The following is a 115,343-nucleotide window of genomic DNA, read 5'->3' as shown; positions in this document are numbered from 1 at the left end:
CGGCCGTCGCGGAGGACCACGACGCGGTCGGCCATGCCGATGACCTCGGTGAGCTCGCTGGAGATGAGGAGGACGGCGACGGCCTTGGCGGCCTGCTCGCGGACGATCTCGTAGACGGCCTGCTTGGCGCCGACGTCGATGCCGCGGGTGGGCTCGTCGAGCACGAGCACCGACGGCTCGGTGACGAGCCACTTCGCGAGCACGACCTTCTGCTGGTTGCCGCCGGACAGGAAGCGCACCTCGCGCGAGCCGGCGCGGGCGGTGAACTCCAGCGAGGACAGGATGCCGGGGATCGACGCCGAGCGGCGCCCGGCCTGGCGCGGCATGACGGCGTCGAGCACGAGGCGGGCGTTGGCGAGCACCCCCTGCTCGAGCGCGAGGCCCTGCGCCTTGCGGTCCTCGGTGACGAGGGCGAGCCCGGCCCGCACGGCCTCGCGCGGCGAGCGCGGGCGCACGTCGCGGCCGTCGACGCGCATGGTGCCGCGGGTGAAGGGGACCGTGCCGAACAGCGCGTTGGCCAGCTCGGTGCGCCCGCTGCCCTGGAGGCCGGCGAGGCCGACGACCTCACCGGCGCGGACCGTCAGGTCGACCCCGTCGACGTCGGCGTTGCCGGCGGCGACGAGCTCGAGGCGGACGTCGCCGACCTCGCTGCCCTCGCGGCGGCCGGGGAAGCGCGCGCTCACGGAGCGCCCGACCATGCTGCGGACGAGCTCCTCGGGGCTCGTGCGGGCCGTGTCGACGGTCTCGACGAGGGCACCGTCCTTGAGGACGGTGATGCGGTCGCACAGGTCGAAGATCTCGGCGAGGCGGTGCGACACGTAGAGGATCGCGATGCCGCGCTCCTTGAGCGTCCGCACGAGCCGGTACAGCAGCTGCACCTCCGCGCCGGACAGGGCCGCGGTGGGCTCGTCCATGCTGATGAGGCGGGCGTCGGTCGACAGCGCCTTGACGATCTCGACGACCTGCTGCTGCGCGACCGACAGCGACCCGACGCGGTCGCCGGGCGAGATGCCGCCGACGCCGAGGTCGGCGAGCAGCGCCTCGGTGTCGCGGTTCATCTGCCGCGCGTCCACGAGCCCGAGGCGCCCGCGCGGCTCGCGGCCGAGGTAGACGTTCTCCGCGACGGTCCGCTCCGGCAGGAGGTTGAACTCCTGGAACACCGTCGACACGCCCGCGCGCTGCGCCTGCAGCGGGTGCTCGAAGACGACGGCCTCGCCGTCGAGCTCGACGGTCCCGCCGTCCGCCTTCTGCACCCCGGCGAGGATCTTCATGAGGGTCGACTTGCCGGCCCCGTTCTCGCCGACCAGCGCGTGGACCTCCCCCGGCAGGACCTCCATGTCGATGCCGTGGAGCACGTCGACCCCGAAGAAGCTCTTGGTGACCCCGCTCACGCGGACGATGGGCGTGGCCGGCGCCTGCACCGTCGTCATGCCGGGACCGTCACCCAGCTCGAGCCGCGGGCCGCCTGCAGGACGGCGTCCACGACGGCGGCCGAGCGCGCGCCGTCGGCGAAGGTGGGCAGCCCGTCGGGGGTCTCGCCGCGGACGGCGGCGGCGGTGTCCTCGACGAAGGCGTTGAAGCAGTCCTGGTAGCCCTGCGGGTGCCCGGCCGGCACGCGGTTGTAGCGCGCGGCGGCGGGGGCCATCACCTCGTCGTCGCGCACGAGCAGCTCCGACGCGCCGCGCCGGCCGTGCCACAGCCGCTCCGGGTCCTCCTGGTCGAAGGCGAGGGTGCCGTCGGTGCCCGACACCTCCAGCCACAGCCGGTTCTTGCGCCCGGGCGAGACCTGGCTGACGACCGTCGCGCCGCACACGCCGGCGTCGGTCCGCAGCTGCAGGGTGACGAGGTCCTCGGTGAGGACGTCGCGGTCGCCGCGGCGCGGGGTGACGGTGCACACCTGCGCGCTGACGGACTCGATGCGCTGCCCGGTGACGAACTCCATGAGGTCGCACCAGTGCGAGCCGATGTCGGCGAAGGCCCGGCTCGCGCCTCCGGTGGTGGCGTCCACGCGCCAGTTGTCGTCGTCGGCGCGGGCGAGCCAGTCCTGCAGGTAGGAGCCGTGCACGAGCACGAGGCGGCCGAGGCCGCCGGCGCGGACCCGCTCGCGCGCCTCCCGGACCATCGGGTGGAACCGGTAGACGAACGGCACGGTGCCGACCCGGCCCGCGCGCTCGGCGGCCTCGCGCAGCTCGGCGGCGTCGGCCGCGGTGGTCGCGAGCGGCTTCTCGCACACCACGTGCTTGCCGGCCTCGATCGCGGCGAGGGCGATGGCGTGGTGGGAGGAGTTCGGCGTGCACACGTGGACGACCTCGACGTCGTCGTCGGCCACGAGCGCGTCGATGTCGTCGTGGTGGCGCCCGACGCCCAGCCGGGCGGCGGCGCGGCGGCCGCTGTCGGCGTCGCGGCCGGCGACCGCGACGACCGTCCCGCCCGAGGCGCGGACGGCGCGGGCGTGCACCTCCCCCATGAAGCCGCCGCCCACGATGGCCGCCCGGTACCCGGCGGTGCGGACGACCTCGAGGGGGTCCCCGGAGGCACGTCGTTCAGCGATGACCGCGTCGATGAGGTCCACGAAGGGGAACCTAGGCGGATGTTTTGCGACGGGTCAAGCAAAAGTCTGCAACTGCTAGGTCACTAAGACATAACACCGTGCGTTAGGTGCGCTAACAGTTGCCGATTCAACGACTGTGAGCGCGCACATGCGTACCTGCGCGACATTCCTGTCGACGAACGGCGCGCGTACGTCGGCGTTCCTGTCGACGTACGCCGCGTACGTCTGCGTTCCTGCCGACGCCCGCCGCGTACGACGACGTTCCTGTCGACACACGGCGCGTAAGTCGACATTCCTGCCGACACATGGCGCGTACGTCTGCGTTCCTGTCGACACACGGCGCGTAAGTCGACATTCTGCCGACGTACGGCGCGGGCGTCCGTCAGTGAGGCGTGGCCTCCACGAGCGCCTGCCGGACGGCCGTCCAGCCGAGCAGCGCGCACTTGACCCGCGCCGGGTAGCGGGCGACTCCCGCGAACGCGGGTGCGTCACCGAGGGCGTCGGCGAGGTCGTCGGGCAGCGTGTCGAGCGGGTCCATCGTCGTGAGCCCGCGCGTCGTCACGATCTCGTGGAACGCGCTGTACGCGTCGACGACGTCCTGCACGGTGCGGCCGGCGAGCGCCTCGGCCATGACCGAGGTGGAGGCCTGGCTGATCGAGCAGCCGTGCGCGTCGTACGACACGTCCTGCACGACGCGGGCGGGCCCGTCGCCGTCGCCGAGGGTGAGGCGGAGCGTCACCTCGTCCCCGCACACGGGGTTGACCTGGTGCACCTCGGTGTCGAACGGGGCGCGCAGCCCCGCCCGTCGCGGTCGCTTGCTGTGCTCGAGGATCGTCTCGCGGTAGAGCTCCTCGAGGGCGGTGTCGGTCATGCGCTGCCTCCCACGGCGACTCGGACCGGTGCGACGTCGAAGAACCGCTGCACGTCGCGGAGCGCGGAGAGCAGCGCGTCCACGTCGGCCTCGGTCGAGTACACGTGCGTGCTCGCGCGGACGGTCGCCTGCACGCCGAGGCGACGGTGCAGCGGCCACGCGCAGTGGTGCCCGACGCGGACGGCGACGCCCCGGTCGTCGAGCACCTGCCCGACGTCGTGGGCATGGACGCCGTCGACGGTGAAGGCGACGGTCCCGCCCCGCTCGAGCGGCCCGTCCGGTCCGGACCCGGGCAGCGGGCCGACGACGCGGACGCCGCCGAGGTCGGCGAGCCCGTCGAGCAGGCGCGAGGCGAGCAGCCGCTCGTGCGCGGCGACGGTGTCCATGCCGATCGTCTCGAGGTAGTCGACGGCCGCGGCGAGGCCGACGGCCTGGCTCACCATCGGCACGCCGGCCTCGAACTTCTGCGGCGGGGCGGCGTAGGTCGAGCCCTCCATGCGGACGACCTCGATCATCGACCCGCCGGTGAGGAACGGCGGCATCTGCTCCAGCAGGTCGCGCCGGCCCCACAAGCACCCGATGCCGGTGGGCCCGAGCATCTTGTGCCCGGACCACGCGGCGAGGTCGACCCCGAGGGCGGGCAGGTCGACGGGCAGGTGCGGCACCGACTGGCACGCGTCGAGCACGACGAGCGCCCCGACGGCCTTGGCACGGCGGACGAGCTCGGCGACGGGCGCGACGGTGCCCAGCACGTTGCTCACGTGGGTGAAGGCGACGACCTTCGTCCGCTCGCCGAGCTCGAGGGAGTCGAGGTCGAGCCGGCCGTCGTCGGTGAGGCCGTACCAGCGCAGCGTCGCGCCGGTGCGCCGGCACAGCTCCTGCCAGGGCACGAGGTTGGCGTGGTGCTCCATCTCGGTCACGACGACCTCGTCACCCGGGCGCAGCGCGAGGTGCTCCGCGCCGGGGGTGTGGCTCGCGTTGCCGAGGGAGTACGCGGCGAGGTTGAGGCCCTCGGTGGCGTTCTTCGTCAGCACGACGTCCTGCGCGTCGGCGCCCACGAACCCGGCGATGCGGGCGCGGGCGGCCTCGTAGGCGTCCGTCGCCTCCTCGGCGAGGGCGTGCGCGCCGCGGTGGACGGCGGCGTGGCTCGTCTCGGCGAAGCGGCGCTCGGCGTCGAGCACGCTCGTCGGCCGCTGGCTGGTGGCGCCGGAGTCGAGGTAGACGAGCGGGCGGCCATCGCGGACGGTCCTCGCGAGGATGGGGAAGTCCCCCCGGAGGTCCGCGCCCGGTCGCCGTCCCGTCATGCCCTCCACCGTACTCCCTTTAGGTACCGGCACCGTTGCGTAAATGGGTCGAGGCCTTCGAGGGGCGACTGGGAGGATGACGGCCGTGTCCGCCACCCTCGTCGCCCGCGGCCTGGCCGCCGGGCACGCCGACCGCGTGCTGTTCGCCGACCTCGACCTCGTCGTGGCGCCGGGCGACGTGGTCGGCCTGGTCGGGGTGAACGGGGCCGGCAAGTCGACGCTCCTGCGGGTGCTGTCCGGCCTGCACGCACCCGAGGCGGGCTCGGTGGCGATCACCCCGCCGACCGCGACGGTCGGCTACCTCGCGCAGGAGCCGGAGCGGGTGCCGGGCGAGACCGTCATGGCCTACCTCGCGCGGCGCACCGGCGTGACCGACGCGCAGACGGCGCTCGACGCGGCCACCGAGGCGCTCAGCGCGGGCGAGGCCGGCGCCGACGACACCTACGCCGACGCCCTGGAGCGCTGGCTCTCGCTCGGCGGCGCGGACCTCGACGAGCGCGCGGGCGAGGTGCTGGCGGAGGTGGGGCTCGGGGTGTCGGTCGAGGCGGAGATGACGTCGCTGTCCGGCGGTCAGGCCGCCCGGGCGGGGCTCGCGGCTCTGCTGCTGTCGCGCTTCGACGTCGTACTGCTCGACGAGCCCACGAACGACCTCGACCTCGACGGCCTGGCCCGGCTCGAGCGCTTCGTGCAGGGCCTGCGGGCGCCCGCGGTCGTGGTGTCGCACGACCGCGAGTTCCTCGCCCGCACAGTCACGCGGGTGGTCGAGCTCGACCTGGTCCAGCAGCAGGTCAACGTGTACGGCGGCGGGTACGAGGCGTACCTGCACGAGCGCGAGGTGGCGCGACGCCGGGCGCGCGAGGCCTACGAGGAGTACGCCGACACGGTGTCGGGGCTGCAGGAGCGCTCACGCATGCAGCGCGGCTGGGCGGACAAGGGCGTGCGGGCCGCACGGAGCAAGGCGGTGCGCCGCGGGGAGCCGGACAAGAACATCCGCGCGCACATGCAGGCCACGAGCGAGAAGCAGGCGGCCAAGGCCCGCCAGACCGAGCGCATGATCGAGCGGCTGGAGGAGGTCGAGGAGCCCCGCAAGGAGTGGGAGCTCCGCTACTCCATCGCCGCCGCGCCGCGGGGGTCGTCAGTGGTCGCGACCGCGCGCGGGGCGGTCGTGCGGCGGGGCTCGTTCACCCTCGGCCCGGTCGACCTCCAGCTCGACGCCGGCGACCGGGTCGCGGTGACGGGCCCGAACGGCGCCGGCAAGACCACCCTGCTCGCGCTGCTGCTCGGGCGGCTGGAGCCGGACGAGGGCGAGGTGTCGCTCGGCACCTCGGTCGCGATCGGCGAGGTCGACCAGGTCCGCGGCGTGCTGACCGGCGACGAGCCCTTGCTGGAGGCGGTGCGCACGCACCTGCCCGACCTGCCGCCCGCGGAGGTGCGGACGCTGCTCGCGAAGTTCGGCCTCAAGGCGGCGCACGTGCACCGCCCGGTCGGCAACCTCTCCCCTGGCGAGCGCACTCGCGCCGCGCTCGCGGTCCTGCAGGCCCGCGGGGTCAACCTGCTCGTGCTGGACGAGCCGACGAACCACCTCGACCTCGCCGCCATCGAGCAGCTGGAGGAGGCGCTGGCCGCCTACACCGGCACGCTGCTGCTGGTCACGCACGACCGGCGGATGCTCGACGCGGTGGCGGTGGACCGGCGGTGGCGGGTGGTCGACGGCCAGGTCGCCGACGACTGACACCTGAAGGTTCTGACGCGCGACGCTAGGCTTTCCAGGTCCTGGCATCAGCCGCCCCGGCGCCGCGCATATGAGGCAGGCCCAGGCACGGACCCGGATGTTGGCCGGGCGCGTGCTCCGTACTCCGGAGCTCCGCCGTGCCGTCTTGCAGCAAGATTTCTTACCCCACCGCCCGGGCCGCGTACCTCGCACTCAGAGCCATCCGCACGGCCAAGCTGAGCGCCGGCGGTCGGGCGCCGCGTGCGATCCACCCGTGCGACGAGTGCCGCGCGTGGCACGTCACGTCGCGGAGAGCGACAGGGAGACGCGCTCGACGTTGGCAACAGGGTAGGGCGCATCTGACCTGAGCAACCCGACCAGTTCTCAAAACACCCCTATGGGGCTTGCTCGCCCTGACTAGGTTCTTGGCGTGCCAAGTCAGACGGTGTACGTCAGGACACGCCTAAGCGTGCGCGGAATTCACATCGCTCGCGGCGAGATGATTCACCTGACTTTCGACGAATGCTACGTTTCACTATCGGACGCTCAGCACCCCCGCTCCCCTAGTACGAAGGTTGCCCTACTCGAGGGCGTGTCCGCGGGTGCGGCCACGAGTCGTGAGTGCGTTGCAAGAGTGGATGGACCGATGGCGGGAGGATAACCGGGCCGACCCCTTTCAGCCGGACGCGCCACCGCACTATGAGCAGCAAGGATGTACAGGACTTCTACTACGGCCTACGAAGTTCTTCCCATATGGCATGCAAACGTGTTCTGGAAGGTCTCCGCTGGCGTTTCGGGTACGACTCTCCGCATAGTCCCTATGCTTTCATTGATTCGCATTGGTCCCTCGACCGAGGCAGATGGCAGGAGGTTCCGCTACAAGCATCGGCGACTGTTCGCCAAGCCCGTTCGTTCCGCCTCATCGATTCCACACGGCAGGCCGCACAGCAGATTCTGGACACAGGAACGGGTGAGCCACTAGCACACCAGTTGCTGCGCGAAGCCCAGGACGTAGCGCTTCAGAATCCCCGCAGCGCGCTCGTGATTGGACTTGCAGCGGTAGAGGCCGGCTTCAAGGCGCTGGTGGGTGATCTCATTCCGGACGCTTCCTGGATGGTGGAAAACGTGCCATCGCCCCCACTCGTCAGAATGCTCAAGGACTACTTGCCGACGCTGCCCGCGCGAAATGATCTGGACGGTCGACGGGTTGCCGCACCGAAGTACGTACGCACGCTGATGACCAATGCGGTGGAGGAGCGAAACAGGGTTGTTCACGTTGGTAGGTCCACCTTCACGTCGGAGAACTTGCGTGAGACGCTAGACGCAGCACGCGACCTTCTCTATCTGTTCGACCTCTACGCCGGTAACGGCTGGGCCAGGGATCAGCTAAGCGCTCATTTTCTCGCCGCCGCGCGCAATGAGGCTTCGTCCTCTTCGTAGAGGGCGAATGACGCGTCGTGGCGGTGCCGTGCGCACGGTGTCGGACCAGGCGGTGCGTCCTTTCCCACGGTGCACGGTGTAGGTGCGTGAGGAACCGGTCAAGGGCGCGAAGCGGACTTTTGTCCGCTGTGAAGGACGGACCGGAGACTGCCACGGCGGGAAGGACGACCCGTCCCAGCCACGGAGAGGCTGGGACGTGTCGCGCCGGGGTGGGCGGTGTGTTGCGGCGGCAGCGTCCCATCTTGGCGTGAGACGCGTCCTCAAAGTCAGCTCTACGGAGGCCTTTCTCGGCAAGAACCTCATGCATCTGCGGCCTCCGCCATGCTGGGTCGATGGGAGCCCGCAGATCGCCGATACGAGGTCTGGTGCTCACCGTCGCCAGTCTGGCGTTCGTGACCGCCTTCTTTCTCACCTGGCCGACTCACGGCGACGCTCGCGGCAACTTCACGACGCTGGGTCTGCGCGTGCCGTGGTACGGCTACGAGGTGCCGTTCCTCATCGCTACAGCGACGGCTGTCGTCGTGGCTGTCATCGCAATGCGACGCAGTCGGTCGAGCTAGCGAATGTCCGCGCTCTCCCCGTACAGGTGGAAGTGGGCCACGGCCTCCCGCCGGCTGATCCGCCACTCGCCGTGCTCGCGCACGTACGTGTCCTTGTAGCAGCCGCCGCCGCGGACCCAGCGGCCGTCGGTCATCTCGACGGTGACGTCGACGTCGCTCTCGCCGGTGGCGCGGTCGGCGCCGGGCTCGATGTCGAGCACGAGGTTGGCGCTCCAGTGGTGCATCTGGCCGAAGGCGTCCCACTGGCGCTTGGCCGCGTCGAGGATCGCGTCGTGGCCGCGGAACACCTGCTCCGGCCCGACCTGCCACACCGCGTCGTGCGACCACACCGCCATGAACCGGTCGGCATCGCGCTTGTCGACGCCGTGGCAGTACTCGTGGACGAGGCGCGTGATCTGCGACTCGCTCAGCAGCAGGTCCAGGGCGGCACGGGCGTCGTTGTCCACCTCCGCGACCTTACGCCCGATCTGCTCCGCGCAGCAGACCCACGAGCTCTTGGAGCACCTCGGTCACGTCCTCCGGCGAGTCGACCCGCCACCGCGCCCGGGTCTCCCCGTCGCCGACCTTGACGCCGACATCTCCCCTGGCCTCATCCAGCACGGCGAACGCGTCCTCGTCGGTCACGTCGTCGCCGGCGTACAGCGTGGCCTCGGCCCCGTGCTGCTCGGCGAGCACCTGGACGGCCTGGCCCTTGTCGGCCGCGACGACCGACAGCTCGACCACGTCGTGCCCGGTCCGCACGTGCACGCCGTCCCACGCTGCCGGGCCGTCGAACACGACCTGCTGCACGCGCTCGGTGTCCTCGTCCGAGGCGAGCCGAGTGTGCAGCACGACCGTCGTGGGCTTGTGCTCCGCCGATGCGCCCGGCACCCCGTCGACCGCCTCCTGCACCGCCACCAGCGCCCGCGCGAGCAGGTCGGCGGCCTCCGGCGGCAGGTCGACGTCGTCGCCGGTCTCCGCACCGTGCCCGCCCACGAGCACGACCCCGGCGGGCGAGCCCGACACCGCCGCGAGGCTCTCGAGGGACCGACCCGAGACGAAGGCGACGGTCACGCCGTCGAGCCCGACGAGGGCGTCGACCGCCTCCGCCGTCCCCGGCAGCGCCCGCGAGGTCGACGGGTCGTCGACCAGGGGCGCGCACACGCCGTCGAAGTCGAGGGCGACGAGCAGCGGGCGGCGAGCGGCGAAGGCCTCCAGCGCGGGGCCGAGACCGTCGGGCACGCTCACCGCTCGCGCTCCCCCGACCCGCTCTCGATGCCCGACCCGCCGTCCCGGGCGCCGACCCGGCCCTGCAGGGAGCCGAGGAATTCCTGCGCCCAGCGCTCGACGTCGTGCTCCTTGACCCGCCGGCGCAGCGCGCGCATGCGGCGGCGCCGCTCCTCCCGCGACATGGACGCGGCGCGGGTGATGGCGGCCTTGGTGCCGTCGATGTCGTGGGGGTTGACGAGCACCGCCTGCGCGAGCTCGTCGGCGGCGCCCGCGAACTCGCTGAGCACGAGCACACCGTCGTCGTCGTGGCGGGCGGCCACGTACTCCTTGGCCACGAGGTTCATGCCGTCGCGCAGGGCGGTCACGAGCATGACGTCGGCCGCGAGGTACAGCGCGGCCATCTCGTTGCGAGGGAACGACTGGTGCAGGTAGTGCACCGGCTGCCAGCCGACCGTGCCGTGGTCGCCGTTGAGGCGCCCGACGATGAGCTCCACCTCGTCGCGCAGGTCGGAGTACGCCTTGACCCGCTCCCGCGACGGGCTCGCGACCTGCACGAGGACGACCTGCTTGTCGCCGAGGGCGCCGTCCTCGATGAGCTCCTTGAAGATGCTGAGCCGGTGGCGGATGCCCTTGGTGTAGTCGAGGCGGTCGACGCCGAGCAGCACGAGGTCGGGGTCGCCGAGCTCCTTGCGGACCTCCGCGGCCCGCGCCACCACGGCGGAGTCGCTCGCGAGCTCCTCGAACGACCGCGCGTCGATCGAGATGGGGAAGGCGGCCGCGCGGACCGCCCGGTGCCCGTCGCCCTCGCCGCCGTGCCCGACGTGCACGCTCGAGCCGCGCGTGGTGGCGCCCGCGGCGCGCCGGCACGCGCGGAGGAAGTTCGTCGCGTCGGAGCGGCGCTGGAACCCCACGAGGTCGGACCCGAGCACGCCCTCGATGACCTGCCGCCGCCACGGCAGCTGGCTGAAGATCTCGTACCCCGGGAACGGGATGTGGTTGAAGAAGCCGATGCGCAGGTCCGGGCGCTGCTCGCGCAGCATGGCCGGCACGAGCAGCAGCTGGTAGTCCTGCACCCACACCGTGGCGCCGGAGTCGGCCTGCGCGGCCGCGGCCTCGGCGAAGCGGCGGTTGACGCGCACGTAGGCGTCCCACCAGTGCCGGTGGTACTCCGGCGCGGCGATGACGTCGTGGAACAGCGGCCACAGCGTGCCGTTGCTCATGCCCTCGTAGTAGTCCTCGACGTCCTGCCCGCTCAGCTCGACCGGCACCAGGTGCATGCCGTCGGAGTCGAACGCGTCGCCGGACTCGTCGGGCGCGCCGGCCCAGCCGACCCACGCCCCGTGCTGCGACCGCATGACCGGCGCGAGCGCGGTGACGAGCCCCCCGGGCGACGTCTCGTACAGCGGCTCCCCGTCGTCGGTCGTGCCGACCTTGTCGACGGGCAGCCGGTTGGCCACGACCACGAAGTCGTACTGACCGCTGGGCAAGGTGCTCCTCCTGACCAGGGGCCTGTTCCCGCACACACCCCCTCGCCGCCCAGCATGGTGGGTCGGTCCGGGGACGGCCAGCGCTGGTGATCTACCGGCCGCCCCCGGCGCGGGCTACGGCAGGTCGACGGTGCGGTTCTCGGCGGGGAACGCGTCGGGGTCGTCGTGGCGGATCGCCTTGACCATGCCGAGGAGCTGCTTGACCTTGCTCTCCGAGGCGTCCCAGTACTCCGCGGTGTCCGCGTGGACCTTGATGAGCGCGAGCCCGGGCGTGGCCAGGCCGTCGGGGAACCACGCCTCCAGCGGCTTCGCCCACAGCTCCTCCGCCTTCGCCCGGTCGTGGACGACCTCGGCGGTGCCGGAGATCGACGTCCACTCGCTGTCGCCGTCGTTCGCCAGCGACACGTTGACCCGCGGCTCGGCCTCGATCTGACGGGCCTTGTCGGAGTCGTCGTAGGTGAAGAACCACAGGTCGCCGTCGAACTCGGCGTCCTGCACGGCCATCGGCCGGCTCACCCGGTCACCGCCCGGCGTCGTGGTCGTGAGCATGGCCGTGCGGGCCCGCCCGATGAGCTCAACCACGGTGGCGCGGCCGTCGTCGTCCGTCATGTCGTTCCCTTCGGTAGCCCCCCGCACTCGGGTACCCGTGCGGGCGGCGCGGCAACCGCTCGCGGGACGGCAGGCGTGGGAGGCCGACCTACGCGTCCATCACCTGCTGCAGCACCCGCTGCTTGAGCGCGACGAACGCGCGGTCCGTCATGGTCGAGCGCCCGCGCATGTCGCCGAGGTCGACGCTCAGCACCTCGGCGACGGTCGACGGCCGGGACGTCAGCAGCGCGAGCCGGTCGCCGAGCAGCAGCGCCTCGTCGACGTCGTGGGTGACGAGCACGACGGTCGGGCCGTGCCTGCGCAGCAGCTCGCGCAGCCACTCCTGCAGCCGCAGCCGGTTCTGCGCGTCGAGCGCGGCGAACGGCTCGTCGAGCAGCAGGACGGGCGGGGAGTTCGCGAGCACCTGCGCGAGCGCCGCGCGCTGGCGCATGCCGCCGGACAGCTGCGCGGGCAGCGCGTCGGCGAAGCCGTCGAGGCCGGTCTCCGCGAGCAGCCGGTCGGCGACCTCGAGCGCGTCGGCCCGGCCGGCGGCGCGCGGCCCCCACGCCACGTTGTCGCGCACGCCGAGCCAGCCGAACAGGTCCGCGCGCTGAGCGACCATGCCGCGTCGCGCCGACGGTCCCCGGACGACCTCGCCGTCGAGCCGGACCTCGCCGCGCACGACCGCGTCCTCGTCGTCGGTGGTGAGCAGGCCCGCGAGCGCCCGCAGCAGCGTCGACTTGCCGCACCCGCTCGGACCGAGGACGGCGAGCACCTCGCCGGGCTCCGCGGTGAGGGTGACGTCGTCGAGGACGAGCAGGTCGGGCTCGCCGCGACGGCGGGCGCGCGCCGACGCGCGGTAGGCGACCGTGAGGCCGTCGACCTCGACGCGGGCGCCGCTCACGCGCGCGCCCAGCGCGTCCACGGGGCGCTCGCTGCCCGCAGCAGCATGTCGCTGAGCAGGCCGAGGACGGCGAAGCACACCATGCCGACGACGATCTCGTCGAGACGGCCGGTCTGCCGGGCGACCTGCATCATCGCGCCGACCCCGGCGCCGCGGGTCGTCGTGAGCTCGCCGACGATGACGCTCATCCAGCCGAGCGACACGCCCAGCCGCAGCCCGACGACGATGCCGGGCAGCGCCGCGGGCAGGTGCACCCGGCGGACCAGCGCGCGCCGGGGCGTGCCCAGGACACGGGCGGTCTCCACCCAGCCGCGCGGCACGCGGGCGACCGCGTCGGCCGTCGCGACGAGGATCGGGAAGACGGCGCCGACCACGACGAGGAAGCGGGCAGGGCCCGTCCCGAGGCCGAACCACACGATCGCGAGCGGCAGCCACGCGAAGATCGGGATGGCGCGCAGCGCCTGCACCATCGGGTCCGTGAGCGCGCGGAACAGCGGCGAGAGCGCCAGCGCGACGCCCGTCGGGACGCCGATCGCGACGGCCACGACGTAGCTGGACACGAGCAGCCACACGCTCGCGCCGATGTGGCCCCAGCCCTCCCCGTCGAAGCCGACGGTGCCGGGCAACGACGACGCCGAGGCGGCGGTCGGGTCGAGGAAGCGGACGAAGGCGACCGCCACCTCGGTCGGCGTCGGCACGAACACCTGCAGCGCGCCGAGGCTGCCGAGCCCCTGCCACAGCGCGAGCAGCGCGAGCGGCACGACCGTCGCGAGCACGAGCCGGCCGGGCAGCGAGCGGGTGGGCCGGAGCCGGCGCCTGCGCGGAGCGGCGGTCGCGGCCGCCGGGGCGAGCACCCCCGCCGGTGCGCGCGTGCCGGCCTCGGCGGGCGCCCGGGGTGCGCCGCTCGGCGGGACGGGCGGCTGCGGCACGGGCCTGCTCACACCTGGTTGTCCAGCTGCAGGACGTCGTCCGGCTCCGGGACCTGCTGCAGCAGGCCGAGGTCGACCATGCGCTCCGCCTGGGCGAAGGCCTGCTCCTGCCACTCCTCGTCGAAGCGACCGACGGCGCCGACGTTGTCCAGCAGCGCCTCGTACACCGCCTCCTCGTAGCCGAAGCCGTCGACGGTGAGCTCCCGCCAGACCTCCTGGTCGTTGCGTCCGCCCGGGGACAGGTGGTCCGCGGCCGCGACCTGCATCGCGGAGGCCGCCTTCAGCAGGTCGGGTCGGTCCAGCACGCTGCGCGAGGCCCAGATCGCGCTGTTGAGGGACCCGGCGGGCGTGTCGTACGGGTCGACCAGCCGCCGGCCGGTGCCGTCGGCGACCGAGCGGGACGGGTTCGGCTCGGTGCCCATGTAGGCGTCGACGTCGCCGGCGGCGAGCGCGGCGGGCATGTCGTTCCAGTCGACGCTCACGAGCTCGACGTCGCTGTCGGGGTCGAGGCCAGCGGCCTCGAGCAGCTCCAGCAGGAGCAGGTACTGGAACGCCGGGCCCTGCCAGCCGATGCGACGGCCCGCGAGCGCCGCGACGTCCTCGCCGTCGAAGTCCGCGGGCACGACGAGCGAGGCACCCTTCTCCGCGCCCATCGCGACGATCTTCGAGCCGATGCCCTCCTCGTGCTGGATGAACCCGTTGACGAGGCCGAACAGCGCGAAGTCGAGGTCACCGTTCTCGAGGGCGACGTTCATGTCGGTGCCGCTGCTGAGCGTCTGCACCTCGACCGTCAGGCCCTCCGGGGCGAAGCGCGGCCAGAACAGCGGCGCGGCGGCGTGGTTGTTGGTGAACGTCGCGACCCGGATCGTCTCGCCGTCGAACGCGCTGCCCGCGACGGTGCCCGCCGCCGCGGTCGGGGCGGCCGCGCCCTCGTCACCACCGCAGCCGGCGAGCGCGGCGGCACCCGCGCCGGCCCCCAGCAGGGCGAGCACGTCCCGGCGGGACGGTCGCGGGCGGGCAGGCCAGTTGTCCCCGAGCACGGGCCCATCCGAGCACACCCGCGCCCGCACGGCCCGGCCAACTCCTCGTGCGCTCCTCACTCGGGGCGTACGGCACCGTGCCGGTGGGCGGATGTCATGCTCGGGCGGTGGACCCGGACGTCGTCGTGGTGGGCGGCGGCGCCGCGGGCCTGTCGGCGGCCACGACCGTCGCGGCCGCGGGGTCGTCGGTGGTCCTCGTCAGCGAGGGCCCGCTCGGCGGTGACTGCACGTGGCACGGCTGCGTGCCGACCAAGGCGCTGCTCGAGGCGGCCGCCGCCGGGCTCGACGCGGCCGGCGCGCTCGAGCACGCCGCGCGCTGCGTGACGCGGCTCGCGCGGCTGGAGTCCGCCGCCGTCCTCGAGGCGGCCGGCGTCGTGGTCCGCTCGGCTCGCGTCGTCGTGCGTCAGGGTCCGACCGGACCCGTCGTGGACGCGGTCGCGGGTGGCGGGGGTGACGCCGTCCCCGCCGGCGGCTGGTCGCCACGGCTCGGCGTCGTGCTCGCCACCGGCTCCCGGCCGGTCACGACCGTCCCGGGGGTGCCTCCGCTCGGTGACCTGCCGGCGGGGGCGCGGGTCGCGACGACGGACGGCTGGCAGGACGCCCTCGCCGCGCACCTCGCGTCCGCGGGACCGGACGGCGGCCCGGGCAGCGGTCGGCGCATTGGCCCGCGCGTGCCCGGGCCGGTGGTCGTCGTCGGCGGTGGCGCGAGCGGCGTCGAGCTCGCCCAGGCGCTCGCCCGGCTCGGGCTGCCCGTGACGCTGCTGGAGCGCGCCGCCACCGTGCTGCCGGGTCTGCCCGGCGCCGGCGACGCGGTCGCCGCGGCGCTGGCGCTCGACGGGGTCCGCGTCGTGGTGGACGCGGACGAGACCGACGTCCGCGGCGCCGTCGGACCCGGCACGCTCGTGCTGCTGGCCGCGGGCCGCGTGCCCGCGGTGGACTGCCTGTCCGGCTGGGACGGCCCGCCCGTCACCGGGCCCGCCGGGGTGGTCGTCGACGCGGCGATGCGGACGGCCGCGCCCGGCCTCGTCGCCGCGGGGGACGTCACGGGCCTGCTGCCGACCACGCACGTCGCGGCGGCGACCGGCCGGGTGGCCGCCGCCACCCTGCTCGGACGCACAGCCTCGTTCGACGCCCGGTGGGCGCCACGGGTCGCGTGGTGCGAGCCGGGGGTCGCGGCGGTCGGCGACCTCGACGGCCCGCGCCACGTTCGGGTGCCGCTGTCGCGCGTGGATCGCGCGGTGCTCGCCGCCGTCCCCGGCTCGCCTCGGCGACCGACCGCGGGGTCCGTGCAGGTGTGGGCCGACGAGGACGGCAGGCTGCGGGGCGCGCTGGCGGTGTGTCCCCGTGCGGGGGACATCGTCTCGGAGGCAGCCCTGGCCGGTCGCCTCGGCCTCACCGTCGAGCAGTGGGCGGGCGGCGCGGCCGGTGTCGGCGTGACGTCGGCCGACCACGCCTACCCGTCGTGGTCGTGGGCGTGGCGCGAGGCGCTCGACCGGCTGCTCGGCCGCTGAGCGGTCAGGCGGTCGGCCGGGCGTGGCTCAGCAGCTGCCCCACACGCCGAGGCGCGCGTCGCGGGCCCGGTCCTCGGCGGCGCTCACGACCGCAAGGTGCTCGTCGTTCGGCGGGAAGAACACGGTGTACGCGAGGCCGTTGGCGACGAGCGCCTCGTTGACGAAGGTCCCGTCCGGCGTCCACGCGTAGGCGAGCACCCGGTCGTACTGGTCCAGCAGCTCCTCGTCGGGCGCGAGCAGCAGCTCGCTGCCGAGGGGCAGCAGGTCGGTCGTGAACGCGGACGCCTCCGGTCCGAGGCACTCCTCCTCCGCGTTCGGGCCGTCGACCTCGGGGGTGTCGACGAGCAGCAGGCGGACGCGTTCCTCCCCGCCGTCCGGCAGCACCGGACCGGGCTCCCCGCGCACGACGAGCGTGTCGCCGTCGACCACGCGCACGACCTCGACGCGCTGGGCGTCCGCCGGGGCCGCCACCCCGGCCACGTCCGTCGTCGCGCGCGCCTCGGCGGAGGCGAACTGCTCGGCGGGGTCGTAGCCCGTGCAGCCGCCGAGCAGCGTGGCGCCCAGCGTCAGCACGTACGCGGAGAACGCCCGCGGAGCGCGGACGTGCGGGGCGCTCAGCGCCGCGGCCCGCCGTAGGCGAGCGCCTCGAGCCGGGCGATGCGCTGCTCCATGGGCGGGTGCGTGGCGAACAGCTGCTTCACCCCGCCGCCGCGGAACGGGTTGGCGATGAACAGGTGCGAGGCGTTGACGATCTGCCGCTCCGGCGGCAGCGGCGCCCGGCGGACGGCGCCGTCGATCTTGGCCAGCGCCGAGGCGAGGGCGAGCGGGTCGCCGGTCAGGGCGGCGCCGTCCTCGTCGGCGTCGTACTCGCGGGTGCGGGAGATGGCGAGCTGGATGAGGCTCGCGGCGATCGGCGCGAGGATCGCCGAGGCGAGCACGCCGATGAGGGCCAGCGGGTTGCCGTTGTTGTCGCGGTTGCCGCCGAACAGGAAGCCGAACTGCAGGAACTGCGCGATCGACGTGATGATGCCGGCCACCGCGGCGGCCACCGACGAGGTGAGGATGTCGCGGTTGTACACGTGCATGAGCTCGTGGCCGAGCACGCCCCGCAGCTCGCGCTCGTCGAGCAGCTCGAGGATGCCGGTGGTGCAGCAGACGGCGGCGTTCTCAGGGTTGCGGCCGGTCGCGAAGGCGTTGGGCGCCTGCGTCGGCGACACGTACAGCCGCGGCATCGGCTGCTGCGCGACGGTCGAGAGCTCGCGGACGATGCGGTACATCTGCGGCGCCTGGGCCTCGGTGACCGGCTGCGCGCGCATCGCCTTGATCGCGATCTTGTCGCTGTTCCAGTAGCCGTACGCCGTCATGGCGACGCCGATGAGAGCGAACAGGAACATGATCGACGCGTTGCCGACCCACGCGGCCACGGCGGCGCCCACGAGGAGCAGCAGCCCCCAGATGGCGCCGAAGAGGAGAGCCGTCTTGAGCCCGTTGTTGTGGTTGTGGCGCTGCAGCACCGTTCCTCGCTCCCGTACGTCCAGTGCACCCGGGTGTCGCTCGGGCACCTACTCTCCCGGTGAACGGCCTGCCGTGCCTCAGCCGTTCCGCGTTTCGTAAAGCCCGTGAACTTTCCTTGCTGTGTAGCAAGACGCAAGGCTTGCTGTCTCGCCGTCGGCGAACGGCCCCCCCGGTTGCGGCACACCTCACGCCCGCGCGGGACGCCGCGGGGAAGCACCGGCATGGTGAGGCTCTTACCATTGGGTCATACCGACGAGAGGTAATTCCCCCCACATGCCCACCGCGCCCACCGCGTCGACCGAGTCCACCCCGCTCGACCACGTCGTCATCCGCTTCGCGGGTGACTCCGGCGACGGGATGCAGCTGACCGGCGACCGGTTCACGGCCGAGACCGCAGCCCTCGGCAACGACCTCGCGACCCTGCCGAACTTCCCCGCGGAGATCCGCGCCCCCGCCGGCACCCTGCCCGGCGTCTCGAGCTTCCAGGTGCAGTTCGCCGACCACGACGTCCTCACCCCGGGCGACGCGCCCGACGTCCTCGTCGCCATGAACCCCGCCGCCCTCAAGGCGAACCTGCCGGACCTGCCGCACGGCGCGACCGTCGTCGCCGACTCCGACGCCTTCACCAAGCGGGCCCTGTCCAAGGTCGGCTTCGCCTCCAACCCGCTGGAGGACGGCTCGCTGGAGTCCTACCGGGTGCACGCCGTCCCGCTCACGTCGATGACGGTCGAGGCGCTCGCCGAGCTCGGCCTCGGCCGCAAGGACGCCGAGCGCTCGACGAACATGTTCGCCCTCGGCCTGCTGTCGTGGCTTTACTCCCGGCCGACCGACGGCACGCGACGCTTCCTCGAGCAGAAGTTCGGCCGCCGGCCGGCGATCCTCGAGGCGAACCTGCGGGCGCTGGAGGCCGGCTGGTCCTTCGGCGAGACGACGGAGACCTTCGCCGTGCGCTACGAGGTCGCGCCCGCGCCGGCGGCCGCCGGCACGTACCGCAACGTCACGGGCAACACGGCGCTCGCCTACGGCCTCGTCGCGGCCGCGCACACCGCGCGCCTGCCGCTCGTGCTCGGCTCGTACCCCATCACGCCGGCCTCCGACATCCTCCACACGCTGTCCGGGCTCAAGCGCTACGGCGTCACGACGCTGCAGGCCGAGGACGAGATCGCCGGGATCGGCGCGGCGCTGGGCGCGGCCTACGGCGGCGCGCTCGGAGTGACCACGACGTCCGGGCCGGGCCTGTCGCTCAAGGCGGAGATGCTCGGCCTCGCCGTCGCGCTCGAGCTGCCGCTCGTGCTCGTCGACGTGCAGCGCGGCGGACCGTCCACCGGCCTGCCGACCAAGACCGAGCAGGCGGACCTGCTCCAGGCGCTGTTCGGCCGTCACGGCGAGGCCCCGCTGCCGGTCGTCGCCGCCTCGACGCCCGCGGACTGCTTCGACGCCGCCCACGAGGCCGCCCGGATCGCGCTCACCTACATGACACCGGTCGTGCTGCTGTCCGACGGCTACCTCGCCAACGGCTCCGAGCCGTGGCGGCTGCCGTCGGTGGCGGACCTGCCGCGCATCCGGACCCGCTTCGCCAGCGCCGACGACGTGCCGGAGGAGGAGCACTTCCGGCCGTACTCGCGGAACCCCGGCACGCTCGCCCGTCCCTGGGCGGTGCCCGGCACGCCCGGTCTCGCGCACCGCATCGGCGGCCTGGAGAAGGCCGACGGCACCGGTGAGATCAGCTACGACCCCGACAACCACGACCGCATGGTCCGGCTGCGGGCGGCGAAGGTCGACGGGGTCGACGTTCCCGACGTCGAGGTCGACGACCCGTGGGCCGACGGCTCGCACGGCGGCGAGGGCGCGGACCTGCTCGTGCTCGGCTGGGGCTCGACCTTCGGGCCCATCAGCGCCGCGGTGCGCGCCGCCCGCCGTGGTGGGGCCCGCGTCGCGCAGGCCCACCTGCGCCACCTCAACCCGTTCCCGGCCGACCTCGGCGACGTGCTGCGCTCCTACCCCCGCGTGCTCGTGCCCGAGATGAACCTCGGGCAGCTCGCGCTGCTGCTGCGCGCGCGCTACCTCGTCGACGTCGAGAGCCACACCTCCGTCCGCGGCCTGCCGTTCACCTCCGGTGAGCTCGAGCGGGCCATCGCCGACGCCGTCCGCCACGCCCCGCGCCGTCCCGACGGGCGCGGACCCTCGCGCACCAACGGCACGGCCGGCACCCGACTGCCCCAGGGGAGCCCCGCATGAGCATCGACCTCGGACTGCCGTCCCCGTCGCAGGTGGGCCCGGGCCAGGGCCTGCGCGGCGTGCCCTCCCTGGCGGAGGGCGAGAGCCTCACCCGCAAGGACTTCGTCGCCAACAACGAGGTGCGCTGGTGCCCCGGCTGCGGGGACTACGCCGTGCTCGCCGCGGTGCAGGGCTTCCTGCCCGACCTCGGGGTGAAGCGGGAGAACATCGTCTTCGTCTCCGGCATCGGGTGCTCCTCGCGCTTCCCGTACTACCTCGACACGTACGGCGTGCACTCCATCCACGGCCGCGCCCCGACCTTCGCGACGGGGCTCGCGGTGTCCCGCCCGGACCTCGACGTGTGGGTCGTGACCGGTGACGGCGACGGCCTGTCGATCGGCGCCGGGCACCTGCTGCACACCATGCGCCGCAACCTCAACATCACGGTGCTGCTGTTCAACAACCGCATCTACGGGCTGACGAAGGGGCAGTACTCGCCCACGTCGGAGACCGGCAAGGTGACGAAGTCGACCCCGGCGGGTAGCGTCGATGGGCCGTTCAACCCGGTCTCGCTCGCGCTCGGCGCCGAGGCGACGTTCGTCGCGCGGACGCTGGACTCCGACCGCGCCCACCTCACCGACGTGCTGCGGCAGGCCGCGGAGCACCGCGGCACCTCCTTCGTCGAGATCTACCAGAACTGCCCGATCTTCAACGACGGCGCCTTCGACGTGCTCAAGGACAAGGACGAGGCGGCGGCCCGGCTCGTGCGCCTCGCGGCCGGCGAGGAGGTCACGTTCGGCGGGCCGGACGGTCGCTCGCAGGTCGTCGTGCCGCGCCTGGACGGGGGCGGCGTCGAGGTCGTGTCGCGCTCGGCCGCCGAGGCGGCCGGACGGACGCCCGTCGTCCACGACCCCACTGCGGAGGACCCGTCGGCGGCGTTCGCCCTGTCGCGCCTGGACGACACCGCCATGGGTCACGTGCCCGTCGGGGTGTTCCGGTCGGTCGCGCGGCCCGCGTACGACGACCTGGTCCGGGCGCAGGTCGACGCGGCGGTGTCGGCCGCGGGCGGACCCGCGACCGACGCCGACCTCGACGCGCTGCTCGCCGGTCAGGACACCTGGACGGTGTGAGACCGGCCGACAGCGTCAGCCGTTGACGAACTCCCCACCGCACAGCTCGACGGCCTCCGCCGTCAGCTCACCGGAGGCCGGGTAGGCGACGTAGATCTGGCCCTTCGTACCAGGCGTGCCGAGGTGCACCTTGACGTGCAGGGGGTGCTTTCGGTTGTCCGCGAAGCCGTCCGCGTTCGGCAGCTGCACCTCCTTCTCGCCGCCGTTCGCGGCGAGCAGCACGCAGTCGCCGTTACCGAGGACGCGGAAGTGGACGTGGTCCGCCGAGGCCGGCGCGGCGCCGATCCCGAGGACGGCAGCGGCGACGACGCCACCGGCGAGCGCGGTGCTGGTGAGGGTGCGCATGGGGTCTCCCTTCGACGGGTCGACGCACGGGTCGGCGCCGACCTCACCCCACTCTGCCCCGCCTGCGCGGCCTGTCAACGGGAGTCGGCGCGACAGTCGTGGCGGCGCCGCACGTCGACAGGAACGCAGACGCACGCGCCGCAGGTCGACAGGAACGCAGACCTACGGCGGCGGGGCGTGCGCGTCGAGCTCGCGGGGCAGGTCGCGCATGCGCACGAGCGGGCTCAGGAGCACCGGCAGCACCGCGAGCGCCTCGACCGCCACCCCGACCCACAGGGCCGTCAGCACCCCGGCCTGTGAGCCGATGACGCCGCCGAGGAAGGCGCCGAGGGGCATGACGCCCCACACGACGAAGCGCACCGAGGCGTTCATGCGCCCCAGCAGCGGACGCGGGCACAGCCGCTGACGGAACGACACCTGCGCGACGTTGTAGACGACGACGCCGAAGCCGTACACCGCCATCGACACCGCGAGCAGCGCGAAGGCGACCGCCCGGTCCTGCCCGGCGGCCAGCGGCACGAGGGCCGCCGCGGCCGAGGCCGGGACGATCGACAGCGCGATGCTGCGCCCCTCGCCGACCACCCGGATGACGAGGCCGGAGACGAACGCGCCCACGAGCCCGCCGACGGCCCCGACGCTGAGCACGAGCCCGAGCTCCGCCTCTGACATGCCGAGGTCGCGGACCACGTAGAGCACGAGCAGCGCGCCGCCGATGTTGCTGGCGAAGTTCGACGTCGCCGTCGTCGCGACGATGCGCCGCAGGAGCGGCTGCCGGGCCACGAACCGGAGGCCCTCGCCGACCTCGACGTGCAGCGGGCGGCGGTCGGCGCGCGACGGGGGGTCCTCCCGGTGCCGGATGCGCAGCGTGAACACGATCGAGCCGAGGAACGACAGCGCGTCGAGCAGGATCACGAGCGGCGCACCGAGGGCCCGCACGAGCAGTCCACCGAGCCCGGGTCCCGCGACCTGGGCGGCGGACTGCGACACCTGCAGCTTGGCGTTGCCCTCGCTGATGCGCTCCGACGGCACGAGCGAGGGCAGGTAGCTCTGGTAGGCGACGTCGAAGAAGACGGTCGCGACGCCGACGACGGTGGCGACGACGAGGACGAGCGGGAACGTGAGCACCCCGAGCCACCACGCGACCGGCAGCGCGAGCAGCGCGACGCCGCGGACCAGGTCGCCCCAGATGAGCACCTGCCGTCGGCGCATGCGGTCGACCCACGCCCCCGCGGGCAGCCCGACGAGGAGGAACGCGAGGTTCTCGAAGGTCGCGAGCAGGCCCATCTCGAACGCGGACGCGCCGAGCACCGTGACGGCGAGCAGCGGCAGCGCGATGCCGCCGACCTGGGTGCCGACCTGACTGATGGTGTCGCCGAGCCACAGCTGCCGGAAGTCCCGGCCGACCGGGTGCCCCACGAGGCTGTCGGCGTACCAGCGCCGCAGCCGCCCGCCGTGGCCCGCAGCACCGGGCGGGGTCCGGGACGCGTCGGTCGGCGAGGTCACAGCAGGACGCTCCCATCACCGATTGGGAGAAGTCAATCGGTCAACGGATGATCGCTACGGTGGGGCCGTGGCCCTCGACCCGGACGCACCGCGCCGCCGGCCCCCGACGGACGCCGAGGCGCGGGCGCTCGCCTCGAGCCTGCGCCTGCGCATCCTGCGGATGTGCCTCGACGAGCCGCGCACCAACGCCCAGCTCGCCGAGCGGCTCGGCATGGCGCCCGCGACGGTGCTGCACCACGTCCGCACCCTCACCGACACCGGCTTCCTCGAGGCGCTGCCCGCCGAGCGCGGCCGACGCGGCTCCCGGCCCCGGCCTTACCGCGCCACCGGCAAGTCGTGGTGGCTCGACGGCGGCGCGAACGCGAACACCCTCGTGCAGGCGTTCATCGACGGCGTCAGCCGCGTGCCGCCCGGGGAGGACGTGCCGATGGCCCGGCTCGGGCTGCGGCTGTCACCGGAGGAGCAGGCCGAGCTGGCGGAGCGGCTGCAGGCCCTCGCCGACGAGTACGCGCGCCGTCCGCCGACGCCCGGGGGCCGCCCGGTGTCGCTGTTCATGGCGGTGCACCCGGACACCGACCGCGACTGACCGGCCCCGCGCACCCCGGGCATTGCCCCCGGACCCGGCCGAGGACCGGGCCGGCGACCGCCGGACGGACGCCGTCGAGGCGGTGCCGGCCCAGCCGTCACAATGTCGGCGTGCCCGACCCGACACACCGGCCCGTCGCCCTGCTGCTGGAGAACATCCACCCGCACGCCGTCGAGCTGCTCTCGACCGCCGGCTTCGAGGTGCGCACCCACGCGGGCGCCATGGACCCGGCCGAGCTGCAGGCGGCGCTGCCCGGCGTTCAGGTGCTCGGCATCCGGTCCACGACCCACGTCACGCGCGAGGTGCTCGCCTCCACCGACGACCTCCTCGCGATCGGCGCGTTCTGCATCGGCACGAACCAGATCGACCTCGCCGCCGCGACCGACCAGGGCGTGGCGGTGTTCAACGCGCCGTTCTCCAACACCCGCAGCGTCGTCGAGCTCGCCGTCGCGGAGATCATCGCGCTCGCGCGCCGCCTCACCGAGCGCGACGACCAGATGCACGCCGGCGTGTGGGACAAGTCCGCCGACGGCGCCCACGAGGTCCGCGGGCGCACGCTCGGCATCGTCGGCTACGGCAACATCGGCAGCCAGCTGTCGGTGGTCGCCGAGGCCCTCGGCATGCGGGTGCTCTTCTACGACACCACCGAGAAGCTCGCGCTCGGCAACGCGCGCGCGTGCGCGAGCCTCGACGAGCTCCTCGCCGAGGCCGACACCGTCACGCTGCACGTCGACGGCCGCGACGGGAACGCCGGCATGTTCGGCGCCGCCCAGTTCGCCGCCATGCGGCCGCGCAGCATCTTCCTCAACCTGTCCCGCGGCTTCGTCGTCGACTACGCCGCGCTGCGCCGCCACGTGGAGTCCGGCCACATCGCCGGCGCCGCGGTCGACGTGTTCCCCAGCGAGCCCCGGCGCAAGGGCGACCCGTTCGACTCCGAGCTGCGAGGGCTCCGCAACGTCATCCTCACCCCGCACGTCGCCGGGTCCACGGCCGAGGCCCAGCAGGACATCGGCCGCTTCACCGCGGGCAAGCTGCGCGACTACGCGCTGGCAGGCACGACCACCCTCAGCGTCAACCTGCCGCAGATCACGATGGACGACCGTCCCGGCACCGTGCGGGTGACCCACCTGCACCACAACGTCCCCGGCGCGATGGCGCGCGTCAACCAGCTACTCGCCGAGCACGGCGTCAACATCGAGGGGCAGCTGCTGAGCACGCGCGGCGCCGTCGGCTACGCCGTCACCGACACCGGCTGTCCCGCGGGCCGCCTGCCCGAGGGCGTGCTCGCCGCGCTCGCCGCCGTCCCCGAGACGATCTCCACGCGCGTCGTGCCGGCGTGAGCGACCGCGCCGGGGTGAGCGACCGCACCGGCGTCCTGCTGGCCCTCGGCGCGTACGGCATGTGGGGGCTGTTCCCCCTGTACTTCCGGCTGCTGGAGTCCGCCGGCGCGGTGGAGATCGTCGTCCACCGCATCGTGTGGTCGCTGCTCACGTGCCTGCTCGTCATCGCGCTCACCCGCTCGTGGGCGGCGCTGCGCCGGCTCACCGGCCGCCAGCTGCTCGTGCTCGCGGCCGCCGCCGCCACGATCAGCGTCAACTGGGGCGTCTTCATCTGGGCGGTCAACACCGAGCAGGTCGTGGAGACCTCGCTCGGGTACTTCATCAACCCGCTGGTGTCGGTGCTGCTCGGGGTGCTGCTCCTGCGCGAGCGGCTGCGCCGACCGCAGTGGGTCGCCGTCGGGATCGCGGGCGCGGCCGTCGCGGTGCTCACCGTCGACTTCGGCCGCCCGCCGTGGATCGCGCTCGCCCTCGCGGCGAGCTTCGGCAGCTACGGGCTGCTGAAGAACCTCGTCGGGCGCGGGGTCGGGGCGCTGCCCGGGCTGACGGTCGAGACCGCCGTCCTCGCTCCCCCGGCGCTCGCCGTCATCGTGTGGCTGCAGTGGACGGGCGAGGGCACCGTCACCTCGGTGAGCGGGTGGCACACCGTCCTGCTCGTGGCCTCCGGCGCCCTCACCGCCGCCCCGCTGCTGCTCTTCGCGGCCGCCGCCCGCCGCGTGCCGCTGTCGACGATCGGGCTCCTGCAGTACGTCACGCCCGTCATGCAGCTGCTCATCGGCACGCTCGTGTTCGGCGAGGCGCTGCCGCCGCTGCGGCTCTCGGGCTTCGCGCTCGTGTGGGTGGCGCTCGTCGTGCTGAGCGTCGACGGCCTGCGCACGAGCAGCCGGGGTCGGGCGCAGGCGCGCGCGGCGCGCGCCACCACCGCGACCTGACGACCTGACGGCCGAAATACGTCACGCCCGGCTGGTTAACTCCGCCGCACCTGGTGTTGGCCGAGGCGTCACCGGCACGTCGCCTCCCGGTCGCGGGGCGCGCCTACGTTCGCGGGCGTCCGCACCCCGCTCACGGAGGACTCCTCGTGACTCTCACGCCCGAACGACGTCCGCTCCTGCCCATGCTGGGCCAGACCCACGGCTCGCGCAGCGCGAGCGTCTGCCACTGGAAGTGCGCCGACGCCTGCGCCCGGCCGGACGAGAACACCAGCGGCAACGAGCGCTTCGTCGACGTCGCCCGCCGCGCCCTGGCCCGCCGCACCTCGCGCCGCTCGGTCCTCGCCGGCTCCGCCGCCGGCGCCGCGCTCGCCGCGCTGTCCGGCATCGCGCCCGCCGCCGCCGCACCGAAGGGCAGGGGCGCCGCCGCGCGCTCCGGCTCGCTCGCCTTCTCCCCCATCGCTCCGGTCGGCAACACCGTCGACGCCGTCACCGTCCCGGACGGCTGGCGCTGGGAGACGATCATCGCCTGGGGCGACCCGGTCGAGGCCGACGCGCCCGCGTGGGACCCGGCCCACCAGACGCCCGAGGCCCAGAAGAAGCAGTTCGGCTACAACAACGACTACCTCGACGTCGTGCCGTTCCGCGGCAACGGCAACCGGGGCCTGCTCGTCGCCAACCACGAGTACACGAACGACGAGCTCATGTTCCCCGCGACGAGCGACCCCGCGCAGCGGCTGCTCGACCTCGAGACGGCGATGTACGCCCACGGCATGTCCGTGGTCGAGGTCCGCCGCCGCGGCAAGGACGCCGCGTGGCAGCCGCTGCGCCGCTCGCCGTTCAACCGCCGCATCACCCTCGACACCGAGTTCGTGCTCGACGGGCCCGCCGCCGGCAGCCCGCTGCTGCGCACGAGCGAGGACCCGACGGGCACGCGCGTGTACGGCACGCTCAACAACTGCGCCGGGTCGACCACCCCGTGGGGCACGGTGCTGTCCGGCGAGGAGAACGTCGACCAGTACTTCACCGGCGCCCCCGACCCGACGGCGCGCGAGGCGCGCTACGGGCTGAACACCGCCGGTCGCGGCTGGGGCGCGGTGCAGGACCGGTTCGACCTGTCGAACGCCGGGACCCGCAACGAGCCGAACCGCTTCAACTGGGTCGTCGAGGTCGACCCGGAGGCGCCGGACGAGGCCCCGGTCAAGCACACGGCGATGGGCCGCTTCAAGCACGAGGGCGCCCACGTCACGATCGCGGCGTCCGGCCACGCCGTCGCCTACTCCGGCGACGACAACCGCTTCGACTACCTCTACAAGTTCGTGTCCCGCGACACCTTCCGTCCCGGCCCGTCGCAGGCGGCGCGACGTCACAACAAGACGCTGCTGAGCGACGGCGACCTGTACGTCGCGAAGTTCCACGGCGACGGCGAGGGCATCGCCGAGGGTGACTACGACGGCACGGGCGAGTGGCTGCCGCTGTACGTCGACGGCCGCTCGATGGTGCCGGGCTTCACCGCCGAGGAGGTCCTCGTCTACACGCGCCTGGCCGCCGACGCGGTCGGCGCCACGGGCATGGACCGGCCGGAGGACGTCGAGCCGAGCCCCGTCACCGGCTACGTGTACATGGCGTGCACGAACAACACCCGCCGCACCGGCGCGCAGGTCGACGAGCCGAACCCGCGCCCGAACAACAAGGACGGCCACGTCATCGAGCTGCGCGAGGACGGCGACGACGCGACCGGCACGTCGTTCACGTGGAACATCCTCCTGCTGTGCGGTGACCCGGAGGACCCGACCGTCACGACGTACTTCGGCGGCTGGGACGGTCCGGTGAGCCCCATCAGCTGCCCGGACAACGTCGCGTTCGACGACGCCGGCAACCTGTGGGTGTCGACCGACGGCCAGCCCGGCACGATCAACTACAACGACGGGCTGTTCCTCGTGCCGGTCGAGGGTCCCGAGCGCGGGCGCGTCCAGCAGTTCCTCGCCGTGCCGACCGGCGCGGAGACGTGCGGGCCGCAGGTCAAGGCCCGCGACGGCTACGTGCTCGTGGCGGTGCAGCACCCCGGGGACCTCGGTGGCGCGAGCTACGAGAACCCCCGTTCCGCGTTCCCGTACGACGGCGTGTTCGCCGGTCCGCGCCCGGCGTGCATCCAGGTGCTGCCCGCCTGAGGCGGCAGCGACCCGGCCTCACCCGAGCCGCTCGAGCAGCCACCCCGGTCCGACGACCGGGGTGGCCGGCTCGAGCCGGGCGCGCAGGCCCCGGTCGGCGGTCACGACCGTCGCGCCGGGGTGCTGCGCGCTCACGGCCACGACCGCGTCGTCGCCGGACCCGGCCGCCCGCACGAGCGTGAGCCGGGAGGCGCCGGGCGCGTCGTCCGGCAGGGTCGCCGCCCTCGCCCGCCCCTCCAGGACCGCGACGACGTCGCCGAGGTCCGCGGTCGCGGCGGCCACGCGCGCGAGGAGGCGCGCCGTGGCCCCGGCGCGGTCCCGCCACCAGCCGTCCGGCCGGGCGCCCAGCACGTTCGCGACGTCGACGACGAGCACGCCCCCAGCCTCGCACCTACCGTGGCGCGGTGGCCGGGGAGCAGGAGGCGTGGCGCGCGGAGCGGGCCCGCGCGGTCGAGGCGAGGGCCGCGGCCGCCGAGCGCGCCGCCGCGGCCGAGTCCGCCCGCGCGCAGGAGCTCATCGACGGCTTCGTCGCCGAGGCGGGCCGGCGCGGCGTGGCCCCGGAGCCGCTCGTGGCGCCCGGCCCGGGCGGTCGCGGCCGCTACCGCACGGGCCTCGTCGGCTGGTACCTCACGCGCAGCCGCGTCGTCGCGGTCGACACCGACGGGCGCTACTACGTGCTGCGGGCCGGCGGTGGCCTGCGCGAGCGCCTCACGGGCACGACCGTCGCCCCCAGCGACCCGCCGCTCGTCGTGGGTCGCGGCGCCCGCGACGGGGAGCAGGCCGACCTCGCCGACCTGCTGCGACGGCGCCTGCAGGAGTGACGGCGGTCCTCACCGCTCAGCCGCCCGCGCGCGGCACGGGGACCGTCCGCCCACCCGCCAGGTGGGCGAGGAGCTCCTCGGCCGGCACGGGCCGGCCGAACAGCCGGCCCTGCGCCCAGCGCACCCCGAGCGCCCGCAGCCGGTCGGCCTGCTCGGCGGTCTCGACACCCTCGGCGACCACGTCCAGGTCGAGGCCGCGGGCGAGGTCGAGCACCGCCGCCACCAGCCCGGTGCGCGGGGCGGGTCCGCCGAGCTCGGCGACGAAGGAACGGTCCACCTTGAGCGTGTCGAGCGGGAGGCGCTGCAGGTACGACAGCGAGGAGAAGCCCGTGCCGAAGTCGTCGAGCGCGACGCGGACGCCGAGCGCCCGCACCCGCGCGAGCACCTCGCCCGCGACGCCGGCCGTGCCGCCGACGACGGCGGACTCGGTGACCTCCAGGTGCAGGACGCGGCCGGGCAGCCGGTGCCGTCGCAGGACGCCCTCGACGAGGCCCGGGAAGTCCTCGTCGAGCTGACCGGCCGACACGTGGACCGCCACCCCGAAGTCGTCGTCGACGTGCCCGACCGCCCGCCAGGCGGCCAGGTCACCGGCCGCCCGCTCGAGCACGACCTGCCCGACCGCGCCGATGAGCCGATTCTCCTCCGCGACCGCCACGAACTCCGCGGGCGGCACCTCGCCGAGCGTCGGCGTGCTCCAGCGCGCGAGCGCCTCCACGTGCCCGGTGCGCTCCCGCACGAGGTCGACGACGGGCTGGTAGGCGACCCTCAGCTCGCCGCGCTCGAGCGCGCCGCCGAGCTCGGCGTCGATGCGGGCCCGCCGCTCGACCTCCTCCCGCAGCGCCCCGTCGAAACGGCGCACCGTCCCGCGGGCGGTGTGCTTGGCGCGGTACAGCGCGACGTCCGCGTCGCGGAGCAGGCTCTCCGCCGTGCGTCCGGGCGCGGTCGCGGTCACGACGCCGACCGTCCCGGACACCGGCAGGCTCGTGACGCCCACGCGGACGGGGGCGTGCCACGCGCTCGTGAGCGCGGCGAGCACCCGGTCGGGCTCGACGTCCTCCGCCACGTCGTCCGGGCCGACGCCGGACGCGACGACGACGGCGAACTCGTCGCCGCCCATGCGGGCGATGGTCGCCGAGGCGGGCAGGCGCGCCCGCAGCCGCTGCGAGACCGCGACGATGAGCGCGTCACCGGTGTGGTGGCCGTAGGTGTCGTTGACGAGCTTGAACCGGTCGAGGTCGACGAGCAGCACGTGGACCGCACCGCCGAGGGCGTCGCGTCGCCGGAGCAGCTCGTTCACCCGCCGCTCGAACAGCCCGCGGTTGGCCAGGCCCGACAGGCCGTCGTGCCACGCGGCGTGCTGCAGCGCGGCGTGCGCGGCGTGCACCTTGGCGGCGACGGCCCCGACGAGCAGGCCGACCGCCGCGAGCGTCCCCGCCGTCATCAACCACACGCGCAGCTGCACCGCGGCCGGCGCCGGCAGCAGCGACAGGCTCACCGCGAGGCACGTCGCGGTCCACAACCCGTGCCGCAGGGCCGCTCGGGGCGAGAAGAAGAATGCGGCGAACGGCGTCGCCCACAGGTAGAAGAGCCGGATGTCGTTGTCGGCGGCGCCGGCGAGGCCCACCGCGGCGAAGGCGACGGAGATGACGAGCTGGATGCACCCGATCACCAGGTGGAACACCCACCGCGGGGCACGGTCCGCGGCACCGGCCGCCAGCGACGCGCCCAGCGTGGCGGCGAGCAGCGCCATGCCGCGGACCACCGCGTCGCCGCCGGTCGGGCCGTGCGGCAGCAGCGTCCACAGCAGCGCGAGCGCGGACCCGCTCAGGTAGAGCAGGCCGAGCGCGCGCCCCATGGCGCGCTGGCCGACCGGCTCCCCGCCCGAGGCAGGGGACGGCGCACGAGACGGCACCACCGCGACCTCCCTCCGACGTCTGCCGCAGTCGGCAGCGGAGGAGGCGTCCTGAGGCCGGCGGCCCGCGTCACCCGGTGGCGCCACCCAGGTGGACGTCCAGGCGCCACGAACGGCCGGTGCGGGCGAGGTCGACGGACTCCGCGCCGAACCGCTCGGCCGCGGCGCGGACGAGGCCCTGCGGCGTGGTCGGCACCCGGCCCGCGCGGCGCACGAGGTGCCCGGCGAGCAGCCCGCGGGCGTGCTTCGCGCTGTGGGACACCACGGCGCCGTCCTGCAGCACGCGGACCGTCACCCAGTCGCTGCCCTGCCCGGGCCGCCACGCGGCCTGGTACTCCGCGGAGCGGCAGTCGACGACGAGGCCGTCGCCCCGCCCGGCCAGCTCGCGCGCGAGGTGCGGCCGCCAGAACGCCGCCAGCGGACCCGTCCCGGGCAGGTCGGTCCCCATGCCGAGCCGGTGGGCCGGGATGCGGTCCCCCGGGGCCACCACGCCCCACAGCCCGGAGGCGACGAGGACGTGCCGGCGCGCCCGGCGCCGCGCGGTGGCCGTCATCGGCTCGCGCTCGCCCGCGAGGTCCGCGGCGGCGAACAGCACCCCGGAGTACACGCGCACGGCGTCGGCGGCGGGCTCGGTTCGCAGCCGCGTGTTGCGCGCGACCTCGTCGGCCAGCGACGGGCCGAGGCCGAGGACGGCCGGCGCGTCCGGGCGCGCGCACACCGCCGCGAGCGCGTCGAGCACGTGCTCGCGGGCGGCGCCCAGCCCGGGCAGCGAGAGCGAGGCGAGGTCGACGGGGCGCGCGCGGCGGGGGGCCGGCGACTGCCCGCGGGACGGCGGCAGCAGCAGGAGCACGAGGCCGAGGGTAGGCAGCGATCGGTTCACACCGACGTCGCGTCGCGTCTAGCCACCGTTCACCCGGTCGGCTTAGGTTCAGGGCGTCACTGCCTGATCCGTGGAAGGACCCCTTCGTGACCCACCGACCCCCACGCGCCGCGTCGTCGCAGCGCGCCGTCCGGCACGCGGCCGCGCTCGCGACCCCGCTCGCGCTCGTCGCCGGCGCCCTCGCGGCGGCACCGCCCGCCGCAGCCGCCACCGACCTGTACTTCTCCGAGTACGTCGAGGGCTCGAGCAACAACAAGGCGCTCGAGATCTACAACGGCACCGGCGCCGCCGTCGACATCAGCCAGTACAGCGTCCAGGTGTACTTCAACGGCGCGACCACCGCGAACCTCACGATCCCCCTCTCGGGGTCGGTCGCCTCGGGTGACGTGTTCGTCCTCGCCCAGTCCAGCGCCGTCCAGGAGATCCTCGACGAGGCCGACCAGACCAACGGCGCCGGCTGGTTCAACGGCGACGACGCCGTCGCGCTCGTCCGCGACGGCACGACGCTGGACGTCATCGGGCAGATCGGCGTCGACCCCGGCAGCGAGTGGGGCAGCGGGCTCACGAGCACCGCCGACAACACCCTGCGCCGCAAGGCCTCCGTCGACGGAGGCGACCCCGACGGCAGCGACCCGTTCGACCCGGCCGTGCAGTGGGACGGCTACGAGACCAACACCTTCGACGGCCTCGGCAGCCACGACGCCGGTCCCGTCGAGGGCGGTCCGCCCGCGCTGACGTGCGAGGCGACCGTGTCCACGCGGACCGGTGAGGCGGCCTCGTCGGAGGTCTCCGCCACCGACGCGGACAACGGCGTCGACACCCTGGCGATCACGTCGGACCCGGTCGCGGGCATCACGCTCGAGGGGTCCACCGCGCCGTCCGCCGCCGGCGAGGCCGCCACCGCGACCCTCGCCGTGGCCGGCACCACGGCGGTCGGCACCTACGACGTCGTCGTGACCGCCACGGCCGACGACGGCGAGCAGGCGACGTGCACCGTGACGGTCGAGGTGCTCGCGCCCCTCACCACGAGCCTCGTCTCCACCGTCCAGGGCAGCGGGGACGCCTCGCCGCTCGTCGGCCAGGAGGTCCAGGTCGAGGCGGTCGTCACCTCGCTCATCACCAGCCGCGACGTGCTCGACGGCTTCTTCGTGCAGGAGGAGGACGCGGACGCCGACGGCGACCCCGCCACCTCCGAGGGCGTGTACGTGTTCTGCCGCGCGCTGTGCCCGGCCGACCTCGCCGCGGGCGACCTCGTGCAGGTCGTCGGCACCGTCGCCGAGTTCAACGACAGCACCCAGGTCGACGCGACCGCGGGCAGCATCGAGGTGCTCGACTCCGGCCTGCCGCTGCCCAGCGCCGCGACGGTCACCCTGCCGGCGTCCGGGTCCACCGCGGACCCGGCGACCTTCGAGGCCGTCGAGGGCATGGTCACGACCATCACCACGACCCTCGCGGTCAGCGAGTACTTCGAGCTCGCGCGCTTCGGGTCGATCGTGCTGACCGCCGACGAGCGGGAGTACCAGTACACCCAGACCGACACCCCGACGGTCGAGGGCTACGAGGCCTTCCTCGCCGACCTCGCGACCCGTCGCATCGTGCTCGACGACGACAGCAACGACCAGAACGACGCGACGAGCGGGCCGCTGGACAACGAGCCGTACTACTACCCGACGCCCGGCTTCAGCACCGAGAACTACGTGCGCGGCGGCGACACCGTCACCGGGCTCACCGGCGTCATGGAGTACTCCTTCGGCGAGTGGAAGCTCCGGCCCGTGCCGGGGCTGGACTACACCTTCGAGCGGGCCAACCCGCGTCCGGCCGAGCCGGACGAGGTGGGCGGGCGCCTGACCGTCGCGAGCTTCAACGTGCTCAACTACTTCGCCACGGTCGACGACACGGCGTCGGGCAGCTCGGGCCCGTGCGGCCCCAGCGGCACCGACGACTGCCGCGGCGCGGACTCCGAGGACGAGCGCGAGCGCCAGCTCGCGAAGATCGTCGCAGCGCTGACGGAGATCGACGCCGACGTGTTCGGCCTCATCGAGATCCAGAACGACGAGGGCGAGGCCACGCAGCAGATCGTCGACGCGCTCAACGCCGCCACGGCGCCGGGCACGTACGACTACGTCGACACCGGGTTCATCGGCACCGACGCCATCAAGCAGGCCTTCCTGTACAAGACGGCCACGGTCGCGCCCGTCGGCGACTACGCCCTGCTCACGCAGGCCGACGACGAGCGCTTCCGCGACGACCGGAACCGCCCGGCGCTCATCCAGACCTTCGAGGAGGTCGCCACGGGCGAGGTGCTGACGGTCGCCGTCAACCACTTCAAGAGCAAGGGCTCCGGCTGCGGCGCGGGCGACGACTCGCCCGAGGACGGCTCCGGCAACTGCGACCTCACCCGCACCCTCGCGGCGCAGGCGCTGGCCGACTACCTCGCCACCGACCCGACCGGCAGCGGCGACCCCGACTACCTCGTCATCGGCGACCTCAACTCCTACTCGCAGGAGCGGCCGATCACGACGCTCGAGGCGGCCGGCTACGTCGACCTGCTCGAGCGCTACCAGGGCCTGGAGTCCTACGGGTACGTGTTCGACGGCCTGCTCGGCCACCTCGACCACGCGCTGGCCACCCCCTCCCTCGCGGAGCAGGTGACCGGGGCGGGCGGCTGGCTGATCAACGCCGACGAGGTGCCGCTGCTGGACTACAACGACACGGTGCTCGACACCGGCGAGCAGTCGTTCGAGCGGGAGTCGACCGCGCTGCCGCTGTACGAGCCGAACGCCTACCGCTCCAGCGACCACGACCCGGTCGTCGTCGGCATCAGCCTCGACTCCGCGCCGGTCGCCGACGCGGGCGGGCCGTACACCGTCAAGCCGGGCTCGCGGGTGCGGCTGGACGCGTCGGCGTCCTACGACCTCGAGGGTGAGGACATCACCTTCGAGTGGGACCTCGACGGCGACGGCCAGTTCGACGACGCGACGGGCCCCGTCGCGTACTTCCGCGCGAACCGCTCCCCCGGGGACTACCCGGTGGCGGTGCGCGTGAGCGACGCCGACGAGTCGACCGTCGACGAGACGGCCGTGTCGGTCATCCCGCCGGGCCTGCAGAGGCCCTGAGCCTCCTCGCACGGTCGGAGCCCCGTCCCACCCGCCGGGTGGGGCGGGGCTCCGTCCGTTCCGGGGCCCGTCCCGGCGGCCGACCCGCTGGCCGTCGGCTCAGACCCTCCCGTGGGTCAGCACGTCGGTGAGGTCGAAGCGCACCGGGCGCTCCAGCTGGTCGTACGTGCAGCTGCGCGGGTCGCGGTCCGGGCGCCAGCGCTGCAGCTGGGTGGTGTGACGGAACCGGTCGCCCTCCATGTAGTCGTAGCGCACCTCCACCACGCGCTCGGGGCGCAGCGGCACGAACGACAGGTCCTTGCCCGCGTTCCACCGGCTCGTCTCGTTCTTGCGCGGTGTGCGCTCGCCCGCCTCGTGCGCGGCCCAGCTCCACGGGTGCTCCTCGAACGTCGTCACGAGGTCCTGCATCTCGGCGAGCAGCTCGCGCCGGCGCGCCATCGTGAAGCTCCCGCACACCCCGACGCTCTGCAGCGTGCCGGAGTCGTCGTACAGCCCGAGCAGCAGGGAGCCGAGCGCGTCCGGGCCGGACTTGTGCACCCGGTAGCCGGCCACGACGCAGTCGGCGGTGCGGACGTGCTTCACCTTCGTCATGACCCGCTTGTCCGGCTGGTAGCGCAGGTCCGGCTTCTTGGCCACGAGGCCGTCGAGGCCCGCGCCCTCGAACGCCTCGAACCAGCGCGCGGCCTCGGCCTCGTCGGTCGTGGCCGGGGTCACGTGCACCGACGGGTGGTCGGCGGGCAGCGCCTCCTCCAGCAGCGCACGGCGCTCGGCGAAGGGGCGCTGGGTGAGGTCGTCGTCGCCCAGGGCGAGCAGGTCGAAGGCGACGAAGCTCGCCGGGGTCTGCTCGGCGAGCAGGCGGACACGGCTGTCGGCGGGGTGCACCCGCTGCTGCAGCGCCTCGAAGTCCAGGCGGTTGCCGTCGGGGTCGGCGACGACCACCTCCCCGTCGACGACGGCCCGGTCGGGGAACGCGCTCCTGATCGCCTCGACCACCTCGGGGAAGTACCGCGTGAGCGGCTTCTCGTTGCGGCTGCCGATGACGACCTCGTCGCCGTCGCGGAAGACGATGGCGCGGAAGCCGTCCCACTTCGGCTCGTAGACGTGGTCGGGCGGGATCTCGCTGCCCGGCTTGGCGAGCATCGGCTTGACCGGGGGCATGACGGGCAGCTGCACGCGCCGAGTCTGCCGCCGACGCCCGACGCTGTCAGGGCGACGGCGGGCAGCCCTCGCCCAGCGTCCAGCCGACGCTGCCCGGCCCGGCCTCCGCGTCGCCCGCGCCCTCGCCGACGCAGACGAAGGCCGTCGCCGGCTGCGGCTCCTCGCCGGCGGCCGAGCACCCGCCGAGGCAGAGCGCCGCCCCCACGATCCACAGCGTCACCGCAGCCCGCACCGCTTCCCCTCCGCGCTCCTGCCGTCCGCGGGTGGTCCGCGCTCCCGCCCCCGCGCCGTAATCCGCGGCGTAGGTCTGCACGAACGCAGACGTACGCGACGCAGCTCGACGGGAACGCAGACGTACGCGGCGTAGGTCTGCACGAACGCAGACGTACGCGGCGTAGCTCGACAGGAACGCAGACGTACGCGGCGTAGGTCTGCACGAACGCGGACCAACGCGCCTAGGTTGTGGCCCATGGCGAAGGCCCCGGCCGCGACGGTGCAGGCAGGCGAGCACGAGGTGCGGGTCACGAGCCCGGACCGCGTGGTCTACGAGGCGACCGAGCGCACGCCCGCCGTCACCAAGCTCGACGTCTGCCAGTACTTCGCGACGATCGGCGAGACGATGCTCGGCACCGTCCGCGACCGACCGACGGCGATGGAGCGCTGGCCGGACGGGTGGCGCGAGGGCATGCGCCTGGCCACCGGCCCCCAGGACCGCGAGGGCGACGGCTTCTACCAGAAGCGGCTGCCGAAGGGGGCGCCCGAGCACATCGAGACGGTCAGGATCACCTTCCCCAGCGGGCGCACTGCCGACGAGCTGTGCCCGACCTCCGTCGCCTCGCTCGTGTGGGCGGCCCAGATGGGCGCGCTCACGTTCCACCCGTGGCCGGTGCGACGCCCCGACGTCGACCACCCGGACGAGCTCCGGCTCGACCTCGACCCGCAGCCCGGCACCGGGTTCGCCGACGCGCGCCGCGTGGCGCTGCTGACCCGCGACCTGCTCGCCGAGCTCGGGCTGCGCGGGTACTGCAAGACCAGCGGCAACCGCGGCGTGCACGTCTACGTCCGCATCCGGCCTCGATGGAGCTTCGAGGACGTCCGCCACGCGGCCATCGGCCTCGGCCGGGAGCTCGAGCGCCGCGACGACCAGGTGACGACGGCGTGGTGGAAGGAGGAGCGCGGCGAGCGCGTGTTCCTCGACTACAACCAGAACAACCGCGACCGCACGATCGCGAGCGCGTGGAGCCTGCGTGCGCGGCCCGGCGCGCCCGTCAGCACCCCGCTCACGTGGGAGCGCCTGGCGGCGCTGGCGGACCCGGCCGAGCTCAACCTCACGACCGTCCCGGCGCTGCTCGCCGAGCACGGCGACCCGTGGGCGGGCATGGACGACGAGGCCTTCGACCTCGACCCGCTGCTGGAGCTGTGGGAGACCCTGCCCGGCGGGGAGCTCAACTTCCCGCCCGACTACCCGAAGATGCCGGGCGAGCCGCCGCGGGTGCAGCCGAGCAAGAAGGTGGCCGCGCACTGGGACGAGCACGGCAACCGGGTGGCGGACTGACCCGCCCGGGCTGTCGATTGCGCGGTGTCCCGTCCGACAGGTAGGTGTCAAGCCACCCGTCCGACCTTCGACGAACGAGGAGCACACCATGTCGAGGTACCTGGTCCTGATCTACGACGACGAGTCCTACTGGGCCGACGCCACCCCCGAGCAGTGGCAGGCGTCCATGGCCGAGCACGACGCCTTCAGCCGGGCCGTCGTCGAGCACGGTGGCAGCATCGTGTCCGGTGAGGCGCTGCACCTCAGCACGACGGCGACCAGCATCCGCGGCGGCGAGCTGAGCGACGGGCCCTTCATGGAGACGAAGGAGGCCCTCGGCGGGTTCTACGTCATCGAGGCACGCGACCTCGACCACGCCGTCGAGATCGCGCGGCTGTGCCCCGCCGGCGAGGGCGGGGTCGAGGTGCGGCCCGTCATGACCTTCGGCTGAGCCGCGACCCGACCACCACCGGAGGACCCGAGCACAGCGTGCCGACGGCGGCCGACGACGCCCTCGCCCGCGCCCACCGCGGCGCCTGGGCGGGCGTCGTCGGCGCCGTCGCCCGCACCGTCCGCGACCTCGACCTCGCCGAGGACTCCGCCGCCGAGGCCTTCGCCCAGGCGGCCGAGCGCTGGCCGCGCGACGGGGTGCCGGGCAACCCCACCGGCTGGCTCGTCACGGCCGCCCGCCGGCGGGCGCTCGACCAGCTGCGCCGTCGCGACGGCCTGACCCGGCGGCTGCCGCTTCTCGTCGTCGACGACGCGCCGCGCGAGGACGCCGAGCGGGGGTTCGACGAGGCCGCGGAGCGCGTCGACCGCGAGGCCGGACGGGAGGTGCCCGCCGTGTTCGGCAGCGACCTGCTCCGCCTGCTGTTCACCTGCTGCCACCCGGCGCTCGCCCGGGAGTCGCAGGTCGCGCTCACCGCACGGCTCGTCTGCGGCCTGCGCACCGACGAGGTCGCCCGGCTGCTGCTCGTGCCGCCGCCGACCGCGGCCGCACGCATCACCCGCGCGAAGAAGAAGATCGCCTCGGCCGGCATCCCCTTCCGGGTGCCGAGCGGGGCGGAGCTGCCCGGTCGCCTCGACGCCGTCCTCACCGTCGTCCACCTGCTCGTGACGGCCGGGCACACCGCCCCGGTCGGCGACGGCGTCGTCCGCGAGGACCTGCTGCTGCGGGCGCGGGAGCTGACCGGCGCGCTCGTCGCGCTCATGCCCGACGAGGCCGAGGTGCTCGCCGTGCACGCGCTCGCCCTGTTCGCGTGGGCGCGGCGGGACGGCCGTCACGCCGGCAGCGGCCGGCTGCTGCTCCTGGCCGAGCAGGACCGGTCGACGTGGGACACCGCGACGATCGCGGAGGCCGACGCCCTCGTGCGCCGAGCGCTGCGGCGGGGCCGCCCCGGTCGCTTCACGCTGCAGGCCGCCGTCGCCGGGTGCCACGCGACGGCCCCCTCCTACGAGGACACCGACTGGCACGAGGTGCTCGCGCTGTACGACCTGCTGCTGCAGGCGTGGCCGACGCCGGTCGTCGCCCTCAACCGGGCGGTCGCGCTGGCGCAGGTCGCGGGTCCCGCGGCGGCCCTCGACGCGGTCGACGGGGCCGGTGCGCCGGAGGACTACCCGTACCTGCACGCGGTCCGGGGCCACCTGCTCGCGGCGCTGGGACGCCCGGCCGAGGCCCGCGACGCCTACGACCGCGCGGCCCGGCTCACCGCGAACACGTCCGAGCGAGCGTTCCTCCTCGCCCGCCGTGACGGGCTGGGAGGGGGCTGAGGGCGGGCTCAGCCGGTCGGCTCGGCCGTGCTCCCGGCGCCGTCGTCCTCACCGTCGTCCTCGCCCGAGATGTAGGAGTCGCCCTCGCCGAGGACGGCGGCGCACAGCACGGTGTCGACGACGGCGGGCTCGTTGTCGCACGTCGTGACGACGAACTCGACCGGGTCGTTGCCGTCGAGCAGGTCGCCCTGGGCGGACACGGCCTGCCGGAAGTCCTCGACGGTCGTGCACACCTCGAAGGCCGGGTAGAGGTCCTCCCACGGCTGGCCCTCGTCGACGGGCGTCTCCTCGGCGGAGTCGACGACGGCGAGGCAGTCCTCGGGGACGTCCGCGGTCTGCAGGTCCTGCGGCAGCACCCCGACGGCCGGCGCGTCGCTGTCGGTACCGGTGGGCTCGGGCGCCTGCCCCGCGGTGACGCCGCCCTCGTCGCCCTCCATGACGAGGTCCTCCCGCGCGCCGTAGCCGCCGCACCCGGCGAGCAGTCCCCCCGTCAGCAGGAGGGCGACCGCCGACGCGGCGGCACGCGAGACGTCACGGGAACGAGCACGGGACAGCAACCGCATACCCGACACCGTCGCACGACCCGCGCCGGACGTCGCGTCGGCGCGGTCGAGCAGCGTCGCGACCGGCGAGGTGGCTCAGCCGGGCGAGGGCCAGCCGCCCGGGCGGTCCGCGGGCGGCGCGGACGACGGCCCCGGCCGCGGGTACCCGGTCGGCTGCGGGTACGCGGCGGGTTGGGCGACCGGGTGAGCGGCCGGCTGAGCGGCCTGGTGCCCGGCAGGGTGCGGACCGGGGCCGGGGTGCGGCGGGGCGGGGGGCCAGGGCCCGGGCGGCGCCCAGCCGGGCGCGACCGTCACCGGTCCGCTCGGGGGCCTGGGCGCAGCGGGCGCGCGGACCACCGCCACGACGGTGACGAGGGCGGCGAGCACGGCGGCGCCGAGGGCGCCGAGCGCGGTCCAGCCCGCGGCCCGCACGACACCGGCCGCCGCGGCCGTGACATCGGCGGAGGACGCGTCCGGTACCTCGTCCGCCGGGCTCGGCAGCTCGACCCAGGGGTCCTCGGCGGCGTAGGAGCTCCACTCGGGGTCGGCCGGGTCGTACACGACCGTCACCGAGTCGCCGACCTCGGGCAGCGTGCTCGACCACGACCAGTCCAGCCCGGTCACGACGGTCTCGTCGTCCTCGGTCGTCCAGCGCACGTCGACCCAGTCGTCCCCCTCGTCGACGTCGAGCACCTCTGCCTCCGCGGTCGCCGACAGGTCCTCCTCGAGGAAGAAGGGGTCGGCCCACGCCCCGCCGGGGCCCGAGCCCGCGGTGGCGGCGACGACCGCCGCCACCGCCGCGACGAGCAGGAGGACGCCCACGAGGGCCGCCCCCGTCGCCGCGCGTGCCGTCCTGCTCATGCCGTCCCCTCCCGGCGCGGCCACCTGCCGCCCCGCTGCACGGTAGGTCCCGCCGGGCCCGCTCGGAGGCGGTTCGCCGGGAGTGCCCCCGGGCGCGCGGGGCACAATGCCCGGGTGCAGCAGACCGCCGTCCCCGCCGCCCGGAACTGGGCCGGCAACATCACGTTCTCCGCCCGCGAGGTGGCGCGCCCGACGACGGTCGAGGAGCTCCGCGACGTGGTCGCGGGTGCGGACCGGCTGCGCGTGCTCGGCAGCGGGCACTCCTTCTCGACCGTCGCCGACACCGACGGCGTGCACGTCGTGCTCGACGCCATGCCGCCCGAGGTCGAGGTCGACACCGCGAGCGGCGTCGTGCGGGTCGCGGCCGGCCTCCGCTACGGCGACGTCGTCGAGCGGCTGCACGCCGCCGGCCGGGCCCTGCCGACGACAGGCTCGCTGCCGCACATCTGCATCGCGGGTGCGGCGGCCACCGGCACGCACGGCTCCGGCGACGGCAACGGGACGCTGGCCCGGTCCGTCGTCGCCGTGGAGCTCCTCACCCCCGACGGCGCGTCCCGCCGCCTCGCGCGCGGCGACGAGGACTTCGACGGCGCGGTGGTCGCGCTCGGCTCGCTCGGGGTCGTGACGTCGCTGGAGCTGGAGACCGTCCCGGCCTACGACATGGTGCAGACGGTCCACGAGGGCCTGTCCCTCGACGCGCTCGACGGCTCCGACGGCTCCGGGGACGAGGGGCGGGTGCTGGCCGAGGTGATGGCCGCGGGTCGTTCCGTCAGCGTCTTCACGACGTGGGGCCCCGACCGCACCGCGTCGGTGTGGTGCAAGCAGGACGTGGGCAGCAGACCGCTGCCGACCGGCTGGCTCGGCACCCGCGCCGCCGACGGTCCCCGCCACCCGGTGCCCGGCCAGCCGGTCGAGCACTGCACCGAGCAGCTCGGCGTGCCGGGGCCCTGGTACGCCCGGCTGCCGCACTTCCGCCTCGAGCACACGCCGAGCGCGGGCGACGAGCTGCAGTCGGAGTGGCTGGTGCCGCGCGCGGCCGGCCCGGCGGCGCTGCGCGCGGTGGGCGCGCTGGCCGAGCGCGTGCGCGAGGTGCTGCTCGTGAGCGAGATCCGGAGCATCGGCGCCGACACGCTGTGGCTGAGCATGGCCGAGGGACGCGACAGCCTCGCGCTGCACTTCACGTGGGTGGGCGACACCGGGCGCGTGCGCCCGGTGGTGGCCGCCCTCGACGAGGCCCTCGCCCCCTTCGGGGCCCGCCCGCACTGGGGCAAGGTGTTCACGGCCGCGCCCGAGCAGGTGGCGGCGCTCTACCCGCGCATGGCGGACCTCCGCCGGCTGCGGGCGGAGCTGGACCCGCGCGGCGTCATGGGCAACGCCTTCACCGAGGCCTACCTCGGCTGAGGCGCCCCCGGCCCGGCGTCAGCCGTCGGTGGCGACGTCGGTCGCCACCGAGGCGCCCGGCGGCTCGATGGTCGCCGTGATCCCGGGCGTCTCGGGAACCTCACCGGCGTCCGAGCAGCCGGCGAGACCGGCGGCGAGGACGAGGGCACCCACCACGACAGCTCCTGTGCTCCGCATGTCCGTATCGTGACGACACGGCCGCCGTCCGGCACGTCGAGACGTGGGCGCCCGCACGGCGCGGACGTCAGCGGAGCCGGGCGAGCACCCGCCGCTCGACGACCGCGAGCAGGCCGTCGGTCGCCTTGCCGATGACGGCGAACAGCACGATGGTCGCGAGGACGAGCTCGACCTGGCCGTTGCGCTGCGCGTTCTGCAGCTGCCAGCCGAGGCCCTCGGTCGCGCCGAGCAGCTCGGCCGCCACGAGGAACAGCCACGCCTGGTTGAGCCCGAGCCGCGCGCCGGCCAGCAGCGACGGCGCCGCCGAGGGCAGCAGGACGGTCGTCACCCGCTGCCGCCACGACAGCCCGTACGCCTGGGCGACCTCGAGCAGGCCGGTGTCGACCTGCCGGAACCCGGCGACGAGGGTGGCGAGGACGGGGAAGAAGGCCCCGATCGCGACGAGGCCGACCTTGGGCTCCTCGCCGATGCCCCACCAGATGATGAGCACCGACACCCACGCCAGCGACGGCACGGCCCGGACCGCCGACAGCAGCGGGGACAGCACCCGGTCGGCGGTGCGACTGAGCGCGACGAGCACCCCGACGACGAGGGCGGCGAGCGAGCCGAGGGTGAAGCCGAGCAGCACCCGCTGCAGGCTCACGCCGAGGTTGGGCCACAGCCGCCCCGAGGCGGCGTACTCCACGAGCGCGGACAGCACCGCTCCCGGGGAGGAGAAGCGGCTCTCCTCCAGCACCCCGGCCTGCACCGCGAGCTGCCACGCCGCGAGGAGGGCCACGGGCAGCACGAGGGCGAGGAGCACGTCGACGACACCGCGGGGCCGCCACCCCCGGCGGCGCGGGCCCGCGGGGGGTGCGACCTCCGGCCGCTCCCCGCCCGGCACGTCCTGGTACCCGCTGGGCGCGACGAGGTCCGTCCCGGCCCCGCGCTGCAGGGCCACCCGCTCGTCGGTCGTCAGGCTCATCCCTCGGTCTCCGTCCCGGCCGACTCGACGGCCGCGGTCGCGGGCTCCGGCGCGAAGAGCTCCTCGAGCGCCGTCTCCGCGTCCTCCTGGCTGCCGACCTGACCGCCGTCGACGACGATAGGCACGATCCGCTCGAGCACCGCGCGGAGGTCCTCACCGGGCACCGGGTCGATGTCGAGGTTGGTGCGCTCGTCGAGCACCTGCGCGGCGATCTCCGGCTCGATCTCGGCGGCGGTCGCGAGGATCTCGACAGCCTCCTCCGGGTTGTCCTGGATCCACTGCCGCGCGCGCTCGTACTGCGTGAGGACGAGCTCGACGGCCTCCGGGTGCTCGGTCAGGAAGTCCTCGCGCACGTTGAGCACGCTGTAGGAGTTGCGGCTCGGCTCCCGCACGACGAGCTCGGCGCCCTCGTTCGCCACGGTGTCGGCCATGATCGGGTCGAGCCCCGCCCACGCGTCGACCTCGCCGCGGTTGAGGGCGAGGCGGCCGTCGGCGTGCGGCAGGTCGACGATCTGCACGTCGTCGGTCGTGAGTCCCGCGGAGTCGAGCGTCTGCAGGAGGAAGAAGTACGGGTCGGTCCCGGACAGCGCCGCGATGGTGCGGCCCTCGAGGTCCTCGGCGCTCGTGATGTCGGAGTCGGGCCCGACGACGATCGCCGACCACTCCGGCTGCGCGAGGACGTCGACGGTGCGCAGCGGGGAGCCGTTGGCCCGGGCGAGCAGCGCCGCGGCGCCGGCGGTGGAGTTGAAGTCGACGACGTCGCCGCGCAGCAGCTCGTTGGCGGGGGCGGACCCGGCGGAGAACTCCCACGTGACCTCGACGTCGTCGCCGACGGCCTCCTCGACCCAGCCCTGCTCCTTGAGCACGAGGCTCGCCGGGTTGTACGTCGCCCAGTCCAGGCGGATCTCGTCGACACCGAGGTCGCCGCCCGCGGCGGCGCTCGCGCCACCGCCGGCCGCGCCCGTGGCGTCGTCGTCGGCGTCGGCGCCGCCCTCCGAACCGGAGCCGCAGGCCGCGAGCACGAGGGCGGTCGCGGCGGCGAGGGCGAGGGTGGGGACGGACGTGCGGCGGCTCATCGGGTGTGCTCCTGTCGGGTCCGGGAACCCTGCTCGTGGTGCGGGGAGGTGGACGCGCCGGCGTCGGAGACGCCGACGAGGGACAGCAGGCGCGACCGGAGGCGTGCGGCGGCGGCGAGCTGCTCGGGGTCGGTGGTGTCGCGCGGGCGGGGCAGGTCGACCGGCACGTACGTGGCGTGCCCGGTGCCGGCGCGCCCGAGCACCGTGATGTGGTCGGCGAGCCGGACGGCCTCGTCGACGTCGTGGGTGACGAGCACGACGGTCGTGCCGTCGGCGTGGACGAGCTCGTCGACGAGGCCCTGCATGGTGAGACGGGTGAGGGCGTCGAGCGCGGCGAAGGGCTCGTCGAGCAGCAGGACGCCCGGCCGGGCGAGCAGCGCCCGGGCGAGCGCGGTGCGCTGGGCCATGCCGCCGCTGACGGAGGCGGGCCGGTAGTCGCCGTAGCCGTCGAGGTGCACCCGGTGCAGGAGCTCGTCGACCTCCTCGCGCGACCCGGCGCCCGGCTCGTGCCGGCGGCGGCGGGTGGCACCGAGAGCGACGTTGCCGCGCAGGTCGAGCCACGGCAGCAGCCGCGGCTGCTGGAAGACGACGGCGACGCGCTCGTCGCCCTCGACGATGTCGCTGCTGCCGCTGCCGTCGGCCCCGCCGAGGCGCGCGGTGCCGCGGGTGGGCGGGGTCAGGCCGGCGAGGACGCGCAGCAGGGTCGACTTGCCGCACCCGGACGGCCCGAGCACGGCGTGGACCTCACCGGCGGGCACGTGCAGGTCGAGGCCGTCGAGGACCGGCCCCTTGCCGAAGTCGACGGTGAGGTCGCGGACGTCGACGGGCAGCGAGGTGGTCCGCGCCGGGGATGGCGTGGTGCTGGTCATGGGGGTGCTCCGGAGGTCGCGGCGCCGGGACGGCGCAGGAGGGCCGGCCCGCGCGCAGCGCGGGTCGACGGGGGCCGGGGGTGTGCGCCGAGCGGGAGGCTCAGCGCAGCGGCATTCGCCGCGGACACGCCGCGGCGGTGCGGCGGCACAGGTCCACGGCGCGACGCGCGACCAGGAGCGGGGTGGTGCCGGGGCAGTACCTCACAGGATCCTCCATCGGTCCTGGCGGTAGCACCCGCACCCGTTGCCGGGGGGTTGCTGCGACGTCGACGAGCCAGGTCTCTCGGTCGCTCTGGATGGCTGGTGAGAGAGTAGCCCCCGCCGTCCCGACTCGCGAAACCGGACGTCCGAGGGCTGGGACGGCCGTCTCGCTCCGGTCAGCGGCGGCCGAGCGCGCCGGGCCGGACCGTCACCGGGAAGGGCCGCTCGAGGCGGACCTCGTCGTCGCCCGCGACGCGCGCGGTCTCGACGTAGCGGCCGTCGACCAGGTCGAGCACGAGCAGCGACGGCTCGGCCGGGTCGACGACCCAGTACGACGCCACGCCGGAGTCCTCGTACAGGCCGCGCTTGAGCAGCAGGTCCTTGCTGCGGGTGCTGGGCGACAGCACCTCCACCGCGAGGAGCAGCGGCCGCTGCACGTCCACCGGTCCGACGTCCTCGCTGCGGACCACGAGCAGGTCCGGCTGGAGGGACCGGACCCGGCTCGGCCGGTAGTCGAGGGGGGCGACGAACACCTCCGTACCCGGCACCTCCGCCTGGCGCAGCACCATCAGCAGGTCGACGACCACGCGCTGGTGGGCGGGCACGGGAGCGGGCGTCACGAGGAGCACCCCGTCCGCGAGCTCGTACTGCAGGCCGTCGTCGGGCAGCCGGTCGAGGTCGTCGACCGTCCAATCCCCCTCACGCGGCATCACGGTCACAGCAGCCATGGTCCTCCCCTCGACGGCCATGTCACCAGCCCGACCCACGACGGACGACGGCGTGCGCCCCCGTCCACAGGCCCGCTGCCCGGCCACGACGACACACGCGACGGCGGGACGGTGCACCGACGGTCGGCGGGAGCTGTCCGGTGTGTCGCCGTGGCCGCAGGCAGGCGACGTCGCGCCGTGACGGACGCGGGCGGCTCAGCCCGTGCGGTCGGCGAGCGCCTCGGCGACCGCGGCGAGGGCGTCGCGGGCCGGCAAGGCGGGCAGCGGCGCGAGGGCCTCGACGGCGCGGGCCGACCAGCGCCGCGCCTCGGTCCGCGCGTCGGCGGTCACGGGGTGCGCGCGCAGCCGGGCGACGACGTCGGCGAGCGCCTCGTCGTCGCCCAGGTCGCCGTCGAGGTCCGCGAGCAGCTCGGCCGACCCGGCGGGGGCGCTGCTGTCGGCGACCGCCCGGCGCAGCAGCAGCACCGGCAGCGTCGGCACGTGCTCGCGCAGGTCGGTGCCGGGCGTCTTGCCGGACTCCGCGCGCTCGGCGGCGAGGTCGAGGACGTCGTCGGCGAGCTGGAACGCGACGCCGACCTGCTCGCCGTACTCCACGAGCACGCGCACCTGCTCGGCGGGCAGCCCGGAGAACATGCCGCCGAAGCGGGCGGACGTCGCGATGAGCGAGCCCGTCTTGTCGCTCAGCACCTGCAGGTAGTGCGCGACCGGGTCCTCGCCGCGGCGCGGGCCGACGGTCTCCCGCATCTCCCCCAGCACGAGCCGCTCGAAGGTCCGCGCCTGGATGCTCACCGCCTCCGGCCCGAGCCCGGCGCCGATGACCGACGCGCGCGCGAAGAGCAGGTCGCCGGTGAGGATGGCGACGGTGTTGCCCCACACCTGCTGGGCGCTCGGCACCCCGCGACGCTCGGTCGCGGAGTCGATGACGTCGTCGTGGTACAGCGTCGCGAGGTGCGTGAGCTCGACGACGACCGCCGCGTCGACGACGAGCGGCCCGGGCGCGCCGAGCTGGGCCGCGAGCAGGCACAGCAGCGGCCGGGTGCGCTTGCCCCCCGCCCGCACGAGGTGGCCGGCGGCGTCGTCGGCGAGCGGGTCCGCGCTGCGGACGGCGTCCCGGACGGCCTCCTCGACCTGCGCCAGCCCGTCGACGACGGTGTCGCGCAGCGCGTCGTCGGTGAGGCCGTAGCGCTCGAGGCGCGCGGCGTGCGCCGCCCGGCCTGCCCCGCCGGGCCCGGGCCCGGCGGCGCTCACCACGCGCTCACCACGACGTCACTGCGGTCACAGGGTCACAGCACGAAGAAGCCGGACTGCTCCGCGAGCCCGAGCAGCGGCGTGGGCAGCACGCCCAGGAGGACCGTGACGGCGGCGGTGACCGCGAGCACGCCGGTGAGGGTCGCGCTCGGCGTGACGACGCGGGCGCTGTCCTCGGTGGCGTCGGCGAAGTACATCGACACGATGATGCGGAGGTAGAACACGACCGCGACCGCGCTGGTGACGACGCCGACGACCGCCAGCAGCCCCGCCCCGCCGCTGATCGCGGCGCCGAAGACGGCGACCTTGCCGACGAACCCGCTCGTGAGGGGGATGCCGGCCAGGGCGAGGAGGAACAGCGAGAAGACCCCGGCGAAGACCGGCGAGCGACGGCCGATGCCCGCCCACGAGGAGATCGTCGTCGCCTCGCCGCCCGCGTCGCGGACGAGCATGAGCGCGGAGAACGCGCCGATCGTCGTGACGCCGTACACCGCGAGGTAGAACAGCGAGCCGCTGACGCCCGTCACGTCGAGCGCGAGCACCCCGGTGAGGATGAAGCCGGCGTGGGCGACCGAGGAGTACGCGAGCACGCGCTTGATGTCCTGCTGGATGACGGCGACCACGGAGCCGAGGACCATCGTCGTGATGGCGACGGCCCACAGCACCGGCTGCCAGTCCCAGCGGTTGTCCGGGAAGGCGACGTACAGCACGCGCAGCAGCGCGCCGAACGCGGCGACCTTGGTCGCCGCGGCCATGAACGCCGTCACCGCGGTGGGGGCGCCCTGGTAGGCGTCCGGCGTCCAGGAGTGGAACGGCGCCGAGCCGACCTTGAACAGCAGGCCGATGACGAGCAGGCCGAAGCCGAGCGCGAGCAGGCCGTCCTGGTCGGTGTTCGTGCGGACGGCCTCCGCGATGTCCGGCAGCGCGGTCGAGGCGGCGAAGCCGTACACGAGTGCCGCCCCGAACAGGAAGAACGCGGAGCTGAAGGCACCGAGGAGGAAGTACTTGACGGCCGCCTCCTGGCTGAGCAGGCGGCGCCGGCGCGCGAAGCCGCACAGCAGGTACAGCGGCAGGCTCAGCACCTCCAGCGCGACGAACATCGTGAGCAGGTCGTTCGCGGCCGGGAACACCAGCATGCCCAGCACGACGAAGAGCAGCAGCGGGAAGACCTCGGTCTGCTCCAGGCCCGCGCGGCGCGCGGCGGCCTCGCCCGGCGAGCCGGGCACCGACGACGCCTGCGAGGCGAAGCCGGACTCGTCGTCGACCCGGTCGCCGAACAGCAGGACCGCGACGACGGCGAGCACGAGCACCGTGCCCATGAGGAAGCGCGTCACCCCGTCGACCGCGATGGACCCGCTCGCGGTGACGACGTCACCGGAGTCCCACGTGAGGATGAGCGCCGCGAGCGCCACGAGCAGGCCGAGCACCGACAGCACGACCTGCGGCACGCGGCGGTGCCCGCGGGGCAGCGCGGCCTCGAGGACGACGCTGAGCACGGCGACGGCGGCGACCACCCACATCGGCGACAGGGCCGCCCAGTCGATGTCGGGCGGGGCGATGCCGCCGGTGGCGGCGCCCGCCGGCACCCAGACGGTCGGTGCGAGCGCGCTCACTGGTCGGCCCCCTCGGCCTCGAACAGGGGTGCGGGGTCGGTCATGCCGGTCTGCTCCATGGTCCGCTCGACGGCGGGGGTGAGGATGTCGAGGACGGGCTTCGGGTAGAAGCCGAGCCCGATGATGACGGCCAGCAGCGGCGCGACGACGAACGCCTCACGGGCGCGCATGTCGCGGCGCGGGTCGGCCGCCACCTCCTCCAGCGCGGGGACCGTGGGCCCGGTCATCATGCGCTGGTAGGTCCACAGGATGTACAGCGCCGCGAGGATGATGCCGAAGGTCGCGACCACACCGGCCCACGGGTGGCGCTGGAACGTCCCCACGAGCACGAGGAACTCCGACACGAAGCTCGACAGGCCCGGCAGCGCGAGGCTCGACATGCCCGCGACGAGGAAGGAGCCCGCGAGCAGCGGCATGACCCGCTGCCCGCCGCCCCAGTCGGCGATGAGGCTCGAGCCCCGGCGGGTGGCGAGCATGCCCGCGACGAGGAACAGCGCGGCCGTGGAGAAGCCGTGGTTCACCTGGTACAGCGCCGCCCCGGACTGCGCGGTCGAGGTGAAGGCGAAGATGCCGAGCACGATGAAGCCGAAGTGGCTGATGGACGTCCACGCGATGAGGCGCATGACGTCGCGCTGGGCCATGGCGACGAACGCGCCGTAGAGGATCGACACGAGCGCGAGCACGATGACGACCGGCGCCGCCCACGCCGCGGCCTCGGGGAACAGCGGCAGCAGGATCGTGAGCATGCCGAAGGTGCCGACCTTGTCGAGCACGCCGACCAGCAGCACCGCGGCGCCCGGCGGCGCCTGCGCCGCGGCGTCGGGCAGCCACGTGTGCACCGGCCACAGCGGCGCCTTGACCGCGAGCGCGACGAACAGGGAGAGGAACAGCCAGCGGCCGACCTCGGTCGACACCGGCAGCGCCTCGAGGTTCGCGAGCAGGAAGCCGTCGGTGCCGCCGGGGCCGAGCACGTAGATCGCGATGACGCCGACGAGCATGACGAGCCCGCCCGCCAGCGAGTACAGCAGGAATGTCGTCGCGGCCTCGCGGCGGCGCGGTCCGCCGTAGCGCCCGATGAGGAAGTACATCGGGATGAGCATGACCTCGAAGAGCACGTAGAACAGGAAGAGGTCGCGCGCGGAGAAGACCCCGATGACGAGGGCCTCGAGCGCGAGGACGAGCGCGAAGAACGACCCGTCGGCCCGGCCCGCGGCCGCGTGCCCGAGCGAGCGCCACGACGCGAGGACGCAGACCGGCACGAGGACCGCGGTGAGCGCGACCATCGACAGCGCGATGCCGTCGACGCCGAGCGCGTAGGAGACGCCGAGCTGCGGGATCCAGGCGACCTGCTCGGAGAACTGGTACTCCCCGCCGGCGGCCACGTCGAAGGCGAGGGACATCGCGACGACCAGGCCGAGCGTGGCGAGGGAGAACGCGAGGGCGACGGCCTTGGCGGCGTCGGCGCGGCCGCGGGGCAGCACGGCGACGACGACCGCCCCGACGAGGGGGAGGACGAGGGCTGCGGTCAGCCAGGGGAACACGGCCGTCCTCTCAGAGCTGGAAGAGCACGAGGGCGGCGACCAGCAGGCCGACACCGACGAACATGGACAGGGCGTAGGAGCGGACGAAGCCCGTCTGCAGGCGCGACAGGCCGCGGCCGCTGCCGCTGACGGTCCGCCCGACACCGCGCACGGCGCCGCCCACGACGTCGTCGTCGAGCTGGCCCATGCCGCGCACGAACGCCTGGCCCGTCGTGACGAAGGCGATGTCGTTGACGTCGTCCTGGTAGAGGTCGGCGCGCGCGGCCCGGGTGAGGGCCGAGCCGCGGGGCGCCGTCACGGGCACGTCGCGACGCAGGTACATGAGGAAGGCGATCGCGACCCCGATCGCCACCACGCCGATGGTGAGCGCGGTGACGATGTCGAGGTCGAGGACCGGCTCCAGCTCGGCGGGCGCGGTGAAGACCGGCTCCAGCCACGTCTCCAGGGCGTGCGTGAAGTACAGGATGCCGCCGAGGAACACCGAGCCCAGCGCCAGGACGACCATGGGGACCGTCATGAGGGCCGGCGACTCGTGCGGGTGCGGCGCGGGGGCGTCGGTGCCGTCGTGCCAGCGCCGCCTGCCGTGGAAGGTCATGAAGTACAGCCGCGACATGTAGAACGCGGTGATGCCGGCCCCGACGAGCGTGATGGTGCCGAAGACCCAGGGTCGCCACCCCTCGCCCTCGAAGGCGGCGTGGATGATCTCGTCCTTGGACCAGAAGCCGGACAGGCCGGGGAAGCCGATGATGGCCAGCCAGCCCGCGGCGAAGGTCAGCCACGTCACCTTCATGACCGAGCGCAGCCCGCCGAAACGGCGCATGTCGGTCTCGTCGTTCATGCCGTGCATGACCGAGCCCGCGCCGAGGAACATGCCGGCCTTGAAGAACCCGTGCGTGAGCAGGTGGAAGATCGCGAACACGTAGCCGATCGGGCCGAGGCCGGCGGCGAGCATCATGTAGCCGATCTGCGACATGGTCGAGGCGGCGAGGGCCTTCTTGATGTCGTCCTTCGCGCTGCCGACGACCGCGCCGTACAGCAGCGTGATCGCGCCGACCACCGCGACGGCGAGCGCCGCGGCGGGCGCGCCCTCGAAGATGGGACCGGAGCGCACGACGAGGTAGACGCCGGCGGTGACCATGGTCGCGGCGTGGATGAGCGCCGAGACCGGCGTGGGACCGGCCATCGCGTCGCCGAGCCACGACTGCAGCGGGAACTGCGCCGACTTGCCGCACGCGGCCAGCAGCAGGAGCAGGCCGATGGCGGTGAGCCAGCCCTCGCTCGCGCCGGCGGCACCGCCGAGCACGTCGGTGTAGGACACCGACCCGAAGGACACGAACATGGCCATGATCGCCAGCGACAGGCCGAGGTCGCCGACGCGGTTGACGACGAACGCCTTCTTCGCGGCGACGGCGTACTCCAGCCGCGAGTTCCAGAACCCGATGAGCAGGTACGAGGCGAGGCCGACGCCCTCCCAGCCGACGTACAGCAGCAGGTAGCTGTCCGCGAGGACGAGCAGGAGCATCGCCGCGACGAAGAGGTTGAGGTAGGCGAAGAAGCGCCGACGCCCCGCGTCGTGCTCCATGTACGCCACCGAGTACAGGTGGATGAGCGTGCCGACGAACGTGATGAGCAGGACGAACGACAGGCTCAGCGGGTCGACGAGCAGGCCGGCGTCGACCTGGAAGTCGCCCGCGGGCACCCACGAGAAGCCCGCGACGGAGCGCGCCCGCTCCTCCGCGCCGTGGCCGAGGACCGAGAAGAACACGACCGCGCCGACGACGAAGGCCGAGGCGGAGGCGAGCACACCGAGCCAGTGGCCCCAGCGGTCGGCGGCGCGGCCGGCGAGCAGCAGCACGCCCGCGCTGACCAGCGGGATGACGACGAGCAGCCACGCGAGCGGCTCGGCACCGGTCGCGGGCACGGCGGTGAGCCCCTGCGTCGGGACAGGCGACAGCAGCACAGCCGTCCTCTCAGTACTTCAGCAGGTTCGCGTCGTCGACCGACGCGGACCGGCGGGTTCGGAAGATGGCCATGATGATCGCGAGGCCGACGACGACCTCCGCGGCGGCCACGAGCATGACGAACAGCGCGATGGTCTGGCCCTCGAGCTGCCCGTGCATGCGCGCGAAGGCGACGAAGGCGAGGTTCGCGGCGTTGAGCATGAGCTCGACGCCCATGAACACGACGATGGCGTTGCGTCGCAGCAGCACGGTGGCGCCACCGATCGCGAAGAGGACCACCGAGAGGTAGACCCAGTACGTCAGGTCCATGCCTCACGCCCTCCTGGTCGTGGCCGAGTCCGACGTGCCGTCGGAGGAGTCCGCGGTCGAGGCGTCCTCGCCGAGCGGGCCGTCCCCGTGGCGCGGACGGTCCGGGTCGACCGGGTGCCCGCCGACGCGCGCGCCGCCCGTGCGGCTGCCGCGCCCGTCCGGGTCGACGTCCTCGACGATCGCGGGAACGTCGTCGACGAGCGTCGTCGTCGACAGGTTCTGCCCGCGGGCGGTGAGGACGCGCGAGACCGACAGCTCGCTGGGGGTGCCATCGGGCAGCAGCGCCGGGGTGTCGACGGCGTTGTGCCGGGCGAAGGTGCCGGGCGGGGGCAGCGGGGTGATGCGCTGCCCGCGGCGCAGCCGGGTCTCGGAGATCGACCGCTGCGTGGGCCGCTCCCCCGTCCGCTCCCGGTGCGCGAGCACCATCGCGCCGATCGAGGCGATGACGAGCAGTCCCGCCGTCAGCTCGAAGGCCCACACGTAGCGGCTGAAGATGAGCGCGGCGATGCCGGTGATGTTGCCGGCGGCGTTGACCTCGGTGAGGCCGACCGGCTCGGGCCAGGCGGTCCGTCCGAGCGCGACGAGCAGGAGCAGCGTGAAGCCGCCGGCGGCGAGGGCCGCGGCGAGGCGCTGGCCCTTGAGGGTCTCCACGAGGGAGTCGGAGGAGTCGACGCCCACGAGCATGAGCACGAAGAGGAACAGCATCATGACGGCGCCGGTGTAGACGAAGACCTGCACGACGCCGAGGAACGGCGCCTCGAGGCCGACGTACACCCCGCCCAGGCTCACCATGACGACGGCCATCGACAGCGCCGCGTGCACCGCCTTGCGGGCGAACAGCAGCCCGAGCGCGGCGAGGACCATGAGCGGGCCGAGGGTCCAGAACAGGAACCCGTCGCCGACCGAGGCGCCCACCTCGGCGCCGGCCGCGCTGAGGGCGACGCCGCTCACGCGCGGACCCCGGGCTCGTCGTGCTCCGTGCCGCCGGGCTGCGCCTCGGCGGCCCGGCGCTCGTCGACCCAGCGGCGCTGCGCCTCGGTCGGGCCCGTGACCTCGTTGCGGTAGTAGTCCTTCTCCGTCGTCCCGTCGACCATCGGGTGGGGCGCGGGGAGCATGCCCTCGCGCAGCGGCGCGAGCAGCTGGTCCTTGGTGAAGATCGTCGCCTCGCGGGTGTGGTCGGCGAGCTCGTACTCGTTGGTCATCGTGAGCGCGCGCGTCGGGCACGCCTCGATGCACAGCCCGCAGAAGATGCAGCGCAGGTAGTTGATCTGGTAGACGCGGCCGTAGCGCTCACCGGGGCTGAACCGCTCCTCCTCGGTGTTCTGCGCGCCCTCGACGTAGATCGCGTCGGCGGGGCACGCCCACGCGCACAGCTCGCAGCCGATGCACTTCTCCAGCCCGTCCGCCCAGCGGTTGAGCTGGTGCCGCCCGTGGTAGCGCGGCGCGGTCGGGGCGGGACCCTTCTTGCGCGGGCCCTCCGGGTACTCCTCGCTCAGCACCTTGCGGAACATGGTCGAGAAGGTGACGCCGAAGCCGGCGACGGGTGCGAAGGCCTTGCCGAGGCGGGAGCTCCTCGGCCGCCCGGAGCGGTCCTCGTCGGTGCCCGCGGTGGAGCCGTCGATGGAGCGGACGTCGCCGCCACCCACCCCGCCGGTCCGCTCGACCGTCCGCCCCGCCGTGGGGTCGGCGGCCGAACGGGCCTCGGGGTCGGGGTTGCTGCTGGGCGTCTCGGGCCGGTCAGCCACGGGGCTCCTCCGGGTCGGTGGTGTCGGTGCGGGCGCCGACCGCGGTCCGCTCGAGCGAGCCGCGCGAGCGGGCGACGGTCTGGCCGGGCAGCGGCGGCACGGGGAAGCCGTCCGCGAAGGGGTCGACCTCCGCTGGCTCCTCCCGCGTCTCCTCCACGGCGCGTGCGCTGAGCAGGAAGGTGATGCCGACGACGAGGACGCCGAGCACGAGCACGCCGACGAGCACCTGCTGCTGGCTGGCGAAGCCGTACACCTGCAGGCCGCGGACGATGCCGAGCAGCACGACCCAGGCGAAGGCGGCCTCGATGAGGACCTTCCAGCCGAGGTTCATGAACTGGTCGTAGCGCAGGCGCGGGAGGGCGCCGCGGAGCCAGAAGAACCCGAACACGATGACCCACATCTTGATCGTGAACCACAGCACGGGCCAGAAGCCGGTGTTGAACCAGCTCGTGCCGAGCTCGGCGCCGAACCAGCCGTTGCCGATGAAGGGCACCTCATAGGCCGGGATCGGCCCGATGCCGCCCAGCGTGAGCGGGGCCAGCGGCCACGGCGCGAGCCAGCCGCCGAGGAACAGCGTGACGGCGAGCGCGGAGACCGTGAACATCGCGACGTACTCGGCGAGGAAGAACAGGGCGAACTTCAGCGAGGAGTACTCGGTGTGGAAGCCGCCGACCAGCTCGCCCTCGCCCTCGGGCAGGTCGAACGGCGCGCGGTTGGTCTCGCCGACGATCGCGACGAGGAAGAACACGAAGCTGGGGAACAGCGGCAGGAACAGCCACAGGCCCTCCTGCTGCTCGACGATCCGCGACGTCGACATCGAGCCCGTGTAGATGAACACCCCGACGAGGGCGAGACCCATGATCAGCTCGTAGCTGATGACCTGCGCCGTCGAGCGCAGCCCGCCGAGCAGCGGGTACGTCGACCCCGACGCCCACCCGGCGAGGATGAGGCCGTAGACGCCGACGCTCGCCGCCGCGAGCACGAACAGCACCGAGACGGGCACGTCGGTCACCTGCAGCGGCGTCGTGACGCCGAACAGGGTCACCTCGGGCCCGAGCGGGATGACGGCGAAGGCGAGGAACGCCGGCGCCGCGGAGATCGCCGGGGCGAGGACGTAGGTGATCTTGTCCGCGCCCGCGGGGACGATGTCCTCCTTGAGCGCGAGCTTGACGCCGTCGGCCAGGGACTGCAGCAGGCCGAAGGGACCGTGCCGGTTCGGCCCGGGCCGCTGCTGCATGCGGCCGAGGATCCGGCGCTCGGCCCAGATGGCGACGAGGACGTTGACGACGAGGAACGCGAAGACGAGGACCGCCTTGATGAGGGCGATCCACCACGTGTCGTTGCTGAAGTCGGCGGCGGGGCCCTCGAGTCCGCCGAGGGCCGGGAGCGCGACGGGGAGGCTCACGCCTGGACTCCTGTTCCGAGCTGGTCCGGTCCGGCGGCAATTCCTACCAGGTCACCGGCCCCCAATCCCAGCCGCGTCCGCACCTCGCTGCCGCGCGAGCGCGTCGGCAGCCACACGACGCCGTCGACCACGGTGCGGTCGACGACCACGGGCAGGGTGAGCGAGCCGGCCGCGCCCGTGACGGTGACCGAGGCCCCGGCCCGCAGGCCGTGCACGTCGGCGGTGGTGGGCGACACCCGCGCGTGCGCGCGGTGGGCGGTGCCGGCGAGGTACGCCTCGCCGTCCTGCAGGCGGCCGGCGTCCAGCAGCAGGTGCCACGTGGCGAGGACGGCCTGGCCCTGCACGGGCGGGGTGACCTCGCCGGGGGCGACGGTCGGGGTGCTCGCCCGGTCGCCGTCCCACGCGCCGACGCCCGCGAGCTCGTCGCGCAGCTGCAGCGCCTTGGCGGCGCCGAGCTCCACGCCGAGGGCCCGGGCCAGCTCGTCGAGGACGCCGTGGTCGGCGACCGCGTCGGTCGGCAGGACGGCCTCGAACGGCCGCAGCCGCCCCTCCCAGTCCAGGAACGACCCGGCCTTCTCCGCGACGGGAGCGACGGGAAGCACGACGTCGGCGTGCTCGGTGACGCTGCTGCGCCGGACCTCGAGGCTGACGACGAACGAGGCCCCTGTCAGCGCCGCGCGTGCGGCGGCGGGGTCGGGCAGGTCGTCGACGTCGACGCCGCCGACGAGCAGGCCCGCGCCCGCGGCGGCCGCCGCGAGGATGCCGGTGGTGTCGCGCCCGGGCGCGGCGGGCAGCCGCGGCACGCCCCAGGCGGCGGCGAGGTCGACGAGGGCGTCGGGCGACAGCGGCCGCCCGCCCGGCAGGGTCGTGGGCAGCGCACCGGCCTCGACGGCCCCGCGCTCGCCCGCGCGCCGCGGCACCCACGCGAGGCGGGCGCCGGTCGCGTCGGCGGCGGCCGCCGCGGCGCTCAGCGCCCCGGGGACCGTCGCCAGGCGCTCGCCGACGAGCAGGATCGCGCCGTCCAGGCGCAGCGCGGTCGCGACCGGGCCGGCGTCGGTGGCCCGGGTCGCGGCCTGCAGCACCTGCGCCTCGGCCCCGGGAGCGGTCGGCACGAGCACGCCGGACAGCTTCTCGACCCCGCGGCTGCGGAACGGCGCGACCGAGGTGACGGTGAGCCCGCCGGCGCGCACGGCCTTGCGCAGGCGCAGGAAGACGATCGGCGACTCCTCCTCGGGCTCGAACCCGACGAGGACCACCGCGCGGGCGCGCTCGAGGTCGGCGTACGTGACGCCGATGCCGGTCCCGGCCACGCGGGAGGCGAGGAAGGCCTCCTCCTCCGCGGAGTGCGGGCGGGCGCGCAGGTCGACGTCGTTGCTGCCGAGCACGACCCGGGCGAACTTCGCGTAGGCGTACGCGTCCTCGACGGTCGCGCGGCCGCCGACGAGCGTGCCGACCCCCGAGCCGTCGCGGGCGGCGGCGAGACCGCGGGCGGCGACGTCGAGCGCGTCGGGCCACGACGTCTCGACGAGCTCGCCGGTGGTCTCGTCGCGTACGAGCGGCACCTCGAGGCGGTCGGGCAGCGAGGCGTACGTGAACGCCCAGCGGCCCTTGTCGCAGTTCCACTCCTCGTTGACCGCAGGGTCCTCCCCCGCGAGCCGGCGCAGCACGACGCCGCGGCGGTGGTCGGCGCGCACGGCGCAGCCGGAGCTGCAGTGCTCGCACACCGTCGGGTTGGACACGAGGTCGAACGGGCGGGCGCGGAAGCGGTAGGCCGCGCCGGTGAGCGCGCCCACGGGGCAGATCTGGATCGTGTTGCCGGAGAAGTACGACGCGAACGGCGCACCGGCCTCGTCGAGCTCGGCGGCGCCCTCGGTGAGGCGCTCGCCCGCGAAGCCGAGCACCTGGGTGTCGAAGGTGCCGATCTGCTGGTTGGCGCCGCGCTTCTGCAGGTCGATGAAGGTGTCGCCCGCGATCTCCTTGCTGAAGCGCGTGCAGCGCTGGCACAGGATGCAGCGCTCGCGGTCGAGCAGGACCTGCGTGGAGATCTTGATGGGCTTGGGGAACGTGCGCTTGACGTCGACGAAGCGCGACGTGCCGCGGCCGTTGCTCATCGCCTGGTTCTGCAGCGGGCACTCGCCGCCCTTGTCGCAGATCGGGCAGTCGAGCGGGTGGTTGACGAGCAGCAGCTCCATGACGCCGTGCTGCGCCCGGCCCGCGACCTCGGAGGTGTTCTGGGTCTCCACGACCATGCCGGGCGCGACCGTCATCGTGCAGCTGGCCTGCGGCTTCGGCATCTTGCGGACGTTGCCCTCGCGGTCGGGCATCGAGACCTCGACGAGGCACTGCCGGCACGCCCCCGCGGGCTCCAGCAGCGGGTGGTCGCAGAAGCGCGGGATCGCGATGCCCAGCTCCTCCGCGACGCGGATGAGCAGCGCGCCCTTGGGCGCCTGCACCTCGATGCCGTCGATGGTGAGGGTCACCAGGTCCTCGGCGGGGGCGTCGGGCGCGACCGCGCCCGCGCGGGCGACGCTCGTGTCGTGACCGGTGGAGAGGCTCATGCCATACCTGCGGGTTCTGCGTGGGTGACGGTGGGCACGCGGTCGGCGTCGGAGAAGACGCTCGTCCGCTCGTAGGGGAACAGCTCCCACGCCGGCGTACGGGTGCCGGCGACGAACTCCTCGCGGAAGTACTTGATGGCGCTCGTGATGGGGCTCGTGGCGCCGTCGCCGAGCGCACAGAAGGACCGGCCGAGGATGTTGTCGCACGTGTCGAGGAGGGTCTGGACGTCCTCCTCGGTGCCCTTGCCGGCCTCGATGCGCCGCAGCACCTGCACGAGCCAGTACGTGCCCTCGCGGCACGGCGTGCACTTGCCGCACGACTCGTGGGCGTAGAACTCCGTCCAGCGCAGCACGGCCCGCACGACCGACGTCGTGTCGTCGAACATCTGCAGCGCGCGCGTGCCGAGCATGGACCCGGCCGACATCGTCGACTCGAAGTCGAGCGGCACGTCGAGGTGCTCGTCGGTGAACAGCGGCGTGGAGGACCCGCCCGGGGTCCAGAACTTCAGCTTCCGCGGCTCGCCCTTCTCGTCCAGGCGCATGCCGCCGGCGAGGTCGAGCAGCTCGCGCATCGTGATGCCGAGCGGGGCCTCGTACTGGCCGGGGTGACGCACGTGCCCGGACACGCTGAAGAGCCCGTAGCCCGTCGACTTCTCGGTGCCGAGCCCGGCGAACCAGTCGGCGCCGTTCAGCACGATCGAGGGGACGCTCGCGATCGACTCGACGTTGTTGACGACGGTCGGGCGCGCGTACAGCCCGGCGACGGCCGGGAACGGGGGCTTGAGCCGGGGCTGGCCCCGCCGGCCCTCGAGGGAGTCCAGCAGCGCCGTCTCCTCCCCGCAGATGTAGGCGCCCGCACCGGCGTGCACGACGATGTCGAGGTCGAAGCCGCTGCCGAGCACGTCGGTGCCGACGAAGCCCTCGGCGCGGGCCTCCTCGACCGCCTGCAGCAGGCGGCGGTACACGTGGAGCTCCTCGCCGCGCAGGTAGATGAACGCGCGGTTCGCGCCGATCGCGTAGCTGGAGATGACGACGCCCTCGACGAGGACGTGCGGGTTGGCGAGCATGAGCGGGGTGTCCTTGCACGTGCCCGGCTCGGACTCGTCGGCGTTCACCACGAGGTAGCGCGGCTTGCCGTCGTCCGGCGGCAGGAAGCCCCACTTCATCCCGGTGGGGAAGCCCGCTCCCCCGCGCCCGCGCAGGCCCGACTTCTTGACGGCCTCGACGAGGTCGCCCGGGGCGAGCGCGAGCGCGGAGCGCAGCGCCTCGTAGCCTCGGTTGGCGCGGTACGTCTCCATCGTCCAGCTGCGGTCGGCGTCCCAGAACGCCGACAGCACCGGGGTGAGGGTATCGGTCACGTCAGGCCCCCTTCTCCTCGTCGCCGGTCGCGCCGGCGGAGCGGTCCGGCTCCGGCGCGCGCCAGCCCTTCTCGCGCGCGAGCCGCAGCCCGCGCAGCGTGGCCGGGCCCGCGCTGGGGCCCTCGTCGGCGCGGCCGTCGGGGAACCCGGCGAGCACGCGCGACATCGGCTTGAACTCCACGACCTCGTCGGCCCCGCGGGTGGGACGGACCTTCTCCCCGCGGCGGAGCCGGTCGACGAGCTCGCACGCCGACCGCGGCGTCTGCTCGTCGAAGAACTCCCAGTTGACCATCACGACGGGCGCGTAGTCGCACGCCGCGTTGCACTCGACGCGCTCGAGCGTGACGACGCCGTCGTCCGTCGTCTCGTCGTGGCCGACGTCGAGGTGGTTGCTCACCGCGGCGAAGATCTCGTCCCCGCCCATGACGGCGCACAGGGTGTTCGTGCACACCCCGACGGTGTACCGGCCGTTGGGGTGGCGCTTGTACTGCGTGTAGAAGGTCGCGACCGCGCTGACCTCGGCGTTGGAGAGCCCCAGCGTCTCGGCGCAGAACGCGATGCCGTCGGGGCTCACGAAGCCGTCGACCGACTGCACGAGGTGCAGCAGCGGCAGCAGGGCGGAGCGCTCCTGCGGGTAGCGGGCGACGACGGCGGCGGCGTCGGTGCGCAGCTGCTCGAGCGTGGCGGTGTCGTAGGCCATCAGCGGTCGACGCCTCCCATGACGGGGTCGAGGGCGGCCACGGACGCGACGACGTCGGCGACCTGGGCGCCCTCGCACATCACGGAGACACCCTGCAGGTTGGTGAAGGACGGGTCACGGAAGTGGGCCCGGTACGGCTTCGTGCCGCCGTCGGAGACCACGTGCACGCCGAGCTCCCCGCGCGGGGACTCCACCGCGGTGTAGACCTGGCCGGCCGGCACCCGGAAGCCCTCGGTGACGAGCTTGAAGTGGTGGATGAGCGCCTCCATCGAGGTGCCCATGATCGTGCGGATGTGGTCGAGGGAGTTGCCGAGCCCGTCGCCGCCGAGCGCGAGCTGCGACGGCCACTTGATCTTCGGGTCGTCGACCATGACGGGGCCGGGGCCGAGCTCGGACAGCCGGTGCATGCACTGCTCGACGATCTTGACCGACTCGTACATCTCGTCGAGGCGGATGCGCAGGCGCGAGTAGTTGTCGGCCTCGGTCCGGGTGACGACGTCGAAGTCGTAGTTCTCGTAGCCGCAGTACGGCTCGTCCTTGCGCAGGTCGGCGGGCAGGCCCGTCGAGCGCAGGACGGGTCCGGTGATGCCGAGCGCGATGCAGCCGGCGAGGTTGAGGTAGCCGGTGCCGACCAGGCGCGGGCGCAGCGTGGGGTTCTGCGCGCTCAGCAGCTCGAGCTCCTTGATGCCCTTGCGGATGCTCGGCACGAACTCCCGGATGCTGTCGAGCGCGCCGGGCGGGATGTCCTGCGCGACGCCGCCGGGGCGCACGAACGCGTGGTTCATGCGCAGCCCGGTGATCTCCTCGAGGATGTCGAGCGCCTTGTCCCGCTCGCGGAACCCGTCGGTCATCATCGTCGTGGAGCCGAGCTCCATGCCGCCGGTCGCGAGCGCGACGGCGTGCGAGCCGATGCGGTTGAGCTCCATCGTCATGACGCGCAGCACGCTCGCCCGCTCGGGCACCTGCTCGGTGATGCCGAGCAGCTTCTCGACGCCGAGGCAGTACGCCGTCTCGTTGAAGATCGGCGACAGGTAGTCCATGCGCGTGCAGAAGGTGACGCCCTGGGTCCAGGAGCGCACCTCCATGTTCTTCTCGATGCCGGTGTGGAGGTAGCCGATGCCGGCGCGGGCCTCGGTGACGGTCTCGCCCTCGACCTCGAGGATGAGCCGGAGCACGCCGTGGGTGGACGGGTGCTGCGGACCCATGTTGACGACGATGCGCTCCTCGCCCAGGCGCGCGGTGTCGACGACGTCGTCCCAGTCGCCGCCGCCCACGGTGACGACCGAGCCCTCGAGCACGTCGGGGTCGGTCGCGCCGTAGGGGTCGTCCGCGCCGGCCGCCCGGCCCTGCTGCTCGCGTGCGGTGTTCGTCTCGGTGCTCACGTGTAGAGCCTCCGCTCGTCCGGCGGCGGCACGGTGGCGCCCTTGTACTCCACCGGGATGCCGCCGAGGGGGTAGTCCTTGCGCTGCGGGTGGCCCGGCCAGTCGTCGGGCATGTGGATCCGGGTGAGGGCGGGGTGGCCCTCGAACACGATGCCGAAGAAGTCCCACGTCTCGCGCTCGTGCCAGTCGTGCGTGGGGTACACCGCGACGGTCGACGGGACCCGCGGGTCGCCGTCGGGCACCGACACCTCCAGGCGCACGCGGCGCCGGTGCGTCATCGACTTGAGGTGGTAGACGGCGTGCAGCTCGCGCCCCGTGTCCTCCGGGTAGTGCACGCCCGACACGCCCAGGCTCAGCTCGAAGCGGAGGTCGGGCTCGTCGCGCAGGCGGCGGCACACCTCGACGAGGTGCTCACGACGCACGTGCAGCGTGATCTCGCCGTGCTCGACGACGACCTTCTCGACCGCGCCGCCCGGGCCGTCGAACCCGAGGCCCGCGTCGGCCAGGGAGTCGGTCAGGTGGTCGGCGAGCTCGTCGAACCAGCCGCCGTAGGGCCGCTGCGCCGGCAGCGCCACCATCGAGGTGGTGACGAGCCCGGAGTAGCCGGAGGTGTCGCCGGGCCCCCACACGCCGAACATGCCGTGGCGCGTGGTGACCGGCGTCGAGGAGGCGACCTCGGGCGCGGTCGCGAGGTCGCGCGCCACGACGGCCGGGTCGGCGTCGCCTGCCGTGCTCGTGCCGCCGGTGCCGCCGCCGGTGGTCGCCCCGGTGGGCCGCGTCGTCGGCCCGGTCGGACCGGCGCCCTCGGGGTCGGGGCCCGGGTCGTCGGCCGCCTCGGTGGCCTCCTCGACCGCGGGGTCGGTCGACAGCTTGGTCGCCGGGTCGAGCGCCTCGTCCTCGACCTCCTCGGTCGTGACGTCGTCGGCGCCGGAGGGGTTGGTGCCGCCCGCGGGCGCACCGTCGGGGCCCTGCGCCGCCGCCTCGTCGCCCTCGCCGGGGGTGCCGGTCGTGTCCTCGGGCGTGCCGTCGTCCTCGCGGGGGCTCACCGCAGCAGGCCCTTCATCTCGATGGTCGGGGTGGCGGCGAGCGCGCGCTCCTCGGCCTCGGCGTCCGCCTTGACGCGGTGGGCGCCCATCTTCTCGCCCTTGATCTGCTCGTGGAGCTTGAGGATCGCGTCGAGCAGCATCTCGGGGCGCGGCGGGCAGCCGGGCAGGTACACGTCGACCGGCACGATGTGGTCGACGCCCTGGACGATCGCGTAGTTGTTGAACATGCCGCCGGAGGAGGCGCAGACACCCATCGCGATGACCCACTTGGGGTTGGGCATCTGGTCGTAGACCTGGCGCACGACCGGGGCCATCTTCTGGCTGACCCGGCCGGCGACGATCATGAGGTCGGCCTGGCGCGGCGAGGCGCTGAAGCGCTCCATGCCGAAGCGCGCGATGTCGTACTTCGGCCCGCCCACGGCCATCATCTCGATGGCGCAGCAGGCGAGGCCGAACGTCGCCGGCCACACGGAGGCCTTTCGGACGAGGCCGACGAGCTGCTCCACCTGCCCCAGGAGGATCCCTGCGGGGAGCTTCTCCTCGATTCCCATTGTGCGCTCCTGTCGGAGAGTCGGTTCGTGCCGTGCTGTGCTGTGCTGTGCCGTGGTCGAGCGGTCAGCGGGTGGTGCGGCCGGCCGTCAGTCCCACTCGAGCCCGCCGCGGCGCCACACGTAGGCGTACGCGATGAGGATCGCGCCGACGAAGAGCAGCACCTGGACGAGGGCGAACAGGCCGAGCTGGTTGAAGGCGATGGCCCACGGGACGAGGAACACCGTCTCGATGTCGAACACGATGAAGAGCATCGCGATCAGGTAGAACTTCACGGGCACCTTGCCGCCGCCCACGGCCTGCGGCGAGGGCTCGATCCCGCACTCGTAGGCCTCGAGCTTCGCGCGGTTGTAGCGCGCCGGCCCCGTGAGCGAGGTGGCGATGACCGAGAACGCGGCGAAGCCGGCTCCGATCGCCAGCATGATCACCAGCGGGAGGTAGGGGCTCACAGGACTGCTCCTCGTCGGGGCCCGCCCGCGGCGGGGCGGGTCTGCACTCGCAGGGTCGGCGTCATCCTAGGGGCGGGCGCAGCCGCGCCGGGACGCGGGTGCAGGCCGTCTACCTGCACGTTTAGGTCATCCACGGCTGACGAAATGCAACCGTGACCCGGCTCCCGTGCGCCCCTCACGCGATCCTCGAGGCGACCGGCGACAGCCGCTCCATGGTCTGGATGACCCGGTCGACGCCGTCGCCGCCGCGGTCCTCGTAGAGGTTGGCGAGGAGCTTGAGCACGAACTGCATGAGGAGGGGGCGCGGCAGGCCGTAGCGCGTCGCCGTCCGCATGACCCACGGGTTGCCGATGATCTTCACGAAGACCCGGCCGAGGGCGTAGTAGTCGCCCATCTCCGCCTCGACCGCCTTCGGGTAGGCGCGCAGCGCGCGCTCGCGCTGCAGGCCCGGCGCCGCCATCGCCTCCGCGACGACGCCCGCCGCGATGCGGCTGGAGGCCATCGCGTAGGCGATGCCCTCGCCGTTGAACGGGTTGACCATGCCGCCGGCGTCGCCGACGAGCAGCAGCCCCCGGCTGTAGTGCGGGGTGCGGTTGAAGCCCATCGGCAGGGCGGCGCCGCGGACGGGGCCGACCTGGTTCTCCGGCGTGAAGCCCCAGTCCGCCGGCATGGTGGCGACCCAGCGGTGCAGCAGCTCCTTGTAGTCGACGTTGCCGAAGGCGCTGGAGCTGCTGAGGATGCCGAGCCCGACGTTGCTCGTGCCGTCACCGACGCCGAACACCCAGCCGTAGCCGGGCAGCAGGGTGCTCTGCCCGGGCGGGCCGTCCCACAGCTCCAGCCACGACTCGAGGAAGTCGTCGTCGGTGCGGGGGCTCGTGAAGTACGTGCGGACGGCGACGCCGAGCGGACGGTCCTCGCGCTTGGCGATGCCCATGGCGAGGCTGAGCCGGCTGGAGTTGCCGTCCGCCGCGACCACGAGGCCGGCCCGCAGCGTCCCGGTCTCGCCCGTGCGCCGCCCGCGCTCGTCGTGACGCGCCCACTCGACGCCCGTGATGGTCCCGGTGGCGTCGAGGACCGGCGCAGTCGCGCTCGTGCGCTCCAGCAGCCGGGCCCCGTCGCGCTCGGCGGTGCGCGCCAGCACCTCGTCGAGGTCGGCCCGGGGCCGGACGAGGCCGTACGACGGCACGCCGGTGAGCTCTGGCCACTCGAGCTCCAGGCGCTGGCCGCCGCCGATGATCCGCAGGCCCTTGTTGCGGATCCAGCCGTCCTCCTCGCGGTGGGGGACGCCGAGGGCGACGAGCTCCTTCACCCCGCGCGGGGTGAGGCCGTCGCCGCACACCTTCTCGCGCGGGAAGGACGTCTTCTCCAGCAGCACGACGTCGAGGCCGGCGCGCGCGAGGTACGCCGCGACGGTCGAGCCCGCGGGGCCCGCCCCGACGACGACGACGTCCGCCTCGGCGGGGACTCCTCCGGGCTCGCTGCTCACGCTGGCCACCTCCACGGGGCTGGGCTCGAGGCTTTGTGCACGGCTTCACAAGCCGAAGGCACCAGCGTACGTCGCCGCACCGACGGTCGCCGCCCCGCTCCCCCGCACCTACGCGTCCTGCCCTCCTCGACCCTGCTCCTCGGGACGCAGCTGGTCGGCGTGGCCACGGTGCCGTCCCGGTCGGCGCACCGGCACGTTGGGGTGCGTGTCCGCCCACGCACCGCGCGCGCACGCCTGCGAGCACCACGCCCGTGGCCGCGAGGAGGTGAAGTCGGCCCCGCACCGGGCGCACACCTGTGCCTCGACCACGGCGGCTCAGCCCGGCCGGACGGCGGAGTGCAGCGCGACGATGCCGCCGCTCGCGTCCTGCCACGTCACCCGGTCCCAGCCGGCGGCCCGGAGCCGCTCGGCGAGCGCCGCCTGGTCCGGCCACGCCTGGATGGACTCCGCGAGGTAGTCGTAGGCCTCGGGGTTGGACGAGGCCCGCCGCGCGACCGCGGGCAGGACGCTCAGCAGGTACCGGTCGTACACGTGCCGGAACGGCGACCACGTGGGGTGGGAGAACTCGCACACCACGAGCCGCCCGCCGGGCCGGGTGACACGGAGCAGCTCGCGCAGGCCCGCGTCGGGGTCCACGACGTTGCGCAGCCCGAAGGAGATCGTGACGGCGTCGAACGTCGCGTCGGCGAAGGGCAGGCGCGTCGCGTCGCCGGCGAGGAACGGCAGGTCGGGGCGGCGGCGGCGGCCGACGTGGAGCATGCCGAGGGAGAAGTCGCACGCCACGGCCCGGGCCCCGAGGTCGGCGAAGGGCTCCGTCGAGGTGCCGGTCCCGGCCGCCAGGTCGAGCACGCGGTCGCCGCGGCGCAGGTCGAGGGCGCGCGTGACGAGGCGGCGCCACCGCCGGTCCGAGCCGAGGGACAGCAGCGTGTTCGTGAGGTCGTACCGCTCCGCGACGCCGTCGAACATCGACGAGACGTCGACCGGGCGCTTGTCGAGGTCCGCACGCTGCACCACCCGTCCAGCGTAGGTGCGGTGCGCGGGGCCCCCGGGGGCGGACCTACCCTGGGAGCACCATGTCCGCCCCCCTGCCGACCCCGCAGCACCCGCCGTCGGCGTCCCGGCGGCTCGTGTCCCGCACCGTCGAGGTCGACGACCCCGGACCGCTGCTGTCGCTGCTGCCCGACCCGGCGCGGGTCGGCGAGCCGCTCGCGTGGGTGCGCCGCGGCGAGGGTCTCGTCGGGTGGGGCGAGGCGGCCCGGCTCGAGACGCGCGGGCCCGACCGCTTCGGCGAGGCCGAGCGCCGCTGGCGCGGCCTGCTCGCCGGCGCCGTCGTCCGGGACGAGGTCCGCGGCCGCGGGACGGGACCGGTCGCGTTCGGGTCCTTCGCCTTCGCCGGCACCTCCGCCGAGGCGAGCGTGCTCGTCGTGCCCGAGACGGTCGTCGGGCACCGGGACGGCCGGTGGTGGGTCACCCGCACGACGGTCGCGCCTGCCGGCGCGACGGCCGTCGACGCCGTGCTGCCCGGTCCGCACCGCACCCCGCGCCCGCAGGCGGAGCCCCCCGCACCCACGGGCGTGTCCTTCGCCGACGGGTCGGTGACGAGCACCGCGTGGGAGCTGCTGGTCGCCGAGGCGGTCCGGCGCATCGCCGACGGCGCGCTGGACAAGGTCGTCCTCGCGCGCGACCTGCTGGCCCGGGCCGAGGCGCCGCTGGACGTCCGGGCGGTGCTCGGCCGCCTCGCGGGCGCCTACCCGGCCACGTGGACGTTCCACGTCGCCGGGCTGGTCGGCGCGACCCCCGAGGTGCTGGTCCGCACGCAGGTCGGGCTCGTCGCGTCGAGGGTGCTCGCCGGGACCATCCGCCGCAGCGGCGACGACGAGCACGACCTCGCGCTCGCCGCGTCGCTCGCGCGCTCCAGCAAGGACCTCGGCGAGCACGAGTACGCCGTCCGCAGCGTCGTGGAGGCGCTCGCGCCGTTCTGCGCCGGCACCAACGTGCCGGAGTCGCCGTACGTGCTGCACCTGGCCAACGTCATGCACCTCGCGACGGACGTGACGGGGGTGCTGCGCGACGGCGCCTCGAGCCTCCGCCTCGCGGCGGCCCTGCACCCCTCCGCGGCGGTGTGCGGCACCCCGACCGAGGCGGCGGCCGACCTCATCACGGAGCTGGAGGGCATGGACCGGGGTCGCTACGCGGGGCCGGTGGGCTGGCTCGACGCCTCCGGCGACGGCGAGTGGGGCATCGCCCTGCGGTGCGGGCGCGTCGCCGAGGACGCCCACGAGGTCCGGCTCTTCGCCGGCTGCGGCATCGTCGAGGGGTCGGACCCGGCGGCCGAGCTCGCCGAGTCGACGGCGAAGCTCGTCCCCATGCGCGACGCGCTCGGCGGCTGAGGCCTCACGCGCTGCGGGCGACCGCCAGCGGCGCGGACGACGGCACGGACGACGGCACGGCCTCGGTCGTGATGCGGCCCCGCCCCGACCGCTTCGCGCGGTACATGGCGGCGTCGGCGCGCTCGAGCAGGCCGCGCGCGTCCTCACCCGGGCCGGAGAGCGTGAGGCCGCCGCTGACCCCGACGTCGAGGGCCTCCCCGCCCACGACCAGCGGCTCCGCCATGACCTCCAGCAGCCGGTCGGCCACGGCCAGACCGGCCTCGACGGACGCCAGGCCCGGGCAGCACACGACGAACTCGTCGCCACCGAGCCGCGCCACGGTGTCGAGCGGACGCACCGAGGCCAGGAGCCGCTGCGCGACGAGCACGAGCAGCTCGTCGCCGGTCGCGTGCCCGTGGGTGTCGTTGACCGCCTTGAAGCGGTCGAGGTCGAGGAACAGGAGGCCGACGGCCGTGCCGTCGCGCCCCGACGCGGCGAGCTGCTGGTCGAGCCGGTCCAGCAGCAGGGTCCGGTTCGGCAGGCCCGTCAGGTCGTCGTGGAGGGCGAGCAGCGTGAGCCGCCGCTCGACGTCGACGCGGTCGGTGGCGTCGAGCATCTGCACCGTCAGGCGCGCGCCGTGCACGTCGTGGCCCGCCTCGCCGACCAGGTCGGGGCCCACGAGCAGCTGCACCCACCGCGGTGCCCCGTCCGGCAGCACGACCTCGGCGGTGCCCTGCCAGGACGGGTCGCGGCCCTCGGCGACCGACACCAGCCCGGCCGTCACCTCCGCGGCGTGCGACGGCTCGAGCAGCGTCAGCCAGTCCGCGCCGAGGAGGTCGGCGACCGGCCGCCGCAGCAGCACGGCCGTCGCGGGGTTGGCGCTGCCGATGACCGCGGTGCGCCCGTCGGGACGCAGCCGCACCGACAGGTGGCCCGCGAGCGCGGTGTCGAGGCTGCGCCGCACGCGCGCCTCGCTCGCCCGGACGGCGCCGAGCAGGTCGTCGCGCTCGTGGCGGCTCACGGCGATGCTGACGGCCACGCACGCGAGCACCGCGAGGAAGCCCTGCGCGAGCACGACCCGGGTGGCGGGGTCGGTGCCGGACGCGGCGAAGGGGCCGTAGCCGGCGACGGTCAGCCAGACCGTGAGCACCCCGGTGAGGACGAGGTGGGCGCTGGTGAGGAAGCGCCCGAGCCGCAGCGCGGCCCACAGCGTGAGGGGCACGACGGAGTAGGCGATGTTGAGGCCGTCGCCGACGACGAAGGCGAGGCCGTAGCCGCCGAGGGTGGCGAGGAGCAGCAGCAGCGCCTCCCGGCGGCGCGCGGGCACCAGCTCGTCGCGCGAGGGGGGCCAGGTCCGTGCGACCGCGAGCACGAGGACGGTGCCGACGGCGTTGCGGACGAGGACGAGCAGGGCGCCGGTCGTCGTCCCGACGTAGTCCGGCGCCCCGGCCACCACGACCGCGCCGGCCGCCGCGGCCGCGAACGACGCCGCCACGATCGCCCCGCCGACCGCCGCGGAGTCCAGGCGCCGCCGGCGGGCGCCGAACGCCGCCAGCAGCGTCGCACCGACCGCGGCGTGCACGAGGTTGGCGGCGACGAACCAGCCGGTGTCGGCGAGCGGCACGCCCGTCGCGTCGTGGACCGCGAACGTCGCCGCGCCCATGAGCACGCCGTCGCGCACGCCGGTGCGCACGTCCGGCACCGCGGCCGCCCACAGGACCGCGACGCCGGCCGCCGGCCACACGAGGGCCAGCCCGCCGAGCCCGTCGGTCGCGGTGAGGCGCCCCAGCAGCGCCGCGATCGTGAACGCGACGAGGAGCAGGAGGGAGCGGCGCACCTACGGGTCATCGGCACGGACCGGTCACCGTCGTCTAGCCCGGACGGGTGGACCCCTGGTCCAGCATGCGGGACGGACGGCACCCGACGGTGGACAGCCGGCGCCTGCGGCGCCACAGTGGTGGCGCCCATCCAGAGCGGCCGAGAGACCTGGCTCGTCGACGCCGCAGCAACCCCCCGGAACCTCGGGTGAGGGTGCTCCCGCCAGGCCGATGGAGGTCCACCTCGTGACACGTCCCCGTCCTCTCCTCGTGCGCCGCCGCGTCGTCGACCTGCTCCGGACGGCCTCGGGCCGCTGTCGGCCCTCGCGCGCCTGAGCGCCGTCGCGACCGCCCCCACCCACCCCGGTCGAGCCGTCGGGCCGACCGCCCTCACCTGAGGAGAACCACGTGACCACCCCCACCTGGGGTGGACCCGCCGTGGACCTGCGCCGCGCCTTCCGCTCCGACGCCTCGAGCGTCTGGGCGGTCACCACCGCGCACGCGGGCCTGCCCGTCGGGTTCACCGCCGTGTCCGTCGCCAGCGTCTCGCTGGCCCCGCCCCTGCTGTCGTTCAACGTCGCCCGGACGTCGTCGAGCCTGCACGCGCTCGTGCAGTCCGGCCGCTTCGCCGTCCACCTGCTCGCCGCCGACCAGGAGGACCTCGCCCGGCGCTTCGCCGCCGACGCCGCGCTCCGCTTCGGACCCGGCACCGCCTGGCGCTGGGCGGAGGACGGACTGCCGCACCTCGACGGGGTCGTCACCCGCGTCGCGGGCGCCGTCCTGCGGCTCGTCGAGGCCGGTGACTCGCTGCTCGTCCTCGGCGAGGTCCACGGCGTCGACGGCCTCGTCGACGGCGCGGACCGGGCCCCGGAGCCGCTCGTGCACCACGACCGCACGTACACCCGCCCCGCCGTCCTCTCAGGAGCCGTCGCATGAGCACACCCCAGCCCACCCACCCCGCTCCGCTGCGCTTCGCGTACTGGGTGCCCAACGTCTCCGGCGGCCTCGTCGTCTCGACGCTGCCCCAGCGCACCGACCACACCCCGCGGTACAACGTCGACACGGCCCGGGCCGCCGAGGCCGCCGGGTTCGACTACGCGCTCACCCAGGTGCGCTACGCGGCGAGCTACGGCGCCGACGAGCAGCACGAGTCGACGTCGTTCTCCCTCGCGCTGCTGCTCGCCACCGAGCGCCTCAAGGTCATCGCCGCGGTCCACCCCTACTTCTGGCAGCCGACGGTGCTCGCGAAGTGGGCGGCGACCGCGCAGTCCCTCACCGGCGGCCGCCTCGCGCTCAACGTCGTCTCCGGCTGGTTCAAGGACGAGGCCGTGTCGCTGGGCGCTACGTGGCTGGAGCACGGTGAGCGCTACCGGCAGTCGGAGGAGTTCATCGACGTGCTGCGCGGCGCGTGGACCACCGACGACTTCACCTACCGCGGGGACTTCTTCCGCACGCGCGGCCTCACGTTCCGCCCCCAGCCGGACGTGCTGCCCGAGATCTTCCAGGGCGGCAACTCCACCGACGCCCGGCACATGGCCGGCCGGGTGAGCGACTGGTACTTCATGAACGGCAGCACGCCCGAGGGCGTCGCGGAGCAGGTCGCGCAGGTCGGCGGCTACGCCGCGGCCGCCGGGCGGCGCGTGCGCTTCGGGCTCAACGGCTTCGCCGTCGTCCGCGACAGCGCGGCCGCCGCCCGGCAGGTGGTGGAGGACGTCGTCGCGCACGCCGACGTCGAGAAGGTCGAGGGCTTCCGCGAGGCCGTCCGGCAGGCCGGGCGCTCCAGCGCGGACGGCACGGGCATGTGGTCCGACAGCACGTTCCGCGACCTCGTGCAGTACAACGACGGCTTCCGCACCGGCCTCGTCGGGACGCCCGAGCAGGTCGCGCGCCGGGCGCTGGCGTACAAGCTCGTGGGGGTCGACCTGCTCCTGCTCGGCTTCCTCCACGTGCGCGAGGAGGTCGAGGCCTTCGGCCGGGAAGTGATCCCCCTCGTCCGCGAGCTCGAGGCGGAGGCGGCGGGCGTCGCCGACCCGGTCGCGCACCTCGACCTGTCCGAGGAGCTCGCGGGCGTCCTCGCCCCGACGGGCTGAGGACCGTCCGGTCCCCGGCCGGCGCGGCGCCTCAGCGCCGCGCCGGCTCCACGACCCGGGCGATGCTAGTCGCCTCGCGCTGCGGGCTGCCCAGGTACACGGACAACGCGTAGTCCTCGCCCCAGCGCTCGCCGGCGGCCCAGCCCGCGACGTCGACGCCGCCCTCGAGGACCTGCGCGTAGGCCCGGGCCCCCAGCCGGTTCCACAGCGGCCAGTCGCCCGGGTGCGCGGCCGACGGCTCGCCGGAGGGCCAGCCGACCTCGCCCAGCAGCCCGCGCACGTCCTGCTCCCCGCACCACGCGAGGAAGCCGCCGAGCTCGGCGTCGACCTTGGCCGCGAGGGAGTCCCAGCCGTCACGGCGGGCCCGGGCGTCGTCGTCGGCGTACGTCGCGGGGTACGTGCCGCGGTGGGAGTTGTCGACGTCGAAGTAGTAGTGCGCCTCGGGGCCGCTGCGGTCGAGGGGGTCCTCGATCCACCACCGCGGGTGGGTGGTCGGCCACGACGCGGCCGAGGACCACCGCTCCCCCGCGACCCACACCCACGCGCGCGAGCCGGCCGACCGCACCGCGTCGAGCGCGGCCTGGGCGGCCCGCTCCCAGCCCCTCGCCCCGTCCGGCATGTCGTGCGGCTCGTTCATGAGGCCGAGCTCGACCCGCTCGTCGGTGCCGAGGGCACCGGCGAGCCCGCCCCACAGGTCGGCGAACGCCGCGTGGGGCACCTGCGGCGAGCCGACGGGCTGCTCGCGGAAGCGGCCGTAGTTGTGGACGTCGAGCACGCACGCCATGCCCCGCGACGTGCAGCGGAGCACCGCCGCCTGCAGCTCCGCGACGTACGCCGCGTCCAGCGCCCCGCCGAGGTCCGGCTGCACCGACTCCCAGAGGAAGGGCAGCCGCACGAGGTCGTAGCCGCGGTCGGCGAGGAGCGCGAACGTCGTGTCGGGGTCGACGCGCCCGCCGACCTCGAACTCCGCGCCCGCGACGTTGAGCCCCACCCGTCCGTCCCGGCCGGCCCCGCACCCCGCCGTCAGCGCCGCGACGCCGACGACCGGCACCGCCGCGAGCGCCGCCGCCCCGCGCAGGAGCGAGCGGCGCGGCAACGAGCCGGGCCGGCCGGCCTCAGCGCTCGCCGGGGACACCACGCGAGCGCCCGGCGCCCGACGCCACCGCACCGGAGGCGACGGGGTCCGGGGCGACCCCGTCCGGCACGACCGGCACGGTCCGCGGCGCACGGCCGCGGTACACGACGCGGGACACGAACAGGAACCGCAGGACGAAGGCGACGGCGATGGTCACCGCCTGGGCGAGGACCGGGTGCAGGGCCGTGAACGAGACGAGGGCGACGAGGACCGGCAGCCGCAGGGCCGTCTCCACGTTGTTGAAGGCGAGGAACTGCAGCGCCCGGGACCACCACGGGTGCACGCCGTCGCGCAGGTCGCGGAACACGAACCGCTCCGACAGCAGGAAGTTGTGCAGGATGCTCACCTCCGCCGCCACCACGGCCGCCACCACGTACGGCGTGGCGAGCGCCACGAGGCCCCACATGACGGCGAGGTTGACGAGCGCGCCGAGGGCGCCGACGAGCGCGAACCGGCTCATGCGCCCCATGCGCAGGCTCGCGAGCTGGTGGAGGAAGTGCAGCCCGTTGCGCCACGAGGCCTTGCTCTCCCCGTCGTGGCGGGTGCCGAAGGCGAAGGGCAGCTCGAGCACCCGCAGGTCGTGACGGGCGAGGACCTCGAGCAGGATCTTGAACCCGCGCGGGCGCAGCCGGTCGAGGTCGACCGCGTCCCGCCGCAGGCAGAAGAAGCCCGTCATGGGGTCGGTGCACACCCGGCCGACGCGGGTGGGGAAGCAGGCCCGCGCCAGCAGCGTGCTCACCCCGGAGACGCTGCGCCGCCACGAGCCGGCGAGGCCGCCCGCGTCGCCGTCGCCGGTGTAGCGGCTGGCGACGACGAGGTCGGCGTCCTCGGCCGCGCGCCGCAGCGTGGGGACGAGCTCCGGCGGGTGCTGCAGGTCGCCGTCCATGACGACGACGAAGTCGGCCCGGCTGTCGCGCAGCCCGGCGGTGACGGCCCCGGCGAGCCCGCCGACCCGCTCCCCGGCAGGACGGTGCAGCAGCCGCACCCGCAGCGGGTGGCCCTGCCGGGCCACCTCGCGGACCCGGTCGGGGGTGTCGTCGGTGGAGTCGTCGACGAAGAGCACCTCGGCCGTCCCGGGGCGCTCGACGGCGGCGGAGAGGCGTCGGACGAGGGCCTCGACGTTGCCCCCCTCGTTGTACGTGGGGACCAGGACGGTCAGGTCGGGGGCGGGTGCGCTCACGGGGCGTCCTCCAGCACGTCGGTGACGACGTCGGTCGTGGTGCCGTAGCGGTCGGCGAGCTGGGCCGGGGTGTAGTCGGCCGACTCGGCCCGGATGGCGTCGACCTGGCCGTTCGTCAGGCCGGCGAAGGGGCTGGGGGCGGCGAGCCGCAGCTCGAGGGCACGCCGCTCGAGCGCGAGCTCCTGCCGCACCCGGGAGGCCTCGCGGGCCTCACGGTCGGCGATCTCGGCCTGCGTGAGGACGTCGCGCAGCTCGACGCGGCGCACGCCCTGCCCGCCGGCCCACACGACCTCGCTGTTGTCGTAGGCCTCCTTCACCACCGGGGCCATGTCGCCCATGGAGTCCCGGGACCACACGAGGTAGTCGATGCTCTCGTACGTCGGCACGACCTCCTCGGCGACCGCGGGGTCGGAGTCGACCTTGTAGAACCACACGACGTCCTCGCGGTCGCGGCCGGCGTCGACGAGGTCGTTCCAGAACGTGTTGTCGACGACGACGACCGCGTCGGCCGGCACCTCCGCCTCGACGGCCTCGAGGGCGCGGGCGTGGACGGCGTTGGCGTCGGCGGCGTACGCCACCCGGTACCGCTCGCGCGCGTCGCTCACCGGCTGCCACGCGACGAGCGCGACGGTGACGACGAGCAGGTACGACGGGACGAGCGCCCACCCCTGCCGGCCGGTCCGCAGGCGCTGCCACAGGACGTCGACGAGGCCGACGAGCACGAGCGCGCAGAAGGGCAGCACCGCGATCACGTACATGGCGGGCAGGTAGCCGCCCGGGCGCAGCGCGACGACGGTCGCGATGAGGACGGCGAGCGCCGCGGGCCGCAGGCGGCGCACGAGCAGGGCCGGCAGCGCGAGCACGATGCCGAGCAGCAGCAGGTACGGGTCCTGGTCGAGCCAGCCCATGACCGTCCCGTAGGCGCCCCCGTCCGCCCCCGAGGGGTCGAGGATCGAGCCGGAGCCCTCCCGCGAGGACAGCTGGAACTCCACGGCCGCCCACACCGACACCCGCTCGCTGCTCGGCAGGAGCTCGCTGCGGATGGCGGCGTACGTGAGGTAGAGCGCCCCGGTGAGCGCCGTCAGCACCGACAGCCCGACCACGGCGAAGCGCCGCGTGCGGGGGTAGGACGCCTGCCAGACCGCCAGGAGGAGGGCGGGGGCCAGGACGAGGACGGTCTCCTTGGTGAGCACCGCCACGCCGAAGGCGAGCCCGGCGAGCATGTGCAGCCCGAGGTGCCGGCGCCGGTTGAGCGCGAGGACGAAGGCCCCGAGCAGCCACGGCATCGCGACGTTGTCGAGGAGGACCTGCCGGCCCCAGAACAGCGTGAGCGGGTTGAGCGCCCACACGAGGGCGGTCGTGAGCGCCCAGCCGCGCGACATGCCGACCCGGCGCGCGAGCAGCAGGAGCAGCAGCGTGGAGACGACGACGTAGCCGACCATGACGGCCCGCCCGGCGAGCAGGGCGGGTCCGCCGTCCAGCAGCAGGTCCGGCAGCCACGTGAGCCCGGCCAGCTGCAGCCAGCCGACGGGCGGGTGGTCGTACCAGTACGTGTAGGGCGCGAGCGTGCCGAGCTCCTGCAGGGCCCACGCCTGGGAGAAGTACGTGCCCTCGTCGTCGGAGAAGCGGGGCCAGCCGGCGAGGTTGACCGAGTGGGCCAGCCCGACGACCGCCAGCGCGAGCGCGACGACGACACGGACCGCACCGGGCCCGGCCTCCGACAGCCACGTGCGGCCGGCGCGGGCGTGACGGGCGGCCCCGGCGGCGCGGACGGCCGGTCCCGGCCTGCGCCCGCGGCGCGGGAACGGGTCGGCGGGCAGCAGCGGCGCGGTCGGCGCCGGGGCCCGCTCCAGGGTGGGGGCGCTCACGCGGCCACCTCCACCCGGTCGCGGGCCGTGCCGTCGTCGACGGCGTGCGGCGTGAGGTGGGACCCGACGTGCGCGGTCTTCTCCCACGCGAAGTCGCCCGTCACGTACTTGACGAGGGCGCGCAGCACCGCGACCCCGAGCAGCACCTGGTAGAAGGGCATCGAGACCACGAGGCGGACGTAGTCGCGCCACCGGACGCCCAGCGCCATCTCCTCGTCCCACTCGCGCAGGATGAGGACCTCGAAGGCGAGCATCGCGAGCGTCGGCACGAGCGGGAGCAGCGTGACGAGCACGACGAGCGGCGGCACCTCGACGAGGAAGGCCGTGAGGACGGCGAGCGGCAGGACGATGCCGGCGAAGGCGACCGCGTGCTGCTGCACGAGCGTCCACCACGCGTGCAGGCGCCGCGAGCGGGTCGGCAGCTGCTTCCACTCGCCCTTCGCGAGCACCTGCATGAAGCCGAGCGCCCAGCGGGTGCGCTGCTTGACCAGCTGCGGGATGCGCTCCGGGGTCTCCTCGCGCGTGACGAGCGTGGGGTCGTAGGCGACCTCGATCCGGCGGCCGCGGGTGGACAGCCGCACCCCGAGGTCGCAGTCCTCCGCGAGGCACTCACCGTCCCAGCCGCCGACCTCGAGCAGGAGCTCGCGGCGGACGAAGACGGTGTTGCCGCCGAGGGGGATGAAGCCGGACAGCGCGTGCCCGTGCAGCCGGCTGCGGAACCAGATCCGGTACTCCATGCAGTTGCGCAGGCTGAACCACGAGTCGCGGTAGTTCATGAGGTGGACGGCGCCCTGCACGACGTCCGCGTGGCGCTCGGTGAGGACGCGGTCGACGTTGAGGAGCAGGTCGGGCGCGGCGAGCGACTCGGCGTCGAAGATGCCGACGACCTCGTTGCGGCACATGAGCAGCGCGTCGTTCAGCTGCTTCGGCTTGTTCTTGGTCCCGACGGGGTCGTGGTTCACCGAGACGCGGACCCGGTCGTCGCCCGCGGCGAGCCGGTGCGCGGTCTCGACCGTCGCGTCGTCGTCGTGCCCCACGGAGATGATGACCTCGACGTGCGGGTGCGACTGGGCGAGCAGCGCGTCGAGCGTCGCGCGCATGACGGGCTCCTCCTCCTCGCGGCACGGCATGACCAGCGAGAAGGAGTGCCGGACCACCGGTCGCCGGGCGGGCGGGTCCGACGTGAGGTCGAGGTAGGAGTCCTGGGCCGCGGGGTAGCGGGCGCGGTCGTCGTGCCCGGGCAGCCACCACGCGTGCATCTGCCACCACAGCGTGGTGACGGCGACGGCGGTGAGGGCGAGCGCGACGAGGACGAGCAGGGTCGAGACGATCAAGGGGTCGCTCCGTGCGGGATCAGCAGTGGTGATCTCGACGTCGAGGGACACACCTGGGGGTGGGCGTTCGGTCGGGCAGCGTGCCGGCGGGGCAGGTGAGTCGCCGGACGTGCAGGCCGCGCTCCACCCTGGGGGACCCCGTCCCGGGATGGCAACTCGGCGTCACGGGGTACTACCCCCTGCTCCTCGACCCTAACCCGGGGTGACGGATCCGGGGTCCTACCCGGCCGCCGCCGCGCGCTGCAGCCTCGCCCGCACCTGCTCTCCCCAGGGTGTCGGCCGCGTGCCCGCCCAGTCCTGCACGAGCACGTGGGCGTCGCCGGGCCACAGGTTCCACGTCCACGCCGTCCAGCCGGCACCGGCGCCGTCGAGGAGGTCGAGCGTGCGCTCGGAGAAGCCCGTGGGCGACGGCGGGCAGCCGAGGCAGGCCTGGTCGGGCCCGACCTCAGTCGCCATGAGCGGGTACCGGGCGGCGACGGGCGCGACCTCCGCGGCGAAGCACTCCGCGGTGCGGCACGCGTTGAAGTCGTACGCGTGCCAGGCCGCCCCGAGGTTGGCGGCCGGGTCGTGCGGGCGGTGCGCGAGCCAGCCGTCGAGCCGGTTGCTCCACTGCACGCCGCCGACGAGCACGAGCTGGCGCGCCCCGGTGGAGCGCACGGCGTCGAGGAGCTCCTGCACCCCGGCCGCCTGGTACGGGGCGCCCGTGGCGTGGTCGGTCGTGCGGGCGCACGTGCCGCCGTCGCGCCAGCAGCGCCACGCCTCGGCGCTCGTGCTGCCACCGTCGGGGTGCGGCTCGTTGACGAGCTCGAACACGACGGACGGGTTGTCGCGGAAGTGGGAGGCGACCGACGCCCAGAAGGCCGGGGAGTGGTCGCGGTTCGGCATGGGGTTGTTGTCGGTGCGTCGGGTGCCGGGGGCGTGCCAGTGCAGGTCGAGCACCGCGACCATGCCCCGGGCGTTGACGGCGGCCACCTGCGCGGTGACGGCGGCGCGGTACTCGCTGCCGCGCCGGGAGGCGGGGATGCCGGAGTCGACGTCGAGCCAGCAGTGCTCGTTGAGCGGCACGCGAACGGCGGTCGCCCCCCACGCCCGCGCCCCGGCGAGCGGGACGCTGCTCGGGCGCTCCGGGTCCGGACCGTCGAAGAACCCCCACCCCTGGGCGCAGGCGTACTCGGTGCCGGCGGTGCTGACCCCGAGCAGGCGGACGGTGCGGCCGGTCTCGTCGACCACGCGGCTGCCGACGGCCCGAAGGCCGCGCGGGGCGCCCGTGGTGGGCGCCGTGGTGGGCGCCGTGGTGGGCGCCGTGGTGGGCGCCGTGGTGGGCGCCGCGGTGGGCGCCTGCTGGCGCACCTCGTCGACGTGGACGACGACGGCGCCCGTCGCCGCATCGGAGTCGACCTGGACGGCCACGGCGCGCATGCCCGCCGCGAGCGCGTCCGGGACGGTGAACGTCACGGGGACCCACGTCCCGGCGGTCAGGCGGACCTTCGGTCCGGCGACGTAGCGCCAGGCCGGGTCCTGGACCTCCAGCCGTGCGCGCCACGCGCCGGGGGCGCCGGCCGGCAGGAGCACGCGGGCCGTGAGGGTGGCCCCGCCTGCGCGGACGTCCCGCAGGGCGCCCCGCCCGTCGTCGGCCCGCAGCCCGCCCCAGCCGCCCGTGAACGTGCGCCCGAGCCGCAGCGACCCCGTGCCGGCGGCCGCGACCGTCGCGCTGTGGGCGGCGCCGTCGCCGGACCAGCCCTCCCGACCCGTCTCGAAACCGTGGGCGACGGTCCCGGTGGGCGTGGTCGCGGCGGTGGCCGGCAGCGTGCCGAGGAGCAGGCTGAGCACGAGCGGGGCCAGGACGAGCAGCAGGGCGACCGGCAGCTCGCGGCCGGCCCGGACGTTGGGGTCGCAGGTGCGGGGGGTGGACGGGGCGGGACGGTGCAGGCGCGACATCTCGGACCATTCGTCGAGGACGGGACGCCCTGGTCCTCGGCGCGCGCCGCGTCCCGCTGCAGGACGCAGCCGGGTGACGCGCCCGTTCCCCCACCCGGGTGGTGCCGTCCGGCGGTCCCGGTCGCGCGGTCCCTCAGCCGCAGCGCAGGAGCACCGCCCCGGCCGCCGGCAGCGCGACCTGCACGACCCGCGAGCCCGCCTCGACCGACGCGCCGGACGAGGCCCACAGCACGTCGGGCTCGCCGAGCAGCGACACCGGCAGGTCGACGGTGCTCGCGTCGCGTGCGACGACGACCGCGACGCGCTCCTCGGGCGTCTCGCGCAGCCACGCCATGTCGTCCTCGCCCGCGCACAGCCAGCGCAGCCCCCCGCGTCGCAGCGTCTCGCTGCCGTGCCGCAGCCGCAGCAGCTCGCGGTAGGCGCGGTGCAGGGGCGTCCCGAAGCGGCTGGCGTCCGACCACGGCATCGGCGTGCGGGCGTGCTCGCCGTCCTCGCCGGTGAGGCCGAGCTCGTCGCCCGCGAAGACCATCGGCACGCCGGGGTAGCCGACGAGGACCGCGAGCGCGGCGACGAGAGCCTCGTCCGAGCCGACGACGCTGCGGGCGCGCGGGGTGTCGTGGGAGCCGAGCATGTTGACGTTCTGCAGCGTCTGCTGCCACGGCACGGCGGCGGCGAACAGCCGCATCGCGGCGACCACGTCCCGGGTCGGCTTGCGGGGCACGCGCACCGGCATGCCGAGGAAGCCGAAGCGGCTGCCGGGCTCGGCGAGCCACTCCCACACCGGCCGGGTGAACGCCGCGTAGTTCATGACGGCGTCCCAGCCGCCGGCGCCCGTCGTCACGTCGTCGGAGGTGTCGTGGAAGTGCTCCGCCAGCAGGAACGACCCCGGCTTGACGGCGTCCATGGTCCGCCGCACGAGGCGCGCGACGTCGTGGTTGTGGTCGTCGTCCCGGTTGCGTCCCGTCATGTTGGCGACGTCGATGCGCCAGCCGTCGAGGCCGTCGGGCCCCTCGAGCCAGCGCGCGGCAACGCTCGTCGGCCCCTCGACGATGCGCCGCCGCAGCGCCTCGGAGCGGTAGTTGAGCTTGGGCAGCGACGGGATGCCGAACCACGCCTCGTAGCGGTCCGGGTGGGCGTGGAAGTAGTAGTAGCCGGCCTCCTCGCAGTCCGGGTCGGCCTGCGCGGCCAGGAACCAGTCGTGCGTGTCGCCGGTGTGGTTGGTCGTGAGGTCGCCCATGACCCGGATGCCGGCGGCGTGCGCGGCCGCGACGAGCGTCGACAGCGCGGGGTCGCCGCCGAGCAGCGGGTCGACCTCGTCGAAGGACGACGCGTTGTAGCGGTGGTTGCTCTCGGCCGGGAAGAACGGGGTCAGGTACAGCACGTCGACGCCGAGGTCGAGGAGGTGGTCGAGGTGCTGCTCGATGCCGGCGAGGTCGCCGCCGTACAGCTGGCGGGGCGTGTCCGGTCCGGTGTGCTCGACCGGGGTGGTGTCCCAGTCCGCGGCGACGGCCCAGTCCGGCAGCGGCCCGTGGTCGGCGCCGGAGCGCGCGAAGCGGTCGGGGAACACCTGGTACATGACGCCGTCGACGGCCCAGTCGGGCGCGGTCGGGTACGTGCTCACCACGAAGTCCGACGCGTCGGTGACGTCGTGGCCGTGCACGCCGGCCGCGTTCACCCACCGGTAGCCGGTGCCCGTGGCCCGCGGGCCGGTCGGCTCGTCCTCCAGCAGCCACCGGTAGCGCGCGAGCCGGTTGTGGACCGTGATGCGGGCGCTGAACCACACGTCGTGGTCGTCGGTGCGGACCACGCGGGCGCCCACGTAGGCCGGCTCGCCGTCGTGCACCTGGCGCACGTGGACCGATCGCACCGGCGAGGTGCGGGTGCCGCCGTGCGGCACGCGGAGCAGCACGTCGACCTCGTCGCCGAGCGCCGCGGCCGCGAGCCGCGGCCCGTGGACCGGTGAGCCGTCGTGGTGCGGCTCGGACCACAGCACGCTCACTTGACCGACCCGGCCGTCAGCCCGGAGACGACGTACTTCTGCAGCCACAGGAACAGCAGCACCGCGGGGATGGCGCCGAGCAGCGAGCCGGCGGCGAAGAAGCCCCACTGCGCGTTCAGCTGGCTCGAGACGAGCTGGTAGAGGCCGACGGCGAGGGTCTGGTCGCGCGGGGCGGTGAGGATGATGCTCGCGACGAGGAACTCGTTGAGCGTCGTGATGAACGCGAGCAGCACGACGACGGCCAGCACGGGCGCGGACAGCGGCAGGATCATGCCGAAGAACACGCGCGCGTGGCTCGCGCCGTCGACCTTCATCGCCTCGTCGAGCTCCTTGGGCACGGTGTCGAAGAAGCCCTTGATGAGGAACGTCGAGACGCCGAGCGCGCCGCCCATGTACACGAGCACGAGCCCGAGGGTCGAGCCGAGCCCGAGGGCGGGGAACAGCTGCCCGATCTCGAAGACGAGCAGGAAGATCGCGACCGCCGCGAGGATCTGCGGGAACATCTGGATGAGGAGCAGGCCGAGCAGGCCGATGCGGCGCCCGGCGAAGCGGAACCGGCTGAAGGCGTACGCGGCGAGGCACGCGACGAAGACCTGCAGCACGGCGGTCGCGACCGCGACGAACATCGTGTTGAGGAACCAGCTGGGGAACGGGTACACGGGCGTGTTGAACAGCGCGACGTAGTTCTCGGTGCTGAGCTCGCTGAACAGGTCGTTGCTCGCCGTCAGCGTGCCGACGGGGTTGAACGACGCGCTGATGACGAAGACGATCGGGAAGAGCGCGAAGACGAGCACGGCGAGGGCGACGAGGTGCCGCCAGCCGGTGTCGGTGAACCACTTGGTCATGTCCTCGCTCCTCAGTTGATGTCCTCGAGGGCGCGGGTCTGCCGGAAGCTGACGGCGGAGATCCCCGCGACGACGAAGAAGATGAGCACGCTCAAGGCGGTGGCGAAGCCCCACTGCTGGCCGCCACCGCTCTCGAAGCCGAGCGTGTAGACGACGTGGATGAGCAGGTCGGTGGAGCCGAGGCTGATGGGCGCCTCGGGGATGTTCGGCCCGCCGCCGGTGACGAAGTAGATGAGCGTGAAGTTGTTGAAGTTGAAGGCGAAGCTCGCGATGAGCAGCGGTGCGACGCTCACCATGAGCAGCGGCAGCGTGATGCTGCGGAAGATGCGGAAGGCACCGGCGCCGTCGACGCGCGCCGCCTCCTTCACGTCGCCCGGGATGCTCTGCAGCGCCCCGGTGCACACGAGGAACATGTAGGGGAAGCCGAGCCACAGGTTGACGAGCAGGACGCTGAAGCGCGCGAGCCACGGGTCGGTGAGCCAGCCGATCTCGGCCCCGCCCAGGAGCACCTGGTTGACGTAGCCGAAGCTCGGGTTGAGGAAGCCCGCCCACAGCAGCATCGACATGAAGCTCGGTGCCGCGTACGGGAGGATGAACAGCGAGCGGTAGAGCCTGCGGCCGCGCATCCGCGGGTTGTCGAAGATGATGGCGAGCAGCACCCCGAGGAAGAACGTCGAGGCGACCGAGATGCCGGCGAAGGCGAAGGACCACACCGCCGTCCCCAGCAGCAGGGTCGACAGCCGGTCGTCGTTGAAGACGCGCGAGTAGTTGTCGAGGCCCACGCCGACGCGCCAGCCGGGCGCCAGCTCCGTGCCGTCCTCGGCGACGTAGAAGCCCACGGACTGGTCGGCGGCGTACTCGGTGCCGTCCCGCGTGTCGACGAGCACGTCGCGCGTCTCGTCCCACTCCAGGAGCGGGCGGAAGACGTACGCGACCCGGCCGTCCTGCGTGCGCAGACTCCCGGCGTCCGGGTTCTCCTCGTCGGCGAGCGGCACGCGGAAGCCGACGACGGCCTGCTGCCGGTCCGCGAGGTCGCCCAGGGCGAGCGACTCCCACCCCTCCAGCGCGGTGGCGACGTCGCCCTCGAGCGTGACGGCGTCGGGGTCGACCTCCTGCAGGCCCTCGCTGGTGCCGAGGCTGACGACCCCGTCCGGCCCGGTCAGCAGGAAGGCGAGCTCCTCCTCGGGCGCCGCGTCCTCCTCGACCGCCTGATCCCCCTCGTCCACCCCCGGCTGGGCGGCCGGGTCGTCCCCGGCGCCCTCCTCGACCGGCGGCGCCGCCCGGCCCTCCCGGGCCACCACGGTGAGGTCGTAGGCGGCGCTGTCGGGGACGCGCTGCTCGGACACGGCGAGGATCTGCTCGCGCGCCTGCGTCTGGTTGATGGTGTGGGCGTCGCCGAAGTTCGTGAAGCTGATGAACACCGTGTAGGCGACGACGAAGATCTGGAAGACGAGCAGGAAGAACAGCCCGGGGAACAGGTACTTCGCGGGCACGAGCCGCCTGCTGAAGTACACGACGTCGGCGGCGACGAGCGAGACCAGCAGGAAGACGAAGAAGCCCCAGTTCTGCGCCCCGAAGCTCACGAAGAGCGCGAAGACGCCGACCGCGTTGAGCACGGCCATGAACAGCGTCTTGAGCAGCAGCGCCGCGAGGAACCCGGGCGTGCGCCGGGGGCGGCCCGCGGGCACGGGGGGCTCGGCTGGAGGGGGCGCGCCGGGCGGGTCGCCCTGCAGCCGGTCGGACGTGAGCGTGCTGGACACCGCGGCCTCCGCGTCGTCGAGGGGGGTCGGTCCTGGTGGTTCCGGGCGGGTGGTGCCCCGGGGCCGGGCGCGGGCCCGGCCCCGGGGAGCGTGGGACGTGCGGCGCGGCGCCCGGGCGGGCGCCGCACCGCAGCGGCTCAGCGGGCGGAGATGGCCGCGCGGATGCGCTCGGCGGCGTCCGTCACGAGCGTGGCCGGCTCGCCGTTGCCGAGCAGGATGTCGCGCTGGGCGTTGCCGTAGTCGCCCCAGACGCTGTCCATCGCGGGGATGTTGGGCAGCGGCTGGCCGGTGGCGCCGTACTCGCCGAACCCGGCGATGATCGGGTCCGAGGACACCTCGTCGAAGACCGACTGGTAGGCGGGCGGGCGCTGGCCGGTCTCGTAGAGCTCACGGGCGACGTCCTCGGTACCGAGGTAGTTGAGGACGAAGTCGTTGGCGACGAGGGGGTTCTCGGCGTAGGCCGACACCATGAAGCCCTGGACGCCGACGAACGGCACGGCCGGCTCGCCGCCCGCGGACGGGATCTCCTCGACGACGAAGTCGACGCCGCCGGCCTGGAAGGGCTCGACGTTCCACGGGCCGCTGATCGCGTACGGGGCGCGGCCGTTGGCGAAGGCCTCCTGCGCGATGTCGAAGGTGACGTCGGCGTTCAGCACGCCGGACTGCCCCCACTCGGCCAGCTGCTCGGCGAAGGCGATGCCGCCCTCGTTGTCGATCTGCAGGTCGTCGGCGTTGTACGAGCCGTCGTCGTTCTGGCCGAAGATCTGCGAGCCGAACGAGGTCTGGATCGGGTAGAAGTGGTAGACGTCGCCCGCGTCGCCGACCTGCAGCGCGAGCGGCAGGTCCGCCTCGCCGGCGTCGACGAGCGCCTGGCCCTCGTCGAGCATCGCCTGGAAGTCGGCCGGCGCCTCGGGGGCGAGCTCGGTGTTCCGGAACAGGGCGACGTTCTCCACGGCGTAGGGCAGGCCGTACGTCACGCCCTCGTAGGACAGCGCCTCGACGGCGACGTCCTGGAAGTCGCCCTCGGCGTCGCCGAGCTCCAGCGGCGCGACCGCGCCGTTGGTGACGAGCTGACCGAGCCAGTCGTGGGCGCCGACGATGATGTCGGGGCCCTCGCCGACGGGACCGCGCGAGATGAGGTTGTCGCGGATGGCGCCGAAGTCGAGCTGCTGCACGGCGACCGTGAGGCCCTCGGCGGCGCCGAAGTCGTCGCCGATCTCCTGCAGGATCGGGGCGCGGGTGTCGTCGGTCCAGATGACGAGGTCGGCGTCGGCGCGCTCGATCGGCGCCTCGCTGCCCTCGGCGGACGGCTCGGCCGCCGGCTCGCTCGCCGCCTCGCTCGGCGCGGCGCTGTCCTCGGTGGTGGGCTCGGGCGCCGCGGCCGTCGCCTCGTCGCTGCCGTCGCCGCCGCCGCAGGCGGTAGCCACGAGCGCGAGACCGGCCACCATCGCGGCGATGGAGATGCGTCGTCGCATCGGTGTCTCTCCTTCTGTCGGCCCGCCCGTCGCTCGAGCGGCTGGCGCGGACAGTAGCAAGGCCTTGCGCAAGATCGGAAGACTTCTTGCGAGACTCGTTGCGACTCGTTACCCCTTCTTTACGATCGTCACTCAAGTCCTTGCGGCCGTGTTGCATTCGGTGCCAGGCTCGCCTTATGACCACGCTGGACGTCCTCGCAGCCGAGGTGGGGGTGAGCCCGGCGACCGTGAGCCGCGCCCTGCGGGGCAAGAACGGCGTGAGCGACGCCGTCCGGCAGCGCGTCCTGGCCGCCGCGGAGGCCGCCGGCTACGTCGCGAGCCGGCGCAGCACCGGCATCGACACCGACGTGGTCGGCCTCGTCGTGCCGGAGCTCGACAACCCCGTCTTCCCGGCCTTCGTGCAGCGCATGCAGACGCTGCTCGTGCAGCAGGGCTACACGCCGATCGTCGGCTCGCAGTTCACCCCCGGCGTGAGCGAGGACGAGTGGATCGAGCTCATGCTGGGGCGCCAGATGGCCGGGCTCGTCGTGGTCAACGGCATGCACGCGGACACGAAGTCCTCGCCGGACCGCTACCTGCGGCTGCGCCGCCTCGGGGTGCCGCTCGTGCTCGTCAACGGGTTCGTGCCGGACCTCGACGCGACCTTCCTCGCCGTCGACGACGCGAGCGCTGTCGAGATGGCGGTGCAGCACCTCGTGACGCTCGGGCACCGGACGATCGGGCTGGCGGTCGGCCCCGAGCGGTACACCCCGGTGGTGCGCAAGGTCGAGGCGATGCAGCGGCTGGTGGAGGACCGCCGCGGTCGCGACGGCGAGGTGACCGGCCTCGTCGAGCACTCTCTCTTCACCATCGAGGGCGGGCAGGCGACGGGCCGGCGGCTCATCGAGGCGGGCGCGACGGGGATCGTGTGCGCGTCGGACCCCATGGCGCTCGGCGTGATCCGCGCGGCCCGCGCGATGGGGCTGTCCATCCCGGACGACGTGTCCGTCATCGGTTTCGACGACTCCCCGGTCAACGCGTTCATGGACCCCCCGCTCACGTCGCTGCGCCAGCCGGTGAGCGACATGGCCTCGGTCGCGATCACGGCGCTCGTCGAGCAGCTGCGGACCGGGCAGCACCCGACGACGGAGTACCTGTTCGCCCCGGAGCTCATCGTCCGCGGCACGACGGGGCCCGCCCCGTCCCGCTGAGGCCAGGTCGGCCGGCCCCGCCTCGGCCACAGCCACACAAGCGAGCGCCTCTCGTCGGCCTTGCGTGCGCTCAGGGGCCTCCGGTGTGTCGTCGTGGCCGCTCAGAGCGCCGCGAGCGCGGCCTCTCGGGCGGCACGCGCGACCTCGGCCTGCAGCGCGCGGGCGCCGCGACGGGCGGTGCGCGCCTCGACGACCTCCATGGCGCCGCCGTCCCACGCCGCGAGCGCGTCGCCCAGCTCGGCCTCGGTCGTGACGAGCCGGTGCGGCACGCCGTGCGCACGGCAGAGCGCGGCGAGGTCCACGCCGTGCGGGGTCGCGAAGTACCGCTCGTGGACGCCGGCGTAGCGGTCCTCGCCGTGCTCGAGCAGCCCGAAGATGCTGCCGCCGTCGTCGTTGGCCACGACCACCTGGACGGGCGGACGCGCCTCGGTCGGACCGACGAGCAGGCCGTTCGTGTCGTGCAGGAAGGTGAGGTCCCCGACGAGGGCGCGGACCGGTGCGCCACCCCCGAGCGCGAGGCCGCCGGCGGTCGACAGCGACCCGTCGATGCCCGCGAGGCCTCGGGACGCGTGTACGCGCGGTGCCGGGACGGTGTGGTCGAGCACGAGGTCGAGGTCCCGGACGATGCTGCTCGCCCCGACGAAGAGCCACGGTTCCGCCGGCGACCAGGCGGACCGGGCGGCCGCGACGGTCCGGGCGACGTGCGGACCGGCCAGCGCCGGGCTCCGGTCGAGCACAGCGTGGACGGCGCCGAGCGCCGCCCGGCCGGCCCGCTGCCACCCCTCACGCCAACCGCCGGCCGTGGCGACGGCGACGGCGTCGAGGCGCTGCACCTCACGCCCCGGCCCGGGCAGGGCCGCGTGGCGGCCGACGAGCACGACCTCGACGTCCTCCCGGGCGAGCAGACGGCTGACTGGTCGCGTGAGGGAGGGCCGCCCGGCGACCAGGACGCGTCGGACCCGGCCGCCGAGGGCGTCCAGCCCGAGCAGGACCCGCCCGGCGGCCACCGCCCCCGGCAGGGGGGCGAGTCCCGCGGACGGCTCCACGCACCACGGGGTCCCGGCCGCTTCCACGAGGGGCGCCAAGGTCCCGGCCCCGTCCCCCGCGACGAGCAGCGTCCCCTCGCCGGGCACCGCAGTCGTCTCGACGGGTCGCCACGGCGACCCGGGCCCGCTGCGGGGCTCGTGCGGCGCCCACGTCGTCTCCTCCGGCACGAGCGGGTCGTCGAACCCGACGTCGAGGTGGACGGGTCCGCTCACGCCGGTATGCCCCCAGGCTGCCCCCACGAGCCGGACGACCACCGCCCGCAGGTCCACGCCCTCCGACGCCTCCACGTCGAGTGCCTCGAGCGCCGCCTCGGCGAACACGCCTGCCTGCAGCGGCGTCGTCTGGTTCGCCCACGTGCCGCGCAGGCGGCGCGGCCGGTCGGCGGTGAGCAGCAGGAGCGGGACCTGGGAGTGGTGCGCCTCCCACACCGCGGGGAGCAGGTTCGCCACCGCCGTCCCCGACGTGGTCACGACCGCCGCGATGCCGCTGGCCTTGCCGACGCCGAGCGCGGTGAAGCCGGCCGAGCGCTCGTCGATGCGCACGTGCACCTGCACCAGCCCGGCCTCGTCGGCGGCGGCGAGCGCGTACGCGAGCGGTGCAGAGCGGGAGCCCGGGCACAGCACGACGTGCTCGACGCCGGCGTCGACGAGCCCCTGCACGATGCTGCGGGCGGCGTCGGTCGCGGTGCTCACGACGACGATCCTCCCTGGGCGGCCAGCAGGCCGTGCACGCGGGCGAGCCGCTCGCGCCACCACGCCTGCCGCTCCGGCGGCGCCGCCCGGTCCTCGAGCAGCGCGGCGTCCGGCGTCACGCGGCGCACGTCGACCGCACCGTCGCGCGGCAGCAGCGGGGAGCCCGTGACGTCGCCGGCGAGCAGCGCCGCGGTTCCGAGCCCAGCGGCCCGGCCGTCGCCGAGCGCCGCGGCGGCCACCGCACCGGCCGCGAGGCCGACCGAGGACTCCAGCGCCGAGGACACCGTGACGAGCACGCCGTACGCGTCGCGCAGCTCGCGGGCGAGGGCCACGAGCGCGGCCACTCCCCCGAGCGGCGCGGCCTTCACCACGACGACGTCGGCCGCCCCCGCCCGCGCCACCGCGAGAGGGTCCGACGCCCGCCGGACCACCTCGTCCGCCGCGACCGGCACGTCGACCCCGGCCCGGGCGAGGGCGACGCGCAACCGCGCGAGACCGTCGACGCCCGCCACGGGCTGCTCGGCGTACTCCAGCCCGAAGGCCGCGAGCGCCCGCAGCGCGTCGACCGCCTGCTCGTCGGACCAGCCCGCGTTCGCGTCGACGCGGACCGACCCCGACGGCCCGAGCGCGTCCCGCACCGCCGCGACCCGCGCGACGTCGTCGGCGAGGCTCTGCCCGGGCTCGGCGACCTTGACCTTCGCGGTGGTGCACCCGGGGAAGCGCGCGAGCACGCCCGGCACGTCGGCGGCCGGGACGGCGGGGACCGTCGCGTTCACCGGCACCCGGGTGCCGGCCGGCACCGACGACCACGCACCGTGCGACGCCTCGTAGCAGGCGGCGAGCCAGCGGGTGGCCTCCGCGTCGTCGTACTCGGCGAAGGCCGCCCACTCCCCCCACCCCGACGGCCCGCGCACGAGCAGCGTCTCCCGCACCGTCAGGCCGCGGAAGCGGGTCGTGAGCGGCAGCGCCACGACGTGGACGTCACCCGGGGCAGGCGGGTCCGGCACCTGGAGCACGCCGTCATCCTCGCCCGTACGCTCGCGCCGTGCCTGCGCTCCCTCACGTGTCCGACACCTTCGACCCCGCCTCGTGGCGGGAGGTCGACGCGGCCGACCTGGGACGCGAGCTCACCGACGTCACGTACCACCGCTGCGTCCTCGACGGCCCGGCCGGCGGCACCGTCCGGGTCGCCTTCGACCGACCCGAGGTGCGCAACGCGTTCCGCCCGCACACCGTCGACGAGCTGTACGCCGTCCTCGACCACGCCCGCCGCACCCCCGACGTCGGCTGCGTGCTGCTCACGGGCAACGGTCCGAGCCCGAGGGACGGTGGCTGGGCGTTCTGCTCCGGCGGCGACCAGCGCATCCGCGGCCGCACGGGCTACCAGTACGCCGCGGGTGACACCGCGGACACCGTCGACAAGAGGCGCACCCGGGCCGAGGGCGGGCGGCTGCACGTCCTGGAGGTGCAGCGGCTCATCCGGACGATGCCGAAGGTCGTCGTCGCGGTCGTCGGCGGCTGGGCCGCGGGCGGCGGGCACTCGCTGCACGTCGTGTGCGACCTGACCGTCGCCAGCCGCGAGCACGCCCGCTTCAAGCAGACCGACGCCGATGTCGGCTCCTTCGACGCCGGCTACGGCAGCGCGTACCTCGCGAAGATGGTGGGGCAGAAGAACGCACGGGAGATCTTCTTCCTCGGCCGCACGTACGACGCGGAGACCATGCAGCGGATGGGCGCGGTCAACGTCGTCGCCGACCACGCCGAGCTGGAGGCCGAGGCGCTGCAGGTCGCCGCGGAGGTCAACGGCAAGTCGCCCACCGCGCAGCGGATGCTGAAGTTCGCGTTCAACCTCACCGACGACGGCCTCATGGGACAGCAGGTGTTCGCCGGCGAGGCGACCCGCCTGGCGTACATGACCGACGAGGCGCTCGAGGGCCGCGACGCCTTCCTCGGCAAGCGTGACCCGGACTGGTCGCCGTTCCCCTGGTACTACTGACCGGGATGAGCAGCGAGGGCGCGGGCCGGCAGCCGGTGGCCGGCGACCGGGTCGAGCGCCGCTCCGGACGCGTCCTCGTGCTCGACGGCACGGGTCGGGTGCTCCTCCTGCAGGGCCACGACGCGAGCGCGCCCGAGGCCGGCTCGTGGTGGTTCACGCCCGGCGGCGGCCTCGAGCCCGGCGAGACACCGGTGCAGGCGGCCGCCCGCGAGCTGTGGGAGGAGACGGGCCTGCGCGACCTGCCGCTGGCGGGCCCGGTGGCGGAGCGCGAGGCGGAGTTCACGTTCGAGGGCGTCGACTACCGGCAGCACGAGCAGTTCTTCGTCGTCCGGGTGGGCGGGACCGACCTCGTCGTCGCCCCCGCCGCCCACACCGAGCTCGAGGTCCGCTCGATGCTCGGCTGGCGCTGGTGGAGCGCGGCGGAGCTCAGCGCGACGACCGACACCGTCCACCCCGAGTGGCTGGCCGGCTGGCTCGCCGGGCAGGCTCCCGCGGGCTGAGCACACCGCGGACGGTCACACCGCGGCGCGCCGACACCCCGCTCCGTTACCGCATCGGGAGCGAACCGTTATCTCGCCGACGCCTCCCGGGCTCGTAGCACCCGCGACGGCTTCCTACCCTGGCTCCGTGGACCTCCTGCTCGCCGGCGCCGTCGTCGTCTGCGCCCTCGTGGCGTGGACGGCGTGGGAGTCGGTCATGGCCGCCCGGCTGCGGCGCGACCGTCGCCCGCTCGTCGCGCGCAACGCGGCCGTCGCGGGCGCCCAGCGCCTCACGGTGGTCGGCCAGCTCGCCGTCGTGGTCGTGACGACCGCCGCCGCCGCGCTCACCGGCCTCGCCCTGTGGTGGAGCCCGGTCGGCGTCGCCGCACCGGCGCTCGGCTGGGTCGCGGGCGGCGCGCTCGGACTCGGCGCCGCCGGCCTCGTCGCGTGGGTGGCGCGGCGCCGCCCCCTCGCGCGCGACCGCCGCGCCCTCGCCGCGACCGTCGCGACGGCCGTCGGCACCGAGGTGGTCCTGCGCGGCTTCGGGCTGTCGGTCCTCGAGGCGGCCGGCTCCCCCGTCACCGTGTCCGTGCTCGTCGCCGCCGCCGCCACGGGCGGGCTGCAGGCGTGGCGCTCCCGCCGCGGGACCCGCGCCACGGCCTTCGTGCTCGGCAGCGCCCTCGGCTTCGCGCTCGGCCTCGTCGTGCTGCTCACCGGCAGCGTCGTCGCCGCGGCCGCGCTCCACGTGGGCGTCGCGGTGCTCGGCCTGCTGCGCACCCTGCCGGACCCGGCTCGTGCGGGCGGCTGCGCGTGCGGGCAGGAGCACGACCACGACGCCGCCACGACGACCTCGGACGTCGTGCCCGGGACGGCCGTCCCGGCCGGGCACGAGCGGGTCGACGCCCCTGGCGCCGGGGCCGTGACCCCGGCCGCCGCCCACGCGTGCGGCTCGTCGTGCGCCCACCACGGCACGAGCGCGTGCACCACGTGCCCGCTGCAGGCGGCCCGGGTCTGACGGCGGGCGCCGGGCGGCTGCGGCCGCGGCCCGTCCTCGCCGTCCCGGTCCGCGCCGCGGACGGCCGGCCGCTGCTGGCCCCGCTCCGCACCGCCCTCACGGGCACCGGGCCCGCCGTCGCGCCGCACCCGGCCGGCTCCCCGCCGCAGCCGCTGCTCACCGCGGACCTCACGGCGGCGGAGGACGACCCCACCGACCCGACCGTCGCGGTCGTCGGCACGACCGGGTCGACGGGTGCGCCGCGGGCCGTCCTCCTGCCGGCCTCCGCCGTGCGCGCGTCGGCGACCGCGACGGCCGAGCGGCTCGGCACGAGCGGCACGTGGCTCCTCGCCGTACCCGCGCACACGGTGGCGGGCGTCATGGTGTGCGTCCGGTCCCTGCTCGCGGGCACCGAGCCGGAGGTCGTCGACCTCGACGGCGGCTTCCGCCCCGCGGCGTTCGCCGCCGCCGGTCGGCGCGTGCTCCGCCGCAGCGCCGGCGCGGTGCTCACCTCGCTCGTGCCCACCCAGCTGCGACGGCTGCTCGACGCCACCGGCGAGGACGGCCTCGCGGCGCGCGAGGTGCTCTCCCGGCTCGACGCGGTCCTCGTGGGCGGCGCCGCCCTCGACGGGCTGACGCGCGAGCGCGCCGTCGACGCCGGGGTGCGCGTGGTCGAGACGTACGGCATGACGGAGACGTGCGGCGGCTGCGTGTACGACGGCCGCCCCCTCACCGGGGTCGACGTCGCGCTGGAGCCCGGGCCCGGGGACGGCGGCCGGGTCGTGGTGTCCGGGACGGTCGTGGCCCGCGGCTACCGGCAGCCGACAGACCCCGCCGGCGCGACCGCGGACCGCGGGGACGGCTTCGCCGGCGGCCCGCGACGCTTCCGCACCGGCGACCGCGGCCGGTGGGTCGACGGGCGGCTGCACGTGCTCGGCCGGCTCGACGACGTCGTGGTGTGCGGCGGCACCAACGTGTCGCTCGACGCGGTGGCCCGTGCGGCCCGGGGGGTGGCGGGTGTCACCGACGCCGTGGCCGTCGGCGTGCCCGACGAGGAGTGGGGCACCGTGGTCGGTCTCGTCGTGGCCGCGGCGGAGGGACACGACCGCGGGGCGGGGCTGCGGGCCGCGGTCGCGGAGACGGTGCGTCACGAGGTCGGACGCGCGGCGACGCCGCGACGGGTGCTCGTCGCCGGTGCCCTCCCGCTGGCGGGCGTGGGGAAGCCGGACCGCGCCGCCGCGCTCGGGCTCCTGCTCGACGCCCCGGCCGACGAGACGGCGCCGCGGGCCATGGGGGACCATGGGTCGACGGTCGGGACGGTCCCGGCCGGGGTCGCGACGGAGGGACGTCAGCCGTGAGGGCGCTCATCATCCCGGGCCTGCTCCTGGCCTTCACGATCTACTGCCTGATCGACGTCATCCGCTCCGAGGACTCCGACGTCCGCGGCCTGCCGAAGCTCGTGTGGGTGCTCCTGGTCCTGCTCTTCCCGCTCGCGGGAGGTGTCGCGTGGTTCGTCGCGGGCCGCCCGCGCGCCTCCCGGCTGCCCGGCACGGAGCGGCTCGGCCGGCCCAGGCCGCGGGTGCTCGGCCCCGACGACGACCCCGACTTCCTGCGCGGGCTGGACCGGCGCCCGCCGGACGCCTCCGACGACGAGGGCGACGACACGCGTCCGCCCGGCGCGTCGCGCAGCTGACCCACCGCGCCGTGACCACCCCTGCCGTGACCACCCCTGCCCAGTGGGTCGCCGGCGCGCGCCCGCGCACCCTCCCGGCGGCCGTCGCGCCCGTCGCCGCGGGCACCGGGGCCGCGGTCGGCCTCGGGGCCACCGAGCCCGTCCGCGCCGTGCTCGCGCTCGTCGTCGCGCTCGGGCTGCAGGTGGCCGTCAACTACGCCAACGACTACTCCGACGGCGTCCGCGGCACCGACGCCGACCGGGTCGGGCCGATGCGGCTCGTCGCCTCGGGCGCAGCGAGCCCGCGGGCGGTGCTCGTCGCCACCGCGGTGGCGTTCGCGGTCGCGGGTCTCGCGGGGGTCGCGCTCGTGGTGCTCAGCGGCGCGTGGTGGCTGCTCCTCGTGGGCGTGCTGTGCGTGGTGGCCGCGTGGACGTACACCGGCGGTCCGCGCCCCTACGGCTACGCCGGGCTGGGCGAGGTCGTCGTGTTCGTGTTCTTCGGGCTCGTCGCCGTGCTCGGCACCACGTGGACCCAGGCCCTGGCCGTCGACGCCGGGGCCGTGCTCGCGGCCGTCGCGATCGGGTCCGTGGCGTGCGCGCTCCTCGTGGTCAACAACCTCCGCGACATCCCGACCGACCGCGTCGCCGGCAAGCGCACCCTCGCCGTTCGACTCGGTGACGCGCGCACCCGCGCGCTGTACGGCGTCCTCGTCGCCGGGGTGCCCGCGGTCGCGGTCCTCGCCCTGGTGGCCTCCGGCCGGCCCTGGGCGCTGCTCGCCCTGCTCGCGCTGCCCCTGGCCGCCGGGCCGTTGCGGACCGTCGCCGACGGTGCCCGGGGTCTGGGGCTCGTCCCGGTGCTCGGCGCCACGGGGCGCCTGCAGCTCGTGCTGGGCCTCCTCCTGGGCGTGGGGCTCGCGATCGTCCCCTGACGTCTTGAACACGTTCAGTCCGCCGTGTTCACTGTCGTCGTGGCACCCCGGCGACGACCCGACCAGCCGGACACCCGGACCCTGCTGGTGGAGACCGGCCTGCGGCTGTTCCGCGAGCGCGGCTACGACAGGACGACGATGCGGCTCATCGCGTCGGAGGCCGGCGTGTCCGTCGGCAACGCCTACTACTGGTTCCCCGGCAAGGACCACCTCGTGCAGGAGCTGTACCGCCGGCTGCAGGTCGAGCACCGCGCGGCGGTCGCCGACCGGCTGCCCCTCGGCGGCACGCTCGAGCAGCGCCTGCGCGGGACGTGGCTCGCCGGGCTCGAGGTCTTCGCGCCGTACCGCTCCTTCGGGACGGGTTTCGTGCAGGTCGCGCTGCGCCCCGGCGACGGTGCGAGCCCGTTCAGCGAGGCCAGCGCCGAGGCCCGGCGCCTCGCCGTCGACCTGCTCACCGAGGTGGTCGAGGGCGCGCGCCCGCCCGTGCAGGGCCCGGCGGCCGAGCGGCTGCCGGAGCTGCTGTGGCTCGCGTGGCTCGGCGTCACCCTGTTCTGGGTCCACGACGGGTCCCCTGACGCCGCCCGCTCGCGTCGCCTGGTCGAGCGGAGCGTGCCGCTCGTCGCGCGCCTCGTGCGGCTCAGCCGCCTGCCCGTGCTCCGCGGCACGGTCCAGGACGTCCTCGACCTCGTCGACGAGGTGACGTGAGCACCGACGCGGCGGGCCCGTGGCCCTGGGTCCGCGAGCAGCGGCGCACCGACGCCGGCCTCCGCCTCGTCGGCCGCGCGCTGCTGGAGGGGATGGCCGCGGGCGCCGTGCTGGGGGCCGCAGTCCTGCTGGCGCCGCTGCTCGCCGGGCTCGCCCTGGCACCCGGCGGCGCGCGCGAGGCGGGCCTCGAGCCGGGCTACGTCCTCCTGGTCGTCGCCGTGGCGGCCGCGGTGGGCACGGGGCTGGGCCTGGCCGGCGCGGTCTGCGTCCTCGTCGTCCTCGGGGTCGTCGTCCGTCTCGACCCCCGCAGCTGGCCCGCGTCCTGCGCGGCCTGGCTCGCGCCGGCCGTCGCGGTCACCGCCGCGACGCTCGTCCTCGGGCTCGTCACCGACGTCGGCTGGTTCCTCGGCGCCGCGGCGCCCGCGGGCGTCGTGACGGCGTGGCGCGCGCGACGGGCCCTCGCCGGGTTCCGCGCGGCCGTCGCGGCGTGAGCCTCAGCGGCGGCGTCGCCCCACCGGGTCGAAGGCCTCCGGCCGCCCGCTCCACAGCCACAGCAGCGGCCCGACGACGGGCAGGAAGATGACGACGACGACCCACGCCGCGAACGGCAGGCCGCGCACCTGCGAGGGCGAGGTGCGCATGCAGTCGACGAGCGCGTACACGTGCAGGCCCACCACGACGAGCACGAGGAGGAGGCGCAGCACCCCCGCAGGATAGGTCGGCGCTCGGGGGCGGGGCCCGCGGAGCGCGGCGCCTACCCTGGAGGCATGCGCCCGGTCGCCGTCTACTCCGCCCTCCGCCTGGGCATGTTCCTCGCGGTGTTCCTCGTGCTCCGCCTCGTCGGGGTGGGCGGGATCCTGTCGCTCGTCGTCGCGCTCGTCATCTCCATGCTGCTGTCGTTCGTCGTCCTGCGCCGCCAGCGCGACGCGGTCACCCTCGCCCTCATCGGCTCCCAGGAGCGCCGCCGGCAGGCGAGGACCGACGGCCCGCAGGCCCGGCCCGCGCGGACACGCCGGACGCTGTCGCAGCGGCTGGACTCCGACGCGGCCGCGGAGGACGCCCTGCTCGACGCGCGCGAGCCACGGCCGGACGACCCGGCCGCGGGCCGGGCGGACCGCGCATGAGCCAGGACGCGCCCGACCTGCGACGCGCCGACAGCTTCTGGGAGGCGGTCGGCGGGACCGACACGTTCGAGCGGCTCGTCGCGGAGTTCTACCGCGGGGTCGGCGAGGACCCGGTGCTGTCGGCCATGTACCCGCAGGAGGACCTCGGCCCCCACGGCGCCGCCGCGCAGCGGCTGCGGATGTTCCTCGAGCAGTACTGGGGCGGCCCCACCACCTACAGCGAGCAGCGGGGGCACCCGCGACTGCGCATGCGCCACGCGCCGTTCCACGTCGACCCCGACGCCCGCGACCGGTGGCTCACGCACATGCGCCGCGCCGTGGCGAGCATCGACCTGTCCCCCATGCACGAGGCCGTCCTGTGGGACTACCTCGAGCGCGCCGCGCACTCCCTCGTCAACGCCCCCGACGCCCCGCCCGCCCGCCCGCCGGCCGGCTGAGCGGGGAACGGGGCGCGCGCGGCGCTGTGCCACCCTTGTGACACGTGACCTCCTCGTCCCTGCAGTCCTCCCCGTGGTGGCGCGACGCCGTCATCTACCAGGTCTACCCGCGCTCGTTCGCGGACGGTGACGGCGACGGCATCGGCGACCTTCCCGGCATCACCGCGCGCCTGCCGAGGCTCGCCGAGCTCGGGGTCGACGCCGTCTGGCTGTCCCCCTTCTACCCCTCGCCGCAGAACGACGCGGGCTACGACGTCTCCGACTACCGCGACGTCGAGCCCCTGTTCGGCACGCTCGCCGACGCCGACCGCATGATCGCCGACGCGCACGAGCTCGGCCTGCGGGTCGTCGTCGACATCGTCCCCAACCACACGAGCTCGGAGCACGAGTGGTTCCGCGCGGCCCTCGCCGCCGGGCCCGGCTCGCGCGAGCGGGCCCGCTACCTGTTCCGCGACGGCCGGGGCGAGGCCGGCGAGCTCCCGCCCAACAACTGGGTGTCGGTGTTCGGCGGCCGGGCGTGGACGCGCGTCACCGAGGCCGACGGGTCCCCCGGGCAGTGGTACCTGCACCTGTTCGACGCCACGCAGCCCGACCTCGACTGGGGAAACCCCGAGGTGCACGCCGAGTTCGAGGACGTCCTGCGGTTCTGGCTCGACCGCGGCGTCGACGGCTTCCGCATCGACGTCGCGCACAGCATGGTCAAGGAGCCCGGCCTGCCCGACTGGTCCGAGGACGACCGGCCGATGCAGGGCACCGCGGAGATCAGCGAGACGCGCCGCCCCCCGATGTGGGACCAGGAGGGCGTGCACGACATCTACCGGCGCTGGCGGGAGGTCGTCGACTCCTACGACGGCGACCGCATGCTCGTCGCCGAGGCGTGGGTGACCCCGTACGAGCGCCTCGCCCGCTACACCCGCCCCGACGAGCTGCACCAGGCCTTCAACTTCGACCACTGCGTGGCCGCGTGGCTGCCCGAGGCCCAGCGGGAGGTCATCAGCACGTCCCTCGCCGGCTCCGAGGCGGTCGGCGCACCCACGACGTGGGTGCTGAGCAACCACGACGTGGTGCGGCACGCGTCCCGCCTCGGCTACCCGCCCGCGACCCGGGGTCTGGGTGGCATCGGCCCGCGCGACGAGCAGCCCGACCGCGGGCTCGGCCTGCGCCGCGCCCGCGCGGCGACGCTGCTCATGCTGTCGCTGCCGGGCTCGGCCTACCTGTGGCAGGGCGAGGAGCTCGGCCTGCCCGAGCACACGACGCTGCCCGACGAGGTCCGGCAGGACCCGGCGTGGCTGCGCACCGGCGGCGAGCAGGTGGGCCGCGACGGCTGCCGCGTCCCGATCCCGTGGGAGGCCGACGCCCCCTCCTACGGCTTCGGGCCGGGCGCGGCGTCGTGGCTCCCGCAGCCGCCGGAGTGGGCGGACCTCGCCCGCGACCGGCAGGAGGGCGTCGAGGGCTCGACGCTGGAGACGTACCGCGCGGCGCTGCGGCTGCGGCGCGAGCACGGGCTCGGCCGCGGCGCCCTGCACTGGCTGGAGGAGCACTGCGGTCCCACCTCCCTCGGCCTGCGCAACGGCGACGTCACGGTGCTCGTCGCGTTCGACGAGCCGCTGCCGCTGCCCGCGGGGAGCCGGGTGCTGCTCGCGAGCGGTCCGCTCGACGCCGACGGCACCGTGCCGTCCGACACGACCGTCTGGCTGCGCACGCCCTGACCGGCGACCCCGTCGGGCCGCTGGCCGGGGCGGCGCCCGCGCACTAGCGTGTGCGCGCCCCGGCCGGCACCCCGACCGGCCGCGGCGGCGGAGGTGCGGTGCTGTCGACGGACCCTGCGGTCCCGCCAGGCCGCGAGACCGCCATCCTGCGGGCGGCGGTCGAGTCCGGCCTCGACGGGGTCGTCGTGGTCGGCGACGACGGGCGCATGCTCGCGATGAACCAGCAGTTCGTCGACATGTGGCCGATCCCCGCGGACGTCGTCGCCTCGCGAGACGACGAGGCCGCCCTGCGCAGCGCGATGACCCGGCTCGTGGACCCGCAGGCGTTCCTGGACCGCGTCCACGAGCTGTACGCGGGTGACGGCGGGGCGGCGCGCGACGAGCTGCTGCTGCGCGACGGGCGCGTCCTGGACCGCTGGGGCACCCCGCTGGTCGACGACGACGGGACCCGGCTCGGCTGGGCCTGGTACTTCCGCGACGTCACGCGGGAGCGGGTCGCCGCGCAGGAGGCGATCGAGGCGGGGGAGCGGTTCCGGCGCCTCGCGCGCACGCTGCAGGACAGCCTGCTTCCCCCGCACCTGCCGGACGTGCCCGGCGCCGAGATCGCGGCGCGCTACCTGCCGGGCTCGGAGGTCGTCGACGTCGTCGGCGACTTCTACGACGTGTTCCAGACCGGCGAGCACGAGTGGGCGCTGACCGTGGGGGACGTGTGCGGCAAGGGGGTCGAGGCCGCGACCGTCACGGCGCTCGCCCGCTACACGATCCGCGCCGGGGCCGTCACCCGGCGCTCGCCGTCGGCGGTGCTGCGGCTGCTCAACGAGGCGATGCGGCGCCAGCACCCGGACTCCGAGCGGTTCGTGACGGCGGCGTACCTCGGCCTGGAGCTCGGCAGCGGCGCCTGCCGCCTGCGGATCGCGCTCGGCGGGCACCCTCCGGCGCTGTGCCGGCGCGCCGACGGCCGGGTCGAGCCCCTCGGCACGCCCGGGACGGTGCTCGGCGCCTTCGACGACCCGTCGCTCACCGACGACGGCACGCTCCTGCACCCGGGCGACCGGGTCCTGCTCTACACCGACGGCGTCACCGAGGCCCGGCGCGGGGCCGAGCAGTTCGGCGAGGAGCGCCTCGTCGACGTGCTCGCCGGCTGCGACGGGACGGCGGCGGAGACCGCACGCACCGTGGAGGAGGCGGTGCTGGCCTTCAGCACACGGCAGAGCGACGACACCGCGGTCCTCGTCGTGCGGGTGCCGCCCGCCTGAGCGCCCGGGCGGGCGACCGTCGTCGCACGACCCGTCGCCGCCGTCAGCGCCCGCCGCGCCGGAACACGACCGGCGGTCCCGCCATCGACCCCAGCACCGCCCGCTCCGCCTCGTCGATGCGCCGGGGCGCGCCGCGGGAGAACGAGTACATGACCATCGTCGAGGCCGACACGGCGTGCACCACGCGCTCGCCGGTGTGCGTCGTCGCGACCTCGTAGCCGAGGTCGAAGCCCGCACCGCCGAGGCGCGTCACCCAGATGTCGACGAGCACGCCCGCGGCCGTGTACTCCAGCGGCACCCGGTACTCGATCTCGTGCCGCACGACGAGGGTCCCCGTGTCGGCGCCCGCCTTGACGACCGCGAGCGCCTCGACGCGCGCCTGCTCGGTGTAGCGGAGGAAGTCGGTGTTGTTCACGTGGCCGTAGGCGTCCATGTCGGACCAGCGCACGGCGACGGGCACGGTGACGGCGGGCACGGCGGGATTGTCGCAGCCCGGTCCGCCCCGCCGTCCGCCCCGCGTCCGCCCGCCTCCCGGGCCCCGGCCGGGCAGGCATGGCCGGAGGCGCGTCCGGGTACCGCAGGGGCATGAGCGAGAACACGGAGTACCCGACGGGTACCACCGGCGAGCCGGACGACCTGCGGACACCCGGCGACGAGACCGGGGCGGGCTACGACCCGGACAGCGACCCGGACGCGGACCCCGAGATGCTGAACCCGCGCGACGGGGACGAGGCGGCGGGCTCGCAGACCGAGGACCCCGACTCCGACCCCGACAGCATGAACCCGAGGGAGGGCGACGCGTGAGCGAGCAGGAGGGCGTCGACCGGATCGACGCGGAGGCCACGGCCTCCCAGGACCTCGACGAGGTCGACTTCGACCAGGACCTCGCCTTCGGCGAGGACGGCGACGACGACAACATGGACCGCAGCTACGTGCCGAACGACCGGCCCGTCGCGGCGAACCAGCACGGCACGACGGCCGCCGAGCAGCACGAGGGCAGCACGATCGACGACCGCGTCGCCGCGGAGGAGCCCGAGGTGTTCGGCGACCGTCCCGGCGAGGAGGTCCTGCCCACGGACCAGCCGCTGTCCGACGCGCTCGGCGAGGACGTCGCGTCGGAGGACCTCGCCATGACGGAGGACGACGAGTCCGAGGTCGGGGACCTGCGCGCCGGCCGGCTCGTCGAGCCGGACGAGGGCGTGCGCGAGGACACCGAGAAGGACCTCGTGGCCGATGACGTCGGCGTGGACGCCGGCGCCGCGAGCGCCGAGGAGGCCGCCATGCACGTGACGGACGACCCCCGCGCATGAGCGAGCCGAGCACGGGCGCCGCGCCCTCCCCGGACGAGGGCGCGGAGCGGACCGACCACGACGACCCCGAGATGTACCGCCACCGCGACGACCCCGAGCCGGACGCCGGCGAGGGGACCGGGGACGCCGGGCCCGCCCGGGCGTGAGCAGCAGGGTCCCGCGGGGCAGCCGGTAGGTTCCGGGCGTGAGCACGCGCCCCACACCGGAAGCCCTGCGGGACCAGCTCGTCTCCGACCTCCGGCTGGAGGCGACGGAGGACCCGGACCGCTTCACCGGGCAGAACGTGCACCACCCCTCAGGCCGCGTCTTCGGCGGGCAGGTGCTCGGGCAGTCCCTCATGGCGGCCGGGCGGACGGTCGACGCCGACCGCCTCCCCCACAGCCTCCACGCGTACTTCCTGCGACCGGGCGACCCGAGCGTGCCGATCGACTTCTCGGTCGAGCGGCTGCGCGACGGGCGGTCCTTCAGCGCCCGGCGCACGCACGCGCTGCAGCACGGCCGCCCGATCCTGTCGATGATCGCCTCGTTCCAGACCGCCGACGAGGGCCTCGAGCACGGCGAGCCGGTGCCGGACGCCCCGCAGCCGGAGTCGCTGCCGACCACCGCCGACGTGCTCGCGGGCGTCGAGCACCCCGTCGCGGAGTACTGGTCGTTCGAGCGGCCCATGGACATCCGCAACGTCGACGAGCCGATCTTCCTCCGGCCTGCGACCGCGCGCCGCAGCGACAGCGCGGTCTGGCTGCGCACGACCGCCGCGCTGCCCGACGAGCCGCTGCTGCACGCGGCCGTCATGGCCTTCGCGAGCGACTACTCGCTGCTGGAGGCGGTGCTGCGCCGTCACGGGGTCGCCTGGTCGACGCCGGGGCTGAAGATCGCGAGCCTCGACCACGCGATGTGGTTCCACCGGACCGGCCGCGCCGACGACTGGCTCCTCTACACCCACCGCAGCCCGTCCGCCTCCAACGCGCGCGGGCTCGTGCAGGGGCACATGCACGACCGCCGAGGACGGCTCGTCGCGACCGTCGCCCAGGAGGGCATGGTGCGGGTGCCGCGGGGCTGACCGGGTGTCGCGGCCGACCCCGCCTGCGGCCCGCAGCCGCCGTCGCCGACACTGGGGGCATGGACGGTGAGGGCGCCGGGCGCGACGCGGGCGTACCCGTCCCGCCGGGGCGCCCGCGCCACGCCCGCCGGCACCTCGTCGCCGGGGCGCTCGTCCTCCTCGCGCTCCTCGCCCCGCACGTGGGCGGCGCCGGGCCCCGCGTCGACGAGGCGACGACGCTCGCGCCGGCGGCGGCCGCCGCCCCTGAGCATCCGGCCGGCAGCCCGAGGTGGGCGCTGTACGAGGGCACGCTGCCCGACGGCCGCACGACGTGGCTGCGGTGGGACCCCTGCAGCACGGTCACGTACCGGGTGACGCTGACCGGGGTGCCCACGCGCCTGCGGGCCCAGGTGCTCGCCGAGACGCAGGACGCCGTCGCCGAGGTGGCACAGCGGACGGGGCTGCGTCTGGTGTACCGGGGGGTGAGCGGCGAGGTGCCGCTCACCCGGCCCCGCGACCCGTTCGACCAGTCGGCGGACCTGCTCGTGGCGTGGGTCCGCCCGGACCAGGCCGACGTCGACCTGTCCGGCGGCACCGCCGGGCGGGCCGGCGCACGCGGCATGCTCACGAGCCGGGTGAGCGACGACGTGACGTGGGAGCCCGGCGCCACCGAGCTCGGCCACGTCATCCTCCGCGGCTACGTGGTGCTGGACGCCCCGCAGCTGCTGGCCGAGGGCAAGCCGGCCGCCGGCCCCGGCACGTCACGGCGCAACACGCTGCTCCACGAGCTCGCCCACGCGGTCGGGGTCGGTCACGCCGAGGACCCCACGCAGCTCATGCACCCGCGGCTGCACGCCGGTACCCCCGACGGCTTCGCCGACGGCGACCTGGAGGCGCTGGAGTGGGTCGGGTCCGCGCACGGCTGCCTGAGCCCGCCGCAGGGCGTGCCGGACCTGCAGTAGCCCGGACCTGCAGTAGCCCGGACCTGCAGTAGCCCGGTGGCCCGGTGTCCCGGTGGCCCGTCGACCCCGTGGCCCGGTCGCCCCCCGTCCCGATTGCCCCGCGGCGCGCGGTCAGGGGTGCTCGCGCAGCGCCGAGGCCATCGCGACCTGGTCCCCCAGCACCTCGGTGATGCGGGCCTGGACCGTGCCCATCTGCTCCACCGTGCCGCTGGTCGCGTGGATGCCCGCCTCGACGCTGCGGCTGCTGCGCTGCAGCGCCCCCACGTGGTCGGACACCTTCTGCGTCGCCACGGCTGTCTCCCGGGCGAGGTCCTTGACCTCGCCCGCGACGACGGCGAACCCCTTGCCCGCCTCCCCGACGCGTGCCGCCTCGATGGTGGCGTTGAGGGCGAGGAGGTTGGTCTGGTCGGCGATCCGGCCGATGATCTTGATGACCTCGTCGATCTCCGCGGAGGCGGCCGCGAGGGCGGCGACGTCCTCGCGCATGGCCGCCGAGCGGGCCACCGCCTCCCCCGCGACCTGGCCCGCGTCGCTCGCGGCCCGCTGCAGGCGCTCGACGGTGTCGAGCAGCCGCCGGGAGTTCTCGGCGTCCGCGGCGGCGCGGCGCAGCACGCCGACCCGCTGCGAGACCAGCTGCTGCACGTTGCGCAGCGCGGCCGCACGGGACTCCGACAGCTCGATGGTCTCGGTGACGAAGAAGTCCATGGTGCCGATGACGCGGTCGCCGTCCGTGATCGGGAAGCACACACCCGAGCGGACACCGGCCCGGCCGGCGGCGGGCGCCCGCACGCAGTCGGTGAGCTCGGCGAGGTCCTGCACGAAGACGAGGTCGCGCGCCCGCCACGCCCGCCCGGACAGGCCGACGCCCTCGGCGAAGCTCGCGCCCATCGTGACCTGGCGGAACTCCTCGCCCGCGGAGCCCGACTCCTGCGCGAAGCGCAGCACGCCCGCGGCCTCGTCGAGCGCCCAGAACGAGCCGTACGCCCAGCCGAAGGTCCGGCGGACGGTGTCGAGGGCGACGCGCAGCGCGGAGGTCTCGTCCACCGCGTCGGACACGTCACCGACCACCGTGGTGACGGCCTTGCGGTCGTTGAGCGTCTCCTCGAGCTGGCGGGAGGCGAGGGCCTGCCGCTTGGCCAGGCTCGCGATGCGGGCGATCGCGGCCCACTTCTCGTCGTCGAACCGGGGCATGCACTGCGGGCCGTAGAACTCCATGACCGCGGAGACGGCGCCCCCGGGGTCGAAGATCGGGACGGCGGCGGCCGAGCGGGCGGGGCCCTGGCTGGCCGCGCGCCAGCGCAGGCAGCCGTGGGACGCGGGCACGGACTCGCCCGGCTCCAGCCGTTCGACGACGGCGCGGCGGCCGAGCACCGCGCGCGCGATGAGGGCGTCCGGGACGTCCTCCACCCGGACGGCGTCGGTGGAGGCGGGCAGGGTTCCGGCGAGCGCGCCGGTCTCGTAGCGGAGCTCGAACCGACCGTCGGAGCGGCGGACCCACCGCGCCCCGTAGTCGAGGCCGAGGCAGTCCACGAGCAGGTCCGTCATCTTGACGCGGGCCTCCTGCTCGTCGCGGACGCCGTCGTCGAAGGCGCGCAGGACGGCCTCGAGCGCCTCCACGTCGCGGGGGACGGGGTGCGTCGGAGCGGTCGTGGTGCGGCGCTGGGCGAACAGCGGCATGGGAGCGGTCCTCCGGTCGGGTCGGTGACAGGGGTATCGGCAGCCGCGGGACCCGCCTGAGCACTGGACGGGCCCGAGATGCGCGAGGTCATCCTGGCCGGGCGGGTCGAACACGTGTACGGTGTCGTGGCATGGCACCGGTCCTGCAGGCCTCGCTCTTCGACAGCGTGTTCGACGCGGCGGGCGAACAGGAGGCCGGCGTCGGGACCCATTGGGCCCTCGGCCCGCTCGGTGCCACCGTCGAGCGGGTGCCTCTGGCCCACGGCGCGTGGCTCGACGTGCGGCCCGGGTGGCTGCAGGGCTCGGCCGGGGTCTTCGACTCACTCGTCTCCGGCGTGACCTGGCGGGCCGACGAGCGGCAGATGTATGACCGGGTCGTCGCGGTGCCCCGTCTGCTGTCGTGGTTCGGCGAGCACCAGGCGTGGCCCCACCCGGCGCTCGTCGCCGCCCGGGACGCCCTCGACACCCACTACGGCCTCGCGGCCCCGGACCGCTTCGCCACCGCGGGCCTGTGCTGGTACCGCGACGGCCGCGACAGCGTCGCCTGGCACGGCGACCGCATCGGCCGGAGCCGGCACCACGACGTGATGGTCGCGATCCTGTCCCTCGGCGCGCCTCGAACCCTCGCGCTGCGCCCGGCCGGTGGCGGTGCGACCCACCGCTTCCAGCTCGGGCACGGCGACCTGCTCGTCATGGGCGGGTCGTGCCAGCGCACGTGGGACCACTGCGTGCCCAAGACGACGCGGGCCGTGGGGCCCCGCATCAGCGTGCAGCTGCGCCCCCGCGGCGTCGCCTGAGGGCACCCACCGGCGTCAGAGGGCGGGCGGGGCGGGCAGCACCGGACGGACCGCGTCGGCGGCCGCGAGCACGCGCTCCCGGTCGCGCGGGAACGGGTCGGTCGTCGCGTGGTGCGCGAGGAGCGTGTCGAGCTGGTCGACGAGGGCCGTCACCTGCTCGGGGCGGGCGTCCTCGGCCACCTGCCCGAGCAGCCGGACGGCCCGGACGACGACGTCCGGGTGGTCGAGGCCGTACGCGCGCACCGTGTCGACGACCGTGTCGACGAGCTCGATGAGACCGACGGACGGCGCGACGACCCGCAGCACGCCGTCCTCGTCGACCCGCCGCTCCTCCGGGTGGTCGCGCCGCGCGAGGGCCGCGAGCCCGTCGCTGAGGTCGTCGAGCGCCGTGCGCGCGGTGTAGGGGTCGTTGGTCCCCGGCGACAGCGCCCGCGCGAGCATGTCGAGGAGCAGCTGCACCGAGAAGCCGACGTCCTGCGCGGGGCTGCGCACCGCGGACAGCGACAGCTGGCGGCGGATGCGCGCGGCGAGCGCGGCGGCGTCCGGCACGTCGCCGTGGACGTCGGCGACGACCCCCTCCTCCGCGACGAAGTCACCGGGGCGGACGCGGAGCACCATCACGAGGTCGAGCTCCGCCGCCGTCGCGACGAGGTCGTCGACGTCGACGCCGACGACGTAGCCGGTCCCCGCCGCACGCACCTTGAGCGAGACCGGTCCTTCGGGACCCTCCGCCGCCCGCGGGGCCGGCCCGGCGCCGCTGCGGGCGGGGTACAGGTCGTCGACCGCGTGCCGCAGGTCCTCCCGGACCCGCCGGGCGAGCGTCCACACCTGGATCGAGTCGCTGATGTGGTGGATGAACCACACGAGCAGGCCGATGCTGGCGACCGCGAGCACGACGGCTCCGTTTACCGCGAGGTGCGGCACGAAGGGCTCCTCGGCGGCGGTGCCGTCGAGGGTGCGGATCGCCCGCAGGACGAGCAGGGAGTACAGGAAGGTGGCGAGGTAGGTGCCGAGCACCACCTGGTTGCCCCGGTCGGCCATGAAGTTGCGCACGAGGCGGGGCCCGAACGACGACGAGGTCAGGGCCATGACCGCGATCGTGATGGAGAAGGTCGTGGACGCGACCCCGAGCACGGAGCCGGCTATGGCCGACAGCAGCGTCCGGCTGCCGTCGGCGCCCACGCGGTAGAGCACGTCGACCCCGACCAGTGGCTCGGTCGACGTGCCCACGAGCGACCGGTCGACCTCGATGAGGCCCTGGGCAGCCGCCGCGGCGAGGAGGCAGAGGGCGGCCGGCAGCACCCAGAAGGACTCGCGCATGCGCGTCAGGAACGTCACCGCCCCATGGTGGCGTCACGCGCGCCCCGGGGCGGGGGCGACCCGCCCCGGGGGCCGCACCCGCGAGGGGGCGGGTCCGCGTCAGTCGCGCGTGAGCTTGCGGTGGGTGACGCGGTGCGGCCGGGCGGCGTCCGGGCCCATCCGCTCGATCTTGTTGGCCTCGTAGCTGGCGAAGTTGCCCTCGAACCAGAACCACTTCGCCGGCTCCTTCTCGTCGCCCTCGTAGGCGAGGATGTGCGTGCACACCCGGTCGAGGAACCAGCGGTCGTGGCTGATCACGACCGCGCAGCCGGGGAAGTCGAGCAGCGCGTTCTCCAGGCTGCCGAGCGTCTCGACGTCGAGGTCGTTCGTCGGCTCGTCGAGCAGCAGCAGGTTGCCGCCCTCCTTGAGGGTGAGGGCCAGGTTGAGGCGGTTGCGCTCCCCGCCGGACAGGACCCCGGCGGCCTTCTGCTGGTCCGGGCCCTTGAAGCCGAACGCCGACACGTACGCCCGCGACGGCATCTCGACGTTGCCGACCTGGATGTAGTCGAGCCCGTCGGACACGACCTCCCACAGCGACTTCTTCGGGTCGATGCCGCCGCGGGTCTGGTCGACGTAGCTGATCTTGACCGTCTCGCCGACCTTGACGGTGCCGGCGTCCGGCTCCTCCAGGCCCACGATGGTCTTGAACAGCGTGGTCTTGCCGACGCCGTTGGGCCCGATGACGCCGACGATGCCGTTGCGGGGCAGCGTGAAAGACAGCCCGGAGATGAGCTCCCCGCGCTCGTCGAAGCCCTTGTGCAGGTCCTGCACCTCGATGACGGTGCTGCCCAGGCGCGGGCCGGGCGGGATCTGGATCTCCTCGAAGTCGAGCTTGCGGGTGCGCTCGGCCTCCGTCGCCATCTCCTCGTAGCGGGCCAGGCGCGACTTGGACTTGGTCTGGCGGCCCTTGGCGTTCATCCGGACCCACTCGAGCTCGTCCTTCAGGCGCTTGGCGAGCTTGGCGTCCTTCTTGCCCTGGACCTGCAGGCGCTCCTGCTTCTTCTCCAGGTAGGTCGAGTAGTTGCCCTCGTAGGGGTACAGCCGGCCTCGGTCGACCTCGGCGATCCACTGCGCGACGTTGTCGAGGAAGTACCGGTCGTGCGTGACGGCGAGCACGGCCCCGGCGTAGGAGGCCAGGTGCTGCTCGAGCCAGTTCACGCTCTCGGCGTCGAGGTGGTTGGTCGGCTCGTCGAGCAGGAGCAGGTCGGGCTTGCTCAGCAGCAGCTTGCACAGCGCGACCCGGCGGCGCTCACCGCCGGACAGCACGGACACGTCGGCGTCCGGCGGCGGGCACTGCAGCGCGTCCATCGCCTGCTCGAGCTGGCTGTCGAGGTCCCACGCGTCGGCGTGGTCCAGCGCCTCCTGGAGCTCGCCCATCTCCGCCATGAGCGCGTCGAAGTCGGCGTCCGGCTCGCCCATGGCCGCGCTGATCTCGTTGAAGCGGTCGAGCTTCTGCTTGATCTCGCCGAGGCCCTCCTCGACGTTGCCGAGGACGGTCTTCTCCTCGTTGAGCGGCGGCTCCTGCAGGAGGATGCCCACGCTGTAGCCGGGCGACAGCCGGGCCTCGCCGTTCGACGGCTGGTCGAGCCCCGCCATGATCTTGAGGATCGTCGACTTGCCGGCGCCGTTCGGGCCCACGACGCCGATCTTGGCGCCGGGGTAGAACGACATCGTGACGTCGTCGAGGATGACCTTGTCGCCGTGGGCCTTGCGGGCCTTGTACATCGTGTAGATGAATTCCGCCACGACCGTCAAGGCTAACGCCGGGTCGGCCCGGCGGCGCTCACCGGACGACGCCGGCGCTCCCGGCCCCGACGACGACGCCCGCGAGGAGGCCGACGGCGAGGACGCCGACGGCACCCGCCAGGGCCGCCGCCCCCGCCCACGGCCGCGGCTCGGCGACGCCCGCGTCGGTGCGGAGCGGCCCCGCGCGGAACACGGGCGCGACCCAGCGCAGGTAGTAGAAGAGCGAGGCGACGGTGTTGACGGCGGCGACGACGGCCAGCCACGCCGCCCCGCCGTCCCACGCGGCGGCGAAGGTCGCGAGCTTGCCGGCGAAGACCGCCGTCGGCGGGGTCCCGACGAGACCGAGCAGCGCGACGACGAGCGCGCCCGCGGTCCACGGGTGCGCGCGGGCGAGGCCGCGCCACTCCTCCAGCGCCCCGCGGCCGGGGTGGGCGGCGACGACCGCGAAGGCCGCGAGGTTGGTGACGGTGTAGCCGGCGAGGTAGAGCAGCAGGCTCGGCAGGGCGAGCGTGCCGTCGACGACCGCGACGGGCAGCAGGACGTAGCCGACCTGGCTGACGGTCGACCAGCCGAGCAGGCGGCGGGGGTCGGTCTGGGTGAAGGCGGCGAGGTTGCCCAGCGTCATCGACGCCACCGCGAGCACCCCGACCGTCACGAGCACGAGCCGGGACGTGCCCGCGGCCGCGCCCCCGTCGCTCGCCGCCTCCACGAGCCGGTAGGTGGCGAGCAGGGCGCCCACCTTCGGCACCGTCGTGAGGTACGCGGCCACGGTGACCGACGCACCCTGCGCCGCGTCGGGCACCCAGAAGTGCCCCGGCACGCCGCCGGCCTTGAACATGAGCCCGGCGAGCACGGCGACGAGGCCGAAGCCGACGGCGCCGGGCGGGGCCCCGGGCAGCGCGGCGGCCAGCTCCGCGTACGTCGTGCCCCCGGTGACGGCGAAGAGCACGGTGACGCCGAGCAGCATGACGATGCCGAGCAGGGCACCGAGCAGGTAGGTCTTGAGCGCCGCCTCCGCGGAGCGCGCGGTGCCGGGCAGGCCCACCAGGGCGTACAGCGGGATGCTCGAGAGCAGGAACCCGACGGCGAGCACGAGCAGGTCGTCGGCCGAGGCGACGACGAGCGCGCCGAGGGTGCCGAGCAGCAGCAGCGCGTACGTGTCGGACTCGCGGGGGCTGCCGCCCAGCTCGTCGACCCCGAGGCCGACGACGAGCAGGGTCCCCGCGCACACCACCACCCGGACGACCGCGGTCGCGGTGTCGACGGCGAAGGTGCCGTCGAAGGCGGTCGTCGCGTCCCGGGTGGCGCCCACGAGCGCGAGCACGGTGGCGGCGAGCAGCGCGGTGACGGCGAGCAGACGCGAGACCCACTGCCGCTGCCGGGGCAGGAACGAGCCGAGCAGCAGCGTCACCACCGCGCCGACGAGCACGGCGAGCTCGGGCAGCACGAGCAGGGTGCTCGCCGCGTGCATGCCGGCCATGCCGTCGCTGCCACCCACGGCTCAGCCGGCCGTGAGCGCCGTGACGACGTCCGAGGCCGCGGGCGCGACGACGTCGAGCAGCACCCACGGCAGCAGCCCCACGAGCAGCGACAGCGCGAGCAGCCCCGCGACGGCGACGGCCGCGTGCCGGTCGAGGTCGACCATGCCGCTCGAGCGGCCCCGGACCGGACCCACGACGAGGCGCTGCAGCGCGCGCAGGTACAGCGCCGCGGTGAGGAGGATGCCGAGGAGGGCGACCGCGGTGACGGGGGCGAGCGGGATGCTGCCCGCGAACACCTGCAGCTCGGCGACGAACCCGCTGAGACCCGGCAGCCCGAGCGAGGCGAACGCGCCGACCGCGAGCAGCCCCGAGAAGACGGGCGCGACGCGGACCAGGCCGCCCCACGCGTCGAGGGAGTACTCCTCGCGCCGCTGCCACAGCAGGTCGAGCAGGAGGAACAGCGCCGCGGTGACGAGGCCGTGGCTCACCATCTGTGTGACGGCGCCGGCGACCGCGAGCTCCCGCGCCTCCCGCAGCCCAGCGTCGCCGACCGCCACGCCGGCCACGCCCAGGCCGAGCACGACGTAGCCCATGTGGTTGACCGACGTGTACGCGACCATCCGCTTGACGTCGGTCTGGGCGAGAGCGACGAGCGCACCCCACAGCACCGACACGACACCGACCACGACGACCACCCACGCGATCGCCTGCCACGCCTGCGGCAGCATCGGCAGGCTGATGCGGACGAGGCCGTACGTGCCGAGCTTGAGCAGGACCCCCGCGAGCACGGCGGAGCCGACGGCCGGGGCGTCGGTGTGCGCGGGCGGCAGCCAGGTGTGGAACGGGACCGTCGGCACCTTGACGGCGAGCCCGACGAGGACGGCGACCGCGACGAGGACGCCCGCGACGGGCCGGTCGGTGAACGGCGGGTCGGCCGCCAGGGCCAGCATGTCGAAGGTCCGCGCCCGCCCGTCGCCGCCGGAGCCGAGGTGCAGGCCGATGAAGCCGAGCAGCAGCGCGAGGCTGCCGAGGAAGGTGTAGAGGAAGAACTTCAGCGCCGACCGGGCGGCGTCGTGGTGGCCCCAGCCGGCGACGACGAAGTACATCCCGACGATCGACAGGTCGAAGAACACGAAGAAGACGAGGAGGTCGGCCGCGGCGAAGACGCCGAGGCACGTGGTCTGAAGGAACAGGAAGAGCGCCGCCTGCGCTCGCGGGCGCTGCTGCTCGGCGAGGGCGTGGACGGCGCACGCGAGGAACACCACGCACGTGAGCAGCACGAGCGGGAGGCTCAGCCCGTCCAGGCCCACGTGGTAGCTGCTGCCGAGCGACGGGATCCACCGGACCTGCTCCTCGAACGCCAGCGCGCCGCGGCCCGGGTCGTCGTAGGCGACCCACAGCCCGAGGACGAGGAGGGTCTCGACGGCGCTCACCGCGACCCAGGCCCAGCGCGCGGCCCGGTCGGGCAGGCCCCGCGCGAGCGCGAGGACGGCACCGGCGAGGACCGGCAGGAACACGACGAGGCTCAGCACCTCACACCACCACCAGGGCGAGGACGGACAGGGCGAGGAGGACGGCGAGCGCGACGACGAGCTGGACGTAGTAGGAGTCGACCCGTCCGCCCTGCGGCCGCAGCGCCGCCCGGCCGAGCCGCCGGGCGTCCTCACCGACACGCTCGACCGCCCGGTCGACGACCCCGAGGTCGACGCCGGACGACCAGCCCGCGGCACCGGTGGCACCGGTCGCCGCCGCCTCCACGGCACCGTCGACGACGCGGTCGTCGGCGCGGGCGGCCCGGCCGGCCCCGCCGGTCACCGCGAGCGCGAGGGCGGTGACGCCCCGGTCGAGGACACGGTCGTCGACCCGGGCGCACCCCTGGGCCAGGGCGAGCACGGGCCGGACCACACCGCGGTGCGCGAGGTCGCCGAGCCCGAGCCACGACGTGGCCCACGCGGGCGAGGGCACCGCGTCGCGGCGCACGAGGGGGACGAGCACCGCCACGACGAGGACGGCGAGCCCGGCCGTGAGCACGAGCTGCACGGTCGCGGGCTCCGGTGGCGCCGCCCCGGCGACGGCCCGCGACAGCGGCTCGAGGACGGCGGTAACGGCCAGGACCCCGAGCACGACGGACCCGGCCGCGAGCACGCCGACGGCGACCGACTGGCCGGCCGGCACGCGCACCCGGCCGGTGCCGCGCCGCTCCCCCGCCCCCGACGGCTCGCGGACGAGGACCGTGACGGCGATGCGTCCCGCGTAGGCGGCGGCCGCGACGGCCGCGGCGAGGCCGACGACCTCCAGCCACGGCGACACCTCGCCCGCGGCCGCGAGGACGACGTCCTTCGTCGCCCACAGGCTGAGCGGCGCGACGCCCGCGAGCGCGAGCGCGGCGACGACCGCGGCCGCGCCGACCGCGGGCGTGCGCCGTGCGGCACCGCGGAGCGACGCGAGCGCCCGGGTGCCGAGGACCTGCAGCCACACCCCCGCGGCGAGGAACAGCGCGGCCTTTGTCGAGGCGTGCGCGACGAGGTGGACGGCGCCGCCCGTGACGGCGCCCGCCCCCGCGGCGCCGACCGAGCCCGCCGCGAGCACGACGAACCCGAGCTGCGAGGCGGTCGAGGCGGCGAGCGCCTGCTTGAGGTCGCTCTGGAGCACCGCGACGACACCCAGGACGAGCGCGGTCAGCGCGCCCACCCACGCGGCCGCTGGTGCCGCCCAGCCGCTCACTGCGAGCAGGTCGGCGGTGCGCAGGAGCAGGTAGGCCCCCATGGCGACCATCGCGGCGGAGTGCAGGAGCGCGCTGACGGGGCTCGGGCCCTCCATGGCCCGCGACAGCCAGAACGAGAACGGCAGCTGGGCGGCCTTGCCGAGCGCCGCGACGAGGACCCCCGCGGCGGCCACGTGCAGCCACGGACCGCCCGCCGCGGGCAGGTCGGCGAGCGCGAGGCCCGCGCCACCGGCGACCGCGGCCGCGACCGCGGCGTACAGCCCGAGGTCGGCGGCCCGGGTGGTGAGGAACGCGGTGAGGCCCGCGTCGACGGGCTCGTGCTCGCGCCACGGGGCGCCGATGAGCGCGTACGACATCGCGCCCATCACCTCCCAGCCGAGCAGGAGCGCGGGCAGCGTCGTCGCGGTCGCGGTGAGGAGCACGGCGGCGGAGAAGAGGAGCAGGAACCCGTGGACGCGGCCGGGGGCGGCGGCGACCCGTTCCTCGTCCCGGCCCCCGGCGACGGTCCACCCGACGACGAGGAGCGTGACGAGCGCGACGGCGGGCACGACGAGCGCGCCGAGGCCGTCGACGGCGAGGGCGAGGTCGGCGACGACGAACGGCGCGCCGACCTGCGGCCGCTCGACGGCGACAGCGCACGCGCACCCGAGGACGACCAGCGCCGTCCCGGCGGAGACGGGTGCAGCGACCCGGTCGGCCCGCCGACCCCCGACGGCGAGTCCGCCGCCCACCGCGGCGGGCGCGAGCACGAGCGCCCACAGCAGCGCGGGACCGAGCGCGCTCACCCCGACAGCTCCGTCGCCATGTCGACCATGTCGGCGCCCGAGGCGCGGTGCAGCGCGGTCGCGACGGCGAAGCCCATCGCCATCTCGACCGTCATCGCGGCGATGACGACGAGCAGCAGGACCTGCCCCGACGGGTCGGGCGCGAGGAACCACCAGAACGCCGCCGCGGCGAGGACGACCCCGTTGAGCATGAGCTCCAGGCCCATCATCACCATGACGACGACCTGCTGGGTGAGCGCACCGTACAGCCCCACGCTCAGGAGGGCAGCCGCGACGACGAGGACGGCCTCGAGGCTCACCGGCCCACCCCACCCGGCTGCGGGTCCGCCGCGGGCCGGCGGCGCAGGTCGTCGCCGAGACGGTCGTAGCGCGTCCGGTGCGAGGCGAGGACGACGGCGGCGACGAGCGTGGCGAACAGCAGGGGGCTCACCGTCATCATCACGAGCATCTTGTCGCCCATGACGGCCTCACCGAGCTCCCGGGCGCTGCCCGCACCGGGGCCGCGGGCGGCCACCTGCTCCCACGGCACGAGGAGCGCGCCACCGGCCAGGACGACGAACGTCGCGACCGCGGCGACGGCGGCGGGCCGCTTCCGGTGCGTCATGTCCATCGGCATGAGGGCCGGGTTCATGCCCATGAACATGATCATGAAGACGGCCATGACGGCCATCTCCATCACCATCATGAGGACCACGACGACGCCGACGTAGTGCAGGTCGACGACGACGAGCATGAGCCCGACCGCCACGAACGACGTCGCGAGCGCGTACGTCACGCGGGCCATGGAGTCCCAGCGGAAGACGACGACGCCCGCGGCGACGGCGAGCGCGGCGAGCGCCCAGAAGGCGGCCACCTCCAGCGGGTGCAGGGCCTCGGGCACGGGACCTCCTCGGGGTCGGGGACGGGCTCACGCCGGGCCGCCGCGGAGGACCGCGACGACGGCGACGACGAGCAGCTGGACGAGGGTGAGGGGCAGCAGGACGAGCCAGCCGGCCTCGACGAACCGGTCGGGACGCAGCACGGGCAGGGCGCGACGGGCGAGCAGGAGCAGGGCGAGGACGGCGAGCGTGGTGAGCAGCGACCAGGCCCACCCGGGCAGCCACGGGCCGTGGCCGCCGCCGAGGAACAGGGCGGCGCCGAAGCCGGCCCCGGCGACGAGGAGTGCGTAGCGGCCGGCCTGCACGAGCCAGCGGTCGACCCCGGACAGCTCGGCGAGGACGCCGCCGTGCGCGTCGGGTCCGGCGGCGTGGGCGAGCGGACCGTGCACGGAGAAGCCGGCAACACCGACGCAGAAGACGGCGAAGGCGACGGGCATCTCGACGACGAACCAGCGACCGTCCTGCGCGGCGGCGACGTCGGACGTCCGCAGGCTGGCCGCGGCCACCACGGGCGCGGTGAGGGCGAACATGAGCGGCAGCTCGTAGGCGAGGGCCTGCGCGAGGAAGCGGTAGCCGCCGACCAGGCCGTGCACGGCGTTCGCGCCCCACCCGAGGCACCACACCGCGGCCCACACCACGACGTCCATGGCGTTGAACCACACGACGCCGACCGGGACGTCGGCGAGCGGGCGGCCGCCGACGGGGACGACAGCGGCCATGAGCAGCGCGGCGAGCAGCAGCCCGGCCCCGCCGAGACGCCACAGCAGGGTGTCGGCCGCGGCGAGCGTGCGGCGGCGCTGCCGCAGCAGCCGGGCGGTCTCCTGCCACGGCGCCCGCCACGCGCGCGGCCCCTCCACCAGCACGGTGTCGACGGCCGCGGCGAGCCCGGCCAGGCCGAGCAGGCCCGCGGTGAGGGCGAGCGGCAGGAGCAGCTCAGGCACGCGTCACCTCCGCCTCCCGCGGGTGGCCCGCGACGGCCAGGTCGGGGTCGAGGGACGCGACGACGAGCCGGGCCGCCCCCAGGTCGAGCCCGGTGACGAGAGCCGGCACGTGCGCGAGCGCGGCCCGCTCCTCCGCGACCGCAACGGGCCCGGGCGCCCCGGTCGTGGCGTCCGCGAGGGTGCGCGCCGCCCGCTCCAGGCGGGCGAGGAGCCGGTCGTGCACGTCCCCGGCGAGCACCGCCGGCGTCTGCGGACCCGGGTCGACCGGCCCGAGCCCGCGCAGCGACCAGCGCAGGAGGCGGGAGCGCCGGACGCGGCGCTCCAGGCCCGCCGCGGCGGCCGCGAGGCCCTCGTCCGGTCCGTCGGCGAGCCCCGCCGCGGCGTCGCGCACGGCGCGTGCGCGGC

105 protein-coding genes, 1 pseudogene and 2 riboswitches (1 of these 108 running past the window's edge) are annotated in these 115,343 nt (G+C 74.7%); of the genes and pseudogenes, 38 read left to right on the top strand and 68 right to left on the bottom strand.

Annotation, left to right across the window (positions count from 1 at the left end):
* The 4 genes from WAA21_RS07415 to WAA21_RS07400 all read right to left on the bottom strand — a co-directional run.
* Window positions 1-1,430: the 5' portion of a sugar ABC transporter ATP-binding protein gene (locus WAA21_RS07415; RefSeq protein WP_336922134.1), read on the bottom strand. Its footprint begins 79 nt before the window's first position; only the first 1,430 of its 1,509 coding nucleotides appear in the window; the start codon lies at window positions 1,428-1,430; its stop codon lies off the left edge, out of view.
* Complete coding sequence (locus WAA21_RS07410) at window positions 1,427-2,572, bottom strand: Gfo/Idh/MocA family protein (RefSeq protein ID WP_336922133.1); 1,146 nt, start codon at window positions 2,570-2,572, stop codon at window positions 1,427-1,429. The genes WAA21_RS07415 and WAA21_RS07410 overlap by 4 nt, the downstream gene beginning before the upstream one ends.
* Before the next feature lie 361 nt (window positions 2,573-2,933).
* Entirely contained in the window at window positions 2,934-3,422 is a 489-nt protein-coding gene (sufU, locus tag WAA21_RS07405; protein WP_336922132.1) for a Fe-S cluster assembly sulfur transfer protein SufU, read from the bottom strand.
* A complete protein-coding gene (locus tag WAA21_RS07400; protein WP_336922131.1) occupies window positions 3,419-4,726 on the bottom strand; it encodes a cysteine desulfurase in 1,308 nt (435 codons plus the stop codon). Before WAA21_RS07400 ends, sufU begins: the two co-directional genes overlap by 4 nt.
* 85 nt (window positions 4,727-4,811) lie before the next feature.
* Here WAA21_RS07400 and WAA21_RS07395 point away from each other — a divergent pair, with 85 nt between their 5' ends.
* The 3 genes from WAA21_RS07395 (at window position 4,812) to WAA21_RS07385 (ending at window position 8,437) form a co-directional block, all read left to right on the top strand.
* Window positions 4,812-6,458, top strand: coding sequence for an ABC-F family ATP-binding cassette domain-containing protein (locus WAA21_RS07395; RefSeq protein WP_336922130.1), 1,647 nt, complete (start codon window positions 4,812-4,814; stop codon window positions 6,456-6,458).
* A gap of 678 nt (window positions 6,459-7,136) precedes the next feature.
* The gene (locus tag WAA21_RS07390; RefSeq protein ID WP_336922129.1) at window positions 7,137-7,877 is read left to right on the top strand and encodes a hypothetical protein; all 741 of its coding nucleotides are present in this window, start codon (window positions 7,137-7,139) and stop codon (window positions 7,875-7,877) included.
* A 365-nt stretch (window positions 7,878-8,242) separates the two neighbouring features.
* Window positions 8,243-8,437, top strand: a complete 195-nt coding sequence (locus WAA21_RS07385) for a hypothetical protein (RefSeq protein ID WP_336922128.1) — start codon at window positions 8,243-8,245, stop codon at window positions 8,435-8,437.
* Here WAA21_RS07385 and WAA21_RS07380 read toward each other — a convergent pair.
* From WAA21_RS07380 to WAA21_RS07350, 7 genes are all read right to left on the bottom strand, one after another.
* On the bottom strand, window positions 8,434-8,883 hold the full coding sequence (locus WAA21_RS07380) for a nuclear transport factor 2 family protein (protein WP_336922127.1): 450 nt from the start codon (window positions 8,881-8,883) through the stop codon (window positions 8,434-8,436). The two genes, WAA21_RS07385 and WAA21_RS07380, sit on opposite strands and share 4 nt — an antisense overlap.
* A 10-nt stretch (window positions 8,884-8,893) precedes the next feature.
* Window positions 8,894-9,664: a trehalose-phosphatase gene (otsB, locus tag WAA21_RS07375; RefSeq protein WP_336922126.1), complete on the bottom strand. Its 771-nt coding sequence runs from the start codon at window positions 9,662-9,664 to the stop codon at window positions 8,894-8,896.
* Window positions 9,661-11,133, bottom strand: a complete 1,473-nt coding sequence (gene otsA, locus WAA21_RS07370; RefSeq protein ID WP_336922125.1) for an alpha,alpha-trehalose-phosphate synthase (UDP-forming) — start codon at window positions 11,131-11,133, stop codon at window positions 9,661-9,663. The genes otsB and otsA overlap by 4 nt, the downstream gene beginning before the upstream one ends.
* 114 nt (window positions 11,134-11,247) lie before the next feature.
* A complete protein-coding gene (locus WAA21_RS07365; protein ID WP_336922124.1) occupies window positions 11,248-11,742 on the bottom strand; it encodes a pyridoxamine 5'-phosphate oxidase family protein in 495 nt (164 codons plus the stop codon).
* Between the two features lie 88 nt (window positions 11,743-11,830).
* A complete protein-coding gene (locus WAA21_RS07360) occupies window positions 11,831-12,646 on the bottom strand; it encodes an ABC transporter ATP-binding protein (RefSeq protein ID WP_336922123.1) in 816 nt (271 codons plus the stop codon).
* Window positions 12,622-13,566 (bottom strand): ABC transporter permease, encoded by a 945-nt coding sequence (locus WAA21_RS07355; RefSeq protein WP_336922122.1) that lies wholly within the window; start codon window positions 13,564-13,566, stop codon window positions 12,622-12,624. The genes WAA21_RS07360 and WAA21_RS07355 overlap by 25 nt, the downstream gene beginning before the upstream one ends.
* Entirely contained in the window at window positions 13,563-14,594 is a 1,032-nt protein-coding gene (locus WAA21_RS07350) for an ABC transporter substrate-binding protein (RefSeq protein WP_336922121.1), read from the bottom strand. Before WAA21_RS07350 ends, WAA21_RS07355 begins: the two co-directional genes overlap by 4 nt.
* 107 nt (window positions 14,595-14,701) lie before the next feature.
* On the opposite strand from WAA21_RS07350, the gene WAA21_RS07345 reads away from it, so the two are divergent.
* Window positions 14,702-16,105, top strand: coding sequence for an FAD-dependent oxidoreductase (locus WAA21_RS07345; RefSeq protein ID WP_336922120.1), 1,404 nt, complete (start codon window positions 14,702-14,704; stop codon window positions 16,103-16,105).
* 27 nt (window positions 16,106-16,132) lie between these two features.
* Here the strand turns inward: WAA21_RS07345 and WAA21_RS07340 are convergent, their stop codons facing one another.
* Window positions 16,133-16,678, bottom strand: coding sequence for a thermonuclease family protein (locus WAA21_RS07340; RefSeq protein WP_336922119.1), 546 nt, complete (start codon window positions 16,676-16,678; stop codon window positions 16,133-16,135).
* Window positions 16,679-16,719: 41 nt separating this feature from the next.
* Window positions 16,720-17,616: a zinc metalloprotease HtpX gene (htpX, locus tag WAA21_RS07335; protein ID WP_336922156.1), complete on the bottom strand. Its 897-nt coding sequence runs from the start codon at window positions 17,614-17,616 to the stop codon at window positions 16,720-16,722.
* 277 nt (window positions 17,617-17,893) lie between these two features.
* Between htpX and WAA21_RS07330 the strand changes: the two genes are divergently transcribed.
* Window positions 17,894-19,858, top strand: coding sequence for a 2-oxoacid:acceptor oxidoreductase subunit alpha (locus WAA21_RS07330; protein WP_336922118.1), 1,965 nt, complete (start codon window positions 17,894-17,896; stop codon window positions 19,856-19,858).
* Window positions 19,855-20,967, top strand: coding sequence for a 2-oxoacid:ferredoxin oxidoreductase subunit beta (locus WAA21_RS07325; protein WP_336922117.1), 1,113 nt, complete (start codon window positions 19,855-19,857; stop codon window positions 20,965-20,967). The genes WAA21_RS07330 and WAA21_RS07325 overlap by 4 nt, the downstream gene beginning before the upstream one ends.
* A 15-nt stretch (window positions 20,968-20,982) precedes the next feature.
* On the opposite strand, the gene WAA21_RS07320 is transcribed toward WAA21_RS07325, so the two are convergent.
* Both WAA21_RS07320 and WAA21_RS07315 read right to left on the bottom strand, forming a co-directional pair.
* Window positions 20,983-21,312, bottom strand: coding sequence for a hypothetical protein (locus tag WAA21_RS07320; protein WP_336922116.1), 330 nt, complete (start codon window positions 21,310-21,312; stop codon window positions 20,983-20,985).
* A gap of 162 nt (window positions 21,313-21,474) precedes the next feature.
* On the bottom strand, window positions 21,475-22,815 hold the full coding sequence (locus tag WAA21_RS07315; protein ID WP_336922115.1) for an MFS transporter: 1,341 nt from the start codon (window positions 22,813-22,815) through the stop codon (window positions 21,475-21,477).
* A gap of 67 nt (window positions 22,816-22,882) precedes the next feature.
* Here WAA21_RS07315 and WAA21_RS07310 point away from each other — a divergent pair, with 67 nt between their 5' ends.
* From WAA21_RS07310 to WAA21_RS07295, 4 genes are all read left to right on the top strand, one after another.
* The gene (locus WAA21_RS07310) at window positions 22,883-23,401 is read left to right on the top strand and encodes an ArsR/SmtB family transcription factor (protein ID WP_336922114.1); all 519 of its coding nucleotides are present in this window, start codon (window positions 22,883-22,885) and stop codon (window positions 23,399-23,401) included.
* Between the two features lie 110 nt (window positions 23,402-23,511).
* A complete protein-coding gene (gene serA, locus WAA21_RS07305; protein WP_336922113.1) occupies window positions 23,512-24,741 on the top strand; it encodes a phosphoglycerate dehydrogenase in 1,230 nt (409 codons plus the stop codon).
* On the top strand, window positions 24,738-25,670 hold the full coding sequence (gene rarD / locus WAA21_RS07300) for an EamA family transporter RarD (RefSeq protein ID WP_336922112.1): 933 nt from the start codon (window positions 24,738-24,740) through the stop codon (window positions 25,668-25,670). Before serA ends, rarD begins: the two co-directional genes overlap by 4 nt.
* Before the next feature lie 182 nt (window positions 25,671-25,852).
* Window positions 25,853-27,838: a PhoX family protein gene (locus tag WAA21_RS07295; RefSeq protein ID WP_336922111.1), complete on the top strand. Its 1,986-nt coding sequence runs from the start codon at window positions 25,853-25,855 to the stop codon at window positions 27,836-27,838.
* Window positions 27,839-27,856: 18 nt separating this feature from the next.
* Here the strand turns inward: WAA21_RS07295 and WAA21_RS07290 are convergent, their stop codons facing one another.
* Entirely contained in the window at window positions 27,857-28,213 is a 357-nt protein-coding gene (locus tag WAA21_RS07290; protein WP_336922110.1) for a hypothetical protein, read from the bottom strand.
* A 29-nt stretch (window positions 28,214-28,242) separates the two neighbouring features.
* Here WAA21_RS07290 and WAA21_RS07285 point away from each other — a divergent pair, with 29 nt between their 5' ends.
* Window positions 28,243-28,659: a hypothetical protein gene (locus WAA21_RS07285; protein ID WP_336922109.1), complete on the top strand. Its 417-nt coding sequence runs from the start codon at window positions 28,243-28,245 to the stop codon at window positions 28,657-28,659.
* A gap of 16 nt (window positions 28,660-28,675) precedes the next feature.
* Here WAA21_RS07285 and WAA21_RS07280 read toward each other — a convergent pair whose 3' ends face one another.
* Window positions 28,676-30,571 carry a putative bifunctional diguanylate cyclase/phosphodiesterase gene (locus WAA21_RS07280; RefSeq protein ID WP_336922108.1) on the bottom strand — a complete coding sequence of 632 codons (1,896 nt, stop codon included), beginning with the start codon at window positions 30,569-30,571 and terminating at the stop codon, window positions 28,676-28,678.
* Window positions 30,572-30,641: 70 nt separating this feature from the next.
* Window positions 30,642-31,421, bottom strand: a complete 780-nt coding sequence (locus WAA21_RS07275) for a YaaA family protein (RefSeq protein WP_336922107.1) — start codon at window positions 31,419-31,421, stop codon at window positions 30,642-30,644.
* A 116-nt stretch (window positions 31,422-31,537) separates the two neighbouring features.
* Between WAA21_RS07275 and WAA21_RS07270 the strand changes: the two genes are divergently transcribed.
* Complete coding sequence (locus WAA21_RS07270; RefSeq protein ID WP_336922106.1) at window positions 31,538-34,567, top strand: ExeM/NucH family extracellular endonuclease; 3,030 nt, start codon at window positions 31,538-31,540, stop codon at window positions 34,565-34,567.
* Window positions 34,568-34,666: 99 nt separating this feature from the next.
* Here WAA21_RS07270 and WAA21_RS07265 read toward each other — a convergent pair whose 3' ends face one another.
* Window positions 34,667-35,740: an ATP-dependent DNA ligase gene (locus tag WAA21_RS07265; RefSeq protein ID WP_336922105.1), complete on the bottom strand. Its 1,074-nt coding sequence runs from the start codon at window positions 35,738-35,740 to the stop codon at window positions 34,667-34,669.
* Window positions 35,741-35,771: 31 nt separating this feature from the next.
* Entirely contained in the window at window positions 35,772-35,957 is a 186-nt protein-coding gene (locus tag WAA21_RS07260) for a hypothetical protein (RefSeq protein ID WP_336922104.1), read from the bottom strand.
* Window positions 35,958-36,194: 237 nt separating this feature from the next.
* On the opposite strand from WAA21_RS07260, the gene WAA21_RS07255 reads away from it, so the two are divergent.
* From WAA21_RS07255 to WAA21_RS07245, 3 genes are all read left to right on the top strand, one after another.
* Window positions 36,195-37,280 (top strand): DNA polymerase domain-containing protein, encoded by a 1,086-nt coding sequence (locus WAA21_RS07255; RefSeq protein ID WP_336922103.1) that lies wholly within the window; start codon window positions 36,195-36,197, stop codon window positions 37,278-37,280.
* An 88-nt stretch (window positions 37,281-37,368) separates the two neighbouring features.
* Complete coding sequence (locus tag WAA21_RS07250) at window positions 37,369-37,710, top strand: YciI family protein (RefSeq protein WP_336922102.1); 342 nt, start codon at window positions 37,369-37,371, stop codon at window positions 37,708-37,710.
* 38 nt (window positions 37,711-37,748) lie between these two features.
* Window positions 37,749-39,029 carry an RNA polymerase sigma factor gene (locus WAA21_RS07245; RefSeq protein WP_336922101.1) on the top strand — a complete coding sequence of 427 codons (1,281 nt, stop codon included), beginning with the start codon at window positions 37,749-37,751 and terminating at the stop codon, window positions 39,027-39,029.
* An 8-nt stretch (window positions 39,030-39,037) separates the two neighbouring features.
* Here WAA21_RS07245 and WAA21_RS07240 read toward each other — a convergent pair whose 3' ends face one another.
* Together WAA21_RS07240 and WAA21_RS07235 are read right to left on the bottom strand one after the other, a co-directional pair.
* Window positions 39,038-39,592 (bottom strand): hypothetical protein, encoded by a 555-nt coding sequence (locus WAA21_RS07240; RefSeq protein WP_336922100.1) that lies wholly within the window; start codon window positions 39,590-39,592, stop codon window positions 39,038-39,040.
* Between the two features lie 75 nt (window positions 39,593-39,667).
* Window positions 39,668-40,432, bottom strand: a complete 765-nt coding sequence (locus WAA21_RS07235) for a DUF3592 domain-containing protein (protein WP_336922099.1) — start codon at window positions 40,430-40,432, stop codon at window positions 39,668-39,670.
* 114 nt (window positions 40,433-40,546) lie between these two features.
* Here WAA21_RS07235 and WAA21_RS07230 point away from each other — a divergent pair, with 114 nt between their 5' ends.
* Entirely contained in the window at window positions 40,547-41,833 is a 1,287-nt protein-coding gene (locus WAA21_RS07230; RefSeq protein WP_336922098.1) for an FAD-binding protein, read from the top strand.
* Window positions 41,834-41,851: 18 nt separating this feature from the next.
* On the opposite strand, the gene WAA21_RS07225 is transcribed toward WAA21_RS07230, so the two are convergent.
* From WAA21_RS07225 to WAA21_RS07120, 22 genes are all read right to left on the bottom strand, one after another.
* A complete protein-coding gene (locus tag WAA21_RS07225; RefSeq protein ID WP_336922097.1) occupies window positions 41,852-42,010 on the bottom strand; it encodes a hypothetical protein in 159 nt (52 codons plus the stop codon).
* Between the two features lie 67 nt (window positions 42,011-42,077).
* Entirely contained in the window at window positions 42,078-42,974 is an 897-nt protein-coding gene (locus WAA21_RS07220; protein WP_336922096.1) for an ABC transporter permease, read from the bottom strand.
* Window positions 42,971-44,050 carry an aliphatic sulfonate ABC transporter substrate-binding protein gene (locus WAA21_RS07215; RefSeq protein ID WP_336922095.1) on the bottom strand — a complete coding sequence of 360 codons (1,080 nt, stop codon included), beginning with the start codon at window positions 44,048-44,050 and terminating at the stop codon, window positions 42,971-42,973. The genes WAA21_RS07220 and WAA21_RS07215 overlap by 4 nt, the downstream gene beginning before the upstream one ends.
* A complete protein-coding gene (locus WAA21_RS07210) occupies window positions 44,047-44,919 on the bottom strand; it encodes an ABC transporter ATP-binding protein (protein ID WP_336922094.1) in 873 nt (290 codons plus the stop codon). The genes WAA21_RS07215 and WAA21_RS07210 overlap by 4 nt, the downstream gene beginning before the upstream one ends.
* A 210-nt stretch (window positions 44,920-45,129) precedes the next feature.
* Window positions 45,130-45,222: riboswitch (SAM riboswitch) on the bottom strand.
* Window positions 45,223-45,296: 74 nt separating this feature from the next.
* Window positions 45,297-45,848, bottom strand: coding sequence for a Uma2 family endonuclease (locus WAA21_RS07205; protein ID WP_336922093.1), 552 nt, complete (start codon window positions 45,846-45,848; stop codon window positions 45,297-45,299).
* Between the two features lie 195 nt (window positions 45,849-46,043).
* On the bottom strand, window positions 46,044-47,009 hold the full coding sequence (locus tag WAA21_RS07200) for a polyprenyl synthetase family protein (RefSeq protein WP_336922155.1): 966 nt from the start codon (window positions 47,007-47,009) through the stop codon (window positions 46,044-46,046).
* Between the two features lie 122 nt (window positions 47,010-47,131).
* The gene (gene nuoN / locus WAA21_RS07195; protein ID WP_336922092.1) at window positions 47,132-48,709 is read right to left on the bottom strand and encodes an NADH-quinone oxidoreductase subunit NuoN; all 1,578 of its coding nucleotides are present in this window, start codon (window positions 48,707-48,709) and stop codon (window positions 47,132-47,134) included.
* Complete coding sequence (locus WAA21_RS07190; RefSeq protein WP_336922091.1) at window positions 48,706-50,250, bottom strand: NADH-quinone oxidoreductase subunit M; 1,545 nt, start codon at window positions 50,248-50,250, stop codon at window positions 48,706-48,708. The genes nuoN and WAA21_RS07190 overlap by 4 nt, the downstream gene beginning before the upstream one ends.
* A 10-nt stretch (window positions 50,251-50,260) precedes the next feature.
* Window positions 50,261-52,204, bottom strand: coding sequence for an NADH-quinone oxidoreductase subunit L (nuoL, locus tag WAA21_RS07185; RefSeq protein WP_336922154.1), 1,944 nt, complete (start codon window positions 52,202-52,204; stop codon window positions 50,261-50,263).
* 16 nt (window positions 52,205-52,220) lie between these two features.
* Complete coding sequence (gene nuoK, locus WAA21_RS07180) at window positions 52,221-52,520, bottom strand: NADH-quinone oxidoreductase subunit NuoK (RefSeq protein WP_336922090.1); 300 nt, start codon at window positions 52,518-52,520, stop codon at window positions 52,221-52,223.
* Window positions 52,521-52,523: 3 nt separating this feature from the next.
* A complete protein-coding gene (locus WAA21_RS07175) occupies window positions 52,524-53,471 on the bottom strand; it encodes an NADH-quinone oxidoreductase subunit J (RefSeq protein ID WP_336922089.1) in 948 nt (315 codons plus the stop codon).
* Complete coding sequence (nuoI, locus tag WAA21_RS07170; protein ID WP_442893247.1) at window positions 53,468-54,265, bottom strand: NADH-quinone oxidoreductase subunit NuoI; 798 nt, start codon at window positions 54,263-54,265, stop codon at window positions 53,468-53,470. Before nuoI ends, WAA21_RS07175 begins: the two co-directional genes overlap by 4 nt.
* Window positions 54,258-55,670: an NADH-quinone oxidoreductase subunit NuoH gene (nuoH, locus tag WAA21_RS07165; protein ID WP_336922088.1), complete on the bottom strand. Its 1,413-nt coding sequence runs from the start codon at window positions 55,668-55,670 to the stop codon at window positions 54,258-54,260. The genes nuoI and nuoH overlap by 8 nt, the downstream gene beginning before the upstream one ends.
* Entirely contained in the window at window positions 55,667-58,228 is a 2,562-nt protein-coding gene (locus WAA21_RS07160) for an NADH-quinone oxidoreductase subunit G (protein WP_336922087.1), read from the bottom strand. The genes nuoH and WAA21_RS07160 overlap by 4 nt, the downstream gene beginning before the upstream one ends.
* Window positions 58,225-59,586: an NADH-quinone oxidoreductase subunit NuoF gene (gene nuoF, locus WAA21_RS07155; protein ID WP_336922086.1), complete on the bottom strand. Its 1,362-nt coding sequence runs from the start codon at window positions 59,584-59,586 to the stop codon at window positions 58,225-58,227. The genes WAA21_RS07160 and nuoF overlap by 4 nt, the downstream gene beginning before the upstream one ends.
* A 1-nt stretch (window position 59,587) precedes the next feature.
* A complete protein-coding gene (gene nuoE, locus WAA21_RS07150) occupies window positions 59,588-60,286 on the bottom strand; it encodes an NADH-quinone oxidoreductase subunit NuoE (protein ID WP_336922085.1) in 699 nt (232 codons plus the stop codon).
* Window positions 60,286-61,668: an NADH-quinone oxidoreductase subunit D gene (locus WAA21_RS07145; RefSeq protein ID WP_442893246.1), complete on the bottom strand. Its 1,383-nt coding sequence runs from the start codon at window positions 61,666-61,668 to the stop codon at window positions 60,286-60,288. The genes nuoE and WAA21_RS07145 overlap by 1 nt, the downstream gene beginning before the upstream one ends.
* The gene (locus WAA21_RS07140; RefSeq protein ID WP_336922151.1) at window positions 61,665-62,372 is read right to left on the bottom strand and encodes an NADH-quinone oxidoreductase subunit C; all 708 of its coding nucleotides are present in this window, start codon (window positions 62,370-62,372) and stop codon (window positions 61,665-61,667) included. Before WAA21_RS07140 ends, WAA21_RS07145 begins: the two co-directional genes overlap by 4 nt.
* A gap of 338 nt (window positions 62,373-62,710) precedes the next feature.
* Window positions 62,711-63,265, bottom strand: coding sequence for a NuoB/complex I 20 kDa subunit family protein (locus tag WAA21_RS07135; RefSeq protein WP_336922084.1), 555 nt, complete (start codon window positions 63,263-63,265; stop codon window positions 62,711-62,713).
* An 87-nt stretch (window positions 63,266-63,352) separates the two neighbouring features.
* The gene (locus tag WAA21_RS07130; protein WP_336922083.1) at window positions 63,353-63,712 is read right to left on the bottom strand and encodes an NADH-quinone oxidoreductase subunit A; all 360 of its coding nucleotides are present in this window, start codon (window positions 63,710-63,712) and stop codon (window positions 63,353-63,355) included.
* A gap of 175 nt (window positions 63,713-63,887) precedes the next feature.
* Window positions 63,888-65,198, bottom strand: coding sequence for a geranylgeranyl reductase family protein (locus tag WAA21_RS07125; RefSeq protein ID WP_336922082.1), 1,311 nt, complete (start codon window positions 65,196-65,198; stop codon window positions 63,888-63,890).
* A 315-nt stretch (window positions 65,199-65,513) separates the two neighbouring features.
* On the bottom strand, window positions 65,514-66,209 hold the full coding sequence (locus WAA21_RS07120; protein WP_336922150.1) for a demethylmenaquinone methyltransferase: 696 nt from the start codon (window positions 66,207-66,209) through the stop codon (window positions 65,514-65,516).
* Between the two features lie 62 nt (window positions 66,210-66,271).
* Here WAA21_RS07120 and WAA21_RS07115 point away from each other — a divergent pair, with 62 nt between their 5' ends.
* Complete coding sequence (locus WAA21_RS07115) at window positions 66,272-67,588, top strand: isochorismate synthase (RefSeq protein WP_336922081.1); 1,317 nt, start codon at window positions 66,272-66,274, stop codon at window positions 67,586-67,588.
* Window positions 67,589-67,592: 4 nt separating this feature from the next.
* Here WAA21_RS07115 and WAA21_RS07110 read toward each other — a convergent pair whose 3' ends face one another.
* Window positions 67,593-69,404: a diguanylate cyclase domain-containing protein gene (locus tag WAA21_RS07110; protein ID WP_336922080.1), complete on the bottom strand. Its 1,812-nt coding sequence runs from the start codon at window positions 69,402-69,404 to the stop codon at window positions 67,593-67,595.
* Window positions 69,405-69,528: 124 nt separating this feature from the next.
* Window positions 69,529-69,622: riboswitch (SAM riboswitch) on the top strand.
* Window positions 69,623-69,792: 170 nt separating this feature from the next.
* Between WAA21_RS07110 and WAA21_RS07105 the strand changes: the two genes are divergently transcribed.
* Window positions 69,793-70,320 (top strand): flavin reductase family protein, encoded by a 528-nt coding sequence (locus tag WAA21_RS07105; RefSeq protein WP_336922079.1) that lies wholly within the window; start codon window positions 69,793-69,795, stop codon window positions 70,318-70,320.
* Window positions 70,317-71,474 (top strand): dimethylsulfone monooxygenase SfnG, encoded by a 1,158-nt coding sequence (gene sfnG / locus WAA21_RS07100; RefSeq protein WP_336922078.1) that lies wholly within the window; start codon window positions 70,317-70,319, stop codon window positions 71,472-71,474. Before WAA21_RS07105 ends, sfnG begins: the two co-directional genes overlap by 4 nt.
* 31 nt (window positions 71,475-71,505) lie before the next feature.
* Here sfnG and WAA21_RS07095 read toward each other — a convergent pair whose 3' ends face one another.
* The 9 genes from WAA21_RS07095 to WAA21_RS07055 form a co-directional block, all read right to left on the bottom strand.
* Window positions 71,506-72,609 (bottom strand): glycoside hydrolase family 5 protein, encoded by a 1,104-nt coding sequence (locus WAA21_RS07095; protein ID WP_336922077.1) that lies wholly within the window; start codon window positions 72,607-72,609, stop codon window positions 71,506-71,508.
* Window positions 72,590-73,789, bottom strand: coding sequence for a GtrA family protein (locus WAA21_RS07090; protein WP_336922076.1), 1,200 nt, complete (start codon window positions 73,787-73,789; stop codon window positions 72,590-72,592). Before WAA21_RS07090 ends, WAA21_RS07095 begins: the two co-directional genes overlap by 20 nt.
* Window positions 73,786-75,657 (bottom strand): DUF2079 domain-containing protein, encoded by a 1,872-nt coding sequence (locus WAA21_RS07085; protein ID WP_336922075.1) that lies wholly within the window; start codon window positions 75,655-75,657, stop codon window positions 73,786-73,788. Before WAA21_RS07085 ends, WAA21_RS07090 begins: the two co-directional genes overlap by 4 nt.
* On the bottom strand, window positions 75,654-76,991 hold the full coding sequence (locus WAA21_RS07080) for a glycosyltransferase (RefSeq protein ID WP_336922074.1): 1,338 nt from the start codon (window positions 76,989-76,991) through the stop codon (window positions 75,654-75,656). The genes WAA21_RS07085 and WAA21_RS07080 overlap by 4 nt, the downstream gene beginning before the upstream one ends.
* A 219-nt stretch (window positions 76,992-77,210) precedes the next feature.
* Window positions 77,211-78,929 (bottom strand): glycoside hydrolase family 5 protein, encoded by a 1,719-nt coding sequence (locus tag WAA21_RS07075; protein ID WP_336922073.1) that lies wholly within the window; start codon window positions 78,927-78,929, stop codon window positions 77,211-77,213.
* A 133-nt stretch (window positions 78,930-79,062) separates the two neighbouring features.
* Window positions 79,063-80,928, bottom strand: coding sequence for a glycoside hydrolase family 13 protein (locus WAA21_RS07070; protein WP_336922072.1), 1,866 nt, complete (start codon window positions 80,926-80,928; stop codon window positions 79,063-79,065).
* On the bottom strand, window positions 80,925-81,773 hold the full coding sequence (locus tag WAA21_RS07065; protein ID WP_336922071.1) for a sugar ABC transporter permease: 849 nt from the start codon (window positions 81,771-81,773) through the stop codon (window positions 80,925-80,927). The genes WAA21_RS07070 and WAA21_RS07065 overlap by 4 nt, the downstream gene beginning before the upstream one ends.
* An 11-nt stretch (window positions 81,774-81,784) precedes the next feature.
* Window positions 81,785-83,533 (bottom strand): ABC transporter permease subunit, encoded by a 1,749-nt coding sequence (locus tag WAA21_RS07060; protein ID WP_336922070.1) that lies wholly within the window; start codon window positions 83,531-83,533, stop codon window positions 81,785-81,787.
* A gap of 137 nt (window positions 83,534-83,670) precedes the next feature.
* Window positions 83,671-85,008, bottom strand: coding sequence for a sugar ABC transporter substrate-binding protein (locus tag WAA21_RS07055; RefSeq protein ID WP_336922069.1), 1,338 nt, complete (start codon window positions 85,006-85,008; stop codon window positions 83,671-83,673).
* Window positions 85,009-85,184: 176 nt separating this feature from the next.
* On the opposite strand from WAA21_RS07055, the gene WAA21_RS07050 reads away from it, so the two are divergent.
* Complete coding sequence (locus tag WAA21_RS07050) at window positions 85,185-86,198, top strand: LacI family DNA-binding transcriptional regulator (protein WP_336922068.1); 1,014 nt, start codon at window positions 85,185-85,187, stop codon at window positions 86,196-86,198.
* Window positions 86,199-86,299: 101 nt separating this feature from the next.
* Here the strand turns inward: WAA21_RS07050 and menD are convergent, their stop codons facing one another.
* Together menD and WAA21_RS07040 are read right to left on the bottom strand one after the other, a co-directional pair.
* Window positions 86,300-87,937, bottom strand: a complete 1,638-nt coding sequence (menD, locus tag WAA21_RS07045) for a 2-succinyl-5-enolpyruvyl-6-hydroxy-3-cyclohexene-1-carboxylic-acid synthase (RefSeq protein WP_336922067.1) — start codon at window positions 87,935-87,937, stop codon at window positions 86,300-86,302.
* On the bottom strand, window positions 87,934-88,953 hold the full coding sequence (locus WAA21_RS07040; protein ID WP_336922066.1) for an o-succinylbenzoate synthase: 1,020 nt from the start codon (window positions 88,951-88,953) through the stop codon (window positions 87,934-87,936). Before WAA21_RS07040 ends, menD begins: the two co-directional genes overlap by 4 nt.
* A 29-nt stretch (window positions 88,954-88,982) precedes the next feature.
* Between WAA21_RS07040 and WAA21_RS07035 the strand changes: the two genes are divergently transcribed.
* The 8 genes from WAA21_RS07035 to WAA21_RS07000 all read left to right on the top strand — a co-directional run bounded on the left by WAA21_RS07035 (window position 88,983) and on the right by WAA21_RS07000 (window position 95,203).
* Window positions 88,983-89,933: a 1,4-dihydroxy-2-naphthoyl-CoA synthase gene (locus tag WAA21_RS07035; protein ID WP_336922065.1), complete on the top strand. Its 951-nt coding sequence runs from the start codon at window positions 88,983-88,985 to the stop codon at window positions 89,931-89,933.
* 5 nt (window positions 89,934-89,938) lie between these two features.
* A complete protein-coding gene (locus tag WAA21_RS07030; protein ID WP_336922064.1) occupies window positions 89,939-90,433 on the top strand; it encodes an NUDIX hydrolase in 495 nt (164 codons plus the stop codon).
* A 127-nt stretch (window positions 90,434-90,560) separates the two neighbouring features.
* A complete protein-coding gene (locus WAA21_RS07025; RefSeq protein ID WP_336922063.1) occupies window positions 90,561-91,427 on the top strand; it encodes a CPBP family glutamic-type intramembrane protease in 867 nt (288 codons plus the stop codon).
* Complete coding sequence (locus WAA21_RS07020; protein WP_336922062.1) at window positions 91,400-92,764, top strand: AMP-binding protein; 1,365 nt, start codon at window positions 91,400-91,402, stop codon at window positions 92,762-92,764. The genes WAA21_RS07025 and WAA21_RS07020 overlap by 28 nt, the downstream gene beginning before the upstream one ends.
* Entirely contained in the window at window positions 92,761-93,099 is a 339-nt protein-coding gene (locus tag WAA21_RS07015; protein WP_336922061.1) for a PLDc N-terminal domain-containing protein, read from the top strand. Before WAA21_RS07020 ends, WAA21_RS07015 begins: the two co-directional genes overlap by 4 nt.
* A gap of 26 nt (window positions 93,100-93,125) precedes the next feature.
* The gene (locus tag WAA21_RS07010) at window positions 93,126-94,007 is read left to right on the top strand and encodes a 1,4-dihydroxy-2-naphthoate polyprenyltransferase (protein WP_336922060.1); all 882 of its coding nucleotides are present in this window, start codon (window positions 93,126-93,128) and stop codon (window positions 94,005-94,007) included.
* 39 nt (window positions 94,008-94,046) lie between these two features.
* Window positions 94,047-94,712 (top strand): TetR family transcriptional regulator, encoded by a 666-nt coding sequence (locus WAA21_RS07005; RefSeq protein ID WP_336922059.1) that lies wholly within the window; start codon window positions 94,047-94,049, stop codon window positions 94,710-94,712.
* A complete protein-coding gene (locus tag WAA21_RS07000; RefSeq protein ID WP_336922058.1) occupies window positions 94,709-95,203 on the top strand; it encodes a hypothetical protein in 495 nt (164 codons plus the stop codon). Before WAA21_RS07005 ends, WAA21_RS07000 begins: the two co-directional genes overlap by 4 nt.
* A 3-nt stretch (window positions 95,204-95,206) precedes the next feature.
* Here WAA21_RS07000 and WAA21_RS06995 read toward each other — a convergent pair whose 3' ends face one another.
* Window positions 95,207-95,416 (bottom strand): PLDc N-terminal domain-containing protein, encoded by a 210-nt coding sequence (locus tag WAA21_RS06995; RefSeq protein WP_336922057.1) that lies wholly within the window; start codon window positions 95,414-95,416, stop codon window positions 95,207-95,209.
* A 63-nt stretch (window positions 95,417-95,479) separates the two neighbouring features.
* Here WAA21_RS06995 and WAA21_RS06990 point away from each other — a divergent pair, with 63 nt between their 5' ends.
* The 4 genes from WAA21_RS06990 (at window position 95,480) to WAA21_RS06975 (ending at window position 99,238) form a co-directional block, all read left to right on the top strand.
* Window positions 95,480-95,836 (top strand): DUF4229 domain-containing protein, encoded by a 357-nt coding sequence (locus WAA21_RS06990; protein ID WP_336922056.1) that lies wholly within the window; start codon window positions 95,480-95,482, stop codon window positions 95,834-95,836.
* Entirely contained in the window at window positions 95,833-96,273 is a 441-nt protein-coding gene (locus tag WAA21_RS06985) for a globin (protein WP_336922055.1), read from the top strand. The genes WAA21_RS06990 and WAA21_RS06985 overlap by 4 nt, the downstream gene beginning before the upstream one ends.
* 44 nt (window positions 96,274-96,317) lie before the next feature.
* Window positions 96,318-97,982: a glycoside hydrolase family 13 protein gene (locus WAA21_RS06980; protein WP_336922054.1), complete on the top strand. Its 1,665-nt coding sequence runs from the start codon at window positions 96,318-96,320 to the stop codon at window positions 97,980-97,982.
* Window positions 97,983-98,080: 98 nt separating this feature from the next.
* Window positions 98,081-99,238, top strand: coding sequence for a PP2C family protein-serine/threonine phosphatase (locus WAA21_RS06975; RefSeq protein ID WP_336922053.1), 1,158 nt, complete (start codon window positions 98,081-98,083; stop codon window positions 99,236-99,238).
* Window positions 99,239-99,281: 43 nt separating this feature from the next.
* Here the strand turns inward: WAA21_RS06975 and WAA21_RS06970 are convergent, their stop codons facing one another.
* On the bottom strand, window positions 99,282-99,713 hold the full coding sequence (locus WAA21_RS06970; protein WP_336922052.1) for an acyl-CoA thioesterase: 432 nt from the start codon (window positions 99,711-99,713) through the stop codon (window positions 99,282-99,284).
* 110 nt (window positions 99,714-99,823) lie between these two features.
* Here WAA21_RS06970 and WAA21_RS06965 point away from each other — a divergent pair, with 110 nt between their 5' ends.
* The 5 genes from WAA21_RS06965 to WAA21_RS06945 are packed head-to-tail and all read left to right on the top strand — an operon-like array spanning window position 99,824 to window position 102,549.
* The gene (locus WAA21_RS06965) at window positions 99,824-100,042 is read left to right on the top strand and encodes a hypothetical protein (protein WP_336922051.1); all 219 of its coding nucleotides are present in this window, start codon (window positions 99,824-99,826) and stop codon (window positions 100,040-100,042) included.
* A complete protein-coding gene (locus WAA21_RS06960) occupies window positions 100,039-100,548 on the top strand; it encodes a DUF5709 domain-containing protein (RefSeq protein WP_336922050.1) in 510 nt (169 codons plus the stop codon). The genes WAA21_RS06965 and WAA21_RS06960 overlap by 4 nt, the downstream gene beginning before the upstream one ends.
* On the top strand, window positions 100,545-100,694 hold the full coding sequence (locus WAA21_RS06955; RefSeq protein WP_336922049.1) for a hypothetical protein: 150 nt from the start codon (window positions 100,545-100,547) through the stop codon (window positions 100,692-100,694). Before WAA21_RS06960 ends, WAA21_RS06955 begins: the two co-directional genes overlap by 4 nt.
* 38 nt (window positions 100,695-100,732) lie before the next feature.
* Window positions 100,733-101,608 carry an acyl-CoA thioesterase gene (locus WAA21_RS06950; RefSeq protein ID WP_442893244.1) on the top strand — a complete coding sequence of 292 codons (876 nt, stop codon included), beginning with the start codon at window positions 100,733-100,735 and terminating at the stop codon, window positions 101,606-101,608.
* A gap of 59 nt (window positions 101,609-101,667) precedes the next feature.
* A complete protein-coding gene (locus tag WAA21_RS06945; protein ID WP_336922048.1) occupies window positions 101,668-102,549 on the top strand; it encodes a hypothetical protein in 882 nt (293 codons plus the stop codon).
* Window positions 102,550-102,660: 111 nt separating this feature from the next.
* On the opposite strand, the gene WAA21_RS06940 is transcribed toward WAA21_RS06945, so the two are convergent.
* Window positions 102,661-104,226 (bottom strand): methyl-accepting chemotaxis protein, encoded by a 1,566-nt coding sequence (locus WAA21_RS06940; protein ID WP_336922047.1) that lies wholly within the window; start codon window positions 104,224-104,226, stop codon window positions 102,661-102,663.
* A 131-nt stretch (window positions 104,227-104,357) separates the two neighbouring features.
* Between WAA21_RS06940 and WAA21_RS06935 the strand changes: the two genes are divergently transcribed.
* Window positions 104,358-105,023, top strand: a complete 666-nt coding sequence (locus WAA21_RS06935) for an alpha-ketoglutarate-dependent dioxygenase AlkB (RefSeq protein WP_336922046.1) — start codon at window positions 104,358-104,360, stop codon at window positions 105,021-105,023.
* A gap of 15 nt (window positions 105,024-105,038) precedes the next feature.
* Here WAA21_RS06935 and WAA21_RS06930 read toward each other — a convergent pair whose 3' ends face one another.
* The 9 genes and pseudogenes from WAA21_RS06930 to WAA21_RS06890 all read right to left on the bottom strand — a co-directional run.
* The gene (locus WAA21_RS06930; protein WP_336922045.1) at window positions 105,039-106,361 is read right to left on the bottom strand and encodes a DUF2254 domain-containing protein; all 1,323 of its coding nucleotides are present in this window, start codon (window positions 106,359-106,361) and stop codon (window positions 105,039-105,041) included.
* A gap of 81 nt (window positions 106,362-106,442) precedes the next feature.
* The gene (gene ettA / locus WAA21_RS06925) at window positions 106,443-108,128 is read right to left on the bottom strand and encodes an energy-dependent translational throttle protein EttA (RefSeq protein ID WP_336922044.1); all 1,686 of its coding nucleotides are present in this window, start codon (window positions 108,126-108,128) and stop codon (window positions 106,443-106,445) included.
* A 37-nt stretch (window positions 108,129-108,165) separates the two neighbouring features.
* Window positions 108,166-109,626: an NADH-quinone oxidoreductase subunit N gene (locus tag WAA21_RS06920; RefSeq protein WP_336922043.1), complete on the bottom strand. Its 1,461-nt coding sequence runs from the start codon at window positions 109,624-109,626 to the stop codon at window positions 108,166-108,168.
* A 3-nt stretch (window positions 109,627-109,629) separates the two neighbouring features.
* Window positions 109,630-111,141 carry a complex I subunit 4 family protein gene (locus tag WAA21_RS06915; protein WP_336922042.1) on the bottom strand — a complete coding sequence of 504 codons (1,512 nt, stop codon included), beginning with the start codon at window positions 111,139-111,141 and terminating at the stop codon, window positions 109,630-109,632.
* Between the two features lies 1 nt (window position 111,142).
* A complete protein-coding gene (locus WAA21_RS06910) occupies window positions 111,143-113,119 on the bottom strand; it encodes a proton-conducting transporter transmembrane domain-containing protein (protein ID WP_336922041.1) in 1,977 nt (658 codons plus the stop codon).
* The gene (locus WAA21_RS06905) at window positions 113,116-113,418 is read right to left on the bottom strand and encodes an NADH-quinone oxidoreductase subunit NuoK (protein ID WP_336922040.1); all 303 of its coding nucleotides are present in this window, start codon (window positions 113,416-113,418) and stop codon (window positions 113,116-113,118) included. Before WAA21_RS06905 ends, WAA21_RS06910 begins: the two co-directional genes overlap by 4 nt.
* Window positions 113,415-113,999, bottom strand: a complete 585-nt coding sequence (locus WAA21_RS06900; RefSeq protein ID WP_336922039.1) for an NADH-quinone oxidoreductase subunit J — start codon at window positions 113,997-113,999, stop codon at window positions 113,415-113,417. Before WAA21_RS06900 ends, WAA21_RS06905 begins: the two co-directional genes overlap by 4 nt.
* Before the next feature lie 27 nt (window positions 114,000-114,026).
* Window positions 114,027-114,938: an NADH-quinone oxidoreductase subunit H gene (locus WAA21_RS06895; protein WP_336922038.1), complete on the bottom strand. Its 912-nt coding sequence runs from the start codon at window positions 114,936-114,938 to the stop codon at window positions 114,027-114,029.
* A pseudogene (locus WAA21_RS06890) lies at window positions 114,931-115,343 on the bottom strand (hypothetical protein); the annotation flags it as partial. The pseudogene WAA21_RS06890 and the gene WAA21_RS06895, both read right to left, overlap by 8 nt.

The organism is Aquipuribacter sp. SD81 (assembly GCF_037153975.1).
Classification (GTDB): domain Bacteria; phylum Actinomycetota; class Actinomycetes; order Actinomycetales; family JBBAYJ01; genus Aquipuribacter.
Note: the sequence above shows the minus strand (reverse complement) of the source record. Positions and strands in the feature narration are given on the sequence as shown.

Coding starts and splice junctions, on each gene's coding strand:
- WAA21_RS07135 (WP_336922084.1), bottom strand. CDS start 63,265: ATGGGAATCGAGGAGAAGCTCCCCGCAGGGATCCTCCTGGGGCAGGTG.
- WAA21_RS07255 (WP_336922103.1), top strand. CDS start 36,195: ATGGCGAAGGCCCCGGCCGCGACGGTGCAGGCAGGCGAGCACGAGGTG.
- WAA21_RS06945 (WP_336922048.1), top strand. CDS start 101,668: ATGGACGGTGAGGGCGCCGGGCGCGACGCGGGCGTACCCGTCCCGCCG.
- WAA21_RS07235 (WP_336922099.1), bottom strand. CDS start 40,432: ATGAGCAGGACGGCACGCGCGGCGACGGGGGCGGCCCTCGTGGGCGTC.
- sufU (WP_336922132.1), bottom strand. CDS start 3,422: ATGACCGACACCGCCCTCGAGGAGCTCTACCGCGAGACGATCCTCGAG.
- WAA21_RS06940 (WP_336922047.1), bottom strand. CDS start 104,226: ATGCCGCTGTTCGCCCAGCGCCGCACCACGACCGCTCCGACGCACCCC.
- WAA21_RS07075 (WP_336922073.1), bottom strand. CDS start 78,929: ATGTCGCGCCTGCACCGTCCCGCCCCGTCCACCCCCCGCACCTGCGAC.
- WAA21_RS07030 (WP_336922064.1), top strand. CDS start 89,939: ATGAGCAGCGAGGGCGCGGGCCGGCAGCCGGTGGCCGGCGACCGGGTC.
- WAA21_RS07215 (WP_336922095.1), bottom strand. CDS start 44,050: ATGAGCCGCCGCACGTCCGTCCCCACCCTCGCCCTCGCCGCCGCGACC.
- nuoE (WP_336922085.1), bottom strand. CDS start 60,286: ATGGCCTACGACACCGCCACGCTCGAGCAGCTGCGCACCGACGCCGCC.
- WAA21_RS07225 (WP_336922097.1), bottom strand. CDS start 42,010: ATGCGGAGCACAGGAGCTGTCGTGGTGGGTGCCCTCGTCCTCGCCGCC.
- WAA21_RS06965 (WP_336922051.1), top strand. CDS start 99,824: ATGAGCGAGAACACGGAGTACCCGACGGGTACCACCGGCGAGCCGGAC.
- WAA21_RS07390 (WP_336922129.1), top strand. CDS start 7,137: ATGAGCAGCAAGGATGTACAGGACTTCTACTACGGCCTACGAAGTTCT.
- WAA21_RS07400 (WP_336922131.1), bottom strand. CDS start 4,726: ATGACGGGACGGCGACCGGGCGCGGACCTCCGGGGGGACTTCCCCATC.
- WAA21_RS06955 (WP_336922049.1), top strand. CDS start 100,545: ATGAGCGAGCCGAGCACGGGCGCCGCGCCCTCCCCGGACGAGGGCGCG.
- WAA21_RS07160 (WP_336922087.1), bottom strand. CDS start 58,228: ATGAGCCTCTCCACCGGTCACGACACGAGCGTCGCCCGCGCGGGCGCG.
- WAA21_RS07055 (WP_336922069.1), bottom strand. CDS start 85,008: ATGCGACGACGCATCTCCATCGCCGCGATGGTGGCCGGTCTCGCGCTC.
- WAA21_RS07065 (WP_336922071.1), bottom strand. CDS start 81,773: ATGACCAAGTGGTTCACCGACACCGGCTGGCGGCACCTCGTCGCCCTC.
- WAA21_RS07295 (WP_336922111.1), top strand. CDS start 25,853: ATGCTGGGCCAGACCCACGGCTCGCGCAGCGCGAGCGTCTGCCACTGG.
- WAA21_RS07320 (WP_336922116.1), bottom strand. CDS start 21,312: ATGCGCACCCTCACCAGCACCGCGCTCGCCGGTGGCGTCGTCGCCGCT.
- WAA21_RS06985 (WP_336922055.1), top strand. CDS start 95,833: ATGAGCCAGGACGCGCCCGACCTGCGACGCGCCGACAGCTTCTGGGAG.
- WAA21_RS07250 (WP_336922102.1), top strand. CDS start 37,369: ATGTCGAGGTACCTGGTCCTGATCTACGACGACGAGTCCTACTGGGCC.
- WAA21_RS06990 (WP_336922056.1), top strand. CDS start 95,480: ATGCGCCCGGTCGCCGTCTACTCCGCCCTCCGCCTGGGCATGTTCCTC.
- WAA21_RS07210 (WP_336922094.1), bottom strand. CDS start 44,919: ATGACCAGCACCACGCCATCCCCGGCGCGGACCACCTCGCTGCCCGTC.
- WAA21_RS07325 (WP_336922117.1), top strand. CDS start 19,855: ATGAGCATCGACCTCGGACTGCCGTCCCCGTCGCAGGTGGGCCCGGGC.
- nuoK (WP_336922090.1), bottom strand. CDS start 52,520: ATGGACCTGACGTACTGGGTCTACCTCTCGGTGGTCCTCTTCGCGATC.
- WAA21_RS07115 (WP_336922081.1), top strand. CDS start 66,272: ATGTCCGCCCCCCTGCCGACCCCGCAGCACCCGCCGTCGGCGTCCCGG.
- WAA21_RS07050 (WP_336922068.1), top strand. CDS start 85,185: ATGACCACGCTGGACGTCCTCGCAGCCGAGGTGGGGGTGAGCCCGGCG.
- WAA21_RS07240 (WP_336922100.1), bottom strand. CDS start 39,592: ATGCGGTTGCTGTCCCGTGCTCGTTCCCGTGACGTCTCGCGTGCCGCC.
- sfnG (WP_336922078.1), top strand. CDS start 70,317: ATGAGCACACCCCAGCCCACCCACCCCGCTCCGCTGCGCTTCGCGTAC.
- WAA21_RS07220 (WP_336922096.1), bottom strand. CDS start 42,974: ATGAGCCTGACGACCGACGAGCGGGTGGCCCTGCAGCGCGGGGCCGGG.
- WAA21_RS07330 (WP_336922118.1), top strand. CDS start 17,894: ATGCCCACCGCGCCCACCGCGTCGACCGAGTCCACCCCGCTCGACCAC.
- WAA21_RS07205 (WP_336922093.1), bottom strand. CDS start 45,848: ATGGCTGCTGTGACCGTGATGCCGCGTGAGGGGGATTGGACGGTCGAC.
- WAA21_RS07365 (WP_336922124.1), bottom strand. CDS start 11,742: ATGACGGACGACGACGGCCGCGCCACCGTGGTTGAGCTCATCGGGCGG.
- WAA21_RS06935 (WP_336922046.1), top strand. CDS start 104,358: ATGGCACCGGTCCTGCAGGCCTCGCTCTTCGACAGCGTGTTCGACGCG.